The organism is Klebsiella sp. ME-303, from assembly GCF_007910085.1.
GTDB classification, from domain to species: Bacteria; Pseudomonadota; Gammaproteobacteria; order Enterobacterales; family Enterobacteriaceae; genus Klebsiella; species Klebsiella michiganensis.
This window is the reverse complement of the sequence record NZ_VOJB01000093.1, coordinates 67050-164258: the sequence shown is the minus strand read 5'-3', so window position 1 is coordinate 164258 and position 97209 is coordinate 67050. Positions and strand designations below refer to the sequence as shown.

Annotated in this window: 82 protein-coding genes and 6 pseudogenes; 37 read left to right on the top strand and 51 right to left on the bottom strand. The window is 57.9% G+C overall.

Translation table 11 applies throughout. The annotated features are described in order from the left end of the window. Positions 1–164 precede the first annotated feature (164 nt). Both FQK12_RS22080 and FQK12_RS22075 read right to left on the bottom strand, forming a co-directional pair. Positions 165–356 (bottom strand): annotated as a pseudogene (locus FQK12_RS22080) (recombinase family protein); the annotation flags it as partial. Positions 357–616: 260 nt separating this feature from the next. Beyond that, positions 617–1216 carry an inorganic diphosphatase gene (locus tag FQK12_RS22075; protein WP_014229291.1) on the bottom strand — a complete coding sequence of 200 codons (600 nt, stop codon included), beginning with the start codon at positions 1214–1216 and terminating at the stop codon, positions 617–619. Between the two features lie 256 nt (positions 1217–1472). Between FQK12_RS22075 and adhP the strand changes: the two genes are divergently transcribed. Next, positions 1473–2483, top strand: a complete 1011-nt coding sequence (adhP, locus tag FQK12_RS22070; RefSeq protein ID WP_004120604.1) for an alcohol dehydrogenase AdhP — start codon at positions 1473–1475, stop codon at positions 2481–2483. Between the two features lie 42 nt (positions 2484–2525). Here adhP and FQK12_RS22065 read toward each other — a convergent pair whose 3' ends face one another. Then, complete coding sequence (locus FQK12_RS22065) at positions 2526–3095, bottom strand: hypothetical protein (RefSeq protein WP_014229290.1); 570 nt, start codon at positions 3093–3095, stop codon at positions 2526–2528. 207 nt (positions 3096–3302) lie between these two features. Here FQK12_RS22065 and FQK12_RS22060 point away from each other — a divergent pair, with 207 nt between their 5' ends. The 6 genes from FQK12_RS22060 to FQK12_RS22035 are packed head-to-tail and all read left to right on the top strand — an operon-like array spanning position 3303 to position 10416. Next, positions 3303–4925 (top strand): TIGR04028 family ABC transporter substrate-binding protein, encoded by a 1623-nt coding sequence (locus FQK12_RS22060; RefSeq protein ID WP_014229289.1) that lies wholly within the window; start codon positions 3303–3305, stop codon positions 4923–4925. Between the two features lie 10 nt (positions 4926–4935). Beyond that, positions 4936–5880: an ABC transporter permease gene (locus FQK12_RS22055; protein WP_014229288.1), complete on the top strand. Its 945-nt coding sequence runs from the start codon at positions 4936–4938 to the stop codon at positions 5878–5880. Then, positions 5877–6728 (top strand): ABC transporter permease, encoded by an 852-nt coding sequence (locus FQK12_RS22050; RefSeq protein ID WP_014229287.1) that lies wholly within the window; start codon positions 5877–5879, stop codon positions 6726–6728. The genes FQK12_RS22055 and FQK12_RS22050 overlap by 4 nt, the downstream gene beginning before the upstream one ends. Further along, the gene (locus FQK12_RS22045) at positions 6725–8329 is read left to right on the top strand and encodes a dipeptide ABC transporter ATP-binding protein (RefSeq protein ID WP_014229286.1); all 1605 of its coding nucleotides are present in this window, start codon (positions 6725–6727) and stop codon (positions 8327–8329) included. Before FQK12_RS22050 ends, FQK12_RS22045 begins: the two co-directional genes overlap by 4 nt. Beyond that, positions 8326–9315, top strand: a complete 990-nt coding sequence (locus FQK12_RS22040; RefSeq protein ID WP_014229285.1) for a putative FMN-dependent luciferase-like monooxygenase — start codon at positions 8326–8328, stop codon at positions 9313–9315. The genes FQK12_RS22045 and FQK12_RS22040 overlap by 4 nt, the downstream gene beginning before the upstream one ends. Before the next feature lie 9 nt (positions 9316–9324). Next, positions 9325–10416, top strand: coding sequence for an alkylhydroperoxidase domain protein (locus FQK12_RS22035; protein WP_014229284.1), 1092 nt, complete (start codon positions 9325–9327; stop codon positions 10414–10416). Positions 10417–10432: 16 nt separating this feature from the next. On the opposite strand, the gene araJ is transcribed toward FQK12_RS22035, so the two are convergent. Continuing rightward, positions 10433–11584 (bottom strand): MFS transporter AraJ, encoded by a 1152-nt coding sequence (gene araJ, locus FQK12_RS22030; RefSeq protein WP_014229283.1) that lies wholly within the window; start codon positions 11582–11584, stop codon positions 10433–10435. A gap of 543 nt (positions 11585–12127) precedes the next feature. On the opposite strand from araJ, the pseudogene FQK12_RS27900 reads away from it, so the two are divergent. Beyond that, positions 12128–12445: pseudogene (locus FQK12_RS27900) on the top strand (CcdB family protein); the annotation flags it as partial. A gap of 46 nt (positions 12446–12491) precedes the next feature. Here the strand turns inward: FQK12_RS27900 and fdnI are convergent. The 3 genes from fdnI to fdnG are packed head-to-tail and all read right to left on the bottom strand — an operon-like array spanning position 12492 to position 17084. Continuing rightward, positions 12492–13148, bottom strand: coding sequence for a formate dehydrogenase-N subunit gamma (fdnI, locus tag FQK12_RS22015; RefSeq protein ID WP_004120645.1), 657 nt, complete (start codon positions 13146–13148; stop codon positions 12492–12494). Then, positions 13141–14025, bottom strand: a complete 885-nt coding sequence (gene fdxH / locus FQK12_RS22010; RefSeq protein ID WP_014229281.1) for a formate dehydrogenase subunit beta — start codon at positions 14023–14025, stop codon at positions 13141–13143. Before fdxH ends, fdnI begins: the two co-directional genes overlap by 8 nt. Positions 14026–14036: 11 nt before the next feature. Beyond that, complete coding sequence (gene fdnG, locus FQK12_RS22005) at positions 14037–17084, bottom strand: formate dehydrogenase-N subunit alpha (protein ID WP_114138917.1); 3048 nt, start codon at positions 17082–17084, stop codon at positions 14037–14039. A 226-nt stretch (positions 17085–17310) separates the two neighbouring features. On the opposite strand from fdnG, the gene yddG reads away from it, so the two are divergent. Further along, on the top strand, positions 17311–18189 hold the full coding sequence (yddG, locus tag FQK12_RS22000) for an aromatic amino acid DMT transporter YddG (protein ID WP_004850709.1): 879 nt from the start codon (positions 17311–17313) through the stop codon (positions 18187–18189). A gap of 120 nt (positions 18190–18309) precedes the next feature. Here the strand turns inward: yddG and FQK12_RS21995 are convergent, their stop codons facing one another. Then, the gene (locus FQK12_RS21995) at positions 18310–19800 is read right to left on the bottom strand and encodes an MFS transporter (RefSeq protein WP_004850706.1); all 1491 of its coding nucleotides are present in this window, start codon (positions 19798–19800) and stop codon (positions 18310–18312) included. 118 nt (positions 19801–19918) lie between these two features. Between FQK12_RS21995 and FQK12_RS21990 the strand changes: the two genes are divergently transcribed. The 6 genes from FQK12_RS21990 to narI all read left to right on the top strand — a co-directional run bounded on the left by FQK12_RS21990 (position 19919) and on the right by narI (position 28819). Beyond that, on the top strand, positions 19919–20494 hold the full coding sequence (locus tag FQK12_RS21990) for a TetR family transcriptional regulator (protein WP_014229277.1): 576 nt from the start codon (positions 19919–19921) through the stop codon (positions 20492–20494). Positions 20495–20683: 189 nt separating this feature from the next. Beyond that, on the top strand, positions 20684–22072 hold the full coding sequence (locus tag FQK12_RS21985; RefSeq protein ID WP_038423172.1) for a NarK family nitrate/nitrite MFS transporter: 1389 nt from the start codon (positions 20684–20686) through the stop codon (positions 22070–22072). Between the two features lie 93 nt (positions 22073–22165). After that, positions 22166–25906, top strand: a complete 3741-nt coding sequence (locus tag FQK12_RS21980; RefSeq protein ID WP_014229275.1) for a nitrate reductase subunit alpha — start codon at positions 22166–22168, stop codon at positions 25904–25906. After that, positions 25903–27447: a nitrate reductase subunit beta gene (gene narH, locus FQK12_RS21975; RefSeq protein ID WP_014229274.1), complete on the top strand. Its 1545-nt coding sequence runs from the start codon at positions 25903–25905 to the stop codon at positions 27445–27447. The genes FQK12_RS21980 and narH overlap by 4 nt, the downstream gene beginning before the upstream one ends. Continuing rightward, a complete protein-coding gene (gene narW, locus FQK12_RS21970; protein ID WP_014229273.1) occupies positions 27447–28142 on the top strand; it encodes a nitrate reductase molybdenum cofactor assembly chaperone in 696 nt (231 codons plus the stop codon). Before narH ends, narW begins: the two co-directional genes overlap by 1 nt. Then, a complete protein-coding gene (gene narI / locus FQK12_RS21965; protein WP_014838419.1) occupies positions 28139–28819 on the top strand; it encodes a respiratory nitrate reductase subunit gamma in 681 nt (226 codons plus the stop codon). Before narW ends, narI begins: the two co-directional genes overlap by 4 nt. 149 nt (positions 28820–28968) lie before the next feature. Here narI and nhoA read toward each other — a convergent pair whose 3' ends face one another. From nhoA to FQK12_RS21945, 4 genes are all read right to left on the bottom strand, one after another. Beyond that, the gene (gene nhoA, locus FQK12_RS21960; RefSeq protein WP_014229271.1) at positions 28969–29814 is read right to left on the bottom strand and encodes an N-hydroxyarylamine O-acetyltransferase; all 846 of its coding nucleotides are present in this window, start codon (positions 29812–29814) and stop codon (positions 28969–28971) included. Between the two features lie 76 nt (positions 29815–29890). Continuing rightward, positions 29891–31546 carry an ABC transporter permease gene (locus tag FQK12_RS21955; RefSeq protein ID WP_014229270.1) on the bottom strand — a complete coding sequence of 552 codons (1656 nt, stop codon included), beginning with the start codon at positions 31544–31546 and terminating at the stop codon, positions 29891–29893. A 156-nt stretch (positions 31547–31702) separates the two neighbouring features. Next, positions 31703–32671 (bottom strand): ABC transporter substrate-binding protein, encoded by a 969-nt coding sequence (locus FQK12_RS21950; protein ID WP_014229269.1) that lies wholly within the window; start codon positions 32669–32671, stop codon positions 31703–31705. After that, positions 32668–33372: an ABC transporter ATP-binding protein gene (locus tag FQK12_RS21945; protein ID WP_162097195.1), complete on the bottom strand. Its 705-nt coding sequence runs from the start codon at positions 33370–33372 to the stop codon at positions 32668–32670. Before FQK12_RS21945 ends, FQK12_RS21950 begins: the two co-directional genes overlap by 4 nt. A 210-nt stretch (positions 33373–33582) precedes the next feature. Between FQK12_RS21945 and FQK12_RS21940 the strand changes: the two genes are divergently transcribed. Then, positions 33583–34164: a flavin reductase family protein gene (locus tag FQK12_RS21940; RefSeq protein ID WP_014229267.1), complete on the top strand. Its 582-nt coding sequence runs from the start codon at positions 33583–33585 to the stop codon at positions 34162–34164. Between the two features lie 146 nt (positions 34165–34310). Here FQK12_RS21940 and FQK12_RS21935 read toward each other — a convergent pair whose 3' ends face one another. Further along, a complete protein-coding gene (locus tag FQK12_RS21935) occupies positions 34311–35132 on the bottom strand; it encodes a helix-turn-helix domain-containing protein (RefSeq protein ID WP_014229266.1) in 822 nt (273 codons plus the stop codon). Positions 35133–35335: 203 nt separating this feature from the next. Here FQK12_RS21935 and FQK12_RS21930 point away from each other — a divergent pair, with 203 nt between their 5' ends. The 3 genes from FQK12_RS21930 to FQK12_RS21920 are packed head-to-tail and all read left to right on the top strand — an operon-like array spanning position 35336 to position 39965. Then, entirely contained in the window at positions 35336–36907 is a 1572-nt protein-coding gene (locus FQK12_RS21930) for a family 78 glycoside hydrolase catalytic domain (protein ID WP_014229265.1), read from the top strand. A 26-nt stretch (positions 36908–36933) separates the two neighbouring features. Next, positions 36934–38316: a glycoside-pentoside-hexuronide (GPH):cation symporter gene (locus tag FQK12_RS21925; protein ID WP_014229264.1), complete on the top strand. Its 1383-nt coding sequence runs from the start codon at positions 36934–36936 to the stop codon at positions 38314–38316. Positions 38317–38360: 44 nt separating this feature from the next. Next, the gene (locus tag FQK12_RS21920; protein WP_014229263.1) at positions 38361–39965 is read left to right on the top strand and encodes a carbohydrate porin; all 1605 of its coding nucleotides are present in this window, start codon (positions 38361–38363) and stop codon (positions 39963–39965) included. A gap of 248 nt (positions 39966–40213) precedes the next feature. On the opposite strand, the gene nadS is transcribed toward FQK12_RS21920, so the two are convergent. The 5 genes from nadS to FQK12_RS21895 form a co-directional block, all read right to left on the bottom strand. After that, positions 40214–40510: a NadS family protein gene (gene nadS / locus FQK12_RS21915; RefSeq protein WP_004138143.1), complete on the bottom strand. Its 297-nt coding sequence runs from the start codon at positions 40508–40510 to the stop codon at positions 40214–40216. Positions 40511–40585: 75 nt separating this feature from the next. After that, the gene (locus tag FQK12_RS21910; protein WP_014229262.1) at positions 40586–40903 is read right to left on the bottom strand and encodes a type II toxin-antitoxin system RelE/ParE family toxin; all 318 of its coding nucleotides are present in this window, start codon (positions 40901–40903) and stop codon (positions 40586–40588) included. Between the two features lie 249 nt (positions 40904–41152). Beyond that, on the bottom strand, positions 41153–41380 hold the full coding sequence (pptA, locus tag FQK12_RS21905; protein WP_004850668.1) for a tautomerase PptA: 228 nt from the start codon (positions 41378–41380) through the stop codon (positions 41153–41155). Positions 41381–41440: 60 nt separating this feature from the next. Continuing rightward, on the bottom strand, positions 41441–42058 hold the full coding sequence (locus tag FQK12_RS21900) for a glutathione S-transferase family protein (protein WP_014229261.1): 618 nt from the start codon (positions 42056–42058) through the stop codon (positions 41441–41443). Between the two features lie 125 nt (positions 42059–42183). After that, complete coding sequence (locus FQK12_RS21895) at positions 42184–43188, bottom strand: LacI family DNA-binding transcriptional regulator (RefSeq protein ID WP_014229260.1); 1005 nt, start codon at positions 43186–43188, stop codon at positions 42184–42186. A gap of 304 nt (positions 43189–43492) precedes the next feature. Between FQK12_RS21895 and FQK12_RS21890 the strand changes: the two genes are divergently transcribed. Together FQK12_RS21890 and FQK12_RS21885 are read left to right on the top strand one after the other, a co-directional pair. Then, a complete protein-coding gene (locus tag FQK12_RS21890; RefSeq protein ID WP_014229259.1) occupies positions 43493–44689 on the top strand; it encodes an L-talarate/galactarate dehydratase in 1197 nt (398 codons plus the stop codon). 125 nt (positions 44690–44814) lie between these two features. Next, a complete protein-coding gene (locus tag FQK12_RS21885; RefSeq protein ID WP_014229258.1) occupies positions 44815–46125 on the top strand; it encodes an MFS transporter in 1311 nt (436 codons plus the stop codon). A 65-nt stretch (positions 46126–46190) separates the two neighbouring features. Here FQK12_RS21885 and FQK12_RS21880 read toward each other — a convergent pair whose 3' ends face one another. From FQK12_RS21880 to FQK12_RS21840, 8 genes and pseudogenes are all read right to left on the bottom strand, one after another. Continuing rightward, a complete protein-coding gene (locus FQK12_RS21880) occupies positions 46191–47084 on the bottom strand; it encodes an ABC transporter substrate-binding protein (protein WP_029946963.1) in 894 nt (297 codons plus the stop codon). Further along, entirely contained in the window at positions 47081–47860 is a 780-nt protein-coding gene (locus FQK12_RS21875; RefSeq protein WP_014229256.1) for an amino acid ABC transporter ATP-binding protein, read from the bottom strand. The genes FQK12_RS21880 and FQK12_RS21875 overlap by 4 nt, the downstream gene beginning before the upstream one ends. Next, positions 47844–48770 (bottom strand): amino acid ABC transporter permease, encoded by a 927-nt coding sequence (locus tag FQK12_RS21870; RefSeq protein ID WP_014229255.1) that lies wholly within the window; start codon positions 48768–48770, stop codon positions 47844–47846. Before FQK12_RS21870 ends, FQK12_RS21875 begins: the two co-directional genes overlap by 17 nt. Before the next feature lie 9 nt (positions 48771–48779). Next, positions 48780–49289 (bottom strand): GNAT family N-acetyltransferase, encoded by a 510-nt coding sequence (locus FQK12_RS21865; protein ID WP_004120729.1) that lies wholly within the window; start codon positions 49287–49289, stop codon positions 48780–48782. An 11-nt stretch (positions 49290–49300) separates the two neighbouring features. After that, a pseudogene (locus FQK12_RS27735) lies at positions 49301–51574 on the bottom strand (NtaA/DmoA family FMN-dependent monooxygenase). A 30-nt stretch (positions 51575–51604) separates the two neighbouring features. Then, the gene (locus tag FQK12_RS21850; RefSeq protein ID WP_014229252.1) at positions 51605–52726 is read right to left on the bottom strand and encodes an amidohydrolase; all 1122 of its coding nucleotides are present in this window, start codon (positions 52724–52726) and stop codon (positions 51605–51607) included. Next, entirely contained in the window at positions 52723–53724 is a 1002-nt protein-coding gene (locus FQK12_RS21845) for an LLM class flavin-dependent oxidoreductase (RefSeq protein ID WP_014229251.1), read from the bottom strand. The genes FQK12_RS21850 and FQK12_RS21845 overlap by 4 nt, the downstream gene beginning before the upstream one ends. Before the next feature lie 454 nt (positions 53725–54178). Continuing rightward, positions 54179–54718, bottom strand: coding sequence for an AAA family ATPase (locus FQK12_RS21840; RefSeq protein ID WP_004850644.1), 540 nt, complete (start codon positions 54716–54718; stop codon positions 54179–54181). A 268-nt stretch (positions 54719–54986) separates the two neighbouring features. Between FQK12_RS21840 and ansP the strand changes: the two genes are divergently transcribed. Continuing rightward, complete coding sequence (gene ansP / locus FQK12_RS21835; protein ID WP_014229250.1) at positions 54987–56447, top strand: L-asparagine permease; 1461 nt, start codon at positions 54987–54989, stop codon at positions 56445–56447. Between the two features lie 45 nt (positions 56448–56492). Here ansP and FQK12_RS21830 read toward each other — a convergent pair whose 3' ends face one another. Together FQK12_RS21830 and FQK12_RS21825 are read right to left on the bottom strand one after the other, a co-directional pair. Then, positions 56493–56714, bottom strand: a complete 222-nt coding sequence (locus tag FQK12_RS21830) for a YgdI/YgdR family lipoprotein (protein WP_009652277.1) — start codon at positions 56712–56714, stop codon at positions 56493–56495. Between the two features lie 231 nt (positions 56715–56945). Beyond that, positions 56946–58007, bottom strand: coding sequence for a YncE family protein (locus FQK12_RS21825; RefSeq protein ID WP_014229249.1), 1062 nt, complete (start codon positions 58005–58007; stop codon positions 56946–56948). A 263-nt stretch (positions 58008–58270) separates the two neighbouring features. Between FQK12_RS21825 and pqqU the strand changes: the two genes are divergently transcribed. After that, positions 58271–60382 carry a TonB-dependent receptor PqqU gene (gene pqqU / locus FQK12_RS21820; RefSeq protein ID WP_014229248.1) on the top strand — a complete coding sequence of 704 codons (2112 nt, stop codon included), beginning with the start codon at positions 58271–58273 and terminating at the stop codon, positions 60380–60382. A 73-nt stretch (positions 60383–60455) separates the two neighbouring features. Here the strand turns inward: pqqU and FQK12_RS21815 are convergent, their stop codons facing one another. Continuing rightward, on the bottom strand, positions 60456–60755 hold the full coding sequence (locus FQK12_RS21815; protein WP_014229247.1) for a DUF406 domain-containing protein: 300 nt from the start codon (positions 60753–60755) through the stop codon (positions 60456–60458). Between the two features lie 293 nt (positions 60756–61048). Between FQK12_RS21815 and rihA the strand changes: the two genes are divergently transcribed. Continuing rightward, positions 61049–61984 carry a pyrimidine-specific ribonucleoside hydrolase RihA gene (gene rihA / locus FQK12_RS21805; protein ID WP_014229246.1) on the top strand — a complete coding sequence of 312 codons (936 nt, stop codon included), beginning with the start codon at positions 61049–61051 and terminating at the stop codon, positions 61982–61984. Positions 61985–62026: 42 nt separating this feature from the next. Here rihA and FQK12_RS21800 read toward each other — a convergent pair whose 3' ends face one another. From FQK12_RS21800 to FQK12_RS21790, 3 genes are all read right to left on the bottom strand, one after another. After that, positions 62027–63064 carry an NADP-dependent oxidoreductase gene (locus FQK12_RS21800; protein ID WP_014229245.1) on the bottom strand — a complete coding sequence of 346 codons (1038 nt, stop codon included), beginning with the start codon at positions 63062–63064 and terminating at the stop codon, positions 62027–62029. Between the two features lie 65 nt (positions 63065–63129). Continuing rightward, positions 63130–63705: a helix-turn-helix domain-containing protein gene (locus FQK12_RS21795; protein ID WP_009652267.1), complete on the bottom strand. Its 576-nt coding sequence runs from the start codon at positions 63703–63705 to the stop codon at positions 63130–63132. Positions 63706–63866: 161 nt separating this feature from the next. Beyond that, positions 63867–65162 (bottom strand): porin, encoded by a 1296-nt coding sequence (locus FQK12_RS21790; RefSeq protein ID WP_038423177.1) that lies wholly within the window; start codon positions 65160–65162, stop codon positions 63867–63869. 511 nt (positions 65163–65673) lie between these two features. On the opposite strand from FQK12_RS21790, the gene FQK12_RS21785 reads away from it, so the two are divergent. Both FQK12_RS21785 and FQK12_RS21780 read left to right on the top strand, forming a co-directional pair. Further along, the gene (locus FQK12_RS21785) at positions 65674–66192 is read left to right on the top strand and encodes a GNAT family N-acetyltransferase (protein ID WP_014229243.1); all 519 of its coding nucleotides are present in this window, start codon (positions 65674–65676) and stop codon (positions 66190–66192) included. Then, complete coding sequence (locus FQK12_RS21780) at positions 66189–66638, top strand: DMT family transporter (RefSeq protein WP_014229242.1); 450 nt, start codon at positions 66189–66191, stop codon at positions 66636–66638. Before FQK12_RS21785 ends, FQK12_RS21780 begins: the two co-directional genes overlap by 4 nt. A gap of 8 nt (positions 66639–66646) precedes the next feature. Here FQK12_RS21780 and FQK12_RS21775 read toward each other — a convergent pair whose 3' ends face one another. After that, the gene (locus FQK12_RS21775; protein ID WP_014229241.1) at positions 66647–66880 is read right to left on the bottom strand and encodes a DUF2526 family protein; all 234 of its coding nucleotides are present in this window, start codon (positions 66878–66880) and stop codon (positions 66647–66649) included. Positions 66881–66897: 17 nt separating this feature from the next. Continuing rightward, positions 66898–68496: an ABC transporter substrate-binding protein gene (locus tag FQK12_RS21770; RefSeq protein WP_014229240.1), complete on the bottom strand. Its 1599-nt coding sequence runs from the start codon at positions 68494–68496 to the stop codon at positions 66898–66900. Positions 68497–68765: 269 nt separating this feature from the next. Here FQK12_RS21770 and FQK12_RS21765 point away from each other — a divergent pair. Then, a pseudogene (locus FQK12_RS21765) lies at positions 68766–70198 on the top strand (aldehyde dehydrogenase). 3 nt (positions 70199–70201) lie between these two features. Here the strand turns inward: FQK12_RS21765 and FQK12_RS21760 are convergent. The 3 genes from FQK12_RS21760 to FQK12_RS21750 all read right to left on the bottom strand — a co-directional run bounded on the left by FQK12_RS21760 (position 70202) and on the right by FQK12_RS21750 (position 72553). Further along, positions 70202–71458 (bottom strand): putative acyl-CoA thioester hydrolase, encoded by a 1257-nt coding sequence (locus FQK12_RS21760; RefSeq protein WP_038423441.1) that lies wholly within the window; start codon positions 71456–71458, stop codon positions 70202–70204. Between the two features lie 79 nt (positions 71459–71537). Then, positions 71538–72308 carry an alpha/beta fold hydrolase gene (locus tag FQK12_RS21755; RefSeq protein ID WP_014229237.1) on the bottom strand — a complete coding sequence of 257 codons (771 nt, stop codon included), beginning with the start codon at positions 72306–72308 and terminating at the stop codon, positions 71538–71540. A gap of 71 nt (positions 72309–72379) precedes the next feature. Beyond that, positions 72380–72553, bottom strand: coding sequence for a GhoT/OrtT family toxin (locus FQK12_RS21750; RefSeq protein ID WP_004850604.1), 174 nt, complete (start codon positions 72551–72553; stop codon positions 72380–72382). A gap of 197 nt (positions 72554–72750) precedes the next feature. On the opposite strand from FQK12_RS21750, the gene yncL reads away from it, so the two are divergent. Further along, positions 72751–72843, top strand: coding sequence for a stress response membrane protein YncL (gene yncL / locus FQK12_RS21745; protein ID WP_004101822.1), 93 nt, complete (start codon positions 72751–72753; stop codon positions 72841–72843). 52 nt (positions 72844–72895) lie between these two features. Here the strand turns inward: yncL and FQK12_RS21740 are convergent, their stop codons facing one another. Further along, complete coding sequence (locus FQK12_RS21740) at positions 72896–73180, bottom strand: hypothetical protein (RefSeq protein ID WP_014229236.1); 285 nt, start codon at positions 73178–73180, stop codon at positions 72896–72898. A gap of 559 nt (positions 73181–73739) precedes the next feature. Here FQK12_RS21740 and FQK12_RS21735 point away from each other — a divergent pair. Further along, the gene (locus tag FQK12_RS21735; RefSeq protein ID WP_014229235.1) at positions 73740–73862 is read left to right on the top strand and encodes a small membrane protein; all 123 of its coding nucleotides are present in this window, start codon (positions 73740–73742) and stop codon (positions 73860–73862) included. A 356-nt stretch (positions 73863–74218) separates the two neighbouring features. Here FQK12_RS21735 and patD read toward each other — a convergent pair whose 3' ends face one another. The 6 genes from patD to FQK12_RS21700 all read right to left on the bottom strand — a co-directional run bounded on the left by patD (position 74219) and on the right by FQK12_RS21700 (position 81424). Further along, the gene (gene patD / locus FQK12_RS21730; RefSeq protein ID WP_014229234.1) at positions 74219–75646 is read right to left on the bottom strand and encodes an aminobutyraldehyde dehydrogenase; all 1428 of its coding nucleotides are present in this window, start codon (positions 75644–75646) and stop codon (positions 74219–74221) included. A gap of 22 nt (positions 75647–75668) precedes the next feature. Beyond that, entirely contained in the window at positions 75669–76475 is an 807-nt protein-coding gene (locus FQK12_RS21725; RefSeq protein WP_014229233.1) for an ABC transporter permease, read from the bottom strand. After that, positions 76465–77394: an ABC transporter permease gene (locus FQK12_RS21720; RefSeq protein ID WP_014229232.1), complete on the bottom strand. Its 930-nt coding sequence runs from the start codon at positions 77392–77394 to the stop codon at positions 76465–76467. The genes FQK12_RS21725 and FQK12_RS21720 overlap by 11 nt, the downstream gene beginning before the upstream one ends. Position 77395: 1 nt before the next feature. Further along, positions 77396–78406: an ABC transporter ATP-binding protein gene (locus tag FQK12_RS21715; RefSeq protein WP_014229231.1), complete on the bottom strand. Its 1011-nt coding sequence runs from the start codon at positions 78404–78406 to the stop codon at positions 77396–77398. A gap of 19 nt (positions 78407–78425) precedes the next feature. After that, positions 78426–79571: a putative ABC transporter substrate-binding protein YdcS gene (gene ydcS, locus FQK12_RS21710; RefSeq protein WP_014229230.1), complete on the bottom strand. Its 1146-nt coding sequence runs from the start codon at positions 79569–79571 to the stop codon at positions 78426–78428. 440 nt (positions 79572–80011) lie between these two features. Beyond that, positions 80012–81424 (bottom strand): PLP-dependent aminotransferase family protein, encoded by a 1413-nt coding sequence (locus FQK12_RS21700; protein WP_004850592.1) that lies wholly within the window; start codon positions 81422–81424, stop codon positions 80012–80014. A 784-nt stretch (positions 81425–82208) separates the two neighbouring features. On the opposite strand from FQK12_RS21700, the gene FQK12_RS21695 reads away from it, so the two are divergent. The 4 genes from FQK12_RS21695 (at position 82209) to FQK12_RS21680 (ending at position 85144) form a co-directional block, all read left to right on the top strand. After that, positions 82209–83606, top strand: coding sequence for a cytochrome ubiquinol oxidase subunit I (locus tag FQK12_RS21695; protein WP_014229228.1), 1398 nt, complete (start codon positions 82209–82211; stop codon positions 83604–83606). Beyond that, on the top strand, positions 83606–84616 hold the full coding sequence (gene cydB / locus FQK12_RS21690) for a cytochrome d ubiquinol oxidase subunit II (protein WP_014229227.1): 1011 nt from the start codon (positions 83606–83608) through the stop codon (positions 84614–84616). Before FQK12_RS21695 ends, cydB begins: the two co-directional genes overlap by 1 nt. Then, a complete protein-coding gene (locus FQK12_RS21685; RefSeq protein WP_014229226.1) occupies positions 84616–84741 on the top strand; it encodes a DUF2474 domain-containing protein in 126 nt (41 codons plus the stop codon). The genes cydB and FQK12_RS21685 overlap by 1 nt, the downstream gene beginning before the upstream one ends. A gap of 169 nt (positions 84742–84910) precedes the next feature. Further along, entirely contained in the window at positions 84911–85144 is a 234-nt protein-coding gene (locus FQK12_RS21680; RefSeq protein WP_014229225.1) for a DUF2554 family protein, read from the top strand. Between the two features lie 11 nt (positions 85145–85155). Here the strand turns inward: FQK12_RS21680 and FQK12_RS21675 are convergent, their stop codons facing one another. Together FQK12_RS21675 and FQK12_RS21670 are read right to left on the bottom strand one after the other, a co-directional pair. Continuing rightward, entirely contained in the window at positions 85156–87120 is a 1965-nt protein-coding gene (locus FQK12_RS21675; RefSeq protein WP_014229224.1) for a peptidase U32 family protein, read from the bottom strand. Between the two features lie 166 nt (positions 87121–87286). Beyond that, positions 87287–87899 (bottom strand): annotated as a pseudogene (locus FQK12_RS21670) (helix-turn-helix domain-containing protein). Between the two features lie 179 nt (positions 87900–88078). Between FQK12_RS21670 and FQK12_RS21665 the strand changes: the two are divergent. Then, a complete protein-coding gene (locus FQK12_RS21665; protein WP_014229222.1) occupies positions 88079–89245 on the top strand; it encodes a benzoate/H(+) symporter BenE family transporter in 1167 nt (388 codons plus the stop codon). Here the strand turns inward: FQK12_RS21665 and FQK12_RS21660 are convergent. Further along, positions 89225–90091, bottom strand: coding sequence for an AraC family transcriptional regulator (locus tag FQK12_RS21660; RefSeq protein WP_014229221.1), 867 nt, complete (start codon positions 90089–90091; stop codon positions 89225–89227). The two genes, FQK12_RS21665 and FQK12_RS21660, sit on opposite strands and share 21 nt — an antisense overlap. Before the next feature lie 182 nt (positions 90092–90273). Here FQK12_RS21660 and FQK12_RS21655 point away from each other — a divergent pair, with 182 nt between their 5' ends. Beyond that, complete coding sequence (locus FQK12_RS21655) at positions 90274–91191, top strand: DMT family transporter (RefSeq protein ID WP_014229220.1); 918 nt, start codon at positions 90274–90276, stop codon at positions 91189–91191. 75 nt (positions 91192–91266) lie between these two features. Here FQK12_RS21655 and FQK12_RS21650 read toward each other — a convergent pair whose 3' ends face one another. Both FQK12_RS21650 and FQK12_RS21645 read right to left on the bottom strand, forming a co-directional pair. Continuing rightward, positions 91267–91935, bottom strand: coding sequence for a DUF3313 domain-containing protein (locus FQK12_RS21650; RefSeq protein ID WP_014229219.1), 669 nt, complete (start codon positions 91933–91935; stop codon positions 91267–91269). A gap of 139 nt (positions 91936–92074) precedes the next feature. Beyond that, positions 92075–93667: an ABC transporter substrate-binding protein gene (locus FQK12_RS21645; protein WP_014229218.1), complete on the bottom strand. Its 1593-nt coding sequence runs from the start codon at positions 93665–93667 to the stop codon at positions 92075–92077. 113 nt (positions 93668–93780) lie between these two features. Between FQK12_RS21645 and pepT the strand changes: the two genes are divergently transcribed. Continuing rightward, a complete protein-coding gene (pepT, locus tag FQK12_RS21640; protein ID WP_014229217.1) occupies positions 93781–95010 on the top strand; it encodes a peptidase T in 1230 nt (409 codons plus the stop codon). Here the strand turns inward: pepT and tehB are convergent. Both tehB and tehA read right to left on the bottom strand, forming a co-directional pair. Then, a complete protein-coding gene (gene tehB / locus FQK12_RS21635) occupies positions 95007–95603 on the bottom strand; it encodes a tellurite resistance methyltransferase TehB (protein WP_014229216.1) in 597 nt (198 codons plus the stop codon). The genes pepT and tehB overlap by 4 nt on opposite strands. A 2-nt stretch (positions 95604–95605) precedes the next feature. After that, positions 95606–96604, bottom strand: coding sequence for a dicarboxylate transporter/tellurite-resistance protein TehA (gene tehA, locus FQK12_RS21630; RefSeq protein ID WP_014229215.1), 999 nt, complete (start codon positions 96602–96604; stop codon positions 95606–95608). A 110-nt stretch (positions 96605–96714) separates the two neighbouring features. Between tehA and FQK12_RS27730 the strand changes: the two are divergent. Then, positions 96715–97209, top strand: a pseudogene (locus tag FQK12_RS27730) (hypothetical protein); the annotation flags it as partial.

The window sequence follows — 97209 nt, the reverse complement described above, 5'->3', positions numbered from 1 at the left end:
TTGGTCCATCAGGGAAAATTTGAAAAAGGACAATTGCAAATAAAAGTGTCAATAAGGCAGGACCGTACATCGATATCAATGACCAGAATATCCGTCTGAAAAACCTTTTAATAAGACTCATCATTATTATCGAATCATCCTGGTGATGATGTCTGCAATCTCATTATCCTGTTGCCCAGCGCCAGCTTCACGCCACGGGCCTGAAGGGCATCAGCAATATCTCTTGCATCCGGAACTGAACGGGCCAGCCTGTCCAGTTTCGGTACGACCAGCGTGTCTCCCTGGCGAACTGCCGCCTGAGCCAGATCCTGGCGGTCAGTTGAACATCGGGCATAGCCAATGCGTATTTCTGTCATAAATATGTACGTATAAGGGCCGTGAAAGAGATTTATATCGTACCAGTGATATGAGACAACGTCAGCAGTGAGATTGACCTGGACTTATTACCCGTGAAAAAAGCAATTTCGAGCGCATCGTCGCCACGCTGGGGCTGAAGAAAAGGACGCAGGGTAACGGAAATTTCGGCGGTTCCGGCGTAGTCCCCCGTATTACCTCGCTCTGCGGAGAATAAGGCGAAGAAAAAGCGACAGGCACCGGGCGATGCCTGTTTTTCCGCTTATTGCGGATTTTTCTCTTTCCAGGCATCCCATGCCGCTTTAATTTCCTGCTTCGCGGCGGCGGCATCGTTAAAGCCGTTCAGCTCCACTTTTTTACGCCCTTCCGGCAGCTGTTTGTAAACGCGGAAGAAAGCCTGCAAACGCTCCTGCTCGATTTTCGGCAGATCGCCGATGGTGTTGATGTCATCGTAGGTTGGGTCGATTTTGCTTGCCGGAACGGCAATGATTTTGTCGTCCTTCTCGCCGCCATCAATCATCTTGAGCACGCCAATCGCGCGCAGCTTAATCAGCGTTCCCGGCGCCATCGGCGCGCGGGTGTAAAACACCACGTCCAGCGGATCGCCATCCCCTGCCAGGGATTGCGTCAGCGAACCGTAGTTAGCCGGATAGGCCACCGGCATTGACTGGAAACGATCGGCGATCAAAAAGCCGGTTTTGGCGTCGGTTTCATATTTGATAATGCCGCCCGCGGGAATTTCGGTCACGGCATAAAACTCTTCAGGGTTGTTTTTCGGCTGCGGGAAATCCAGTACGTTCTGCGCCTGAACGGTAGCGGAAAGCAGAAGGCCTGAGGCAAGGAGTGTTTTTACCAGATGCATTGTCGTGTCGCTCTATCGTTATAAGAAATTGAAAAACAGAACGATAGAGGCCGCAAATGAAGCGTGCATGACGTAACGATGACAGTGATGTGACGCGAATTTCATTAATAATTCTGATTAAAAAATCGGCGCACCAAGCTCACCCCGGCAAGGAATATCTATTATTCCCTTGATTTAATGAAGATTTAAGCTAAACCTTAGCATGCGTAAAAAACAAAATTGTGTTAATACGCTTATGTTCAATAAGGAGAACAGAATGAAAGCTGCTGTCGTCACGCAAGATCATCAGGTCAATGTTACGGAAAAAACGCTTCGTCCCCTGCAACATGGCGAAGCCCTTTTAAAAATGGATTGCTGCGGCGTATGTCACACCGACCTGCACGTTAAGAACGGCGACTTTGGCGATAAAACCGGGGTCATTCTGGGCCATGAAGGCGTGGGCGTTGTGCAGCAGGTCGGCCCCGGCGTTCATTCTCTGAAGCCGGGCGATCGCGCCAGCGTGGCGTGGTTCTTCGAAGGCTGCGGGCATTGTGAATATTGTAACAGCGGCAACGAAACGCTGTGTCGCTCGGTGAAAAATGCCGGCTATACCGTGGATGGCGGTATGGCGGAAGAGTGTATCGTCATGGCCGACTACGCGGTCAAAGTGCCGGACGGGCTCGATTCTGCGGCGGCCAGCAGCATCACCTGCGCGGGCGTCACCACCTATAAAGCGGTCAAAGTCTCACATATCAAACCCGGCCAGTGGATTGCCATTTATGGCCTCGGCGGCCTCGGCAATCTGGCGCTGCAGTATGCCAAAAACGTGTTTAACGCCAAAGTCATCGCCCTTGACGTTAATGATGAACAGCTGAAGCTGGCCGCGGAAATGGGCGCGGACCTGACCATCAACTCCCGCAGCGAAGACGCAGCCAAAATTATTCATGAGAAAACCGGCGGCGCGCATGCCGCGGTGGTAACCGCCGTCGCCAAAGCGGCGTTTAACTCAGCGGTGGATGCGGTTCGCGCGGGTGGACGCGTGGTGGCGGTAGGCCTGCCTCCGGAAGCGATGAGCCTGGACATTCCGCGTCTGGTCCTCGACGGTATCGAAGTGGTGGGTTCGCTGGTCGGTACCCGTCAGGACCTGACCGAAGCCTTCCAGTTTGCCGCGGAAGGGAAAGTCGTACCGAAAGTGACCCTGCGTCCGCTGGGCGATATCAACGCCATCTTCAAAGAGATGGAACAGGGACAGATTCGCGGCCGTATGGTCATTGATTTCCGCCGCTAATCTTCGGACCTCTCCCGCTACGGGAGAGGTTTAATTGTCCCTTTACACGCACGGCCCCGTTGCGCAACCGTACATCATCACCAGAGGAAATAGCGGCACCAGCGGAATCAGGGCGATCTCTCCCAGAGGGCTAATGGTCTGCGTTTTATCGTTAATTGACACGACGACGGGTCTGGCAAGGCGATAAGCGTCATCCAGCTCATTGGGATCAACGGTTGACCAGAAACCGGTCGCTTTAAACAGTACGCCAAGATGGTCGTTGTCCAGCGCGGTCGCGTGATACTGGCTGGTTAACAGACTTAGCTGACTGGCATCCAGTCTGCGCTTGTCGAGCACCACCAGATATTCCGCAACAACCTCATGCTGTTTCACGACAAAATTCACCCGTACGCCGGATGCGACCTTATTGAAGCGTTCGTAGAAAGTATTATAACGCTGGTACTCCTGCGGCACCCCTTTACGGAAGAATCGATAGCTGTATTTGTTTGAATTGGCAATGATGCCTGACTCAATAGGTTTAACCTTAATAATGGTATCAGTAGAGGGCAAATTGGGTGCGCTGGTACAGCCCGCCAGCACCGTCATCGCCAACATCAGTAAATACTTCAGCATCGTCGCTATCCCTTTATTACGCTGACTATCTCTCAGTCATTAAATTATCCAGCACGAGTTTCAGCTGAAAGGCATGTAAATACCAGCCCCTAAAAATCGAGCCGGGTATAAATGCTTTTTATGCAAATGCTTAGCGCAAATCCTTACTTCCTTTGTTAAAACGCGCGCCCGATGATGGCCAAACAAGAGATAACAAAGGAATTCACCATGCACACCCGTTTTCGCCTGCCCGCGCTGGCGGCATTTTTTTTGAGCGGCGCGTTTTCCGCGTGGGCCGCCGACGCGCCGGTTAAAGGCGGCACGTTAATTTATCTGGAGCAGCAGCCGCATACCAATCTTTATCCCCCGGCCGGAGGCTTTTACCCTAACGGCGGTATTCTTAATCAAATAACCGATAAGCTGACCTGGCAAAATCCAAAAACCTTACAAGTCGAACCGTGGATTGCCGAAAGCTGGAGCGCCAACGCGGATAAAACCGAATATACCTTTAAGATTCGCCCTGGCGTCACCTTTTCTGATGGCACCCCGCTTGACGCCAATGCGGTTGCCAAAAACTTTGATACCTACGGCCTCGGTAATAAAGCGCACCGCCTGCCGGTGTCCGAGGTGATTAATAACTACGATCGCAGCGAAGTCATCGATCCGCTGACGGTTAAGTTCTACTTTAAAAAGCCCTCGCCGGGATTTCTGCAGGGCACCGCGACCATCGGCTCCGGGCTGGTTTCCCTGAGCACCCTGGCGCGAAATTTTGAAGAGCTGGGCGACGCCCGCCATATTATTGGCTCCGGGCCTTTTACGGTTAAAGATGAAAAGCCGGGACGTGAACTCGCTCTGGTCGCACGTCAGGATTATCAATGGGGGCCGAAAAGCCTCGCCCAGCAGGGGCCAGCGAATCTCGACGGCATAACCTATATCGTCACCCCGGAAGATGGCGTACGCGTTGGCGCGCTGCTGGCAGGCCAGGCCGATTTTATTCGCCAGGTGCAGGCCTATGATGAAAAGCAGGCAACCGATCGGGGCTTTAAAATCTATGCCGCCCCGACGCGCGGCGTTAACGACAGCCTGAGCTTCCGCCCGGATAATCCGCTGGTTGCCGACCTGCGCGTTCGTCAGGCGCTGCTGCACGCCACCGACGCCAGACAGGTGGTTGAAACCCTGTTCTCCGCCAACTATCCGCAGGCGACCTCCGTCGTCGCCAGCACCGCGGCCGGATACGTTAACCTCAGCGATAAGCTGGTTTTCGATCCGGCCAAAGCGAAACAGCTGCTTGATGAGGCGGGCTGGAAACCGGCCGCCGACGGTATACGGGTCAAAGATGGCCAGCGCCTGGCATTAACCGTCTATGAATCCCTGCCCCAGCCGCAAAACAAAGAGGTACTCCAGCTTGTCGCCCAGCAGTGGCGCCAGGTCGGCGTTGCGCTGGCGGTCAAAGCCGGTGATGCCGGCAGCCGTACGCTGGACAGCCTCGACCCGTTGAAAACGCCGCTTACCGTGTCGGAAGTGGGCCGCGCCGACCCTGACGTGGTGAAAAGCATGTTCTTCCCCGCTAACCGCGACGCGCTGCTGCAAAAAGGCGGCTCCAGCGACAAAGTCCAACGCTTCCGCGACGATAAGCTCAACGCGCTGCTGACCGCGATCTCAGCCGAAGTCGAGCCGCAAAAACGCCTCCAGCTCACCGGCGACGCCCAGCGCTACCTGCTGGACAACGCCTACGTGATCCCGATATTTGAAGAGCCGCAGGTCTTTGCCGGCGCGCCGTGGGTGAAAGGCGTCAGTTTTGAAGCGGTAGGCCGCCCGTCGTTCTACGGCGCGTGGCTGGAAAAGCACTAAGGAGCCCGCGATGAGCCACTATCTTCTGCGGCGGTCCGGTCAGGGTTTACTGGTGCTGTGGGCCGCGTTTACCCTCTCCTTCATCCTGTTACAGGTGCTACCCGGCGATGCGGTACTGATCAAGTTTCAGAATCCGGATCTGGGGCTCAGCCCTGAGCAGATCGCCGAAATGCGCCTCGCCTACGGGGCCGATAGCCCGCTGTGGAGACAGTACTTCCACACGCTGATGGCCATGCTGCGTGGCGATTTTGGCTATTCGCTGCAGGCCGGGCTGCCGGTCAGCGCGCTTATCGCCAGCAACCTGCCGGAAACATTAAGCCTGGCGCTGCCCGCCTTTGCTCTGGCGGTGGCGCTGGCCTTCGCCCTCGCCTTCGCCTCACGGCTGCCGGGCCTGCGCTGGTTCAGCAACGCGCTGCAATCCCTGCCGGCGCTGTTTATCTCGCTGCCGACGTTCTGGCTCGGCATCGCCCTGATTCAGATTTTCTCCTTTCAACTGCGCTGGATCCCGGTGATCAATCCCGGGCCGATTGAGGGGCTGATTTTGCCCATTATTGCCGTCGCGGTGCCGATTTCCGCTCCGCTGGCGCAAATCCTGATGCGCAGTCTGGATCAGGTCGCCGCGCAGCCGTTTGTCGCCGTTGCCCGCGCCAAAGGCCTGAGCGAAACCGGCGCCCTGTGGCGGCACGTTACCGGCAACGCCCTGCTGCCGGTGCTCAATATCGCCGGTCTGCTGCTGGGGGAACTGATCGCCGGCGCGCTGATTACCGAAACCGTGTTTGGCCGCGGCGGTCTGGGGCTGCTGACGCAGCAGGCCGTCAATAATCAGGATATCGCGGTACTGCAGGCGGTGGTGATGATCTCTGCCCTCGGTTTCGTGCTGATTAACCTGCTGGTCGACCTGCTGATGCCGCTGTTCGACCCGCGCCTGAAAGCCGTTATCGGAGGTGCCGTATGAGCCTGGTGGATTACGCAACCGCCGCGCGCCGCCGCACGTCAAACTGGCGTACACGGCGCGTCCAGCCCGGTCTGCTGCTGGCCTGGGCGGTAATGATCGTTGCCGCGCTGATGGCTATCGCTCCGCAGCTGTTTACCGACTATAGCCCGCTGGAAGGGTTCCCCGGCGCCCAGCGGCTGGCCCCGCAGGCCGGCCACTGGCTGGGAACCGACCAGCTGGGCCGCGATCTGTGGAGCCGCATCGTCTTCGGCGCCGTTCATTCGCTTTCCGCCGCGCTGGCGGCGGTGGCGATCGGCCTGTTTATCGGTACCGCGCTGGGCACGCTGGCCGGCGCGCTGGCGGGACGCGTGGAGTCGGCAATTATGCGCCTGGTCGACGTGCTGCTGGCGATCCCCTCTTTATTGCTGTCGCTGACGGTCATCATTCTGCTCGGTTTCGGCACGCTCAACGCCGCCGTCGCGGTAGGCGCGGCGGCCGTCGCCAGCTTTGCCCGCCTGGCGCGAGCGGAGGTGGTCCGCGTACGCCACAGCGACTTCGTCGAAGCGGCCTACGGCAGCGGCGGCACCTTTTTCGCCGTTTTCTGGCGGCATATTCTGCCCAACTCGCTCACCGCGGTGCTGGCCTTTGCCACCCTCCAGTTCGGCCAGGCCATTCTGGCGCTCTCGACCCTGAGTTTTCTCGGCTACGGCACGCCGCCGCCGGTCCCGGAGTGGGGTCTGCTGATCGCCGAAGGCCGCAACTATCTCTCCACCGCCTGGTGGCTGACCACCCTGCCCGGTATTGCGGTGATTGCGGTCGTGCTCGCCGCCAACCGTATTAGCCGTCAATTTAGCGGAGAACGCCGATGAATGTTTTAAGCGTAGAGCATCTGCGCATCAGCTATCGTTCACAGCGTGAATGGCGCGAGGTCGTGCACGACGTGAGTTTTCAGGTCAAACGCGGCGAAATGCTGGCGTTTGTCGGTGAATCCGGCTCGGGTAAAACCACCACCGCACAGGCGATTATTGGCCTGCTGGCGGATAACGCGCGCCGGGACAGCGGGCGTATCTTGATTAATGGCGAAGATATCAGCGGCTGGTCCGCTAAACGCCTCGACGGTCTGCGCGGCGCGCGGATTAGCCTGGTGCCTCAGGATCCGGGCAACTCCCTGAATCCGGTAAAAACCATCGGCGCGCAGGTGGGCGAAATCCTGCGTCTGCATCAAAAAAGCAGCGCCGCGGCGCGTAAAGCGCAGGTGCTGGCGCTGCTGACCAAAGTTGGGCTGAGCCACCCGGAACAGCGCATCGATCAATATCCCCACCAGCTTTCAGGCGGTATGAAGCAGCGGGTGCTGATTGCTATCGCAATCGCCCTGAAACCCGACTTAATCATTGCCGATGAGCCCACCAGCGCCCTCGACGTGACGGTACAGAAGCGGATCCTCGACCTGCTGGATACGCTGCGCCGGGAGTCCGGCACGGCGGTACTGTTCGTCACCCACGATCTGGCGCTGGCGGCGGAACGCGCCGACCGTCTGCTGGTCTTTCGCCACGGCGAGATTCAGGAACAGGGCGCGACCGGCGACGTCATACGTACGCCGCAGCATACCTATACCCGCCAGCTGCTGAGCGATCTCCAGGGTTCGACGCTGACCATTGCCCCGGCCAGCGGGCGCGTACTGGCGACCCCGGCGATCCGCGTGGAGGGCATCAGCAAGCGCTTCTCATTAGGCCGCGCGCATTTGCAGGCGCTGGACGCCGTGAGCTTCGAGGTGAAGCGCGGCAGCACCCACGCGCTGGTCGGCGAGTCCGGCTCCGGCAAAACGACCCTTGCGCGGATCCTGCTGGGATTCGAAAAGGCCGATAGCGGCCATATCGCTATCGACGGTATCGATGCCGGGCATCTCAGCCGCGAGGCGCTCCGCCAGCTGCGGCGTAAAATTCAGTTCGTTTACCAGAATCCTTTTGCCTCGCTTGACCCGCGGCAAACGCTGTTTGAGATTATCGAAGAGCCGTTAAAAAACTTCGACCGCCTCAACGCCGAAGTGCGGCGCCAGCGCGTCGAAACGGTCGCCGCCCGCGTGGCGCTCGCTCCGGAGCTGCTGTCGCGAACCGCCCGTGAGCTTTCCGGCGGCCAGCGGCAGCGGGTGGCCATCGCCCGCGCCTTAATCCTTGAACCGACGATCCTTGTCCTCGATGAAGCGACTTCGGCGCTGGACGTCACTGTGCAGGCGCAAATTCTCGCGCTGCTGCAGCAGCTTCAGCAGCAGCTGGGGCTGAGCTATCTGTTTATCACTCACGATTTGGCGACGGTGCGCCGTATCGCCCACAGCGTGACGGTGCTGCGGGCGGGCCAGGTGGTTGAACACGGCGACGTCAGCCGACTGTTCAGCGCCCCGCAGCATGACTATACCCGCGAGCTTATCGCCGCGATTCCCCATTTTTCATCCCCGAGCAAGGAGGTTGCATGACGCGTAAACGACTGGGCTTTTTCACCCGTCTGCTGGACCACGCCACGCCTAAAGAGCGCTACCGGCTGGCCACCGAGCAAATTCGCCACGCGGAACGCCTGGGATTCGACAGCGCGTGGATCGCTCAGCACCATTTTCATGAGCACGAAGGCGGCCTGCCGTCGCCGCTGGTCTTTCTCGCCCACGCCGCGGCGCACACCGAGCGCATTCGTCTTGGCACCGCCATTATCACCCTGCCCATGGAAAACCCGCTGCGGGTGGCGGAGGATGCGGCGGTGCTGGATCTGCTCGCCGATGGACGGCTGGAGGTGGGCTTCGGCTCCGGCGGCACCCCCACTTCGTTTTTACCCTTCGGGCTGACGATGGACCAGCGCAGCGCGGTATTTGCCGAACACCTGCATCTGATTCAAAGCGCCTGGCGCGGGGATTCGCTCTCGCACCCGGATAATCATCTGTACCCTCAGGCGCCGCAGCTGGCGGAGCGCATCTGGATTGCCACCTTTTCCATTGAGGGGGCGGTTCGCGCGGCTCAGGCCGGGCACGGGCTGATGCTCTCGCGCACGCAGCCGCGTCCGGCTGGACAGCCCACGCTGCCGCTGGACGCTATCCAGAATCCGATTATTGACGCCTATCTCGCCGCGCTGCCGGCGGGCGTCGAGCCAAGGATCCTCGCCTCGCGGACGGCCTTTGTCGCCGATAGCCAGCGGTATGCGCTGCAGGTCGCTGAACCCGGCCTGCGCCAGCAGGCTGCCCAGCATCGCGCCGCAGGTCATGATATTATTGGTGACACTGTCACTGATTTTTTGCCGCAGCTTGACGCGCACGTTGGCGACCCGCAGCACGTCGCCGCTTCGCTGGCCCGCGATAGCGTCCTGCGGCGGGTAACCGATATTTCGTTTCAGGTGCACTCCGTTGAACCCTCGCACCGCGACACGCTTCGTTCCATTGAGCTGATCGCTCAGCATATTGCCCCGCAGATACGATAAGGAGTCACCATGACGCTCAGTCAGGATATATTGGCCGAACTGGCAGAAATTGCCCCCGATTCCGCCTTAGCGGCGGCGCGAGCCGTGCGCGAGGCGGCCACCCGCCATGCTCAGGGAAGTTATGAAACGCTGTTTGGTCAGCAGGATAACGACTTTCCGCTCGACGAGCGTTTTGCCGTGGCCGCGCGGGTGGCGAAGCTGCATGAGAGCGATGCGCTGGCCGCCCACTACGCCGGCTTTGGCATTGCCGACCCCACATCGCCGCGGCTGGCGCCGGCGCTGGCCTTTGCCCGGCTGTTGACCTTTACGCCCGTGGAGGCCACGCCGTCGGCGCTTGAGGCCTTAATCCGCGCCGGATGGAGCCTGCGCGGCATCGTCACCCTCGCCCAGCTTATCGCGTTTGTCAGCTTCCAGAGCCGGCTGGTCGTCGGGCTGCGCCTGCTTAACGGCAAAAATATCCACGTCGCACAAACCCCAACGGTGGCGGGATTCTGGCATACCTCGCCGCAAACCATCAGCGGTAAGAAGGCGCCGGTGCACTTCACCCGCGATGAACTGCACTGGGAGCCCTGGCTGGCGGCTAAACCGCTGGCGGAATTTACCCCCGACGAGCAGGCGCTGCTGGCGAAATTCGGCCACAGCGACTCGCCCTACTTCCGCCTGCTGGCGCGCAACCTGCCGCTCCTCGAGCAGCGTACGTTAACCGACAAAGGGATCTTTTATACTCCCGGCGGCCTGCCGCGCGCCGAGCGCGAGCTGGCGGCGACAGTGGCAAGCAAAATCAACGGCTGTATTTATTGCGCCTCGGTGCATGCGCGCAAAGCGGCACAGCTGGCCAAAGATGAAACGGCGATAGAGACGCTGCTGGCGGTGACGCCGGGAGAGCAGTTAAGCGACGGGCAGACGCCGGGATGGCAGGCGCAGATCGATTTCGCCGCCGCGATTTCCGTTACCCCTCCCGCTCTGTCCGTTGACCACCTTGCCGCCGTCGAGCAACAGGGGCTGGATACCCTCGCCCAACTGGATTTACTGCAATCGGCGGCTTTCTTTGCCTGGGCCAACCGGTTAATGCTGACCCTCGGCGAGCCGTGGCAGGAATAGCTGCCAGCGGGCTTAATCAGGCCAGACGCCGCTGATGGCGGGCATAAATCAGCAGCGAACTGAGCGCAAGAAACGAAAGCAGCGCGGCCGGTAAGGCAACGAAACGCCAGCCAGGACCGGCCGTAATCATCATCCCGCCGAATAGCGCCCCAATGGCGCTGCCGAGATTAAAGGCGATCTGGCCGCCCGCCGCGCCCAGCATCTCGCCGCCCTTCGCATTTTGCAGCAGCAGAATTTGCAGCGGTGCCGACAGGGCAAACAGGGCCGCGCAGCAAATAAACGCGAGGGTTAATGCGGCGGCTTTATTCTCACCCAGCAGGAACAGAAGTAATAAGGTCACGACAATCACGCCATCCGTCACGGCGGCAATGCGTAACGGGCTATAACGGACGGAGACTTTACCGCTAAATAAATTCCCCAGAACCATCCCCAGCCCCGCCAGCAGCATAATGGCTATGATGGCGCTCTCACCAAAACCAGAGACGTTAATCATAAACGGCTTAATATAGCTAAACCACGCGAATACGCCGGCATTGCCGAACATCGTCGCGGCAAAAATTAACCACGGTGCGGGCGATGTTAAAAAATGAAACTGCGAGCGCAAGCGCGTCGTCGGTTTATCAAACAGCGTGGGCACCCACCAGGCGATGGCGACCAGCACGGCGATGTCAAACACCGCAATCGCCAGAAAGGTATAGCGCCAGCTAAACTGATGGCCAAGCCAGGTTCCGGCGGGAACCCCCAGCAAATTAGCGACCGTCATTCCGGCAATCATTCCCGCCACCGCGGCGGTGACCTTCCCCGGCGGCGCAATTTTCGACAGAACGATCGCCCCCACGCCAAAGAAGGCGCCGTGCGGGAAACCGGAGATCAGGCGCCCCAGCGCCAGCATCGAATAGCTGGAAGATAACGTAAAGATGGCATTGCCGATAACGCACAGCGCCACGAGGAACAGCATCACCGCTTTTAACGAAAAGCGGCTGGAGAACAGCGCCATCACCGGCGCGCCGATGACGACGCCAAGCGCATACCAGGAGATCATATTGCCCGCGGCGGGAATAGATATCCCGACGTCATGGGCAATTTCAGGTAATACGCCCATGATGCCAAATTCCGCCATTCCGAGACCAAAAGTGCCAAGCGCTAACGAAAAAATAGTCTTTTTCATACAACTAATCACTTGTTATAAAACATACCGCCGGCATTATTGTGCATTATTAAACGGCAGACCAGATAAAAACGCCGGGTGGCATATTTATCCATAAAACGGCGTGATTATTTCATAGGCTTATTTGCAGATTAAAAAAACCAATAAAGCCATTTCGTGCCCCGCCGCTGCCCGGTCGCCAGCAACGGCATAGCGATAACAATTCACAACCGCGGTTCCATAAAAATTTCATCATTTCATGCCGTTGCTTTTCAATGGAACCTGTCTCGCAAATGCGACTTAACCAGGACAATCTGTATTGTTTTTTTAGGTAGTAGGTTGATAATGGCGACATTAACCACACGGAGGCAGGATAATGAAAGAGTACACAGCGGATGATAGCTTCCAGCAGGCGATATCAACGAGCAAAAAGCACCGTTTATCCTCGATACCCACAGCTGAAAGTCAGTCAATTCATCCCAGTAACGAGTTGATCCGGTTAATGAATGAATTCGTCGACGAGCATGGGTCCATCACCGAAGATGAATACTTCAGGGTGCTCTGATGCTTAAACAATTCGACGTGTATCGGAACCCTTCTTCGCAAACGAAGCACTCTCTACCCTATTTTATGATTGTGCAAAATGATTTTTATGAAGACCTACCCACCAGGGTAATTATTCCCCTGATGCGTAATGGTCATCTGCCACTATGGCAGCATCCTTTAGTTCCTGAGGTAAATATTGAATTTTAAACGTTTATGCTTTGTTCGCCGATGATGACAAACCTTAATAATAAGCCGATCAAGCGCGAAGATTTTATCTGTAACTTAAAAAGCGCCAGAGGCGAAGTTATTTCCGCCATTGACGCCCTTGTTACCAATAGCCGATCCGCTCCGGCTTCAGCCAGAGCGGGTTGCTCAGTTACGCTTACTTCAGCCCTTCACAGCTCTCTTTCTTCGCTTCCTGACGCTCCACCTCGCGATACCAGCGCGGATGATGCTTCTTCGCCCAGCGGCGACTCACCTTCCCTTCGATCATGCCTTTAATCGATCCCTTCACCCAAAACGCCATATACATGTGGATCAGAATCGCATGAATAAGAATAATCGCCGAGGTCGCGTGAATCAGCAGGCTATAGCGAATAACCTGAATCGGGAAATAGTGGGCAAACCAGGGCCGCCAGATAATCACGCCGGTCACCAGCAGCACAAAAATCATGCTCATGATGGTCCAGAACATCATTTTCTGCCCCGCGTTATATTTCCCTACCCGCGCCACTTTATGCTCGTTGCCTTTCAGTACCTCAATAATGCCCTTTAGCCAGGGGATATCCTGCTTGTCGGGAATATTGTGATGGACAAAACGCACAAACATAAACATCAGAGCCACGAAAATCAGTACCCCGAAGAACGGATGCAGAATTCGCCCCATCTGCGGCGTACCGAAGGTTTCGGTCAGCCACTGCAGCGTCGGGAAGAAAAACGAGATCCCCGATAGCGCCACCAGGAAAAAGCAGATGACCACCGTCCAGTGACAGGCGCGGTCAATAAACTTCGTACGCACAATCATTTTCGATTTACTCATCATGCTCCTCCTCATCGTCATCCGCTTCTTTATTCGGCCCAATCCCGATGTAGTGATAAATCAGCCCGGCAAAGGTGGCGATAAACCCGACCGCCGAGAGCGGCTTCAGCGCGCCTTTCCACAGGTTGATCGACGTATCGATCTGCGGCTCTTTCGGCAGGTTGTGGTACAGCTCCGGCTGGTCCGCATGATGCAGCACGTACATCACGTGGGTGCCGCCGACGCCCGGCGGGTTATACACCCCGGCATGGGGATAGCCGCGTTTCTTCAGCTTTTCCACGCGCTCGTTGGCCACTTCCAGCATCTCTTTCTTGCTGCCGCAGTGAATCGCGCCGGTTGGGCAGGTTTTCACGCAGGCCGGTTCCTGGCCGACGCTGACCCGGTCAACGCACAGGGTGCACTTATAGACCCGGTTATCCTCTTTATTGAGGCGCGGGACGTTAAAGGGGCACCCGGCGATGCAGTAGCCGCAGCCGATGCAGTTCTCCTGCTGAAAGTCGACGATGCCGTTAGCGTACTGAATAATCGCCCCGGCGGACGGGCACGCCTTCAGGCAGCCCGGGTCCTCGCAGTGCATGCAGCCGTCTTTGCGTATCAGCCACTCCAGCTTGCCGTTCTGTTCGGTTTCGCTAAAGCGCATTACCGTCCAGGATTTGGCGCTCAGATCGGCGGGGTTGTCGTACACCCCGACGCAGTGCCCAACCTCATCGCGGATATCGTTCCACTCGGAACAGGCCACCTGGCAGGCTTTACAGCCTACGCAGGAGGAGACATCGATCAGCTTCGCCACTTCCGCTTTAAAATCCCGCGCGCGCGGCGCGGGCGTGATCGGGTTGGTGGCGGAGCGTTTGATAATGTCCTGGGTTTCCATCGCCATGTATTCGCTCCTTACGCTTTCTCGATGTTGACCAGAAACGCCTTGTACTCCGGCGTTTGCGAGTTGGAATCCCCGACGTTTGGCGTCAGGGTATTGGCGATGTAACCTTTGCGGGCTACCCCTTCAAAACCCCAGTGCAGCGGGATCCCGACGGTTTCTACCTGCTGGCCGTTAACGTTGAGCGTTTGCAGACGACGCGTCACCACCGCTACCGCGCGAATAAAGCCGCGCTTGCTGCTGACCGTCACCCGATCGCCGTTGGCAATCCCCTTCGCTTTCGCCAGACCTTCGCTGATTTCGACAAACTGTTCCGGCTGCGCAATCACATTGAGCAGCGCATGCTTGGTCCAGGTATGAAAATGCTCGGTCAGGCGATAGGTGGTGCCGACGTACGGGAATTTATCCTTCTTACCTAAACGAAGGGCATCCTCTTCATACAGGCGCACCACCGGGCTGGAGACCACGTTCGGGTGCAGCGGGTTGGTGCCAAGCGGCGTTTCCATCGGCTCGTAGTGTTCCGGGAACGGACCTTCCGCCAGCTTATTCAGGGCAAACAGGCGCCCCAGTCCTTCCGGCTGCATAATAAACGGCCCGGTTTTGCTGCCCGGCGGCGCGGTATTGAAGTCCGGAATATCGTTGCCAACCCACTTGCTGCCGTTCCACTGGATCAGCATCCGCTTCGCATCCCACGGCTTGCCGTTAATATCCGCCGACGCGCGGTTGTACAGCACGCGCCGGTTGAGCGGCCACGCCCATGCCCAGCCGAGCGTGTTGCCGAGGCCTGACGGATCGGCGTTATCGCGGTTGGCCATCTGGTTGCCCTGCTCGGTCCAGCTGCCGGTATAGATCCAGCAGGACGACGCGGTGGTACCGTCATCGCGCAGCAGCGCGAAGCTGTTCAACAGCTGGCCCTTCTTCGCCAGCGGCGCGCCGTTAGCGTCGAAGAGATCCGCCAGCGCGTAGCCGTTGTTCTCTTTCGCGACCTCTTCTGATTCCGGACGATCCGGCTGCTTGTAGTGCCACCCCATCTTCAGCAGCGGCTCGACGCCTTTGCCGCCCTCGGTGCGATACAGCTCGCGCAGACGGTGGTAAATGCCGGCCAGAATTTCGCCGTCGTTGCGCGCTTCGCCCGGCGCGTCCTGGCCTTTCCAGTGCCACTGCAGCCAGCGCCCGGAGTTGGCGATTGAACCATCCTCTTCGGCGAAGCAGGTGGACGGCAGGCGGAACACTTCGGTCTGAATCGCCGCCGGGTCAACATCGTTCGACTCGCCGTGGTTTTGCCAGAAGGTCGACGTTTCGGTCACCAGCGGGTCGATAACCACCATGTACTTCAGCTTGCTCAGGCTGCGGACCACCTTGTTTTTGTCCGGGAACGAAGCCACCGGATTGAAGCCCTGGCAGATATAGCCCGTGACGTTACCGTTATCCATCATATTGAAATATTTGATAACGTCGTAAGCCTGGTCCCATTTCGGCAGCCAGTGGAAGCCCCAGTCGTTCTCTTTTTGCGCCGCGTCGCCGTAGAACGATTTCATCAGGCTGACGAAGAACTTCGGATAGTTGCTCCAGTAGTTCACCTGTTCGGCCAGCGTCGCCTTCGGCGTATTGGCGGCGAGATAGCTTTGCAGATCCGTCTGCTGTTCCGACGGCAGCGTCAGGTAGCCCGGCAGGCTGGTCGAGAGCAGGCCTAAATCGGTTAGCCCCTGAATATTGGAGTGCCCGCGCAGCGCGTTGACGCCGCCGCCCGCCATCCCCATATTGCCGAGCAGCAGCTGAATCATCGCCATGGTACGGATGTTCTGCGCCCCGACGGTATGCTGCGTCCAGCCCAGCGCGTAAAGGAAGGTGGTGGTTCGGTCCGCCGCGCTGGTTGACGCCAGCACTTCGCACACTTTGAGGAAGTCCGCCTTTGGCGTACCGCAGATATTCTCCACCACCTCCGGCGTATAGCGCGAAACGTGCTGCTTCAGCAGGTTCCAGACGCAGCGCGGATGCTGCAGCGTCTCGTCGCGCATGGCGTAGCCGTTTTCGTCGAACTGATAGTTCCACGACGATTTATCGTACTGACGCTTTTCGGCATCGTAGCCGCTGAACAGGCCATCTTCGAAGGCAAAATCGTCGCGCACCAGCAGGTTGGCGTTGGTGTAGTGTTTAACGTACTCGGCATTGATTTTGTTATTTTCGATCAGGTACAGCAGCACGCCCGACAGGAACGTAATGTCCGTGCCGGAGCGAATAGGCGCATAGATATCGGCCACCGACGCCGTGCGCGTAAAGCGCGGGTCGACGACAATCAGCGTCGCATCGTTGTTGTTTTTCGCCTCCATCGCCCAGCGGAATCCCACCGGATGGGCTTCGGCGGCGTTACCGCCCATCACCACCACGACGTTAGCGTTTTTGATATCAACCCAGTGGTTGGTCATCGCACCGCGACCAAATGTTGGAGCAAGACTTGCTACCGTTGGTCCGTGTCAGACGCGCGCCTGGTTGTCTACCGCCAGCATGCCGAGGGAGCGCACAAATTTTTGCGTCAGCATGCCGGTTTCATTACTGGCCGCAGAGGCACATAACATCCCGGTGGACAGCCAGCGGTTAACCGTCACGCCCTGTTCGTTCTTTTCAATAAAATTGGCGTCGCGGTCGGCTTTCATCAGTTTGGCGATGCGGGTAAACGCGTCATCCCAGGAGATGCGCTGCCATGTATCCGAACCCGGCGCGCGGTACTGCGGATAGCGCAGGCGGTTGTCGCTATGAACATAGTCAAGCAGCCCCGCGCCTTTCGGGCACAGCGCGCCGCGGCTCACCGGATGATCCGGGTCACCTTCAATGTGGTAAATCGCTTCTTTCGCGTTTTTCGCGCCGTCGCCCAGGCTATACATTAATAGCCCGCAGCCCACGGAGCAGTATGTGCAGGTGTTGCGGATCTCTTTGGCGCGCAGCAATTTGTAATTACGCGCCTGAGCCAGGGCCATTTTGGGCGCAAAACCCAATGCAGCGGCTGTTGTTCCGGCCATACCGCCTGCGCAGATTTTAAAAAACTTTCTGCGGCTGACGTCCATTGTTCCCCTCCATGCGGGATGTTTATTCATTGCGGGAGTGGAAATTAACAGCAATAACCCTGTTTTATTTGCGTCAAATCAATGTCCTGAACCCATGACCCCTTAATAGTCAGCCGCGTTGAATTTCGTTACTCCATTAGGATTAAGCACGGTGGAAAATATCCCCCGGAAGCGAAAAAAAAGTGTTATAAAACCCGACTGCGTTTGAACCAACATCAGGTTAAATATGGAGAAGAAGAGAGCCACGCTCATTGGATTGGCCGCTATCGTCTTGTGGAGCACCATGGTCGGGCTGATTCGTGGCGTAAGCGAAGGGCTTGGTCCGGTGGGCGGCGCGGCGATGATCTACAGCCTGAGCGGCCTTTTGCTGATCTTTACCGTCGGCTTCCCGCAAATACGCCAGATCCCTCGCCCCTATTTACTGGCAGGGAGCCTGCTGTTCGTCAGCTATGAAATTTGCCTGGCGCTGTCGGTCGGATTAGCCGGTAGCCGCCAGCAGGCTATTGAAGTGGGCATGGTTAATTATCTGTGGCCCAGCCTGACGATTTTATTCGCCATTCTGTTTAACGGCCAAAAAAGCAGCTGGTTGGTTATTCCGGGATTATTTCTCGCTTTATTCGGCGTCACCTGGGTATTAGGCGGTGAGCATGGTCTGAATGTAGATGAAATTACCCGCAACGTGGTTTCCAGCCCGCTGAGCTATATTCTGGCGTTCATCGGCGCGTTTATCTGGGCGGCCTACTGCACGGTCACCGCTAAATACGCGAAGGGCAAAAACGGGATTACCCTTTTTGTTCTGCTTACCGCCCTGACCCTGTGGCTAAAGTTCCTGTTCAGCGAACAGCCGCCCATGGTCTTTAGCTGGCCGGTGATAGCCAAACTGATCGCGCTGTCCGTTGCCCTGGGATTAGGCTACGCGGCGTGGAACGTCGGGATCCTGCACGGCAACGTCAGCCTGCTGGCCGCCGCCTCCTACTTTACGCCGGTGCTCTCCTCGGCGCTGGCGGCGGCACTGCTCAGCGCCGCGCTGTCGTGGTCATTCTGGCAGGGCGCCGGAATGGTGTGCGCCGGCTCCCTGCTTTGCTGGCAGGCGACCCGGCGCTAAAACGGCGGCGGCCGACGCCTTAACGGCCTACAAGATCCGTGACTGACTTCAGCCCATCCCTGATGGCAATTCCCGGGATGGGCACGTCTTCAATCATCTGGCAGTCGGCTGTCTAAAGGGTTAATTCAGCTCAGGCGCTTTTGCCAGACTACGCCAGATGCCGGCCGCCAGCAGCAGAAGCAGGACGCCAGCCGTCGCCAGCACGATGCTGTGCGAATGAATAAACGCTGCCTTCGCCGCTTCAAGCAGGCTTTGCGCCGGTATGGCGGGCAGCGACTGCGCCAGCTTAATCGCCTCGCTGATGGAGGACGACGCCTGCTCCGCCGCCGCGCCCTCGATTCCACCCGGCAGAACAATTGACGAGGTGTAGCTGCGGGTCAGGATCAGGCCAAACAGGGCAATCCCCAGTCCCGCGCCCAGCTCATAGGCCATGGTTTCGATGGCCCCTGCCGCCGCCGCTTTTTCCTTCGGCGCGGCGGCCATGATCGCCGAGCTGGAGGCCAACAGCGCGCTGGCGACGCTGAAGCCCAGCAGCGTCATCAGTCCCCAGGCCTGCCACTGCTGAGTACTGAAATCGGTCATCGACAGGCCGAGGAAGCTCAGGGCGCTGAGCAGCATTCCGCCGGTGGCGACCTCGCGCAGCCCCAGCCGCGATACCAGCATGCCGGCAATGGGCCCGCTGAAACCGCTCGCCACCATCACCGGCAGCATAAACAGCCCGGCTTCAAAAGGCGTTTTGCTGTGCACAAACTGCAGCTCCTGCGCCATCAGCAGTTCAAAACCCACCAGCGTAATCAGCGCGGTCATCGCCATCATCACGCCGCTTAAAATAATGCGATGGGTAAACAGGCGCATATCGACCATGGGACGCGATGCCGAGAGCTGTTTGCGCACGAACCAGAACAGCATCGCGGCGCCAGATAGTGCCACCAGCCCGGTTAACCACAGCGCCATTTGCCCTTTGAGCGCCGTTTTGGCGCTAAAGACCAGCATCAAAATGGCGGCGATCAGGATTAGCGCCTGGAAAAGATTCAGCGGCTGCTCGCGCCGCGCGGGCTGACGCGGCACCACTTTGGCGTTAATCGCTATCACCAGCAGGACGATCGGCACGTTGATCAGGAAAACCGATCCCCAGTAAAAATGCTCCAGCAGCATGCCGCCAACCAGCGGACCGAACGCCGCGCCGCCGGAACCGACCGCTGCCCACAGACCAAGCGCCATATTACGCTGATGCGCCTGCGAAAAGGTGCTGCGGATCCCGGCCAGGGTCGCAGGCACAATCATCGCCGCCCCCACCGCCAGCAGCGCGCGGGAGGCAATCAGCGTCTCTGCCGTGGGCGAAAACGCCGCCGCCAGCGACGCGGTGCCAAAAATACCGCTGCCGAGCAGCAGCAGCCGTTTAAAGCCGATTTTATCGCCCAATGCGCCCATAGGCAGCACCATACCGGCCATTACCAGCGAATAAATATCAATAATCCACAGCAGCTCGTTACCGCTGGTCCCCAGCGCTACGCTGAGCGTTGGCGCAGCCACGTGGAGAACAGTGGCGTCAATCGCCACCGGAATATAAACCAGCAAAATCGCCATCAGCGTCAACCATTGCCGAGACATACTACTTTCCCTCAACGTTAAAACTGGACAAGCGTCCAGAAAACGGATCCTGCCGGATTGTTGAACGAGTGTCCAACTTTTTGTTACTATCGCCAAAAAAACCGGGGTCACTAACGTTATGGGCTACTTAAATCGCGATGCGCGTCGGGAAGTTATTGTGCTGGCAGCCATGCGCGTAGCGCTTCGGGGCGGGTTTAGCGCTATGACCGTCCGCCAGATTGCCGCCGAAGCCGGCGTCTCCGCCGGTCAGCTGCACCATCATTTCACCTCCGCGGGCGAGCTAAAAGCCCATGCCTTCATACGGTTGATCCGCGAAATGATGGATATGCCGCTGGTCGCCGACGACGCCACGTGGCGTGAACGCCTGTTTTCTATGGTGGGCAGCGACGACGGCAGGCTTGAGCCATACATTCGCCTGTGGCGCGAAGCGCAGCTGCTGGCCGATAGCGACAGCGATATCAAAGGGGCCTATCTGCTCACCATGAACATGTGGCATGAAGAGACCCTGAAGATCATCCGCCAGGGAACCGCTGCCGGTGAGTTTAAGCCAGGGGACGATATGGAAAGCATTGCCTGGCGGCTCATTGCTCTCGTCTGCGGCCTCGACGGTATTTATGCGCTGGGAATGCAGGAAATAGATGATGCCGCCTTCAATCGGCATATCAATTATTCTATCTCGATGGAACTTTTTTAATTTTAAGTTACATTTAGTAACAAATAATCCTGAGCTAATATTCGCGCGTCCTCTTTCGGCGCGCTTTTCTTATCTATTCTTCATTTATTACAACAGATACATCCCCATCCCTGATTTTATTTCTTTTATTAATTTGCTGTTTTACCAGTTTATTCTTTTTTGACGGGTTACTGTTCATTCGAGGGCAATATGCTGAGCAAAAATGAGAAAAAGAATCATTATCTTTTAAAAGAGTGGAAACCAGAAAATGCGGCGTTTTGGGAGAATAAGGGAAAGCAAATAGCGCGCAGAAATCTTTGCATTTCCGTAGGTTGTTTGCTACTCGCCTTTTGCGTCTGGATGCTATTCAGCGCCGTCGCCGTCAATCTCAATAAAGTCGGATTTAATTTCACCACCGATCAGCTCTTTTTATTAACCGCTCTGCCCTCGCTTTCCGGCGCAATATTACGCGTCCCCTACTCCTTTATGGTACCTATATTTGGCGGGCGCTACTGGACGGTATTAAGCACGATTATTCTGGTGGTGCCCTGTATCTGGCTGGGTGTCGCCATTCAAAACTCCGCTACTCCATTCTGGGTATTTATCACCATTGCCCTGCTGTGCGGTTTTGCCGGCGCGAACTTTGCTTCCAGCATGGGAAATATCAGTTTTTTCTTTCCCAAAGCGAAACAGGGCAGCGCGCTGGGTATCAACGGCGGCCTCGGCAATCTCGGCGTCAGCGTGATGCAGATGATCGCGCCGGCGGCGATTTATCTTCCCATCTTCGCTTTTCTTGGCATCCATGGCGTGCCTCAGGAGGATGGCTCTCTTCTCGCGCTGAGCAACGCCGCCCTCGTCTGGGTTCCGCTGCTGGTGATAGCCACCTTCGCCGCCTGGGTAGGAATGAACGACATCGCCAGCTCAAAGGCTTCGATTCGCGAGCAGCTGCCGGTGCTGAAACGCCCGCATATGTGGCTGCTGAGCCTACTCTATTTGGCCACCTTTGGCTCGTTTATCGGCTTCTCCGCCGGTTTCGCCATGCTGGCGAAAACGCAGTTCCCTGATGTTAACATCCTTAAGCTGGCCTTCTTCGGGCCGTTTATCGGCGCGCTGGCGCGTTCTTTCGGCGGGATTATATCCGACCGTCTCGGCGGCGTACGGGTCACGCTGGTGAACTTTGTGCTGATGGCGCTGTTCACCGGCCTGCTGTTTCTCACCCTCCCCGGCAGCGGCTCAGGCAGTTTTCTCGCCTTTTACGTGGTGTTTATGGGGCTGTTCCTGACCGCCGGTCTCGGCAGCGGTTCCACCTTCCAGATGATCGCCGTGATCTTTCGCCAAATCACCCTCGACAGCGTGAAGAAACGCGGCGGCAGCGACGAACAGGCCCAGCACGAAGCGGTGACCGACACCGCGGCGGCGCTCGGCTTTATCTCCGCCATCGGCGCGATTGGTGGTTTCTTTATCCCTAAAGCCTTCGGTACCTCGCTGGCGATGACCGGCTCCCCGGTCGGGGCGATGAAGGTCTTCCTGGTTTTCTACGTGGTTTGCGTGCTGGTGACCTGGCTGGTCTACGGCCGTCGTAAACCGGCAAAACAATAACGGCATATTCATCGGATGGCGGCTGACGCCCTATCCGGCCTGGGGATCGTACGGTCTTTTCAGGCCGGACATTATCGGAGCAGGAGGAAGGTCATGAGTAAACTACTGGATCGCTTTCGCTACTTTAAGCAGAAAGGCGAGAGCTTTGCCAACGGCCACGGTCAGGTGTACAACACCAACCGCGACTGGGAAGACAGCTACCGTCAGCGCTGGCAGTTCGACAAAATCGTCCGCTCAACGCACGGCGTGAACTGCACAGGCTCCTGCAGCTGGAAAATTTACGTCAAAAACGGGCTGGTCACCTGGGAAACTCAGCAAACGGACTACCCCCGCACCCGCCCGGACCTGCCCAACCACGAACCCCGCGGCTGCCCGCGCGGCGCAAGCTACTCCTGGTACCTCTACAGCGCTAACCGCCTGAAGTATCCGCTGGCGCGCAAGCGGCTGATTGCGCTATGGCGCGAAGCGCTGGCTCAGCACCCGGACCCGGTGCAGGCGTGGGACAGCATCATGCAGGACCCGGTCAAAACCCTCAGCTACAAGCAGGTACGCGGCAAAGGCGGGTTTATCCGTTCAAGCTGGAAGGAGCTGAACCAGCTGATTGCCGCCGCCAACGTCTGGACCATCAAAAACTACGGCCCGGACCGCGTGGCGGGCTTTTCGCCGATCCCGGCGATGTCGATGGTCTCTTACGCCGCCGGCACCCGGTATCTGTCGCTGCTCGGCGGCACCTGCCTGAGCTTCTACGACTGGTACTGCGACCTTCCCCCCGCCTCGCCAATGACCTGGGGCGAGCAGACCGACGTTCCCGAGTCCGCCGACTGGTACAACTCCAGCTATATTATCGCCTGGGGCTCCAACGTCCCGCAGACCCGAACCCCGGACGCCCACTTCTTTACGGAAGTGCGCTACAAGGGCACCAAAACCATCGCGATTACCCCGGACTTTTCGGAGGTAGCCAAGCTCAGCGACCAGTGGCTGGCGCCGAAACAGGGTACCGACAGCGCGCTGGCCATGGCGATGGGCCACGCGATCCTCAAAACGTTTCACCTTGATAACCCGAGCGATTATTTCCTCAACTACTGCCGCACCTACACCGATATGCCGATGCTGGTGATGCTTGAGCGTCGCGAGGAGGGTTTCTACGTTCCCGGCAGGATGGTCCGCGCCGCCGATCTGGTTGACGGGCTGGGCGAAAGCAATAACCCGGAGTGGAAAACCGTCGCCTATAACAGCGCTGGTGAACTGGTGGCGCCCAACGGTTCGATTGGCTTCCGCTGGGGAGAGAAAGGCAAATGGAACCTTGAACAGCAGGCCGCCGGGCAAGCCATTGAACTCAAACTATCGCTGCTGGATAGCCGTGACGACGTGGTGACGGTGGGCTTTCCCTACTTCGGCGGCAACGAAAACCCGCACTTTCGCAGCATCAAGCAGGATCCGGTGACGCTGCATCAGCTGCCGGTTAAGCAGCTCCCGCTGGCCAACGGTGAATCCGGCCTGGTGGTTAGCGTCTACGATCTGATTCTCGCCAACTACGGACTCGATCGCGGTTTAGACGATCCCAACGCCGCGCAGGACTTCAGCGAGATGAAAGCCTATACCCCGGCGTGGGCCGAACAGATTACCGGCGTCCCGCGCCAGCACATCGAGCAGATCGCCCGTGAATTCGCCGATACCGCGCATAAAACCCACGGACGGTCGATGATTATCCTCGGCGCCGGCGTCAACCACTGGTACCACATGGATATGAACTACCGGGGGATGATCAATATGCTGGTATTCTGCGGCTGCGTCGGCCAGAGCGGCGGCGGCTGGTCGCACTATGTCGGTCAGGAGAAGCTGCGTCCGCAAACCGGCTGGCTGCCGCTGGCGTTCGCCCTTGACTGGAATCGTCCGCCGCGCCAGATGAACAGCACCTCCTTTTTTTACAATCACGCCAGCCAGTGGCGCTATGAAAAGCTGACCGCCCGGGAGCTGCTGTCGCCGCTGGCCGATGCCAGCCAATTCAGCGGCCATCTGATCGACTTTAACGTACGCGCCGAGCGCATGGGCTGGCTGCCCTCCGCGCCGCAGCTGGGCGTCAATCCGCTGACCATCAAGGCGCAGGCCGCCGCGGCCGGACTGACCCCCGCCGACTACACCGCCCGGGCGCTGAAGTCCGGCGAGATCCGCTTCGCCTGCGAACAGCCGGATAACGGCAAAAATCATCCACGTAATCTGTTTATCTGGCGCTCCAACCTGCTGGGCTCCTCCGGCAAGGGCCACGAGTATATGCTCAAATATCTGCTGGGCACCGACAGCGGTATTCAGGGCGATGAGCTGGGCGCCAGCGATGACGTGAAGCCCGAAGAGGTGGAGTGGCAGACCGCGGCCATCGAAGGCAAGCTCGACCTGCTGGTGACGCTCGATTTCCGCATGTCCAGTACCTGCCTGTTCTCCGATATCGTTCTGCCGACCGCCACCTGGTATGAAAAAGACGATATGAACACCTCGGATATGCATCCGTTTATCCACCCGCTCTCCGCCGCCGTTGACCCGGCGTGGGAGGCGAAAAGCGACTGGGAAATTTACAAAGATATCGCCAAAACCTTCTCCGAGGTCTGCGTCGGCCACCTCGATAAAGAGACCGACGTTGTGCTGGTGCCGCTGCAGCACGACTCCCCGGCGGAGCTGTCGCAGCCCTTCGACGTGCTGGACTGGCGGAAAGGGGAATGCGAGCTGACGCCGGGTAAAACCGCGCCGTCGATTGCCGTCGTTGAGCGCGATTATCCGGCGACGTATGAGCGCTTTACCTCCCTCGGGCCGCTGCTCGACAAACTGGGCAACGGCGGTAAAGGCATCACCTGGAACACCCAGAACGAGGTCGACTTCCTCGGCAAGCTTAACTACGTCAAGCTTGATGGCCCGGCCAAAGGTCGCCCGCGCATCGACAGCGCCATTGACGCCTCGGAAGTGATCCTCGCCCTCGCCCCGGAAACCAACGGCCAGGTGGCGGTCAAAGCCTGGCAAGCGCTCGGCGAGTTTACCGGCCGCGAGCATACGCACCTGGCGCTGAATAAAGAGGATGAAAAAATTCGCTTCCGCGATATTCAGGCCCAGCCGCGCAAAATTATCTCCAGCCCGACCTGGTCCGGCCTCGAGAGCGAGCATGTTTCCTACAACGCCGGCTATACCAACGTCCACGAGCTGATCCCCTGGCGCACCCTTTCCGGCCGCCAGCAGCTGTATCAGGATCACCCCTGGATGCGCGCCTTTGGCGAAAGCCTGGTGGTTTATCGTCCGCCCATTGACACCCGCAGCGTCAGCCAGATGAAAGCGATTCCGCCTAACGGCTTCCCGGAAAAAGCGCTCAATTTCCTGACGCCGCACCAGAAATGGGGCATCCACTCCACCTACAGCGAAAACCTGCTGATGCTGACCCTGTCGCGCGGCGGGCCGATCGTGTGGATCAGCGAAACCGACGCTCGCGAGCTGGGTATTGAAGATAACGACTGGATCGAGGCCTTCAACGCCAACGGCGCGCTCACCGCCCGCGCGGTGGTCAGCCAGCGCGTACCGCCGGGGATGACCATGATGTACCACGCGCAGGAGCGCCTGATGAATATTCCGGGCTCGGAAGTCACCGGACGGCGCGGCGGGATCCATAACTCGGTCACCCGCGTGTGCCCGAAACCGACCCATATGATTGGCGGCTACGCCCAGTTGGCTTACGGTTTCAACTACTACGGCACCGTCGGCTCCAACCGCGACGAGTTCATCATGATCCGCAAAATGAAAAATATTGACTGGCTGGATGACGAAGGTCGCGATGGGGTACAGGAGGCGAAAAAATGAAAATACGTTCACAGGTCGGTATGGTTCTCAATCTCGATAAATGCATCGGCTGTCACACCTGTTCCGTCACCTGTAAAAACGTCTGGACCGGACGCGAAGGGATGGAATACGCCTGGTTTAACAACGTCGAAACCAAACCGGGCATCGGCTATCCGAAAAACTGGGAAGATCAGGAGGTGTGGGAAGGCGGCTGGGTGCGCGATGTTAATGGCAAAATACGCCCGCGTCTGGGCGGCAAAATGGGCGTCATCACCAAAATTTTCGCCAATCCGGTGATACCGCAGATCGACGACTACTATGAACCCTTTACCTTTGATTACCAGCATCTGCACAACGCGCCGGAGGGAAAACACCTGCCCACCGCCCGTCCGCGTTCGCTTATCGACGGCAAGCGGATGGATAAAATTATCTGGGGCCCCAACTGGGAAGAGCTGCTCGGCGGCGAGTTTGAAAAGCGCGCCCGCGACCGTAACTTCGACAAGATTCAGAAGGAGATGTACGGCCAGTTTGAAAATACCTTCATGATGTATCTGCCGCGCCTGTGCGAGCACTGCCTGAACCCGAGCTGCGTCGCCACCTGCCCCAGCGGCGCCATCTACAAGCGTGAAGAAGACGGCATCGTGCTGATCGACCAGGACAAATGCCGCGGCTGGCGTCTGTGCATCAGCGGCTGCCCGTACAAGAAAATCTACTTCAACTGGAAAAGCGGCAAATCGGAGAAGTGCATCTTCTGCTACCCGCGTATCGAGTCCGGACAGCCCACCGTCTGTTCCGAAACCTGCGTGGGACGTATCCGCTACCTCGGCGTGCTGTTGTACGACGCCGACCGCATTGAAGAGGCCGCCAGCACCGAGCGCGAAACCGACCTCTACGAGCGGCAGTGCGAGGTGTTCCTCAACCCCCACGACCCGGCGGTGATTGAAGAAGCGCTGAAACAGGGGATTCCGCAAAACGTGATTGATGCCGCCCAGCGCTCGCCGGTGTACAAAATGGCGATGGACTGGAAGCTGGCGCTGCCGCTGCATCCGGAATACCGCACCCTGCCAATGGTCTGGTACGTGCCGCCGCTGTCGCCGATTCAGTCCTACGCCGACGCCGGCGGTCTGCCGAAAAGCGACAGCGTGCTTCCGGCCATCGAAAGCCTGCGCATTCCGGTGCAGTATCTCGCCAATATGCTCAGCGCGGGCGATACCGGCCCGGTACTGCGCGCGCTGAAGCGCATGATGGCGATGCGTCACTACATGCGCTCGCAAACGGTGGAAGGCGTCACCGATACTCGCGCCATCGAGGAGGTGGGCCTGAGCGTTGAACAGGTCGAGGAGATGTACCGTTATCTGGCGATCGCCAACTACGAGGACCGCTTCGTGATCCCGACCAGCCACCGCGAAATGGCGCGCGACGCCTTCCCCGAGCGCAACGGCTGCGGCTTTACCTTCGGCGACGGCTGCCACGGCTCCGACACCAAATTCAACCTGTTCAACAGTAGCCGCATTGACGCCATCAACATCACCGAAGTACGCGATAAAGCGGAGGGCGAATAATGCAAATCCTCAAAGCGATCGGCCTGCTGATGGAGTACCCGGATGAGTTTCTTTGGCAGTGCAAGGACGAGGTGCTGAGCATGGTGCGTCACGACGCCCCTGTGCTCAACGACTTCGCCGCTGAGATGCTGAATGCCCCGCTGCTGGACAAGCAGGCCGAATGGTGCGAAGTGTTCGACCGGGGCCGCGCCACGTCGCTACTGCTGTTTGAACACGTGCACGCCGAGTCTCGCGACCGCGGTCAGGCGATGGTCGACCTGCTCGCTCAGTATGAAAAGGCGGGCCTGGTGCTCAACTGTCGCGAGCTTCCCGACCACCTGCCGCTGTATCTGGAATACCTCAGCATCCTGCCGGAAAACGAAGCGCGCGAAGGTCTGCAAAACGTCGCGCCGATTCTGGCGCTGCTGGGCGGGCGGCTGAAGCAGCGCGGTGTCCCCTGGTATCAGCTGTTTGACGCCCTGCTCAGCCTCGGCGGGATCCCGCTATCAAGTGACAGTGTCACGCAGCAGGTCAACAACGAGTCCCGCGATGACACCCGGCAGGCGCTGGATGCGGTCTGGGAAGAAGAACAGGTGAAATTTATCGAAGACAACGCCACGGCCTGTGACAGCTCACCGTTACAGCAATATCAACGACGCTTTAGCCAGGACGTGGCGCCGCAGTACGTCGACGTCAGCGCGGGAGGCCCGAAATGATACAGTATCTGAACGTCTTTTTTTACGACATCTACCCCTACATCTGCGCGACGGTCTTTTTTCTCGGCAGCTGGCTGCGCTATGACTACGGCCAGTACACCTGGCGCGCCTCCTCCAGCCAGATGCTGGATAAACGCGGGATGGTGATCTGGTCGAATCTGTTCCATATCGGCATACTCGGCATTTTCTTTGGCCATCTGTTCGGCATGTTAACGCCGCACTGGATGTATGCCTGGTTTTTACCCATTGCGGTCAAGCAGCAGATGGCGATGGTGCTCGGCGGCGTCTGCGGCGTCCTGACGCTGATTGGCGGCGCCGGTTTGCTCTGGCGTCGTCTGACCAACCAGCGCGTTCGCGCCACCTCGACCGCGCCGGACATCATCATCATGAGCATTCTGCTGATTCAGTGCCTGCTCGGGCTGAGCACCATCCCTTTCTCGGCGCAGTATCCGGACGGCAGTGAAATGATGAAGCTGGTGGGCTGGGCGCAGGGCATCGTCACCTTCCGCGGCGGCTCGTCAGAAATGCTCAGCGGCGTGGCCTTTGTTTTCCGCGTGCATCTGGTGCTGGGGATGACGATTTTCCTGCTGTTCCCGTTCACCCGGCTGGTTCACGTGTGGAGCGCGCCGTTTGAATATTTCACCCGCCGCTACCAGGTGGTACGTTCAAGACGCTGAGCAAAATCCGTAATCATCCCGGGTCGCGGCAAAAACGCCTAACCCCGGGCGACAGGAGCGCCCCGTAGCCCGGCTAAGCGTAGCGCAAGCCGGGTAACATCCCCGTTTGACAGTCACCCCTTATCCAGCCAACGGTTCCTGTACGATATTTATTTTCCGGCCTCGGGATGGGTATCAAACGCCGCCATCACCGCCGCCAGCTCCGCTTCGCTAAAGCCGTATTTGGCATCATCCACGCCGAGGCCAAAACGCGTTTGCAGCGCCTCATACAGCGCCGGAACGTCCGCTAAATCGAGCTTTTCGACTACGTGGTTTTTATCCCAATGGGTAAAGTGGAAATTGGTCAGCGTCATTTTGCCGCCGTCCGGCAAGTGGCGGCACATCAGCAGATGATGGCGGAAGTGCGACTGCGGCCAGTGCGCCGACCAGAAGTTGCCCATCACATAGTCGGAAGCGTACTGGCGACCTAAATCAAAATGGTACATCGACTGCCAGTGGCCGTGATGGCTGAACTGCAGCGCCCACTCTTCCCCTTCGTAAATCAGGCGATATTCGCCGTGCGGGGTGGATTGTTCTATATCCGCCAGCAGCTTAATCGGCGCGGTCAAGGTCTGGCCGCCGAAACCAACGTCGGCAATCCAGCGTTCTCCCTCCACCTCCACCAGCAGCAGCCGATGGGTACGCGGCGGCATATGCGGAGGATTGGCCAGCACCACGCGCCCCAGAAGGCTGCGCACGGTAAAGCCGATCTCGCGCAGCGCTCTTTCCAGCAGGCCGTTTTGCTCGAAGCAGTAGCCGCCGCGACGACCGTGAATCAGCTTCTCTTCGAGGGTGCGATCGTCGAGATGTATCTCTCTGGGCAGCAGCACATCCAGATTTTCAAAGGGGATCGCGCCGTTATGGTGAATATGCAGTTCGCGCAGGGTGTGAAGTGAAACATCCGGGGTGCCCGTCCAGCCCAGACGAGAAAAATAGGCGCTTAAAAAGGGACTCATCAATGCCTCCAGCAATCGGTGTCCGACATTTATAGCCTGTTTTTCCCGCCTGACCAGCTATTTTGTGCGATCGTATTTATCCGCGCGTGCCCCGCTGCATCAGCGCCAGCGCGCAGAGCATCAGCCCCAGACCGGTAAAGAGCGTCAGCGATGCCATTGCCATTCCCTCTCCCGCCGAGCCCTGCTCAAACTGGCGCCAGATAAACACCGAGACGGTTTGCGTCCCGGCCGGCGCAAGCAGCAACGAGGTCACCAGCTCGCGGGAGGCAACGGCGAACACCATCAGCATCGCCGCCAGCAGCGCCGGAAAGACCAGCGGCAGAACGATCAGACGCAGCGCCTGCAGGGCCGTTGCGCCGTGCACCCGCGCCGCGGGTTCGAGATTATTGCCAAGCTGACGCAGCGCGCTGCTGACGTAGCGCACCGGCCAGGGCAGCAGCAGACAGCAGTAGGAAAGCAGCAGCATAAACCAGGTGTTGTAGGGGGACACCGGCCAGAACGGCTGGTTCCACAGCAGAATCAGCCCGACGCCCACCACCACGCCCGGCAGCGCCGCCGGCAGCAGCGATAGCGCATCAACAAAGGCGCTCCCCTTGATTTTTTGCACCACAACCAGCCAGGCGGCGAGCAGCCCCACCAGGCCGACAACCCCTGCCGAAGCCAGCGCCAGCGAAAGGCTGGTTGCCAGTGCCGACAGCGCGTCGCCCTGCTGAGCAAACAGCGCGGCAAAATGACGAAGGGTAACATTGTCAGCGTGGATACCGCCCGACAGCGTGCTCATCAGGCTGGTCAGCACCATCGACGCGCCCGGCATCACCACCGCCAGCCCCCCGACGCCCGCCATCACTAGCACCGCCGGAAGCGTCAGCCAGCCCAACTCCGCCCCGCTATTCTCTCCCGGCTTGCCGGTGACGCTGGTGACCTCTTTATCGCCGGTCAGCCGTTTTTGCAGCCACCAGGCCAGCAGCGCCACCGCGATCAGCAGCAGCGAAAGCAGCGACGCGCCGGGCAGATCGACAGGCCAGTCGGCGAGCTTTTTCTCAATGCCTACGGTCAGCATGACCAGCCCTGCCCGCGCCCCCAGGGCCGCCGGAACGCCGTACTCTTCAATGGCCAGGGTAAACGCCAGCAGCATCCCCGCCGCCAGAGCCGGAGAAAGCATCGGCAGCGTGATGTGCCAGAACGCTCGCCAGGCGCTGGCGCCGTGCACCCGGGCGACAATCGCCAGCCGCTGACCGCTGGCCAACAGGCTGCGCGAGACGGCGAAGTAGACCACCGGAAAGATATTGAGGGTCATCACCAGCACGATCCCGATGCGGCTAAAAAACAGATCGTTGAGATCCCAGCCGGTCAGCTGCTGGAGATAGCCATGACTTTGCAGCATCAGCATCCACGACAGCGCGGCAATATAGGGCGGCGTCAGAAACGGGATCAGAAAGAGCAGATCCCACAGCCGCGGCAGCGGGATAGTAAACAATCCGCGCAAGACGCCCAGCGGTAGACCGATGACCATGCTCATCAGCGCCACGCCGCAGGCCACCCACAGGGTACCGCCGAGCATCGTCGGCAGCTGCGGGTCGGCAATCAGCGTTGATACGCCGCTAAACGCGCCGCCCAGCGAACCGGCGCTAAACTGGGGAAAAATTGCCTGGAGGACAATAAACAGCAGCGGCAATGCCACCAGCACCAGCAGCGCCGCCAGCGTACCCGCTGAAATAAGTCTCTGTTTCACGGTATTTTCCTGGATACGATCTTACCCGGCTCGCGCTACGCTTAGCCGGGCTACGGGGTCACAGCCGTCTGCGGTCCGGTAGCCCCGACAGGCGCGCCAGCGCCGCCTCCGGGAATGTGCCCGAGCCAACTTTCGAAGCCCGGGGGAAAAGTCGGTTTACTGGGCGAAAAGCGTATTAAAGCGGGAAAGCACCGCGCTACGTTCGCTATTGCCCTCGCCTGCGGTCGGCAATATTTTCAGCTCGTTGAGCAGCGGGCGCTTCGCCGGAACATCGCTGCGGGCGGGCATAAGCCAGGCGTCGGCGACCAGCGCCTGGCCTTCCGGCGACAGCACATAATCAACGAAGGCTTTTGCGTCGTCAGCATGCTGGCTGGTTTTGAGGATCATCATCGGCCGCGGTGCAATGACCGTGCCGCTGGCCGGGAAAATCACCTTTAGCGATTCGCCCTGATGGATATTGCCGTAAGAGACATAATCAACCGCGCCGAATACCGCCGCTTTCGCCCCCTGCATCACCGGCGTTACCGCCTGGGCGTTCGGCCCGCTGACCACCATGCCATTCTTCTTTAACGCATCAAACAGCGCCCAGGCTTTATCGCCCATGCCATTCTGTAACCCGATCAGCAAATCCAGCGACGCGCCGGAAAGTGCCGGGTCCGGCGTCGTCACTTTGTCTTTGAACGCCGCTTCGGTCAGGTCGCGCCACTCTTTCGGCTCCGGGGTGCCGCTTTTGGTATTCCAGACGATCCCCAGGGCCGAAATACCCTGAGCAACGTAATCGGCGGATTTCAGGTTCGCCGGGACTTTATCGGCATTGGCGCTCTGATACGGCAGCAGCCAGCCGCGGTGATGCAAATCTTCCGCCGTATCCCACGAGGCGGAAATCAGCACATCCGCCTGCGGGTTAGCCTGCTCGGCCTCGAGACGCGCCATCACCTTACCGGTGGTGGCCTGGAAAATATTCACCTTAACGCCGGTTTTCTTCTCATAGCCGCTGGCAAGGTTTTTCGCCAGCGAGCCCGGCCCGGCGGTGTAGACGGTGAGCGCCTGGGCGCTGGAGATCGTGGTGGCGGACAACATCATCGCGAGCGCGGCTCCTTTGGTAACGGTGATAACGGTTTTCATACGGATTCCCCTGAGGTTGAAGTCACGGCGCGGACGGCGGCAATGCAGCCCGCAGATAAATGAATAATCTTGTCGGCCAGCAGCTCGGCTTCGCGACGGTCGTGGGTGACGTAGACGGCAGTGATGCCCAGCTGGCGCAGCAGGCCGCTCATTTCGAGGCACAGCGACTCGCGCAGCTCGCTGTCGAGATTGGAGAGCGGCTCATCGAACAGCAGCACGCGCGGTTCTGCGACGATGGCGCGGGCCAGCGCAACGCGCTGCTGCTGACCGCCGGAAAGGCCCGACGGTTTGCGGTCGGCGAAGCCGCTGAGACCAACCATCGCCAGCGCCTCCTCGACCCGTTGCTGTCGCTGCTGACGCCCGACGCCGCGCATACGCAGCGGGAAAGCCACGTTCTGCGCCGCCGTCATGTGCGGCCACAGGGCGTAATCCTGAAAGACCATACCGAGATCGCGCTGCTCCGGCGGCAAGCCCCAGCCGGTTTTCGCCACCAGGCGATCGCCAAAGTGAATGCTGCCGCTGGCGGGTACGGTTAATCCGGCGAGCAGACGCAGCAGCGTGCTTTTACCGCAGCCAGAAGGCCCCAGCAGCGCAACAATGCTGCCCGCATCGATATGCAGATCGATCTGATTAAGCACGGTGTGAGCGCCGAAGGCGAAAGAAACGCCGTCGAGTTTAATGCTGGTAAGCGCGCGCATTATCGCCCTCCCGTTGGGAAAGCGAGACTCTGCCCGCGGTCAACATCCGCCGGCGCGCGCTCACCTGAGACAAATTCAGGGGAGCTAACATATTGTTATCCTCTTTGGGACTTAGTGACGCCGACTATAGGGACCCTCGATGACGTATTGATTACATTTTCATTGCGGATTAACGTGTTGTCTGGCATCAGACCCATTTACCAAGGAACGCATATGAGCCGTTTTCGCCACGTGGAACTTCAGTACGCCAGTCGCCTGCTCAACCATGGCCCAACAATTTTGATAACCAGCTATGACGCCCACTCTCAACGCCGCAACGTCATGGCCGCCGCGTGGTCGATGCCGGTGGAGTTCGCTCCGCCGAGGCTGGCCATCGTGGTAGATAAAAGCGCCTGGACGCGGGAAATTATTGAGCGCAACGGCGCATTTGGCATCGTCGTTCCCGGCGTCGAGGCCGCCAGTTGGACCTACGCGGTCGGCAGCATCAGCGGACGCGATGAGGATAAATTTAACGCTTACGGCATCCCGGTCGTGCAAGGTCCGGAGCTGGGCTTGCCGCTGATTGAAGAGAAGTGTCTTGCATGGATGGAGTGCCGACTGCTGCCGGCAACGGCGGCTCAGGAGCAGTACGATACGCTGTTTGGCGAAGTGGTTTCCGCCGCCGCCGATGAGCGCGCGTTCGTCAGCGGACGCTGGCAGTTCGACGACGATAAGATCAATACCCTCCATCATCTCGGCACCGGCAACTTTGTTGCCAGCGGCCGCCACGTCCGCGCCAATACCCCGGAAAAATAGCCCCCGCTCGCCTCCGGGGCAATTCTTCACCACCCTGCGCGTCTCTCCCGGGGGCGGCGCACAGCGCCTTGCCCGGGCTACCGGACCGCAGACCGCTGAGGGCGCGTAGCCCGGACAGATGCGCAGCATCGCCTCCGGGAGGTGAACTAGCGCAGCAAACGCCGCCGATCTTCGCTGGGCGTCAGGCCAAAGACCTTTTTATATAAGGTGGTAAAGTGGTTGCTGTTGGCAAAACCGCATAAATAAGCCACTTCGGTAATCGTCATATCGGTCTCGCGTAATTTGACGCGCGCCGAAACTAAGCGCAGACGCTTTAAATAATTATCCGGCGTCAATCCCGTCGCCTCTTTAATATGGCGAAAAGCGGTCCGCGTGGTCAGGTGGAATTTCTCCGCCAGCTGCGGCCAGTTATGTTCTTCAAAACAGTGCTCCTGTAGCCAGGTCAGCAATTTATGCAGCTTATATTTGGTGGTGCTATATTCGGCTTCGGTTTCCGCATGCAGAATCGTCGTCACCAGCTGGAAAAAGGCGGCTTCGCGCAGGGCAATATTTTGCCCCCGCCGCAGCTCGGCAGAAAATATTTTATCTACCAATTCCTTGCAGATATGGCGGGTATCCGGCGCCAGCCAGCCGTAGCAGGAAGCCTTTCGTGCGGAGAACGTCTGCAATAAGGTGTCGAGAGGCTGTAAATAATGAAATTCTACCAGTGGGTTAATTAATACGTTAATTAACTTAAGCGTTCCCAGCTCATCATAATAGTGAACATCTCCCGGCTGAACGTAAAAAACGTCGCCCTGCTGAATATATAATGGCCGGCCATTAATAACGTGTAAGCCGTGCCCTTCTTCAACGATCACCAGTTCAGCAAACTCGTGACTATGTTCATGGCTATTATCTTCCGGATCGCTGGCGTACATTCCCAGCTTATCCTGCGGATGGGTGAAATAATACTCAACGGTTAGCATCATCGATCGGGTCCAAAACGGCATACGGCGCAGGGGCAAGATAATGCATTTAACCGGCCGCCACGAGCAAGATTTATGGAATTGTGATCGGCGACCCGCTCATCTCATTATCAGTGCCATTTTGCCAGATGCATTGGCATTGCCAGAGTGGTTGCCGCGGGCGGCGGCGTCTTATGCTGCGGACAAATCAACACAGAGGACGCAGTATGTCACAGGCAATTCAGCATAATTCTCAGGTCATGATGACCCGCCACCCGAATTTTTTACGTACCGCCGAGGCGCTCCGGCCCGCGCTGAGTCGTCAGGCACACCCGCCGATCGCGGTAGTCGAAGCCCACGCCGACGCCGCGGCGCTCTTCGGCTGGCGCGCCGAGCCGGTGAGCACCCTGGCCGCGTTTTACCAGCGCGAGCTGAGCAGCGGCGATAGCGTCATTATTGATTTTGGCAGCCACTACGTTGGCTACCTGCATTTTCTCTGCCAGAGCGCCGGGAGTCCGCCGGACGCTCCGGCCCATCTGCAGTTGACCTTCGGCGAAACGCTGAGCGAAGTGTGCGAACCGTTCAGCGACTATCAGGGCTGGCTCAGCAGTAGCTGGCTGCAGCAGCAGGATCTGTGGCTTGATGTCCTGCCCGCCGAAATTGACCTGCCGCGCCGCTACTGCTTCCGCTATCTGAAGGTGGAGGTCAAAGCCGTTTCGCGCAAGTTTCGCCTGCAGTTCACCCAGATTGAGGTTAACGCGGTCACCTCGGCCAGCGGCGCATGCCCGGCGGCGACAACCTCCGACCCGCAGCTCCGGGCCATTGATAACGTTGCCGTGCTGACCCTGCAAAACTGCATGCAGGAAGTGTTTGAAGATGGCCCCAAACGCGACCGCCGCCTGTGGCTCGGCGATTTACGTCTGCAGGCGCTGGTCAACGATGTCACCTTCGCACGCCACGATCTGGTGCGCCGCTGCCTGTACCTTTTTGCCGGGCATACTCGCGAGGACGGCATGGTATCGGCCAACGTGTTCGTGCAGCCGGATGTCATTGCGGACGATACCTTTCTTTTTGATTATTCATTGTTTTTTGTCGACGTCCTCTACAACTATCTGCAAAGCGCGGAGGATATGGCCACGGCCCGCGAGCTGTGGCCCACGGCGCGTCGTCAGGTAGAACTGGCGCTGACCCGCTGCGACGCCTCCGGCGTTGTGCGCGATAGCGACGACTGGTGGGTGTTTATCGACTGGCAGGCGTCGCTGAATAAACAGGCGGCGGCGCAGGGGGTACTGATTTACTGCCTGCAGCGCGCTATCTGGCTGGCGGAGCGTTTTGAACCTGAGCTGGCCGTCAGCTATCGCCAGCGTTTACAGCAGCTCAAATCGGCGGCCCTCGATGCGTTATGGGACCCGCAGCAGGGCTTTTACGTCAGCGGCGCCCGGCGGCAGGTCTCCTGGGCATCGCAAATCTGGCTGGTGCTGGCGGAAGTCGGCACGCCGCAGCAGCGCCGGGAGATCATGCGCAACCTGGAGAAAAATCCCCCCGCGGTCGCCATGAACACACCCTATCTGCGTCATCACTATATCGCCGCCCTTCTGCAGTGCGGGCTGCGCGACGAGGCAATTGCGCAGATCAAAGCCTACTGGGGAGCCATGGTCGACTACGGCGCCGATACCTTCTGGGAAATCTTCGACCCGGCGCATCCTGATTTTTCCCCTTATGGCAGCAAACTGATAAACAGTTATTGCCATGCGTGGAGCTGCACCCCGGCCTGGTTTATTCGCCAGTACGGACTTTAACAACAACGATAAGCGAGTGTATTTTTATGGCAGAAACAACCTTTACCCTGTGGCGGCAGCGCCTTGGCTATGGCATCGCCGACCTCTCCTGCAACCTCGTGTGGCAGATGATCTCTCTTTATCTGATGTTCTTTTACACCGACGTGATGGGCCTGCCCGCCTATTACGTTGGCCTGATGTTTCTCGTGACGCGTCTGGTGGACGGCGTTGCCGACGTGCTGATGGGGCTGGTTATCGACAATACCGCCACCCGCTGGGGACGCTGTCGTCCGTATCTGCTTATTGGCGCGATCCCCTTCGGATTGCTGTGTATTCTGGCCTTCTACGTGCCGGATTTCGGCACCACCGGTAAGCTGATCTACGCTTTTGTCACCTATCTGTGCCTGTCGTTTCTCTATACCATCGTCAACATTCCGTTCTGCGCCATGCTGCCGTTTCTGACGAACGACTCGCGGGAACGCACCACGCTGTCGGCGGTGCGTATTCTGCTCGGCTCGCTCGGCGCGACCATCGTCGCGGTCGCCACTCTGCCGCTGGTTGGCGCGCTGGGGAAAGGCAATCAGCAGCACGGCTTCTTCTACACGGCGGTGGTTTTCGGCGTTATTGCCACCTTCTTCCTGCTGGTGAGCTTCCGGAACGTTAAGGAAAATATCAGCATTACGCAGGAGCGCATGACCTTAAAACGCGCCTGGGTCAGCCTGCGCGCCAACCGGCCGTGGTTCGTCTTCGCCATCAATATTTTCCTGATGTGGGGCGCGTTTTTCTTCCAGACCGGGGCGCTGGTCTACTTTTTCCATTATTACGTCGGCAATAACGATCTCACGGCGATCGTCGCCGGGATCTCCACCTTCGTTCCTCTGCTGGGTACCCTCACCGTGCCGCTGCTCGCCAGCCGGATGAAAAAGCGCCACGTTTATCTGGTCGCCAGCGCGATCAACCTGGTCGGCATGGGCATGATGATGGCGGCAGGCGTTAACAGCTGGGGCCTGGTTGCCGGTGCGGTGGTGCTATCGCTTGGCGCCGGACAGCGCACGGCAATTTACTTCTCCATGCAGGCCGATCCGGTGGATTACGGGGTGTGGAAAACCGGCATCAATACCGCCGGCATTTTGACCTCTATCAACGGCTTTCTTGGCAAGGTGGCTATGGCGGGCGCGGGCGCTATTACCGGGGTACTGCTCTCATCCGGCGGCTATATCGCCAACCAGGCCCAAAGCGACGGCGCGATGCTGGCGATAAAAGCCTGCTACCTCTATATCCCGGCGCTGCTGATTGTCGCCTCAATGCTGTGGATTGGCCGCTTCTATCGCCTCGACGACCAGTATGAACAGATCCGCGCCGACCTTGATGCCGGACGCCGCGCGCCGTCGGACGCGTCGTCAGTCGCCGGAGAAAACCACGCCCTGTAAGGCGCAGCACACCCTTCATACCTCTGAAAAAAATAAGGATTAATATGCGTATCTCTTTGATTAGCGCGGCGGTTTGCTGCGCCCTTTTTTCGGCTTACGGCGCAAATGCGGCCCCGCTCACCGTCGAACAACGGCTGGCGCTGCTGGAGGCCCGGCTTAATCATGCGGAGCAGGAGGCCGGAGAGGCTAAACGTCGGGCGCAGCAGGCGGAGCTGCGCACCAGCGCGGCAGAACAGCGTGCGGCGGCGGCGGAAAAACAGGTGCAGACGTTAAGCCAGCGCACCGATGCCACGGAGCAAAAGCAGCAGGCTGCCGACAAACAGCTGGCGAAAACCCGCCTTACCGACGGTTTTGAATTTAACGCCTACGCCCGCTCCGGAATGCTGGTCAACAGCCACGGCAAAGGCGCGCGCGGCGGTCCGGGGATCTCGCCGGCCAGTTCGCTCAACGGTGACGCCCACGTTGGCCGTCTCGGCAATGAGAAAGATAACTACGTGGAGCTCAGCTTCGGCAAAAAAATGACCTTCAGCGACGGGTCGTGGGCGCACTTTAAAACCATGCTTGCCGACGGCGCGACCAACCCGGATCCGTGGGTGCAGGATAACGACAGTCACCATCTGAACGTGCGTCAGCTGTACGTCGAGATGGGTAATTTCGCCGATTTTTCCGGGCCGTTCAGGAGCGCCTCCATCTGGGCGGGCAAGCGTTTCGACCGCGATAACTTCGATATCCACTTTACCGATAGCGATATTATGTTCCTCGGCGGTACCGGCGGCGGGATCAATGACGTCAACTGGAACAGCACGCTGCGCGGCGATTACTCGGTCTATGCGCGCAGCTTTGGCGAATTGGGCAGCGATAACTATCAGGATAACGATATACAGAACCTGATGTTTACCGCCAACCACTTCTGGAACAACTGGCAGCTGATGACCACGGCGATGACCGCCCAGGGTAACGATGACCTGAAAGATACGACGTCGACGACCGGCAGCTACGCCCTGCGCAGCGATAATACGGCGAAAAACGGCTACTACGCGATGCTGGCGTATCACGACAAACAGCAATTCTATGGCCTCGCGCCGGGCGTATCGGAGAGCGCCCTGCAGTACGGCGGCGGGCTGGGCGCCGAAGCGCGGCAGCCGGGCAGCGACGGCGATCTTACCGAAAACGCCAAATCTCTGCGCTTTGCGTCATACGGTATTTTGCCGCTGGGGAAAAACTGGCAGCTTGCGCCATCGGTTATCGCCCAGCATAGCGAAGACCGCTATCGCGACGGGGACCGCTACGATTGGGCAACCTTCAACCTGCGGGTTTCTCAGGGGATCACCCGCAACTTCGCCCTGCTGTACGAGGCGTCCTGGCAATATATGGACCTGAATCCCAACGGACGAACCTATCGCTACGACAGCGGCGTGCATCAATACCAGGCGGTGAGCGGCGATTTTTACAAGCTGACCTTCGCCCCGACGTTTAAAGTGGGCGATGTATTGGATATTAAAGCGCGGCCGGAGATACGTTTCTTTGTTACGTGGATGAACTGGGATAAAGATCTGGATCGCTACGCGATCAACGATGATTTCGGCAGTAAAGGCTTTACCGCCGGGGGGAACTGGAACTTCGGCGTGCAGACGGAGATTTGGTTTTAATAAAATAGCCCGTCCGGGGTAAACGCCTGGACGGGTTTATTTAAACACTCGCGGTTACTTTGTCACTATGCCAGTACAGTATGAAGTACATTAAACTAACAAAATAAAAACCATAAAATATGAGCGCTGTATTTCTCGACTTCTGTCAAAATAGAATCATTGGTTTCCATACGTAATACTCTCCTTTTTAAAGGCCCTGGTTACGAAATGGGGCAAACTCTGTCATTTTCCTTGCGAAGAATAACGTTTCAAATAACCTTCAACAAGTTGATAATCAATGGATTGCCCTGAAGCAATAAAAGCAGCTTTCTGGATGCACCGGTTGGATGACGTCGTTTCGTTTCCCAGCTTTTAACCAGCTCATAGCTAACGCCAACGGCGGCGGCGAAGTCCTGCTGTTTTAAACCTGTGGCTTCGCGTATCGCTTTCACATCAACTTCGCTGAAGGTATGAACGTGGTGCACCTTCGGCGTTTGTTCACCCTTCTCAATCCTGACCATTTCTTCTGCACTAGCCAGCAGATCGGCAAACAATTCGTCTTTCATACACACCTCAGTTGGCTCTCTGGCGCTATCAATGTATCGATCATTAATAGCTCAGCCTCACTTCATGTTTATTGGCTAGTTTAATAACTCAGCAACCTGCCTTAACATCTTTTTCTGCTCCTGGCTTAACTCATCCTGTTCATTTTTAGGATAGATGAGCGCCAGGTAGATTCTTCCCTTTATCGTTACATTATAGTAAATCACCCGCACGCCGCCGCGCTTTCCCGTTCCGGGACGACTCCAGCGGATTTTACGAAAACCTCCGGTTCCCGAAATGGTGTCACCTGCCTCAGGATCATTGATCAGGATTTCCTGGAAGGCCCGAAATTCATCATCCGGTAACAGCGCCTGGCGTCGTTTACTGAAACCTTGTAGTTCAATAAAAGTAAACATCTCATTCCCTGATGTCCTTACGACTTACCAGACAAAATACATGTACAGGGTACATTAATCAAGGAGTTTTATGTACCCTGTACATGGTGACGCGTTTACCCATGACAAGATGTATCGCTCATGACTTCGCTTCAGTGCCCCTCTCCCGGGGGCGGCGCAGAGCGCCTTGCCCGGGCTACCGGACCGCAGATCACCGGGAACGCGTAGCCCGGACAGATGCGCAGCATCGCCTCCGGGAAAGAAACCGGGTTACATGCTATAGCCCGGTTTCTTAATCAACTGTTCCATCTGCGGGGCGATTTCGCTGTCCCACACCTGCTGCCAGTCGCTCGGCTCAACCTGCTTCAGGGCCACGCTCACTGAACTCTCTTTGCTGTTGAGATGGCGAATCAACACCTCGGTAATATCGGCGGCCAGCGCCGCTTTTTGTTCATCATTCAGGTCGCGGGGAAAACATTTAATATCAACGTGCGGCATAGCAGGCTCCTTTATTGTCTGGACGATAAAACTAGCATAATCCGGATCGCTTTTTGTGCTTTAAATCAGCTCGTTGCGGCGCAGAACGGCTTCGAGTTTGGGATGGCGATACACCGCATCCGCCACGGCGACGAATTTTGGCGTCTGCGCCGCAAACCACTCCCGGCGCGGGCCCCAGGCGCACATCGCCGCAATATAGCAGTCCAGCAGGGTTATTTCCGTCCCCAGCGCATACGGCGCGGCGGCAAGCTGCTCCTCCAGCCATAGATAGAGCGATTTGCGATAGCTGATGCAGCTTTCCCGCAGCTGGTCTGGCGCATCGGCGGCCCAGCGCTCCGGGTAATCCGCAAAGGTAAAGGTGGGATAGACGTTCGCCACCAGCCAGATGAGCAGACGCTGAAAGGCATGCCGCTGCGGCGATCCCGGCGCCGGAGCCAGATCCGGTCGAACGTCGAGGATCATCAGGGCAATCGCCGCGGATTCGGTCATCACGCTGCCGTCTGCAAGCGTCAGGGTCGGCACCTGACACAGCGGGTTTATCTTTTTGAGGCGGTCGCGCTGCGGGCCCGGCTGGTCAAAGCCCTCAACGTTAACAAAATGGTACGGGAGATCGGCCAGCGTCAGCATCAGTTCGCTAATTGTTGAGCCCCAGCCGGGTACGCCATAGACGGTGATCATATTCTGCGCCCTCGATGAATTTGCCGCTCAGGAACAGAGCGGCGACGGGTTTAGCAATTTTGCAGTATAGATTTGATTACGCCATGCCGCTATTGAGGCCCCCTCGCACATGCGAAACGGCAAAGCTACGCCGACTCGCGCGCCACCAGGTGAAAGCCGATATCAATAATCGCTTCCCGTTCTTCTCCGCCTTCTATGCGGTCGGCAAGCAGCGTGGCCGCCTGCTCGCCGATGGCATGCCGGTCGACGCTGACGGTGGTGATGGCCGGACGGTTGCTGGCGGCGAAGTCCAGATCGCCAAAACCGATCACCGCCAGATCCTGCGGCACGCGCAGCCCCCGGCTTTCGGCTTCCATAATCGCCCCCTGGGCAAGGGTATCGGAGCTGCAGACGATAACGTCAAACTCGCCGCCGGCGAGCAGCTCGGCCAGCCCGCGACGCCCCAGCGCCAGCGATGCCGGAAGCGGCACCTCGACCTGCGGCGCATCGTCAATGCCGTTTTTGGCCAGCCGGGCGCGGAGCCCCTGCTTTCGTAACGTCGCGCGCGCATCGCCGGCCCACAGCAGACCCGGGCGGCGGTAGCCTTTTTCCAGCAGGTACTCGCCAATGGTTTCGCCGACTTTTTCATGCGAAAAACCGACCAGCATATCCAGCGGCGTCGGGGTGAGATCCCAGATTTCCACCACCGGCGTGGCGGCGTTGAGGATCGTCTTCTTCAGCGCCGGGGCGTGCTGAATGCCGGTCAATACCACGCCATCCGGACGCCGGGAGAGTAAGGTTGCTACCAGCTCGGCTTCGGTCTGCCGGCTGTAGCCCGCCACGCACAGCAGCATATGGTAGCCGCGCGCCGCCAGGGTATCGCTCAGCGCCTGGATGGTATCGACAAACATATTGTTATTGATTTGCGGCACCACCACGGCCACCAGCTTGCTGCGCCTGGAGGCCAGGCCGCCGGCCAGCGCGTTAGGGATATAGCCCGTTGCCTGCACCGCCTGCATCACTTTCTCGACCGTTTTTGGCCTCACCAGCTGCGGCGTATTCAGCGCCCGGCTGACCGTCATCGACGACAATCCGGCGCTACGGGCTACGTCATCCAGCGTCGGCGCGCGCGTCGGTTTTCTGCTTTTCACGACTAAGCCCCTGTGTTGAGTCGTTTTCTGTGGCCATTATTGATGATGGCCCGCGCAATTGCCAGCGCTCACCTCGACATCCCCAATAGAATCAAATACCTGAAACACAAAATGTTATCGCTATCATTTTTATTTGTGATTTTTCACAAACCTTTTTGGATCGTGACCTGCGCTGCATAATTTTACCCTTTATAACCGCTAATTGTGATCGTTTGTACAAATTAAAATCACTGTCGTAGCGCCAGGACAATTTCAGGATTAAAAATGTTAGCGCAAACATTTTATCACTAAAAAGGAACTGACTATGACCTCGAGCGCTAATTCCGAGTCCGTGACCTACGCCAAAGCTTCCGGCGTCAAAACCGCCGCTGAAACCGGCGACCGCATTGAACACGTCAAACTGTCGCTGGCCTTTCTGCCGCTGGCGACCCCCGTTAGCGATGCAAAGGTTCTGACCGGTCGGCAAAAACCGCTTACCGAAGTGGCGATCATCATCGCGGAAATCCGCTCCCGGGACGGCTTTGAAGGCGTTGGCTTCAGCTATTCCAAGCGTGCGGGCGGCCAGGGCATTTACGCCCACGCCAAAGAGATCGCCGATAATCTGCTCGGCGAAGATCCGAACGATATCGACAAGATCTACACCAAACTACTGTGGGCCGGCGCATCCGTTGGCCGCAGCGGTATGGCGGTACAGGCCATCTCCCCTCTTGATATTGCGCTGTGGGATATGAAAGCCAAACGCGCCGGACTACCGCTGGCGAAACTGCTGGGCTCGCACCGCGATTCCGTTCAGTGCTACAACACCTCCGGCGGCTTCCTGCATACGCCGCTGGATCAGGTGTTAAAAAACGTGGCTATCTCCCGTGAGAACGGGATTGGCGGGATTAAGCTGAAGGTTGGTCAGCCGAATACCGCCGAAGATATTCGTCGCCTGACGGCGGTGCGTGAGGTGCTGGGCGATGACTTCCCGCTGATGGTGGACGCCAACCAGCAGTGGGATCGCGAAACCGCTATCCGCATGGGGCGCAAAATGGAGCAGTTCAATCTGATCTGGATTGAAGAGCCCCTTGACGCCTACGATGTTGAAGGCCACGCGCAGCTCGCCGCCGCGCTGGATACGCCGATTGCCACCGGCGAGATGCTGACCAGCTTCCGCGAACATGAGCAGCTTATCCTCGGCAACGCCAGCGACTTTGTCCAGCCGGATGCGCCGCGCGTCGGCGGGATCTCCCCGTTTCTGAAGATTATGGATCTGGCGGCGAAGCACGGTCGCAAGCTGGCCCCGCACTTTGCGATGGAGGTACACCTGCATCTCGCCGCCGCCTACCCGCTCGAGCCGTGGCTGGAGCACTTCGAGTGGCTGAATCCGCTGTTTAACGAACAGCTGGAGCTGCGCGACGGGCGGATGTGGGTTTCCGAACGCCACGGTCTGGGCTTTACCCTGAGCGAACAGGCCCGCCGCTGGACCCAGCAAAGCTGCGAGTTTGGTAAACGCCCTTAACCGAATTCCCCGGATGGCGGCGTAAGGGCTACCGGTCCGCAGATGACTGAAAACCTGTAGCCCTGCCGGGGAAATACCTCTTATTGACTGTACCCACAATAAACAACCCTGCAAAGGAGTTGAAGATGACTACCCCCTTAAAACGCAGCAACGTGCGTTACGGCATATTACTGTTTTTATTTCTGGCTACCGTATTTAATTATGCCGACCGGGCAACGCTGTCCGTCGTCGCGCCTATTATGAGCAAAGAGTTAGGCTTTGATCCCGAGGCGATGGGGCTGGCCTTTTCAGTTTTTGGTATCTCCTACGTCATTATGCAAATACCCGGCGGCTGGCTGCTGGATAAATATGGTTCGCGGCTGGTTTACGGCTGCGCGCTGATTGGCTGGTCGATCGTCACCATGTTTCAGGGAACGATCTATCTGTTCGCCAGCCCATTGATCGTACTGGTGATTCTGCGTCTGATGATGGGCGCGATTGAAGCGCCCGCCTTCCCCGCTAACAGCCGTCTCAGCGTACAGTGGTTTCCCAATAAAGAGCGTGGATTCGTCACCTCGGTCTATCAGGCCGCGCAGTATATTTCCCTGGGAATTATTACGCCGCTAATGACGATTATTCTGCATAATTTAAGCTGGCACTACGTATTTTATTATATTGGCGCTATCGGCGTGGTGCTGGGGATATTCTGGCTGGTAAAAGTAAGAGATCCCTCTTACCATCCCAAAATTAACCAACAGGAGCTCGACTATATTCGCCAAGGCGGCGGCGAGCCGGAATTAGGTACGAAAAAAACGCAGCAAAAATTAACCCTCGCGCAGATTAAAAGCGTCTGCGTTAATCGCATGATGATCGGCGTGTATATCGGCCAGTTCTGCGTAACGTCCATTACCTGGTTCTTCCTGACGTGGTTTCCCACCTATCTCTACCAGGCCAAAGGTATGTCGATCCTCAAGGTCGGTTTTGTCGCCAGTATCCCGGCCATTGCCGGATTTATCGGCGGACTGCTCGGTGGGGTATTCTCAGACTGGCTGCTCAAACGCGGCTACAGCCTGACTACCGCCCGCAAGCTGCCGGTGATCTGCGGCATGCTGCTCTCCTGCGTGATTGTCGTCGCCAACTACACCACCTCGGAAGTGGTGGCGATCGCCGCCATGAGCCTGGCCTTCTTTGCTAAAGGTTTCGGTAACCTCGGCTGGTGCGTGCTGAGCGACACCTCGCCGAAGGAAATGCTGGGAATTGCCGGCGGAGTGTTCAACATGTGCGGCAACCTGGCGAGTATTATCACGCCGCTGGTTATCGGCGTGATCCTCGCTAATACCCACTCCTTTGATTACGCCATCCTGTACGTCGGTTCCATGGGCGTGCTGGGCCTGTTCTCCTATCTGTTTATCGTCGGGCCGCTGGACCGTTTGACGCTGACCCCGCGCGCCGCCTGATTTAAAACCCTGGCGAGCATTCGCCTCCGCTGTTTCGCATCACACTCCTGCGAAACAGCGGTTTTTTAGTAGGTTATCCCCGGCGGATTCACTTCCGATTGCGTCACCTCTTCGCCCTGCTCTCCCCAGCGCGCCAGCACTTTCTGATACTCGCCGCGAGCAATCGCGCCGTTCAGCGCCGCCTGCAGCGCCGGAGCCAGGCCGTTGCCCTTTTTGGTCGTGGTGGCAACGTACGCTTTTTTCGGCCCCAGGCCGACGACTTTGGTTTTGCCGCTGAGCGCCGCTTTATAGGCCGCCACCGACTGCGGCCCAAAGAACACGTCCGCGCGACCGGACTGAATATAGAGGTTGCCCGAGGCGTCATCGGTCAGGTAGACCGGCAGCGCGGGTTGCCGCCCGGCGGCTTCGTTTTCGGCGTTCCAGCCGAGCAAAATCCGTTCCTGGTTAGTCCCGGACCCGACGATCACTTTTTTACCCGCGAGATCCGCCGGACCGCTCACGCGGGCGATATCGCTGGTTGATTTCACGGAAAAGGCCAGAGAGTCAACGCGATAGGTGGCAAAATCAAACTTCTCCTTCCGCTGCTCGGTCACCGCAATATTGACCAGCGCGACGTCGTAGCGTCCGGAAGTAATCCCCAGCGGCCAGTCCTCCCAGGCGGTGGGCACCAGCTTTAGCTTCAGCCCGAGGCTGCCGGCCAGCAGCCGGGCAATATCCGGGTCGCTGCCGATACGCGTGCGGTTATCGCTGGCCAGTAGCGCCAGCGGCGGCGAATTGAGCGCCGAAATCGCCACCGTTAAGGTACCCGGTTCGACGAAGGCGTAATTTGCCGGGATCTTCGCGATCGCCTGCTCATCGCGGGTCACCGGCAGCGGCTGCTCGTTGGCGCGCAGGTCGATAGCCGCCTGCGATGCCGCAGATAAAGAGAGTAGTGTCAGGGCCAAAAGTCCGTTTCTCATGCCGCTAATACCCTCGATAAGAACTGCCGCGTACGCGGATGCTGCGGTTGGTTCAGCACGGCGTCGCTGCTGCCCTGCTCGACTATCTTGCCGTCGACCATAAACACCACCCGGTCCGCCACCTCTTTCGCAAAACCGATTTCATGGGTGACCACCACCAGCGTGGTGCCGGAGCGCGCCAGCTTTTTAATCACGTCCAGCACTTCCCCCACCAGCTCAGGGTCGAGCGCGGAGGTCGGTTCATCGAACAGCATTACCCGCGGGTTAAGCGCCAGCGCCCGGGCAATAGCGATGCGCTGCTGCTGGCCGCCGGACAGGTGCCGCGACCAGGCGTCGGCTTTATTGCGCAGTCCGACCACGTCCAGCAGTTCATACGCCCGCGCGATCGCCTCTTTGCGGGTCGCCTGCTTATGGGCGATGGGGGCTTCAATCAGATTTTCCAGCACCGTCAGATGCGGGAACAGGTTGAAGTTCTGAAATACGTAGCCGACGTTAACCCGCTGGCGGAGGATCTCTTTCTCTTTCAGCTCGTAGAGCTTGTCGCCTTTACGGCGATAGCCGATATAGTCGCCATCGATCTGAATAAAGCCTTCATCCACGCGCTCCAGATGATTAATCGCCCGCAGCAGCGTCGATTTTCCCGAACCGGACGGCCCGAGGATCACCGTCACCGTGCCGGGTTCGATTTCCAGCGATACGTCATCAAGCGCTTTATGGCGGCCAAAATATTTGCTGACGCCGGTGATGGAGATATGGCCGTTACGAGAGTTGGGCATGGGCGGACTCCTGGGGTTGTGGGCGACGAATGGACTCAACGCGACGGCTGCTGCGGGCGCTATTGACCGCCGAGCGGCGTTCGCTGCGGGCCAGTCCGCGCTCGACCAGATACTGGATCAGCGACAGCACGCTGGTGATCGCCAGATACCAGGCGGCGCCGACCATCAGCAGCGGGATCACTTCCTGGGTGCGGTTATAGATCATCTGGATGGTGTAAAACAGCTCCGGCATCGCCAGCACGTAAACCATAGCCGTCCCCTTGGCGAGGCTGATAATTTCGTTAAAGCCCGCCGGTAAAATGGTGCGCAGCGCCTGAGGCAGAATAATGCGCAGGGTCCGACGGCTGGCCGGAAGCCCCAGCGCCGCCGCCGCTTCATACTGCCCGTGATCGACCCCGAGAAAGCCGCCGCGGATAATTTCGGCGGTGTAGGCGCTTTGCACCAGAGTCAGCCCGACAACGGCGGTAGAAAACTGCCCCAGTACGTTGATGGTCTCAAAGCTGGCCCAGCGAATCGCGGTGAACGGAATGCCTATCGCTAGCGTGTCGTAAAGATAGGAGAAGTTGTAAAGAATAATCAGCACCACGATCAGCGGCAGCGAGCGGAACAGCCAGATATAGCCCCAGGCCAGGCTGCTCAGCAGCCATGAACTGGAGAGCCGGGCCAGCGCCAGCAGGCCGCCGAGAATAACGCTCAGCGCCGTCGCCAGCAGGGTCAGCAGCAGCGTCTGCCCGAGACCTTCAAGGATCACCGGGTCAAAGAACCAGCGGGCAAAGACGCGCCACTCCCAGCGCGGGTTAAAGGCGACCGATTGAATCACCACCGCCAGCACCAGCAGCGCCAGCAGCGCACCTACCGCCCGCAGCGGATAGCGCGCGGGGACAACCTTAATCGTTTCCTGGGTATGCATATTGGCTCCTTAAGCGCTCTGGCTCAGCGCGCTGACCGCCAGCGCTTTCGTAAAGCGCAGTCGACCATCGAACGGCGGCAGGCTGTACTCTTCCGGATCGCGGCTGAGGTCAAACTGCGCCTCGTAGCCCTGGCTCAGGTAGAGCCGCACCGCTTCCGGCTGCCGAAAACCGGTGGTCAGATAGATATGGCTGTAGCCCGCGAGCAGCGCCCGTCGCTCCAGCTCCTGCACCACTTTCGCCGCCAGCCCCTGCTGGCGCAGACGACGATGGGTCCAGATACGTTTGATTTCTGCCGTATGGGCATCTTTCGGTTTGTACGCGCCGGTGGCGATAATTTCCCCTTCGCGCTCCAGCACGATAAACAGCCCCTGCGGCGCCAGATACCATTCAGTCAGCTCGACTTCGGCATCGCGGGAGAAATAGTCGCCGTAGCGCGCGGCGTACTCGCCGAACAGGCCCTCAATAATCGGCTGCAGCTCCGGCGCTTCCGGAGAGACATCGCGGAATAGATCGCTCATCATGCCTCCTGTTAGTCGCCGAGTCCGGCCGGGTTGATTTCCGATTGCGGAATGCTCTCCACGCCTTCCCCCCAGCGGTTCAGCACCTTCGCGTAGTCGCCGCTGCGGATTGCGCCGTTCAGCGCCGTCTGTACCGGTTCTACCAGACCGCTGCCTTTTTTCACCGTCACGGCAATATGCGCCGCCTTCGGCCAGCCGCCGTCAACGCTGCCTACCAGCTTGGTTTTGCCGGTCAGCGCCGCTTTCCACGCGCCGATCACGTTGGGGCCGAAGAAGGCGTCGGCGCGCCCGGACTGCAGCGCCAGGGTCTGGGCGGCGTCGTCTTTGGTGTAGACCGGCGTAAACGGCTTCAGCCCCTTCTTGAGATTCTCGGCGTTCCACGCCAGCAAAATGGCTTCCTGATTGGTGCCGGAGCCGACGATAATCCGCAGCCCGGCAATATCTTCCGCTTTTTCAATTTTGCTCAGCGGACTGGTGCTCTTGACGTAAAAACCCAGCGAATCTTTGCGGTAGGTGGCGAAATCAAACTTCTCTTTGCGCTCTTTGGTCACGGTGATATTGCTGACCGCCGCATCATATTTGCCGGAAGCAACGCCGAGCGGCCAGTCCTCCCACGAGGTGGGTACCACATTCAGCTCCAGCCCGAGGCTGTCGGCCACCAGGCGGGCGATATCCACCTCGCTGCCGAGCAGGGTTTTGTTATCGTCAGAAAACACGGTCAGCGGCGGTGAGTTCAGCGCGGCGACCGCGACCGTCAGCTTACCCGGCACCGCCAGGTGGAGACCTTTCGGCAGCTGCGCGATAGCCTGCGGGTTTTTCGCCGTATGAATCGGCGTTTTGTTGGCTTCGAGGCTCACGCCGGTGTCGTTGATCGTGACGTTCTGCGCCCAGGATGACGCGCTAACGGCCAGCGCCAGCGCCAGTAATAGCGATTTTTTCTGCGTTTTCTGCATAGCGGGTGTTCTCTATTATTGTTTTTGGAATTGATTCACGGGCTCTGCCAGCCCTAAGCTTTCGCGCAGCGTGGTGCCGGGATATTCCCGGCGGAATAGTCCGCGCTGCTGAAGAATCGGTACCACCTGATCCACAAAGCGCGGGAAGGTATCCGGCGTACCGCCCTGGATAATAAAACCGTCCGCCGCACGCTGTTCAAACCACTGCTGCAGACCATCCGCCACCTCTTCGGCGGTTCCGGCAAAGCGCGGTCGCGGGCTGGCCGCCTCCAGCGCCACCTGGCGCAGCGTCAGGCCGCGTTCGCGGGCATTGCGTTTTATCTCGTCGGTGGTGCTGCGAAAGCTGTTCTGCCCGAGGTCGCCGATATCCGGGAACGCCTCATCCAGCGGATACTGGGCAAAGTCGTGGTGTTCAAAATAGCGGCCGAGATAATTCAGCGCGTCTTCAATCGATACCAGCGCAGCGGTGGTCTGGTATTGCTGCTCCACATCGTCGGCGCTGTCGCCAACGATGACGCTGACGCCCTGGAAGATATGCAGTTCACTCTCCCGGCGGCCGTGCGCTGCAAGCTGGCTTTTGACGTCGCGATAAAAGGCCTGCGCCTCCGCCAGCGACTCCTGATGGGTAAAAATAGCGTCAGCGTGGCTGGCGGCTAACTTTTTACCGTCATCGGAGGCGCCCGCCTGAAAGATAATGGGCCGGCCCTGCGGCGTGCGGGCAATATTTAGCGGACCGGCTACTTTAAAGAAATCGCCATGATGATTAAGCGTGTGCAGCTTATTTTTATCAAAGAACTGGCCGCTCTCTTTATTACGAATAAACGCGTCCTGCTCCCAGGAGTCCCACAGGCCTTTGACAACCTGCAGATATTCATCGGCAATACGGTAGCGCAGCGCATGATCGGGATGCTGGGCGCGGGAGAAGTTTTTTGCTGAACCTTCCAGCGGCGAGGTGACCACGTTCCAGCCCGCGCGGCCGCCGCTCAGATGATCGAGGCTGGCGAACTGGCGGGCGGTGGTAAAGGGTTCGCTGTAGGAGGTCGACAGGGTACCGACCAGGCCTAAACGCGAAGTTACCGCCGCAAGGGTGGATAATACGGTGAGCGGTTCAAAACGATTTAAAAAATGCGGGATCGATTTTTCATTAATATATAAGCCATCGGCAACAAAAATAAAATCGAGCTTGCCCTCTTCCGCTTTTAACGCCGTCTGCTTGACGAACTCAAAGTTAATACTGGCGTCGGCCAGCGCGGCCGGATGACGCCAGGCGGACATATTTCCCGATGCGCCGTGTAATATAGTACCAATGCGCAGCTGCCGTTGTTCAGACATCGTTAATCCTTAGTCAATGACCCTGAATAATTAAAGTGCTTTTAATGCCTGCTCTGCCAGATCGGCAAAGTAGTGCGCCGCCGGGGCGATTAAACGCTCATCCGGGTTAAACGCCGGATGGTGAAGACCAAATTCGCTGGCGCTTCCGATGCTGACGAACGCGCCGGGAATATGCTGAAGATAAATGGCAAAATCCTCTCCGCCGAGATGGAGATCCGCATGGTGCGTGCGGTAGCCAGACTTATCGGCCACGTCGCTGGCGAAAGCGGCCCAGCGCTCATCATTAACCAGCGCGGTCGGTCCGGCGTACCAGAAGACATCGATCTGCGCGCCAAAGGCGCTGGCGAAGCCGGCGGCAATCTCGCTCACCCGCGCTTTCACCCGCTGCTGGACTGCGCTGCTGTGGGTGCGCAGCGTACCTTCCAGCTCGACGCTTTCCGGCAGGACGTTCCAGGTATTGCCGCCCTGAATCCGCGTGACGCTAAGCACCACGGAATCGAGGGTATTCACTTCGCGACTGGCGACGCTTTGCAGCAGGGTCACCAGCTGGCTGGCCAGCAGAATGGCGTCCTTCCCTTCATGAGGCCGGGCGGCGTGAGCGCCTTTGCCGGTCACCTTAAACACAAAGCGATCGACGTTGGCGTAAAACGCGCCGCCTCGGGTGGCGAATTCGCCCACCGGCAGCCCGGGTTCATTATGCATACCGAAAATGGCGGAAACGCCCTCCAGCACGCCGGCGCGAATCAGGGTTTTCGCGCCGCCGAAGCTCTCCTCCGCCGGCTGGAACAGAATACGGACGCGTCCCGCCAGCTGCGCTTCGCGTTGTTTCAGCAGTAAGGCCGCGCCAAGGATCACGCTGGTATGAATATCATGCCCGCAAGCATGCATTACGCCGGCATTCAACGAGCGAAACGGCACGCTGGCCGCCTCTTCGATAGGCAGCGCATCGATATCGGCACGCAGGGCTATCACCTTATCGCCGCTGCCCACTTCGGCAACCGCGCCGGTTTTCAGTTCATAAGGCAGCAGGCTGATGCCGCCGCTCTGCAGCCAGTCGCGAATACGTGCGGTGGTGTCGACCTCCTGCAGCGAGAGCTCCGGGTACTGGTGCAGTTCGCGCCGCCAGCGAATTAACTGTTCGGAAAGGCTCATGGCTGCACCTCCGCGCTCAAATGCGCCCGGGCCAGCAGACGCAGGGAGTTAAGGCGCGCCGCGCCATCGCTAATGGGCGTGTCGATAATAAATTCGTCGATGTTCCAGGCCGACTGCAGGGCATCCAGCTGCGCTTTCACCTGTTCCGGGGTGCCGAACAGCACCGCCGATTCCCGCCGGGCGATGCGCGTCGGCCTGCTGCCCGCCTGACGGGCAAAGGCGGCCGCCTGCGCTTCGCTGCCGACGGTGACCCGCTGGCCGTTTTCCAGCTCAACGCCCCACGTTTCGACGGATTTTGCCAGCTCCGCCGCCGTCGCGGCCTCTTCGGCCACGATGACCTGGACGGCAATAATCGCGTCGCGACGGCTCAGTTCGCGCCAGCGGGTTAACACCTCGCGCAGCAGCTGCTTATCGCCGTTGAGATGGGCGGCGAAGACGAAGTTCCAGTCCAGCTGCGCCGCCAGCTGCGCGCTCTCCAGGCTGGCGCCGAGCAGAAAGCCGTCGGCGCGACGCGGCGGGATCGGCGTTGCGCGGACGCTCTCCTCACCGTCGGTTTCGGTCAGCGACAGCCAGTTGTCGAGCTGCGCCAGCTGGTCGGCAAAACGCCCCTTTTGCTGGGGGTTAAGCCCCTGCTGCAACGCGCGAGTGGAGAGCGGCAGTCCGCCGGGGGCTTTGCCCACGCCCAGATCCACGCGGCCCGGGGCGAGGGAAGCCAGCATATTGAAGTTTTCCGCCACTTTATACGGGCTGTAGTGCTGCAGCATGACGCCGCCGGAGCCAACGCGAATCCTGCGGGTCTGGCCGAGGATCCAGGCAATGGCCAGCTCTGGCGACGGACTGGCGAGCTGGTCAGTATTGTGGTGTTCGGCTATCCAGAAGCGATGATAGCCCCAGGCTTCCGCCTGTTGCGCAAGCGTTAATGTACGCGCCAGCGCCTGGGCAGCCGTTTCTCCGGCTGCCAGCGGGCTTTTATCCAGGATACTGATTCGATAAGACATTTCGCAGGCTCATGTGGATTAACATGACTGCATTATTAGAAGCGCCCGCGGCTGGTGAGAAACAATTTATTTACATGTGCTCTGCCGGAAATTAGATATGCGGTGAGGTAACTGCCCCGGAGGCGATGCTGCGCATCTGTCCGGGCTACGCGTCCTCAGCAATCTGTGGCCCGGTAGCCCGGGCAGGAGCTGTGCAAGCCGGGAAGAAGCCGCAGCAATGCCACGTCACGGCATATTCCCCGGGTTGCGGCGTAAACGCCTTACCCGGGCTACGGGTTACCAGCAATCTGCGGTTCGGTAGCCCGGCTAAGCGCAGCGCAAGCCGGGAAGAAGCCGCAGCAATGCCACGTCACGGCATATTCCCCGGGTTGCGGCGTAAACGCCTTACCCGGGCTACGGGTTACCGACAATCTGCGGTCCGGTAGCCCGGCTAAGCGCAGCGCGAGCCGGGGGATTATCGGCTATTCTGCCGAAGCTCGCGCACCAGCGCCTCGGTCTGCTGCTGGTCGCGTAAACGAACAAAGCGAATGTGTTGATACTGCGGGTCCTGCATATCCGCCAGGTAACGCCGGCGATTGTTGCGCCAGGTTTTCAGCGTCCAGAGAATAATAGAGTCCCGGCTAAAGAAAGAGCGGCGGAAGGTTTCGCAATTGCCGGTGCCGGGCCACAGCTCCTGCCGTCGGCTTGCGCGTGAAGCCGCGCGACGGACCGCCTGGCGGATCGTGCGCCAGAAGCTGTAGTCCACCCATACCACCAGATCCACATCGCGCCATTTTACCGGGCGGCTGCGGTTATAGTTGCCGTCCAGCACCCAGCCGGGCGCGGCGAGCGCGGCGGCGAGTTTGGCGTAGAACTCATCGTCCGGCGTCCCTTGCCACTCGGGCAGCCAGTAGAGCACATCCATTTCAATATAAGGCAGTGACAGTTCCTGAGCCAGCCGACGCGCGAGGGTGGATTTGCCGACGCCGCTGGTCCCTACTACGTTGATTTTCATCGTGGTCTCTCGGGCAAAACGCGGGCGGAGAATAATAGCGCAATAACGATAAAACGATGAGCAAAATTTCCCCGTCATGCGCGAACACCGAAAAGCTTCCGATCTCATTGATATTTAAGCAAGTGCTGTCCGCAAATCTTTTGCGTGCGTCCATTTTCCGATACGTGTAGGATTCTCCGCCATGCTCGCTTATCTCATTCCTCAGAATGATGAGAGAGCCAGCAGCACGAACCACTTCATGGACATTGACAGGAAAATAGCGACATCAATGAATACAAAACACTCTAGCGTGGCGGAGCAGCACGCTGCCAAACGCCACTGGCTGAACTCGCAGGAGTCGGGCTACCACAAGGCGATGGGCAACCGTCAGGTGCAGATGATTGCCATCGGCGGCGCGATTGGTACCGGCCTGTTCCTCGGCGCGGGCGCGCGCCTGCAGATGGCCGGACCGGCCCTGGCGCTGGTTTATCTGGTCTGCGGCCTCTTCTCGTTCTTTATCTTACGCGCGCTGGGCGAGCTGGTGCTTCATCGCCCCTCCAGCGGCAGCTTCGTCTCCTACGCCCGCGAGTTCCTCGGCGAAAAAGCGGCTTACGTTGCGGGCTGGATGTACTTTATCAACTGGGCGATGACCGGGATCGTCGATATCACCGCCGTCGCGCTGTATATGCACTACTGGGGCGCGTTTGGCGACGTTCCGCAGTGGGTCTTCGCCCTCGGCGCGCTGGCGATTGTCGGCACCATGAACATGATCGGCGTGAAATGGTTCGCCGAGATGGAGTTCTGGTTCGCGCTGGTGAAAGTTCTGGCGATCGTCGCGTTTCTGGTGGTCGGGACTATTTTTCTTGGCAGCGGAAAGCCTCTGGATGGCAATGCCACCGGTTTCCACCTGATTACCGATAACGGCGGCCTGTTCCCGCACGGCCTGCTGCCGGCGCTGGTGCTGGTACAGGGGGTGGTGTTCGCCTTCGCCTCTATCGAACTGGTGGGTACCGCCGCTGGCGAGTGTAAAGACCCGCAGACCATGGTGCCGCGCGCCATTAACAGCGTTATCTGGCGTATTGGTCTGTTCTACGTTGGCTCCGTGCTGCTGCTGGTGCTGCTGCTGCCGTGGAATGCCTATCAGGCCGGGCAGAGCCCGTTCGTCACCTTCTTCTCGAAGCTGGGCGTGCCGTATATCGGCAGCGTGATGAATATCGTGGTGTTAACCGCCGCGCTCTCCAGCCTCAACTCCGGCCTCTACTGCACCGGGCGTATTCTGCGCTCCATGTCGATGGGCGGTTCGGCGCCGAAGTTTATGTCGAAAATGAGCCGCCACCACGTGCCCTACGCCGGGATTCTGGCGACGCTGGGCGTCTATGTCGTTGGGGTATTCCTCAACTACCTGGTGCCTTCGCAGGTATTTGAAATTGTCCTTAACGTCGCGTCGCTGGGGATTATCGCTTCATGGGGCTTTATTGTGGTGTGCCAGATGCGCCTGCGTAAGGCGATCAAGGAAGGCAAAGCGGCGGACGTTAGCTTCAAGATGCCGGGTGCGCCCTTCACCTCCTGGCTGACCCTGCTGTTCCTGCTTAGCGTGCTGGTATTAATGGCTTTCGATTATCCGAATGGGACTTATACCATCGGTTCGCTTCCGCTGATTGCCGTTTTGCTGGTCGCCGGCTGGTTTGGCGTGCGCAAGCGCGTGCATGACATTCATAGCACCGCGCCGAATATTGAAAAACAGCAATAAATCACGTTGCGGTTTGCCTCACCGGGCAAACCGCAAAGGCACAACTTAATTATCCTCCACCAGCTGAGCCACATCGCTGCTGTTAATCTGGCGCTTATTGCCCGACTCATCAGTATAGCTGGTCATTCCGGTATCTTTATCCAGCTTCGGCTTGCCCTGCGTTACGATAGTCTGCCCGCTTTTTGTCGTCATGACATAGTTTGAGCTACAGCCCGCCAGAAGAGCCAGCATCGCGCCGGCGCAAACAACCATTAATGATTTTTTCATCTTTTCTCCAGGATTAATGCCACCGTCCCGCTTGCGCAGGAAAGTTGTAAGTTTATAGCCATTACATTTATCAGGCTAATAAGTGTTTGTAACAGAGGGTGATATCTGGATGGGTGCGGTTTTCGGGCAGACAGAAACAGTGCATTTTGTAGGCCGGGTGAGGCGTAATCCGCCACCCGGCTGCAGTGCGAGCGCTCTGATGGCGGGAGAGGTTGCCCCCTCCCGTCAGGATCACAGCGCGATGCGGATAACGTCATCCGGCTGGGTCGCCTCTTTCTGACGCGTCGACTCCTGCTTCACGCTGACGTACAGCGTTTTACCATCGGCGGAGAGCGTCAGGCTGTTCGGATGAGTCGGCGTTTTGAAGGTCTTGACCACTTTGTAGGTCTTACCATCGATCACGCTCACTTCGCCGGCTTTACGGTGCGTCACGTAGGCTTCATTGCGGGTCGGGTTAAACAGCACGGCCAGGGACTCCGGCGCGGCGATCTTCTCCAGCACTTTGCCATCGCGAATATCGACCACCAGCACTTCCGGCTGTTTACCGTCGGTGATAAAGGCGCGATGTCCGGCGGTATCCAGACTCAGGTTGAGATAGAAGTGCTCTTTGCCATCATCCTGCAGCTTTTTACGCGACAGGATTTTGTTGCTGGTGCTGTCGATAGTCACCAGTTCCCCGTCGGCATTGGTGGTATAGATACGGTTCGCTTCCGCGTCCAGCGCCAGGCCGGTCGCCATTGCGCCAGTATTGGCGATGGTGTCTTTCAGCGTTAGCTTGTCGCCATCCACCACCCAAATCACGCTCTCTTTACCCAGCCCGGTGATGTAGACGGTGTTGGTTTTCTCGTTGACCGCCAGCTCGCGCGGGGCCAGCGGACGTACGGTTTCGCTGCGCTGGCGGGCGTCAAGCACCAGACGCCCTTTCACTTTCCCGGTTTTAGCATCAATGGCGGTGACGGTGCTGTCGGTGGTGTTGCCAAACCACAGGGTCTGAGTGGCGTTATCGATCGTCGCGCCGAAGGGTTTCAGATCGTTATGAATAATCTGCGTGACTTCGAGAGTCGTCGGATCGAGACGGTAAACGATACCGCCTTTATCCAGCGAACGGCTTTGCGAGGTGGCCACCCACAGCGCATTCTCCTGCTGGCTATAGGCCATTTCGTATGCGCCCTTGCCGACGGCTTTGCGCAGCATTTCTTCCGCCGCGTGGGCGCTAAAGCTCCCCGCCAGCAGTAACGAAGTTAACAACAGTGAACGGCGCAGACGCGGCGCGGACAGATGACGTAATGACATGACGACTCCCTTTGATAAAACAAATATATGCCTGCTCGACAGTGCTTCCGGGGCGCAAAATCATCGCTTTGCGCTCTTCTTTGGAATGCGAATAGTAATCATTATTTATCGCAATGTGGAGCGTTAATTACCCGTAGCGCTCTCGGCATCTCGCAATTCTTGCTATTTGTTAACTCAAATTCCGTTAAGTCTTTTCAAAAAATTTACAAAAGAGCTAACATATATACATATGTTCCGTTTGGTTCGTTTTGTGAGTAACTTTGATGAAAATCCTTTCCGTGCGCGCCGCCGCGCTCCCCGCTCTGCTTTTGCCGCTGGTCTCCGCAGGGCCAACCGCTCTCGCCGCTGAACAGACTATGGTGGTTACCGCCGCGCCGTCGGCGGTTTCTGAACTCGATACCCCCGCCGCCGTTAGCGTGGTTAACGGCGATGAGATGCGCCAGGCCGCGCCGCGGGTAAACCTCTCCGAGTCGCTGGGCGCGGTACCGGGACTGCAGGTGCAAAACCGCCAGAACTACGCGCAGGATCTGCAGCTTTCGATTCGCGGCTTCGGGTCCCGCTCCACCTACGGCGTGCGCGGGCTGCGTATTTACGTCGACGGTATCCCGGCCACCATGCCAGATGGCCAGGGGCAAACCTCGAATATTGATATTGGCAGCCTCGATTCGCTCGAGGTGCTGCGCGGACCTTTTTCCGCCCTGTACGGTAACTCCTCCGGCGGGGTGATCAACGCCACCAGCCAGACCGGAAGCCAGCCGCCTACTATCGAAGCCAGCAGCTACTACGGCAGCTTTGGCACCTGGCATTACGGTATGAAAGCGACCGGCGCGGTGGGCGACGGCAGCCATGCGGGCGACGTCGACTACGTGGTTTCCACCAACCGCTTCACTACCCACGGCTCCCGCGACCATAGCGGCGCGCGTAAGAATCTCGCCAACGCGAAGCTCGGCGTGCGCATCAATGACGTCAGTAAGCTGACCCTGCTGTTTAACAGCGTGGATATTAAAGCTAATGACGCGGGCGGCCTGAGCTACGACGAATGGCAAAATAATCCGCGCCAGTCGCCAAGAGGCGATGAGTACAATACCCGCAAAACCATCAAACAGACCCAGGCCGGTTTACGCTACGAGCGACAGCTGAGCGAGCAGGACGATCTGAGCGTGATGATGTACGCCGGTGAACGTGAAACCACGCAGTATCAATCGATTCCTCGCGCGCCGCAGCTCAAACCCACCCATGCTGGCGGCGTTATCGACCTGACGCGTCACTACCAGGGAATTGATACCCGCTGGACCCACCGCGGCGAGCTGCTGGTGCCGGTCACCTTTACCACCGGTCTTGATTACGAAACCATGAGCGAGCGCCGCAAAGGTTACGAAAACTTTGTTATGAGCAACGGCGCGCCGCAGTACGGTGAAAAGGGAGACCTTCGCCGCAACGAGCGTAACCTGATGTGGAACGTCGATCCCTATCTGCAAACCCAGTGGCAGCTCACCGAGAAACTCTCTCTGGACGCGGGTGTGCGCTACAGCTCGGTTTGGTTCGATTCCAACGATTATTACATTACGCCGGGCAACGGTGATGACAGCGGCGAGGCCAGCTATCATAAATGGCTGCCGGCAGGATCGCTGAAATATGCGGTAACCGACGCGTGGAACGTCTACGTCTCCGCCGGCCGTGGTTTCGAAACGCCGACCATTAATGAGCTTTCCTATCGCTCCGGCGACCAGGGCGGGCTGAACTTTGGCCTGCAGCCGTCCACCAACGAAACCGTTGAAATTGGCAGCAAGGCGCGTATCGGCAACGGCCTGTTGACCGCAGCGCTGTTCCAGACCGACACCGACAATGAGATTGTCGTCGACGCCAGCAGCGGCGGGCGTACCAGCTACAAAAACGCCGGGAAAACCCGTCGCCAGGGGATGGAGCTGGGGCTGGATCAGCAGTTCGGCGAGAGCTGGCGTTTAAAAGCGGCCTGGACCTGGCTGGATGCGACCTATCGTACCAACGTCTGTGATGATACCAGCTGTAAAGGCAATCGCATTCCGGGGATCGCCCGCAACATGGGCTATGCCTCCTTTGGCTACCAGCCCGAAAAAGGCTGGTACGCGGGCAGCGATATTCGCTATATGAGCGATATTATGGCTAACGATGAGAACACCGCCAAAGCCCCATCCTGGACGGTGGTCGGCCTGACGACCGGCTATAAATGGAGCTACGGCAAAATGGATATGGATCTGTTTGGCCGCGTCGATAACCTGTTCGACCGCAGCTACGCGGGCTCGGTTATCGTTAACGAATCCAACGGCCGCTACTACGAACCGGCGCCGGGCCGTAATTACGGTATCGGTCTAAATCTGGCATGGCGGTTTGAGTAACGCTTGATTGCGGGACCTCAACGGGATCGCTTGCAGGATCCTGTTGAGGGTTAGCCGTGGATGCTCGATGGCGTTAAATCACGTTTCTTAACGACAATTCGAAAATGATCTTTTCCGCCTGGCAGGAGAAGGCAATCGAAGCCTCAAGCTTTGCCTCATCGCCGGCGGCCACGATGGTATAGTCGACCTGCGGCGGCTCGCTGGCGGGCGCGGCGGCCAGGGCGCGTTCGCGGACGGCCGCGATGGTGGACTCGGCCTCTTCGCGGGTGGCGAAGTTTTTCTCTACCCGCCAGACGCAGTCCTCATTATCAATAATCGAGCCCACGTCAATGGCGCAGCCTTTGGTACTGCATTTATCTACAACATCTTTCATTGCGGTTACCTCTTGAAGTTTTCTTTAGAATAAGAATCCGTTGGCGGAAAGCAAACCATGAATATTTGTATGGTTGAGTCGTTTTATCATTATAGGCCTCCGCGAGAAGCGACTTTTTGCGCCACCGCATGACTACCCCCTGATTGCGCAAGGATCAGGCAGATAGATTGGCAAGGCGTCGCGCGATATCGGCGCTCAATCGTGCACGTCATCACACTATCCTGCGCTAAGCCTCGTCTATACCGCTTTACGGCGTTACCCTTGTCACAAAATAACGCCAACAAGGAGCTGCTATGGCACTGCCAGTGATTATCGATTGCGATCCGGGTCATGATGACGCGATTGCCCTCGTTCTTGCCCTCGCCTCACCCGAACTCAATGTTAAAGCCGTCACCTCTTCCGCGGGAAATCAGACCCCGGACAAAACCCTGCGCAACGTCCTGCGGATGCTCACCCTGCTTAAGCGCCCGGATATTCCGGTAGCCGGCGGCGCGCTCAAGCCGTTGATGCGGGAGCTGATTATCGCCGATAACGTGCATGGCGAGAGCGGTCTTGACGGTCCGGCGCTGCCGGAACCGGGCTTTGCCGCCCAGACGTGCACCGCCGTCGAGCTGATGGCCAAAACCCTGCGCGACAGCGCCGAGCCGGTCACCATCGTCGCAACCGGCCCGCAAACCAACGTCGCCCTGCTGCTCAACAGCCACCCTGAACTGCATGCCAAAATTGCCCGCATCGTGATAATGGGCGGTGCGATGGTGCTGGGTAACTGGCAGCCGGCGGTCGAGTTTAATATCTACGTCGACCCGGAAGCGGCGGAGATCGTTTTCCAGTCCGGCATTCCGGTGGTGATGGCCGGGTTAGACGTCACCCATAAAGCGCAAATTCACGTTGAGGATATTGAGCGCTTCCGCCGCATTGGCAACCCGATATCCACCATCGTCGCCGAACTGCTCGACTTCTTCCTTGAGTACCATAAGGATGAGAAATGGGGCTTTGTCGGCGCGCCGCTGCACGACCCGTGCACCATTGCCTGGCTGCTGAAGCCGGAGATGTTTACCACCATTGAACGCTGGGTCGGCGTGGAAACGCAGGGGAAATATACCCAGGGAATGACCGTGGTCGATTTCTACAATCTGACCGGCAGGAAGCCGAACGCAACGGTGATGCTCGATGTCGATCGCCAGGCGTTTGTTGACCTGCTGGCGGAGCGGCTGGCCTTTTACGCGTAAATCATCATAAAACCGGCAGGCGCGATGCCTGCCGGGAAAAAGCTACTCGTCAGGAGAGACGCGAACCACCACTTTACCGAAGTTCTCGCCCTTCAGCAGACCGATGAGCGCCTGCGGCGCGTTCTCCAGGCCGTCAACCACCTGCTCGCGGTATTTGATTTTCCCTGCCTGCACCCAGCGCCCCATCTCCTGCTGGAACTCGGCAATCCGGTGCCCGTAATCCTGGCCGATAATAAAGCCCTGCATACGGATGCGTTTTTTGAGGATTGTCGCCATCAGCAGCGGTAAACGATCCGGGCCGTCGGGCAGCGCGGTGGCGTTGTAGCCGCTGACCAGGCCGCAAACCGGCACGCGAGCCGAGGTGTTCAGCAGCGGCAGCACTTCATCAAACACTTTCCCACCGACGTTCTCATAGTAGATATCGATCCCCTGCGGGCAGGCTTCAAGCAGTTTGACGGCGAAATCGGGCGCGCGGTGATCGATGCAGGCGTCGAAGCCGAGGGTTTCTACCGCATAGCGGCACTTCTCGCTGCCGCCAGCGATGCCCACCGTACGGCAGCCTTTCAGCTTAGCAATCTGTCCGACCGTTGCGCCAACCGGCCCGGTGGCGGCGGCGACCACCAGCGTTTCACCCGCTTTCGGCTGACCAATATCCAGCAGCCCCATATAGGCGGTAAAGCCCGGCATGCCGAGGATCCCCAGCGCCCAGGAAGGGTGTTCCGGGCTCTCGCCTAACTTCACCAGCCCGCTGCCGTCGGAGAGTTCATAATCCTGCCAGCCGCCGTAGCCCAGCACCCAGTCGCCGGGCTGATAATCATCATGGTTCGATGTCACGACGCGGCTCACGGTGCCGCCCACCATCACCGCGCCAACGGCGACCGGCGGCGAATAGGAAGGCGCGTCGCTCATCCGCCCGCGCATATAGGGATCTAAAGACAGAAAGACGGTGCGCAGCAGTAGCTGTCCCGGCCCGGGAGAAGCGACCTCACCCTCTTCCAGGCGGAAGTTTTCCCCGGTCGGCTCGCCGTGCGGACGGGATGCCAGCACCCAACGGCGGTGGCGTTGCGGATTGAAAGCCATAACAAACTCCTCTTTTGACAAGTCTGTATTGAGGCTAGCTGCTTTCCCGGCAACGCGCATTGACATTATGAGGCAGATTGATTGAGCCGGACCACCAGATAGACGCAGGGCTGCGTGGTTTCATTAATAAAGCGGCAGTCGTTCGGCGGCCCGAGCTCCAGGCAATCCCCCGCCTGCATTTCGTGGCGCGCGTTGCCTTCGAGAAAGACCAGTTCGCCCTGCTGTAGCCAGATGAGCTGCCGGGCCAGCGCATAGGATGACGCGGGCATAGGAACGTCGCTGCCAGCCGGAAGTTCCACCTGCACCAGATCGATAGGCAGGTCGCTACGCGGAGAAACGTGACGCCGAAGATAGTGGCTCTGCGGATCGTGCCACACCGGCTGATGAGCAAAACGCAGCAGCTTGCCTTCCTGCATCTCCGCCCTGGCGATCAGCGTCGACATGCTAATGCCGAAGGCGCCGGAAAGCCGTCCAAGCATCGACGCCGTCGGGCTGCTTTCGCCGCGCTCGATCTTGTGGATCATCGCCCGCGACGCCCCAGCCCGCTCGGCGAGTTCGCTGAGCGACCAGCCGCGGGATTCCCGCTCGATTCGGATGCGTGCGCTGATGCGCTGGTTGAGGTTGTCTTCTATAGTATTCATAACGTGACACTATAGTGTAGCCCTACTGTTTCTACAACCAGACGCCGATAGCGGCGATTATCGTGAAAAGGCCCGGCGTAATACACCACCGGGCAAGGCAGAAAAGGATGCAATCCGTTAACTAAACACCCTCAAGACCATAAATGAAAAGAAAACGCCCGTCAGATAAAGACGCGCAGCCCCACTGCGCCAAGATTGTCGTCAATATTCCACGCTTCGTTATCGTTGCCCCAGGCTTTTTCGTAGCCGTATTCAAGATAGGTCACCGCGTTTTTCCCCAGCCAGTAATCGGTGCCTAATACCGTCGACTGGAAGTGCTGCCCATCCATCGCATCGCCGCCCTGCGACCAGTTAAAATCAACGTACACGCTCCAGGCCGGGGTGATTTTAAACTGTGAATCATATTCCAGGCCAAGCACCGTTTCCTGGTCATCACCCTGCTGGTTATTATGTTCGTAATGGCCGCTGGTCGCCGCTGTAACATCATTCACTTTATTGAGGTAATAAGTCACCTCCGCGCCGTTATACCAGGCATGATCGCCAACGCTTGTCGTATATTTCGCGTTCATGCCCATGCTATAAGTATTGCCGTCATAGGCATCGCCGTTATTATCGGTGTAATTAAAACAGTGTCCGTTCGGGCCAAAATTCTGGCAGCCGCTGACTGACCCGCTATTTACCGTGTAATTGTTATACGCCACCGCGCTGGAGACGGAGAAGCCGTTATCCCAACGGTACTGCGCGGCAGCCGCGGCGCCGCCGTGAACGGTGGCTGAACCATCGCGGTAAGCGTCATGCAGATTCGGCCCATCGCCGTAGGCCGCAAAGCCGATGCTGTCGACGTTGTCATTGCCTTGCCCCATGACGCCAATCGTCATATTGTTATCATTGTAATAATAGATTGCCGCGGAATTAATAATATCCGTCGACATTCCGGCGGTATCATGTTTCGCTTTACCGCCCCAGGCATAAGTCGTATCAATACCCAGCCCCCAGTCCGTGGGAGCATACTGTTTGCCGAAGGTCACCACGCCATAGCGGTCGTTGCCAATACCGGCATAAGCCTGCCGCGTATAAACATCATTGCCCTGGTCATCGGTGGCGGAATCTAAACCATGAACGCCGGTCTCATAATAACCGACGGCATAATTACTCAGGCCGTTCAGGTCAAAATTATGCCGCACGGCAACCCCCAGCCGCGAGTCATTATTCTGTATATTATGTTCCTGAGTATGATTAGAGTCCGTTTTGGCCATTAAACGTACGGATCCTAAAATACCGATTGCCGTATCGTCATTGCTCCACAGCGTCTCCCCTTTAGTCTGCGTCGCGGTATAAGCCGGTGCCGCCTGTAGCGCGGTGGTTTCAGCCGCCATAGCGGAATTGCCCAATATAGCCCCCATGGCCATTGCCAATATTGACGGCATTAATTTCTTCATATTTTGTGTACGCGCCATTGCTTCACCCTTGTTAGCAAAATCATTCCCTGCGTATAAATACGCATAATAGTGTAAACAGAATATCGTTATATAAAATCCAACAGAGCCATATCGAATAACTTCTCGACATGCGCTCTGCTTAACCGAAATATATCTTCAGGGGTTAGACTAGTTCTATTGGGTGAAAATAAAAAGCGGACTGCCATCACAATGATTTACATCATCACCAATATAATCAATGAGTTATGATTAAATTAATTTCTTTTCTGCATGTCAGGAAAATCCAAATCCGGTAAATAAAAATGTAAAATATGACGGCAAATTAACAGTAATATATTTAATAAATTCTCTAATCATGAAATATAAATACAAATGATGTTTCTGCGCAGGCAACCCAGGGTCGCGCAGTCATCGCACACAACGGACCTGGTCAGCCAGAGGAAAAATTTATGCCTAAACCAGGTGACAGCCTTGCGTACATTATTGTAATAATACTGTACTACTATAGTGTACAAGCTTTGAGGACACCATGAGCATCCGCCATGCCAGCAAAGACGATTGCGCGGCAATCGCTGAAATCTACAACCATGCGGTCGTCCATACCGCCGCCATCTGGAACGACAAAACCGTCGATACCGACAACCGTATTGCCTGGTTCGAAGCCCGGCAGATAGCCGGTTATCCCGTGCTGGTGAGCGAAGAAAACGGGGTGATTACCGGTTACTCCTCCTTCGGCGACTGGCGCGCCTTTGACGGCTTTCGCCACACCGTCGAACATTCCGTCTATGTCCACCCCGCTCATCAGGGGAAAGGGCTGGGCCGCAGCCTGCTCGTCGCCCTCATCGCCGAGGCGAAACGGCTGAATAAGCACGTCATGGTCGCCGGCATTGAAGCGCAAAACGAGGCTTCATTGCATCTGCATGAAACGCTGGGCTTTATCACCACCGGGCAGATGCCGCAGGTCGGCACGAAATTTGGCCGCTGGCTGGATCTGACCTTTATGCAGCTGCAGCTTGACGATCGCCGCGATCCGGACGGCAGCGCATGAATCAAACGCTGACCCTGGCCTGTTTAATCGCCGCTGGCGTCGGGCTGGTGCTGCAAAACACGCTGATGGTGCGCATTACCCAGTCCGCATCGACCATCCTGATCGCCATGCTGCTTAACTCGCTGGTCGGCATCGTGATTTTCGTGACAATACTGCTGCTTAAGCACGGCGCGGCGGGGTTTCAGGAGCTGGCGGTCAGCGTAAAGTGGTGGACGCTTATTCCCGGTCTGCTGGGCTCGTTCTTTGTCTTTGCCAGCATCAGCGGCTATCAGAACGTCGGGGCGGCAACCACGATTGCGGTATTGATTGCCAGCCAGCTGGTTGGGGGCTTAGTGCTAGATCTGATTCGCGCGCACCACGTCCCGCTACGCGCGCTGGTTGGCCCGCTCTGCGGGGCGGTGATGCTGGTTATCGGCGCCTGGCTGGTGGCCAGACGCCAGTTCTAGCGGCGTAACTAGTGAATCTCGCCGCCGCGGGTCAGCTGCTCCCGGCGAGCTTCCTGCTCCTCGTGCTGCTGGCGGCCGTGGTGGGCGATGGCGTTACGCAAACGCTGCTGCTGAACGTAGCGCTCTTCCCGCCCCAGCCCCGCGTCATCGCTCAGCGCGATCAGCAGTTCATTCATATGGCTAATAACGCTTTCGGCAATCGCGGCGTCCACGCGCGCGACAACCTCATCCAGATGCGACATGCTTCTCTCCTTCCGGCTTAATTGAGTTTAACTTTGGAAAAATCGCTGCCCATCAGGCTCACGCTGTAGCCGCTCACGTTGCTGCGCGTCGCGTAGAAGGTGTTACCGGTCGCCAGGGTGATCCAGGGGGCCTGCTGCTGAAAAATCTCCTGCGCCTGAGCGTAGAGTCCGGCGCGCGCCTGCGGGTCGCTGACCAGGATAGCCTTTTTCACCAGCGCATCGTAGGTCTTATCGCACCAGCGGGCAACGTTAGAGCCGGTTTTAATGTTATCGCAGCTTAACAGGGTGCCGGCGAAGTTATCCGGATCGCCATTATCAGACATCCAGCCAAACAGCGCGCTGTCGTGCTCGCCTTTACGCATGCCGGCGAGGTATTCACCCCATTCATAAGTAACGATTTTGGCTTTGATCCCAACCTTGCTCCAGTCATTTTGAATCATCTCGGCAATACGTCGGGAATTGGGGTTATACGGCCGCTGCACAGGCATCGACCACAGGGTGACTTCGGCCCCTTTTTCCAGCCCGGCCTGCTTGAGGAGATCTTTCGCTTTTTGCGGATCGTAGTCGTAATCAGGCAGATCTTTCTTATAGCCCAGCATATTGGCGGGGATCGGCGATTTCGCGACGCTGCCGGAGTCCAGGAAGACCGCTTTCACGATTGCCTGCTTGTCGGTAGCGTAGTTCAGCGCCTGGCGCACCAGTACGTTATCAAACGGCTTTTTCTCGGTATTAAAGGCCAGATAGCCTACGTTGAGCGCCTCAACCGCATGCAGCGCCAGATCTTTATTGCCCTTAATCACCGGGAACTGTACCGGCGACGGCGCGGGGATAATCTGGCATTCATTGGTTTGCAGCTTCGCCAGCCGCGTCTCAACGTTCGGTGTGATCGAGAAAATCAGGTGTTTGGTCGGCACGTCACCGTCCCAGTAGTGCGGGTTGGCGACATAGCGGATCAGCGAATCCGCTTTATATTGCTGCAGCGCATAGGGTCCGGTACCAATAGGCCAGGTATCGACATACTCCGGGGTGCCTTTTTTCAGCATCGCATCGGCATATTCGGCAGACAGAATCGACGCAAAATCCATTCCCCAGTCGGCGAGGAACGCCGCGTTCGGCTCGTTCAGCACAAACTGCACGTGATAATCATCGATTTTTTTGACGTCTTTGATCAGCTTATCCAGCCCAACGTCGTGGAAGTATTCGTAATGTCCCTGGGAAACATTATGGTACGGATGGCTGGCATCTTTCTGCCGCAGCACCGAGAACAGCACGTCATCGGCGTTGAAATCACGGGTCGGCTTGAAGTATTTGTTGCTGTTGAACTGCACGCCCTTACGCAGGGTGAAAGTCCAGGTTTTACCGTCCGGGGAGACGCGCCATTCGGTGGCCAGCGAGGGAATCGGCGTATTTTTGACCGGGTCAAAGTTTATCAGGCGGTTATAAAGCACCTGGGAACTGGCGACGAAAGACGGGCCCGAGCTGGCAATCTGCGGGTTGAAAGATTCCGGCGAAGCTTCGGAACAATAGACCAGCGTATCGTTGCCCGCCGCCCAGGCGCCTGACGCCGGCAGTAGCGCGCTCAACGCCAGCGCAAGAAACGTTTTCCCTGTAGACATGGTTATAAGCCTTATGAATTTGTTATAAGTCCTTTAATAACAGCACAGGAGAATTCAACCGGCAAATAATCAATTGCTATCAGGTTATGCTAAAAACCGCGTTTTCGCCGATAAATTCAACATCCTCTCGATTGGCGTCATCGAACTTCTTCATAAATGTGAACCCTGCGCAAAGTTACGAAAAAAGCGGGCGATAACCGCCCGACCGCCAGCGCGCGGCGGCGCAACCCGGTACACTCGGCAAATCGTAACGCCAGGAGAAGCCAATAATGACAATAACCTGCAATCTGTACACCAACGGCCAGTGGCATGATGCTGAAGGTCATGCCACCTTTACCCGCGATAATCCGCTCACGCACGAACGCGCCTCCGTTGCAGCGCCGCCAGCCTGGCGGACGCCCGCCGCTGCGCCGCTGCCGCCGGCGCGGCGTTCCCGCAGTGGCGCGATACGGTACCCGCCGAGCGCCGACGTCTCCTGCTGGAGGCCGCGGAAGAGATGCTGCGCCATGAGGCGAAATTTATCGCCGCGATGGCGGCGGAAACGGGAGCCACCGCGCACTGGGCCGGTTTTAACGTTCATCTGGCCGCCGATATCCTGCGCGAAGCCGCCGCCCTGACCACACAAATTGAGGGCCAGGTGATCCCTTCCAACGTGCCGGGAAATCTGGCGTTGGGCATCCGCCAGGGCGCAGGCGTGGTGCTTGGCATGGCGCCGTGGAACGCGCCATTAATCCTCGCGACCCGCGCTATCGCCACGCCGCTGGCCTGTGGAAATACGGTTATCCTCAAAGGCGCGGAGCTTTCACCGGCGACGCAGGGGCTGATTATCGATGCCCTGGCGGCGGCAGGCTTTCCCGCGGGCGTGGTCAATTATCTGACCTGCGCCCCCGCCGACGCGCCTGCGCTGGTGGAGTTACTGATTGCCCATCCCGCCGTACGCCGCATCAATTTCACCGGCTCCACGCCGGTGGGGCGGATAATCGCCCGCACCTGCGGCGAACATCTGAAACCCGCGGTGCTGGAGCTCGGCGGCAAAGCGCCGCTGCTGGTGCTGGATGACGCCGATCTCGAACAGGCCGCCGCAGGCGCAATTTTTGGCGCATTTGCCAACGCCGGACAAATCTGCATGTCCACCGAGCGCATCATCGTCGACGCGACAGTCGCGGAAGCGTTTGTGGCGCAGCTGGCCAGACGCGCCGCCGCCCTGCCCGCCAGCCTGCTCGGCCCGGTGGTGGACATGAAGACCGTCACCCGCTGCAATGCCTTGATAGAGGACGCGCTGGCGAAGGGGGCGCGCCTGCTGGCCGGCGGCCTATCCGATTCGACGCAAATGCGCGCCACCCTGCTTGATGGCGTCACCCGGGAAATGCGCATCTGGCATGAGGAGTCGTTCGGTCCGGTGAAATCGATTATTCGCGTTAAGGACGAAGCTGAAGCGCTGGCCGTCGCCAATGAAAGCGAATATGGCCTCTCGTCGGCGATATACAGCCGGGACAGCGCCAGGGCGTGGAACCTGGCGCAAAATCTGCAAACCGGCATTTGCCACATCAACGGCCCCACCGTACATGACGAAGCGCAAATGCCGTTTGGCGGCTGCAAATCGTCAGGCTACGGCCGCTTTGGCGGACGCGCGGGAATTGCCGAGTTTACCGAGCTACGCTGGGTAACGCTGCAAACGGTCCCGCGCGAGCTCCCGTTTTAAGCCTCAGGGCTGCCAGTGGTTATTGAATTCCCACAGGCGATTGAAGGCAACATCATCAAGCTGCCGTTCTGCGGAAGTGTTGCCGCGGAACGGCCGGGCGGTGGTGGCCGCAGCGTCCCAGGGGGAAAGCCGATCGTAGCTTTGATCGATAATACTGTTGGCAATAAGCACCTGCCCGTTAGCGGTTTTACCCGCTAAATAACCGGTCTTCCCCGCCCCCTGATCCCAGGCGCGGCCCAGCTTCGCCTTGAAGCTGCCCTGATAGCCGCCGTCGCCGGTAAAGCGGCTATTCTTCACCAGAAAGCCGTATGGATTATCCGGCAACGTATTCGGCGCAAGCACGTATGCCTCAGGCGAGCGGCGCGTTGAGACGGTGTGAAAATGGACGTTATCAAAAACGGCGTTCGCCCGGCCAAAGACGTAGTCCACATCCCCTTCGACGTAGCTGTCTTTCACGTATACCCGGCTGATACGGTCGGTTACCGCCTCATTGCGCCGATTGCTGGTATTTACGTAGAGCGTGTCCTGACGTCCGAGCAGGCGGACGTTCTCCAGCTGCACGCGATCGCCGTCCGTCCGCAGCGCCACGCCCTGATGCGTCCCACCGTCGACGGTATCCAGCAGGCTATTGGCTACGCTGAGATTCAGCAGCTGAAAATCCGCACTTTGCGACCAGACCACCGCCGCGCAGTTGGTGCCTATCGTCTTGCTGGTTCGCCCGGCGCACAGCGCATACTGATACCATGCCGGATCGCCTTCGCGGTATTGCTGTTGGCTATTTACCCGCTGGCGATAGCGCGCTACCGAGAACTGCGAGTCTATTGCCAGCTCAATTCTCACCTCTTCAGGACTATCTCCGGCGCCGTAGAGGGTTATCGGCGGCGCGCCTTCAGGGATATAGACCGTCTCCCGATAGATGCCCGGTTCGATGCGGATATAGATGCGCGCCTCCTGCGCCCCATGCTGGCCTATTGCCGCGTTAACCGCCTGCTGAATGCGGGTGAACGGCGCTCCCGAGGGTGCCACGCGCCACGCGCTCTCGGTTTGCGGGAGGTGAACCGGCGATGGCGACCAGGGGCCATCGGGGTCATTTAACGCGCCGCCTTGCGCAAAATAGCGCTCAATGGTGAAGGTTGCCGCTTCTGCCGCCGTAAGCTGTGGACGGGAGGTCGTCCCGCGGGGAGTTTGCGTCGCGCACCCTTGCAGAAGCAGCGGTGTAAAGAGTAAAGCCGAGATACCCAGGATAGTGATTTTTCGCATTTCACGCTCGCCATGAATAAAAGAAATCATATATCAAAATAAATGAAATATAGTTTCTTTTATGTGCGGCGATCACGAATCAGGCTTCTGCCTCAATGGCGGAGTAAAAATCGGCGAGCGTACGGGCCAGCGCCGATGGGTTTTCCCACGCCATTGAGTGCCCGGCCTGGGGTATCACCAGCAGCGGGATCCCGGCGGCTTCGCTATCCGTCGCTTCCCGGGCCGGTAGCGAATCTTCACCGTATATCAGAGCCTTAGGACAGGATAAGTGGATAAAGCGGCTAAACCAGGAGGGATTAACGCCCATCACCAGGCTGGTCGCGCCGCGCCACACCGCCCAGGGGGCGCTGTTTTGCAGACAGCCGGCCCAAGGCGAAGCGTCGGCGGACAGCATGTCGGCGTAGCCGCGAGCAATAAAGCGTTCTTCAGTCTGTTCGGCGATACGTCTACTGTACATGCCGCCCCCGGGATAGAGATTAGGCTCGGCCACCAGCAGCGCCCGCACCCGTCCGGCGAGCCGCTCGGCCGCTTCAATCGCGACGCTGCCCCCCATGCTGTGGCCATATAGATAGCAGCGCTCAAGCCCTAAGCGGTCCAGCAGCTCAACCACCACCCCGGCCTGATCGCCAATACGGTAGCCGAAGGACTCGGGTTTATCGCTGTAGCCGAAACCGGGTAAATCGACAAGAATCATTCGCCGCCCGGCCAGCGCCGGGTCGGCGGCAACGCGCGGATAGTCATAGGTAGAGGCGCAGCCCAGGCCGTGGATAAAAACAACAGGGTCGCCGCGACCGGGCAGGTCGAGCCAGCGCACTATAGCGCCAGCCTGTGAAGAGTAAAAACTAAGCATCGAAAAGGCTCCGTGAGTGATGACTGTTTTTTTATACAGTCATAACCAAGAGTGAGCCATCAATTTTTCCTTCAAAACAGGGAGACCAGCAGCGCCATGGGAAAACTGAACGGCCATGTCGCACCAATCAACAGCGCCGCCAGCAGGCGGATCCAGCGGCTCTCTTTCGTTAAGAACCAGCTGATTACCGCGCAGATGAAGCCCATAACTCCGTAAAAAATCAGCATTTTCTGGTATAACGTCATTTTTCTTCTTCCTTCCCTGACAAGCATTTTCGCCGATCGCGATGCCTTTTCGCACCCCCAGAGTGCGTCAGAGATTATGGTATTTTAAAACAGGTAACAGGGTTAATTTCAGAAAAACGCCCGATTCGTCTTTGTCCGATAGCGCAAACTTTGAGCTCGTACTATAAATGTAGAGGCTTATTTATAAAGGTGGCGTTATGGATGTTTCCAGCAAAACCGTTCTTCTGATAAATGTCGGCGCGGCACTTGCGCTTATCGGCCTGTTATCCGTTCGTTTTGGTTGGTTTTAGCGATTTTACTCAGCAATGAAACCTAAAAAAGCAGCCCATGAAGGCTGCTTTTTTACGATTTGAAAGACCCCGGCTCCGCAGCAGACAGGGTCTTTTGCGCGGTAATCAGCTTCTGGACGTCGGGATTCCAGGCCGGCAAAAGATCGACTTTTTCACTATCCCATGCGGCCGCCATGCAGACCGGTTCCGCGACGCCCTGCTCTTCACAGCCCATAATCTGTTTGGCCGGAAAATTCCCGTAAAGCATCGCCGTGGCGCAGGCCACAAAAAGGAAACACGCTATTTTTTTCAAAACAATATCAACTTCGAAGCAACAAATTGCGCCGAATGTTCGCATGAGCGGCTATAGAAAGTCAAACCTGCGTCCTTTCTCTTATCAACGTCCTGGATATGCGTAATATTTAACATAAATATTACAATTACGCAGAATCTAAAGATTATCGCGCGCGAATAAATATCACCGGATTTATATTGCCGATCGCAGGCATAATAATTTCATCTGCCGCGTTCAATAACATGATTATTAATAGGGTTAATGCCGGACCTTAATATCATCCCGGCACGACCGCCAGCGCTTAACGGTAGAGTTAAAAACAAAGGCGCTTTTCATACCGGTGGGGAATTGTTTACTGTTCTTTATACTCGCCTGGACGCGATGCCGGTATGCGATCATCATTATTAGCAGGTTCCAGGGCAGACAGGATTGCAGTAGAATGACCCCATAATTAGAAATTATTTATACATCAATAGATTACAACGACAGCAGACAGCCAGACATCCCCGCCAGGTTTTAAATGATAAGAAATATCATTTGCGTTATTTAGCACAAAATCATACATTCATAATCACAAGTTATGCGAAGCTTGTTTTTTACTCATTTATTTTTGAGGTGGTACATGTCAGGAATCGCCCTTCTCATTGTGGCGCTTATTTTACTCATTGCTGCAATTTATAATCTTTTTTCCTATGTTCGCGAACGTCGCCAGGCGAATTTACCGAGCAAAAAAACAAAACGTTAGTCTGATAATCATTTTCGAAAAACCAGATGACCTCATACGTAATAAATTGATGACGCTACGATATCAGGCGCACTAGCAGTAACAAACCCGCAGCGACCGTACAACAAAAAGCCCCTGCATATCATGCAGGGGCTTACGAATCATTATCAATCGTTGCAGTGTCCCGTTAAGGGTGCATCCTGCACCCTGGGGGGTACCAGCCCCATCCGGCGCTTATCTCCGGCACTCATCATGGCTTAGCTCTTGAAGGGGCATGAGAATATTCTCATAAAGCAGCGCTTCCGTTTTAGCTTTTTTTGCTATAACTAACTATTAGCAGGGTAATCAGTCCGCTTCGCGATTATCACGAACGCGTCCTATCCGTGCTTAATCATGACGTGCCGGATCGTGGTGTAATCCTCCAGACCGTACATCGACATATCCTTGCCGTAGCCCGAAAGCTTCTGCCCGCCGTGCGGCATTTCGCTCACCAGCATGAAATGGGTGTTAACCCAGGTGCAGCCATACTGCAGACGCGCGCTCAGGCGATGCGCCCTGCCGACGTCCCTGGTCCAGACCGACGAAGCCAGACCATACTGCGAATCGTTGGCCCAGCTCAGCGCCTGCTCTTCGTCATGAAATGAGGTAATACTGACAACCGGGCCGAAGACCTCGCGCTGGACAATCGCATCTTCCTGCTTCGCTCCCGCCAGCAGCGTCGGCTGATAATAGTAACCGTTGCCTGGCGCTTTGCTGCCGCCGGTGACCACCTGAATATGCGGTAGCGCGCTGGCGGCATCGACTGCGGCGCAGACTCTGTCCAGATGCGCCTGCGAGCTCAGCGGCCCCAGCTCGGTCGTTTCGTCTTCCGGCGGGCCCATCTTCAGGCTGGCGACCGCGGCGCCGAGTTTTTCCACCAGCTGGTCATAAACTCCGGCCTGGGCGTAAATCCGGCAGGCGGCGGTACAGTCCTGGCCTGCGTTATAGAATCCAAAGGTCCGTACGCCCTCCACCACCGCGTCGATATCCGCGTCATCAAAGACGATAACCGGCGCTTTCCCGCCCAGTTCCATATGCGTACGTTTAATCGACGATGCGGTATGGCCGATGATATGCGCGCCGGTGGCGATCGAACCGGTCAACGACACCATGCGGACCTTCTCGTGAGCGGTCAGCGGATCGCCGACCGTTGCGCCGCGGCCAAACAGCACGTTAAGCACCCCGGCCGGGAAAACGTCTTTTGCCAGCTCACCCAGTTTGAGTGCCGTTAAAGGGGTGATCTCCGAGGGTTTGATCACCACGCAGTTGCCTGCCGCCAGCGCCGGGGCCAGCTTCCATGCCGCCATCATCAGCGGGTAGTTCCAGGGCGCGATGGAGGCCACCACGCCAACCGGGTCGCGGCGAATCATGGAGGTGTGGCCTTCGAGATACTCACCCGCCGCCATGCCCGGCAGACAGCGGGCCGCGCCGGCAAAGAAGCGGAAGACATCGGCGACCGCCGGTAGCTCATCGTTGACCACGCAGTGCAGCGGCTTACCGCAGTTGAGCGATTCAAGCTCAGCCAGCGCCTGCGCATGTTCAGTAATCACGTCCGCCAGCGACAACAGACATTCGGCGCGGAACTTCGGCGTGGTCTGACTCCAGCTAACAAAGGCCCGATCCGCGGCCTCAACCGCAGCGTCTACCTGCGCCGCCGTGGCCTCAGCAATCGACAGGATCTCGTCACCGGTGGCGGGATTAAACACCGGCACGGTCTCGCCTTCTCCAGCCACTAACTTACCGTTAATCAAAAGGTTATTTTGCATAGCATTATCCTGTATCGATATTTTATTTTCCGTTTTCAGCGCTGACGTCGCCGTCACGGGTGAGCCACCAGGCCCCCAGAATCGGCATCATCGTCACCAGCATCACCAGCAGCGCAACCACGTTGGTCACCGGGACATCGCGCGGGCGTCCGAGCTGATTGAGCAGCCAGAGCGGCAGCGTGCGCTCGTGCCCGGCGGTGAACGTGGTGACGATAATTTCATCAAACGACAGGGCAAACGCCAGCATACCTCCCGCCAGCAGCGCCGAACCCAAATTGGGCAACACCACATAGCGAAAGGTTTGCCAGCCCGTGGCGCCTAAGTCCATCGACGCCTCCACCAGGCTCCAGGAGGTCCGGCGAAAGCGGGCAATGACGTTGTTAAACACCACAACGACGCAGAACGTCGCATGCCCCACGACGATCGTCAGCAATCCGGGTTCCAGATTGACGGCCTTGAAGGCAGTGAGCAGCGCCAGTCCGGTGATAATGCCGGGTAGTGCTATCGGCAACAGCAGCAGTAGCGAGACGGCGTTCTTGCCAAAAAACGTGCTGCGCCATAGCGCACCTGCAGCCAGCGTGCCAAGTAGCAGAGCGATAGCGGTGGAGAGCGCGGCGATTTTAAGTGACAACGTCACGGAATCGATAATATCCCCGCGCCCCGCTGCTTCGCTAAACCAGCGTAGCGTCAGGCCCTGTGGCGGAAAGCTGAAGGCGGCGTCTTCGGTATTAAACGCATAGAGCGCGATAATCAGCAGCGGGAAATGGAGAAAGATCACCCCTCCCCAGGTTGCCACTTTCAGGAGCAGCGGTGCGCGTTCAGAGTGCATCAAACGCTCCCAGACGTTTCACAAACGCCAGATAAAGGGCAACCAGCACGATGGGCACCAGGGTAAACGCCGCCGCCATGGGCATATTGCCAATCGCCCCCTGCTGGGAATAGACCATATTGCCGATAAAGAACCCCGGCGGCCCCACCAGCTGCGGAACGATAAAATCGCCGAGCGTCAGGGAGAAGGTAAAAATCGAGCCTGCGGCAATGCCGGGAATCGCCAGCGGCAGCACCACGTAGCGGAAGGTCTGGCGCGGACGAGCGCCCAGATCGGCGGAGGCCTGAAGCAATGATGGCGGCAGGCGTTCCAGCGCGGCCTGCACCGGCAGGATCATAAACGGCAGCCAGATATAGACGAACACCAGGAAGCGCCCCAGTCCGGACGTCGATAGCGTATTGCCGCCGACCGCCGGGATCGTCAGCACCATGCTCAGTACGCTTTCCAGGCCAAGATGGCGCAGGAACCACTGTGCAACGCCATCTTTCGCCAACAGCAGCGTCCATGCATAGGCTTTGACGATATAGCTTGCCCACATCGGCAGCATCACGGCGATGTAGAAAAACGCCTTCATCTTGCCCCGGGTATATCGGGCCATGTACCAGGCCATAGGCAAGGCCAGAATCGCGCTGGCGACGGTCACCGACAGCGCCATCGTCAGGGTACGGATAATGATGTCGTAGTTCGCCGGGTTAAACAGCGCCTGCAGATTGGCCAGCGTCAGGTCGTGAGTGACCGACATGGTGAAATCGTCGAAGGTGTAGAAGCTTTGCCATAGCAGGGTCAGCAACGATCCCAGATAGACAATGCCAAACCACATGAGCGGGCCAAGCAGAAGCAAAAACAGGGCCAGCGAGGGTTTACGCCAGAACAGCGCGGATACGCGCCCGGTGGTGGCGGACGGAATCGCCATCGTCATATCAGCCTCCGCTCTCCAGCGGCACCATCGCCGCTCGCGACCACGAAGCCAGCACCGTTTGCCCTACCGGCGGCGCGTTTAGCGCGGCATGGCCATCACTATTCGCCTGGCTCACCAACAGCTTCTCGCCATTCGCCAGCTTGAGTTCGACGCGGGTCGCGGCCCCCTGATACTGCACCGCCTGCACAACGCCCTCCGTCTGGATCTCCCCGGCAACGTTCAGCCGGATATGTTCCGGGCGCAGCGACCACGTTCCCGCCATCGCGCACAGCTTGTGCGCCTGCTCGCTGCTGAATACGTTGGCGGTGCCGACAAAGCCGGCCACAAACGCCGTTTTAGGCCGCAAATAGAGGTCCTGGGGCGCATCAACCTGTTCGATTCGCCCATTATTAAACACCGCCACGCGATCGGACATCGACAGGGCTTCGCCCTGATCGTGGGTCACAAAAATAAAGGTAATGCCCAGCGCCTGCTGCAGTTTCTTTAGCTCCAGCTGCATCTGTTCACGCAGTTTTAAATCCAGCGCCCCGAGCGGCTCATCCAGCAGCAGGACGCGCGGCTGATTCACCAGCGCGCGGGCGATCGCCACCCGCTGGCGCTGGCCGCCGGAAAGCTGCGATGGCCTGCGCGCGTGGACAAACGCGAGCGCGACCTTCTCCAGCGCCTCCAGCGCGCGGGCATGCCGCGCTTTCTTACCGACGCCTTTGACCATCAGCCCGTAGGCGACGTTATCAAGGACCGACATATGAGGAAACAGCGCGTAATCCTGGAACACCGTATTCACGTCGCGCTGCCACGGCGGCAGTTCGCTGGCCGCTTTACCAAAAATGCGAATGGCGCCGCCCGAAAGCTGTTCAAACCCGGCAATCAGGCGCAGGCAGGTGGTTTTGCCGGAGCCGGAGGGCCCCAGCATGGAGAAAAATTCGCCATCGCGAATGGCGATGCTGACGCCGTCCACCGCCCGCACGTCGCCGTACAGCCGCGAAACATTATCGAACTCTACCGCGTGCATGTTCTTCGCCTCCGGCGACTTAACGACCGCCCATAATCGCAATGTAATCCTGGGTCCAGCGGCTATAGGGAACAAATTTCCCGCCTTCCGCTACCGGCGTTTTCCAGAACGCGATTTTGGCAAATTCGTTGTAACCATTGGTCTCGCAGCCTTTGTCCCCCAGCAGCGCGCTGGCTTTGCACCCCTCGGGTACCACCGGTAGCGAACCAAACCAGGCCGCGACATCCCCCTGCACTTTCGGCGTCAGCGACCAGTTCATCCATTTATAGGCGCAAACCGGGTGTTTCGCGTCGCTATGCAGCATGGTGGTGTCCGCCCAGCCGGTGACGCCCTCTTTCGGGAAAACGGTCGCAATCGGCTGACCTTCCGCCTTCAGACCGTTGGCCTGATAGGGCCAGGCGCTGGAGGCCACGACGCCTTCGTTTTTAAAATCGCTCATCTGTACGGTGGTATCGTGCCAGTAGCGATGAATCAGGGCGTGCTGATCGCGCAGCACCTTGAGTACCGCCTGATATTGCGCTTCGGTAAGCTGATAGGGGTCACTGATGCCCAGCTGCGGCTGGGTGGCTTTGACGAACAGCGCGGCATCGGCAATATAAATCGGCCCGTCATAGGCCTGCACGCGGCCAAGGTTGGTTTTACCGTCCGGCAGGTTTTGTTTGACGAACACCACGCTCCAGCTGTCCGGCGGCGTCGGGAAGGTTTTCGTGTTGTACATTAGCAGGTTCGGCCCCCACTGGTAGGGAGTGCCGTAAACCTTACCGTTGACGTTGAACCACGCGCCATTTTCCACGCGCGGGTCGAGGGACTTCCAGTTACCGATCAGCGCGGTGTCAATCGGCTGCACGCGCTTGCCCATAATCAGGCGCAGCGAGGCGTCGCCGGACGCGGTGACCAGGTCATAACCGCCTTTCGCCATCAGGCTGACCATCTCGTCGGACGTGGCGGCGGTTTTGACGTTGACCTGACAGCCGGATTCTTTTTCAAACTGGGTTACCCAGTCGTAGCTTTTATCGGTCTGTCCCCGTTCGATATATCCCGGCCAGGCGATAATATCGAGACGGCCTTCGCCTTTATCGAGAGATGTCGGCGGCTCGGCGGCCTGCGCCGTCAGGCATACCATACCCAGCACGCAAAGGCTGCCACGGGCAATTTTTTTGCTCATCGGGTCTTACTCCTGTCACAAGAAAATGAGCGGCAGCCATGCCGTAAAAATATCTCCCTTAATAACAGTAGACGGCGCGCTATGGCCTCCCGGGGAAATTTATTCAGGTTGTGACAAGGGGCGCATTACGCACAAAACGTGCGACACGGGCTAACTTTGCGGATTATAGACAAGCGGTTAGCGAGTTAATATGACTATGCAAATTTCATATGGTTTACCGCGGAACAATAATAACGGGCATGATATTCAGCCTGCGTCAGCGGCATATTTTTAAGGAAAGGGATAACCGCTGGATATAAAAAAACCGGATAAATGAAAAAACCGTTTTCTCTGCCGCCGCGGTTTTTTGCCGGGTGGCGGCCGGACCGGTCAGGGATATTCTGCGCTTGCCCGGGCGCCACTAAACTTCCCCTGCCCGGGCAAGCGGACCGCCATCCCAGCTACGCCAGCATCTCGCGAATCAGTTCGCCCAGCCGCTTAACCCCCTGCTCCTCTCTTTCGCCCCAGCCCCACGCGGTATTAAAGCGAAAAAATGCGGTCCAGCTGGCGGAGGTGGAGAACATTTTCCCCGGCGCAATGCTGATATTATACGCCAGCGCGCGGGCGCTCAGCTCCCCCGCGTCGCTCCCGGCGGGGAGCTCGAGCCAGAGAAAATAGCCGCTGTCGCTATGATGGATTTTCACCTCCGCGGGCAGATGGCGCAGCAGCGCCTGCCAGGCCAGCTGCTTGCGCTCGGCAAGCTGGCGGCGCAAACGCCGCAAATGGGCGTCATAGCGCTTGGTCGAAAGGTAATCCACCAGCGCCAGCTGCATGGGTGAACTGGTTGAGAGCGTGCTCATCAGCTGTAGCTGCTGAATGCGTCGGGCGTGCCTGCCCGCCGCCACCCAGCCAATACGGAACCCGGGGACCAGGCACTTGGAAAAAGAGCTGCAGTGCAGCGTCATATCGTCGCGATCCCAGTACTTTGCCGGCAGCGGTTTCTCGCGGCCGAAATAGAGCTCGCTGTAAACATCATCTTCAATCAGCATCACCTTGTAGCGCGCCAGCAGCGCGACCAGCTGCGTTTTTTTCTCCGCGCTGAGGGTAAAGCCGAGCGGGTTTTGCCCGTTGGTCATCAGCCAGCAGGCTTTAACCGGGTAATTCTGCAACGCCTGCTCCAGCGCGTCGAGGTCAATGCCCTCTTTGACATCGGTCGCCACCGACAGCGCCTTCAGGCGCAGCCTTTCCAGCGCCTGCAGCGCCCCGTAGAAGCAGGGGTTTTCCACAACGACCCAATCGCCCGGTTCAGTGACGGCCTGCAGGCTAAGGTTCAACGCCTCCAGCGCTCCGGCGGTGATGACGATTTCATCCGGCGAGATATTCATTCCCTGCAGCGCGTAGCGGCGGGCAATGGCATGGCGGAGTTCATCATTCCCCGGCGGCAGGTTTTCAATCACGCTCATGGCGGTGGCGGTTTTGCTGACCTGCGCCAGAGAGCGGTTAAGCTGCGGCAGTGGAAACAGGCGCGGATCGGGAAAAGCGGAGGCAAAGGGCAGCATGGACGCCTGACGGCTGGCCTGCAGCACCTCGAAAATGTAGGTGTTGATATCAACGGACTCATCGCGCGTCACCTGGGCGGGCGGCTCAGGCTGGCGCTGTTTGATCGGCTGCGGCGCGACATAATAGCCGGACTGCGGGCGGGCAATGATCCGGCCCTGGCTTTCCAGCAGCTGGTAGGCGTGACTGACGGTCATGAAACTCATCCCGCTGCTGACCACCTGTTCCCGCAGTGAGGGCAGCCGGTCGCCGGGTAACCACACCCCAAGGCCAATCTGTTCGGTAATCTGCTGCGCCAGCTGCTGGTACTTTTTCATATAACAATCCGCAAGAAAATGTCAGCACAATTGTATATCAGTTTATAAAATAGGCCAGTATTTATATACTGACCTATTTACAAAGATTGGCATTGGCGATAGCACGAATTACTTACAGCTAAGCCATTCGTTTATTGCTCATATATCCACCTGATGCAGAATAAACTCAAGTGATTAAACGATAAGCTATTATTTAAAATAGCATAACCATCCCACTAACAACCAGTATCCAGAAAAAAGTCATAATTAACAAAACAGTACACAAACTACGAAGTCCATTAGTCGACACAATCACATCCTCTGTAAAATATAATCAATAAATACACTATCCAATAACAACCCATAAGATTACGGGTATGTATTAAACATATCCTTAACTCAGCGCTCAAATCACGCTGAGTTAAAATCCCAGATTAAAATCCACAGCACACGAAACCAGCGTTAATGAAGGCGTACGTGCGCGCGGTAAAAACGGTCAATTATTTTATTATAGGATTGATACACAACTTATGAATTATTCAGGATATTTATACTTAAATTTAAAATATAAACATCGCTTACCCAAAGGAACGTTTAATTACTGGCTTGCAGCGCTAACGTCAAATTAAAATAACATACTATCTGCGGGTGTGAAATAGCTTGATTTTAGAAAAATAGGATTTATCACAAAAAACAGAAGCTCAAATCGACAACTGTTATAGATAAAAACAGGGTTTCTGTTCCTGCTATCCGCCATGGTGGAGGCCTAGAATTGCGCTGAATCAATTTTATTGCGGAGTTTTGCATGTTCGGTCTTGATGCATTCCACCTGGCGCGGATCCAGTTCGCCTTCACCGTGTCATTTCATATCATCTTCCCCGCCATCACCATCGGGTTAGCCAGCTACCTGGCGGTTCTCGAAGGCTTATGGTTAAAAACCAAAAACCCGACCTGGCGCTCGCTCTACCACTTCTGGTCGAAAATCTTCGCCGTCAACTTCGGCATGGGGGTGGTCTCAGGTCTGGTCATGGCCTACCAGTTTGGTACCAACTGGAGCGGATTCTCCGAGTTTGCCGGGAGCATTACCGGCCCGCTGCTGACCTACGAAGTTCTGACCGCCTTCTTCCTTGAAGCCGGATTCCTCGGCGTCATGCTGTTCGGCTGGAACCGCGTCGGGCCGGGCCTGCACTTCTTCGCCACCTGCATGGTGGCGCTGGGGACGATAATCTCCACTTTCTGGATCCTCGCGTCCAATAGCTGGATGCAAACGCCGCAGGGGTTTGAGATCGTCAATGGCCAGGTGGTGCCGGTGGACTGGTTCGCGGTTATCTTTAACCCGTCGTTTCCCTACCGCCTGCTGCATATGTCGGTGGCGGCCTTTCTCAGCAGCGCGCTGTTCGTCGGCGCATCGGCAGCCTGGCACCTGCTGCGCGGAAACAACACGCCCGCCGTTCGCGCGATGTTCTCCATGGCCCTGTGGATGACGCTGATTGTCGCCCCGGTTCAGGCCATGATTGGCGATATGCACGGGCTGAATACGCTCAAGCACCAGCCGGCGAAAATCGCCGCTATCGAGGGTCACTGGGAGAATATCCCCGGAGAACCCACCCCGCTGCTGCTGTTCGGCTGGCCGGATATGCAGCAGGAACGGACGCGCTATGGTCTGGAAATCCCGGCCCTCGGCAGCCTGATCCTCACCCACAGCCTGGATAAACAGGTTCCCGCGCTGAAAGAGTTCGCGGCGGAAGATCGCCCTAACGCCACCATCGTGTTCTGGTCCTTCCGTCTGATGGCCGGCCTCGGCATGCTGATGATCCTGCTCGGCGCGCTGGCCCTGTGGCTGCGCTATCGCGGTCGCCTCTATCACTCCCGACCCTTTTTACGCTTTGCGCTATGGATGGGGCCATCGGGGCTTATCGCTATCCTCGCGGGCTGGGTGACCACCGAGGTGGGCCGCCAGCCGTGGGTCGTCTACGGCGTACAGCGTACCGCAGATGCCGTCTCCGCTCACGGTGACCTGCATATGTCCATCAGTCTGCTGACGTTTATCGTCGTCTACGCTTCGGTATTCGGCGTCGGTTATAGCTATATGCTGCGTCTGATTCGCAAAGGGCCGCAGGACGCTCAGCCGCCTGGCGCCGGTACGCCTGCCCGCCCGCTTTCCGCCGCAACGGACCATGTACAGCAGAAGGAGTCCTGGTAATGGGTATCGATTTATCGGTTATTTGGTTTGTCATCATCGTCTTCGCCACCCTGATGTATATCGTGATGGACGGCTTCGACCTGGGCATTGGCATTTTATTCAGTACCACGCGGGACGCGGCGGATCGCGACGTCATGGTGAACAGCGTCGCGCCGGTCTGGGATGGCAACGAGACCTGGCTGGTGCTCGGCGGCGCGGGGCTGTTTGGCGCTTTTCCACTGGCCTATGCGGTAATTATCGATGCGCTGGCGATCCCCCTCACCCTGATGCTGATCGGGCTTATTTTCCGCGGCGTCGCTTTTGAATTCCGCTTTAACGCGACGCCATCGCACCGCCCGTTCTGGGATCGCGCCTTTATGGGCGGTTCGATTCTGGCCACCTTCACCCAGGGGATGGTTGTCGGCGCGGTGATCAACGGCTTCGCGGTCAGCGGCCGCAGTTTCAGCGGCGGGGTGTTTGACTGGTTTACGCCGTTTACCCTGTTCTGCGGCCTGGGACTGTGCATTGCGTATGCGCTGCTGGGCGCCAGCTGGCTGGTGATGAAGAGCGAGAATGCGCTCCACCGCAATATGCGCGTGACCGCGCGCGGTTTGCTGCTGGCGCTGCTGGCGGTAATTGTCGCCATCAGCATCTGGACCCCGCTGGCGCAGACGGCCATCGCCGAGCGCTGGTTTAGCTTGCCAAATCTCTTCTTCCTGCTGCCGGTACCGCTGCTGGTCGCGGCGATAAGCGCCTGGCTGTGGCGAGCGCTGCGCAACAGCACCAGCCACCTGCTGCCGTTTGTCCTCACGCTGGGGCTGATCTTTCTCGGCTTTAGCGGGCTGGGAATCAGTATCTGGCCGTATATTATTCCACCGGGCATCACCCTCTGGCAGGCCGCCGCGCCGCCGCAAAGCCAGGGCTTTATGCTGGTTGGCGCGCTGCTTATTCTGCCGGTGATCCTCGGCTACACCTTCTGGAGCTACTACGTTTTTCGCGGCAAAGTTCAACACGGCGAGGGGTATCACTGATGCAACGAGTATGGCTTAAGCGCACGTTATGGATGATGGTCCTGTGGGGAGGCAGCGTGCTGGCGCTGGCGGCGGTAAGCATGGGATTTCGGCTGCTGATGACGGCCGCCGGGCTGAAGGCCTGATCCGCCCGTCACGTTATGTTATTCGGCCCGATGGCGACACCATCGGGCTTTTTTTCGCCATCCGTCAGGCGATGCTGACAAAGCCTTTTCTCTTCTTTGACAACCGACGTAATAAGCTCACCCAGCCCCTGGCATAGTAGCCTCATTCGCCGATAGCATGGAAAAAGAGATGTTCAGAAGAAGCATTTCAACATTACTGCTGGCGTGCGCCCTGTTTTCCGGGCACGTGCTGGCCCGCCAGCACGGACACGATTTCTTCCCGGTACAGAGTCTCGAACAGCAGTTACAGCACGAAGCCGATAGCGACGAGCTGCGCAGCCAGGCGGAAGACGCCGCCTCCGACCTGCGCGAGCAGCACCACTGGCAGAATGCGCGGAAACCAAAAATGCATCACTACCAGTAGCGATTTCGTTATCAGGCGCCCTTGCGTTTCGGTAGGGTTTTCATCAGCTCATCGGGACTCACGGACGCCACGATGCTGCCCGGCAGCGGCATTTTCAGGATATGGTTTTTTATCTTACCGACCACGTGCATTTCGCATGGGCGGCAGTCAAATTTCAGCGTCAGCACTTCATCGCCGTGGATCAGCTGCATTGGCGTCGCTTTCCAGCTTTTAATCGAACCTTTGGCCTGTTTCGGACACAGGTTGAAGGCAAAGCGCAGGCAGTGCTTGGTAATCATGACCGGCACGTCGCCCTTCTCTTCATGAGCTTCATAGGCGGCGTCGATCAGCTGCACGCCGTAGCGTTGATAAAACTCGCGCGCTTTGTGGTTGTAGACGTTAGCCAGAAACGACAGATGCGTTTCCGGATAGACCGGCGGCGGCACCGAAACCGGCTTGCGGCTGCCGCGCACCACGGCCTTCAGACGCGCATCATCAAGCATTTCCGCTGTTTCACGGCGCAGCTGGTTCAGCAGGCTGTTTGGCACGAACAGCGCGCCGGGCAGGTTAATCTCAACGTTGCGCGAATAGTAAAGGGTCTGGCCGAGCTTCGCCACGCCATCGCGCAGGTTCGCCAGCGCTTTCTCCGCCTGGGTCGCCTCGGCAAACTCGCCGTCCAGCGTGTGGGTGACGCTCACGCCCTCTTCGCTGGTCATCGTCAGGACCAGCTGCTCCTGCCAGCCGCTCAGTTCGATATCGACGGCGATGCGGCGCTCGCTGGAGGTTTTCAGCAGCGCCTGCTGCCAGTTATGATCGAGGTTGCGGTTTAACGGCTGGTGCGGACGCACTTTGTGTAAATCCGCGGGCATCTCGTTCGGCCATACGCGATAGCGGTTTTCGCCGGTTTTTTCCACCGTGTTGGCGCGAAAGCCGACGATTTCACGTTTGATCATCACGTTGAGGCCGTCGCCGTTGGTCAGCATTTCGCTCACCTCAACGTCGAGAAAGTCTTTACCGACTTTCAGGACTTCCCCCACCGGCAGACCAATAAACTTTGGCGAGTCAAACGCGCCAATATCACCTTTGCGCGTGTTGACAAAATAGTCGGTGCTGCCGCGATGGAAGGTCTTATCCGTTGACGGAACAAAGAAGTGTTCGGTACGCCCCGCCGAGGCGCGGGCCAGGTCGCCGCGATCGTCAATAATGGCGTCGAGCATCTGGCGATAGTGCGCGGTGATGTTCTTCACATAGCTCATATCTTTGTAGCGGCCTTCAATCTTGAAGGAACGAACCCCGGCATCGATCAGCGCGGCCAGGTTGGCGGTCTGATCGTTGTCTTTCATCGACAGCAGGTGCTTTTCATACGCCACCACGCGGCCCTGGTCATCTTTCAGGGTATAGGGCAGACGGCAGGCCTGCGAGCAGTCGCCGCGGTTGGCGCTGCGCCCGGTCTGAGCATGGGAAATATTGCACTGGCCGGAATAGGCCACGCACAGCGCGCCGTGGATGAAGAACTCAATGGTCGCGTCGGTGTTATCGTAAATCGCTTTGATCTGCTGAAGATTCAGCTCGCGGGCGAGCACGATTTGGCTGAAGCCGACGTCGGAGAGAAATTTCGCTTTCTCAACGCTGCGGATATCGCACTGGGTGCTGGCGTGCAGCTCAATCGGCGGAATATCCAGCTCCATGACCCCCATATCCTGGACAATCAGCGCGTCGACGCCGGTTTCATACAGGTCGGTTATCAGGCGCTGCGCCGGTTCCAGCTCATCATCATGAAGAATGGTGTTCAGGGTCACGAACACTTTCGCGCCGTAGCGATGGGCAAACGGTACCAGACCGGCGATATCGCTCAGGCTGTTGCTGGCGTTGTGGCGCGCGCCAAAGCCCGGCCCGCCGATGTAGACCGCATCCGCGCCGTGTAAAATCGCTTCACGGGCGATCCCGGCATCGCGGGCAGGACTCAGTAGTTCAAGATGATGGTTTTGCAGGCGCATACGCTCGTCGTTATCCATTATAGGGGGTCGAAATGGCGGCTATTGTAGTCAGAACCTGGCGCAGACCAAAACATTTTCCATCGCCGCCGCGGAAGGAATTTGCAGTTTTTAGCAAAGCATTGAAGGAAAAGATATTTCCCAGAAAAAGTGCCTGAGGATAGAGTCATCACGTATTCCGGATTTTCCTCGTCACGTTGTGATTTGTTGTCTCAGTCATTTGCCTGGCCGCGAGTTTACTCGCGGCTTTTTTATTTCGGGTAGTGGATCAGCGAATGAAAATGGGCAGTCTGCCCACCGCTATTGCGATAGGCGTGCGCTAAATCGCCGGCGAAACGCCGCCCTTCCCCTGGCTGCAGCGATTGCCAGCTGTCCTGCAGGCAAAGATCCAGCACGCCGCTAATCACCACCACATGTTCGATAACCCCTTGCTCATGCGGCGTTGACTCACTCAGCGCGCCCGGGGCCAGGGTGATGGAGAAGTGATCGAAGCGCAGCACCGGGTCCCAAGGGAATAGCGGCGTGACCACCATGGCCTGCTGCTGGGGATCAAATGCCGTCGGTTCACCGGCCTCATCGGCAACGATAAAGGCGGAAAACGGCACGTTAAGCCCGGTGGCGATTTTCCATAACGTCGCTACCGTCGGGCTGGATTCGTTGCGTTCAATCTGGCCCAGCATGGCCTTCGACACGCCGGTCTCTTCCGCCAGGCGCGACAGGCTCCAGCCGCGCTGCTGGCGCAGCGTTTTTAACGTTGCCGACAGGTGTTGCGCAATATCCATTCAACCTCCCAATAATATCTGAAGGAATTATACGCACATTCACCTGATTCTACAGGGAATTGACGAATAGCGCTCGCCCGGGCTCCGCTATCCGGGTCTGGCGTTGCCGAAAAGCCAGTTGTGCGCTATAACGCACAATGCTACATTATACCGACCGTTATAACGCACAAGGCACTCCCATGCGCTCTTTCACTCTCCCTTTTCCGAGTCTGCTCGCCGGCTTCGTCGCCGTGCTGGTCGGCTATGCCAGCTCTGCCGCCATTATCTGGCAGGCAGCGGCGGCGGCAGGCGCCGATGCTGCGCAAATCGCCGGCTGGATGACCGCCTTAGGTCTGGGAATGGGCATCAGCACCCTGGCCCTCACCGTATGGCGAAAGGTGCCCATCCTGACGGCCTGGTCAACGCCCGGCGCGGCGCTGCTGGTCAGCGGCCTGCAGGGGGTCACGCTCTCCCAGGCGGTTGGCGTCTTTATTTTTGCCAATGCCTTAATCGTGCTTTGCGGCATCACTGGCATATTTGCCCGGCTGATGAAGATTATTCCCCATTCGCTGGCGGCGGCGATGCTGGCCGGCATATTGCTGCGCTTTGGCATGCAGGCTTTCGCCAGCCTGCAGGCTAATCTGCTGTTATGCGGCAGTATGTTAGCCGTATGGTTACTGTGCAAAGCCTGGCTTCCCCGCTTCGCGGTTGTCGCCGCCCTGCTGACAGGAAGCGCGGTGGCCGGATTGAGCGGAGAAGTGACAACGTCACAAATAAGCTTCAGCGTTGTCGCCCCTTCCTGGATCGCCCCTGAATTTACGCCAGCGCTGTTGATCAGCGTCGGTATACCGTTTTTCCTCGTCACCATGGCGTCGCAAAACGCCCCCGGCTTCGCCACCCTCCAGGCCTCGGGCTATCGGGTCCCCGCTTCAACGCTTATTGTCGCCACCGGCGGCCTGGCGCTGCTGCTGTCGCCTTTCGGGGTCTACTCGATCTGCATCGCCGCCATTACGGCCGCGATTTGCCAGAGCCCGGAAGCCCATCCGGACCCGCAAAAACGCTGGCTCGCGGCGGCGGCGGCGGGCGTGTTTTATCTGCTGGCGGGGATATTTGGCGGCTCAATCACCTCGTTGATGTCGGCGCTGCCGATAGCGTGGGTCCAGATGCTTGCCGGGCTGGCGCTGCTCGGTACCATCGGCGGCAGCCTGTTTCAGGCATTGAATCATGAGAGTGAGCGCGATGCGGCGGTAGTAACGTTTCTGGTCACCGCCAGCGGCGTGACGCTGGCCGGTATCGGCTCAGCGTTTTGGGGGCTGGTTCTCGGCGGCGTCAGCTACGTTTTGCTGTCAACGCTGCGCCGCGCGTAGCTGCGAGGGCGTCAGGCCGGTGGCGCTTTTCACCCGGTTGCTGAAGTGGCTGGCGCTGCTAAAACCGCAGGCCATGGCGATATCGGTTAACGGCAGCCGACTCTGGCTAATCAGCGCCTGCGCTTTAACCATCCGGCGCTGCATAACGTACTGATGCGGCGCCATCTTCATCGACTGGCGAAACATCCGCGCAAAATGGTATTCGCTTAACGCCGCTTCCTGCGCCAGATCGGCAAGAGTGAGCGGCTGGTCGAGGTTCTCCTCAATCCATGCCAGCAGATTGCGCAAGACGTGCGGCGCCAGCCCGCCGGTCACGGTCGGTAAACGCCACTGAACGTTCGAATAGTGCTGAATCAGGTGGGTGAGCAGCAGCGTGCTGGCCGAACTCAACGTCAGCTGATTCGCCTGCTGCTGCCAGTCGTTGTCGAGGAGAAACTGGCGGTAGACGGCGGTGATTTTGTCATCGCTGGAAAACGTTTTCTCCTGCAGCGTGAACGAGGCCGGGCTGCGGTCCCAAATCTGCTCGCCTACCCGGCGCAGGTGTTCATCGGTGCAGTAAAGATGCACAAAAGAGAGATCGCCGCGGATATCCCAGGTGCTCTCATCGCCTTTCGGCATCAGGCAAAAACGATCCGGCCCGCCGCCGTTTTTCCAGCCGTGGGGGGTTTTTTGGTAGCTTTCGTAGCCATCGGCAATATAGAGGCTCAGGGTATGGTGGTCGCTTTGTACCGTGATGGTATCAAGATTGTTATACCACGCCGCCAGCTGAATACCGGAGTTGAGGTTCACCGTCCCCCGCAGCACGGCATTTTTTTGACGCAATGTTTCGAAAGTCCCGTAAGCCATAGCCTTCACAGTTCAGATTCCGCAGATCGCTAGTCTAAGAAGAGTCGCCGGCAGATACCAGCATTCCCCCGCCGCTAATGAAAAATAAGCGCAAGAATTTGCAAGTCGGCGACAAGCTGATGACAGCGCCGAATTCGCCCAGGCCGCACAATGACCGGTACAACACTCACAGGAGAGACATTTTGAACGCATTACTCTACGGGTTGGTCGTGGTTATCTGGGGCACCACCTGGATTGCTATCTTTTTGCAGCAGGGGCCGGTTGCCGCGCCGGTGTCTATTTTCTGGCGCTTCGCCGTCGCCAGCGTCGCGATGTTGACCATTCTGCTGGTTACCCGCCGCCTGCGCCCGCTGGCCGCGCGCGACCATCTCTTTTGCCTGCTACAGGGCTGCTGCGTTTTCTGCTTTAATTTCTGGTGTTTCTATACCGCCGCCGCGTATATCAATACCGGGCTGGAGTCGGTGATCTTCTCCATGGCGGTGTTGTTTAACGCGATCAATAGCTTTCTCTTCTATCGCCAGCAGCCTCCGGGCCGTTTCTGGCTGGCCGCCGCGCTGGGGCTGGCGGGGATCGTGACGCTATTCTGGGATGATTTATGGGCCAGCGGCCTGAACGCCTCGCTCCTGCTGGGTATTGCCCTCAGCGCATTGGGCACCTTTGGATTTTCGCTCGGCAATATGCTCAGCATCCGCCACCAGCGCCGCGGTCTGGAGACGTTGACCACCAACAGCTGGGCCATGCTTTACGGCACCCTGGTCATGGGCGCGATCGCGCTGGTTCGCGGTGATAATTTCGCGCCGCAGTGGACCCTCAGCTATATGGGCGCGCTACTGTATCTCGCCGTGTTTGGCTCGGTGATTGCCTTTGGCGCCTATTTTACGCTGGTGGGGCGAATCGGCGCGGGTAAAGCGGCATACAGCACCCTGCTGTTTCCACTCGTCGCGCTGACTATTTCGACTTTTTATGAAGGTTACGTCTGGCACAGTAGCGCCGTGGCCGGACTGGCGCTGATCCTGGTCGGAAATCTGGTAATGTTCGCTCGCCCGGAGCAGTGGCTGCTGCGGCGCAGGCTGGCCTGGGTTCGCTCGGATCGCTGCTGACGCTCGCGCTACCGTCGAGGGGAAATGAAAAAGGCGCTATCAACCACTAGCGCCTTGATTAACGGATACGCCTGATTAACGGTTATTGGGGTCGAATTTCACCGCGTCAATCGCCATATCATCAATGACCTGCTTCAGGGTCTCGACGGTGAGCGGCGTATTTTCGTTGGACAGGTTTTTACCTTCGCCCTTACGGACCACTTTGATAACCGGCTTTTTGGTCGCCGCATCAATCAGCTCCCCTTCAAAAAACAGGTTGGTGTCCATGGTACGGTGGCCCGTTGCCGCCTGCGTACCGGCGATAATCATCGCCACCGGAATCACTTCGTAGAACTGCAGCCCTTCTTTGCTGGAATCCACGCCGGTGATGGCGCCGCGGAAGATCAGGCTGCGCTTGCCCGGGGTGGTTGCCAGCGGTTTACGCTCGGAAATAGCCTGTTTCATCTCTTTATTGGTGTAATTCAGGATATCCCTGAGCGCCTTCTCGCCCACCTGGGTGGTGGGTTTTGGTACCGGGTAATAGGTGATCGGGTTATAGACGATATTGTCATAGTTGCTCGGATTGTAATCCGGCGAAATCCAGCGCAGTTCCGGTTTGCCGGACGCCGAGGTGGTTTCTTTTAAGTTAGAGTAATCTTTTAAAAATCCCGAATATTGTTCCGGCTTAGCGATTTTGGATGAGCAACCGGCCAATGCTAACAGGCCAGCAAGCGCAGCGACTTTAAAAAATAACGGAGTACGCATATAGGTTAATCCCTGTGAATACCATTTATCGGCAAGAGTTATAGCAAATAACAGGGGTAAGTTTTGTGGCAAAAGCGGTGCTACGTCAAGTAGCTGGAAAAAATAAACCCGCCGTTGCCGGCGGGCCGTGATTGGCTGTTTATCTGATATCAACCTGATAAAAAATATGCTTGCCAAAGGGGTCTATTTCGTAGCCTGACACGTTTTTACGCACCGGTTCAAATATTGTCGAGTGGGCAATCATGACTGCCGGCATCTGGTCATGCATCATCTGCTGCGCCTGGCGATAGAGCGCTTCGCGTTTTTGGCGATCGGTTATCGATTTTGCCTCGGCGATAATTTTATCAAACGGCTGATAGCACCATTTTGCCGAGTTTGACCCGCCGTTCGCCGACTGGCAGGTAAAGAGTGGGCCGAAGAAGTTATCCGGGTCGCCGGTCGCGGTCGTCCAGCCCATCAGCGCCGCCTGATGTTCGCCATCCTTCACCCGCTTTAAGTATTCACCCCACTCATAGGTTGTGATTTTCGTTTGCACGCCAATTTTCGCCCAGTCGGCCTGGATCATTTCGGCCATGCGTTTGGCGTTCGGGTTATAGGGTCGCTGCACCGGCATCGCCCACAGATCGATGGTAATTGGCCCCGCAACCCCCGATTCCGCCAGCAGCGCTTTGGCTTTCTGCGGGTCGTAGTCATAATCCTTCAGCTGGCTATCCGCGCTCCATACGCCCGGCGGCAGCAGGTTTTTCGCCGCCGTACCGGTACCGTGGAACACCGCTTCAATGATCGCCGGTTTATTGATCGCCATCGCTAAGGCCTGACGCACCTTAACGTTGTCCAGCGGCGCTTTTTGGGTGTTAAACGCCAGGAAACCGGTGTTAAGGCCCGCTTTGCTCATCAGGTTGATCGCGTTGTTCTCTTTCATTCGCGGCAGGTCGGCCGGATTGGGGAACGGCATCACCTGGCACTCGTTTTTCTCCAGTTTGGCGTAGCGCACCGAGGCGTCCGGCGTGATACTAAAAATGAGACGATCGATATGCGCCTTCCCCTGCCAGTATTCCGGGAACGCGGTGAAAAGAATTCGGGAATCTTTTTGATATTGCGCGAGTTTGAAAGGTCCGGTACCAATCGGGTCCATATCCACGCGCTCTGGCGTGCCGGCTTTTAGCATCGCATCGGCATATTCCGCCGATAAAATAGAAGCGAAATACCAGGCAAGATCGGCCACAAAGGGCGCTTCGGCATGGGCCAGCGTGAAACGCACCGTATATTCATCAGGCTTATCAATCGCGGTAATTAACTGGCCAAATTCGAGGCTTTCAAAATTGGAGTAATTGCCGCTGGAGATATTATGATAAGGATGGTGAGGATCTTTTTGCCGCATAAACGAAAAAATAACGTCGTCGGCATTAAAATCGCGGCTGGGTTTAAAATATTTATTACTCTGGAATTTAACGCCTTTGCGTAAATGAAAAGTATAAACTTTCCCATCTTCGCTGACTTCCCAGCTTTCGGCGAGGCTCGGCACCAGTTCTGTGGTGCCGGCTTTGAAATCGACCAGTCGGTTATAGACCGGCACCGCGCTGGCGTCCACGCTGGTCCCGGAGGTGTAGAGTTGCGGGTTAAAGTTTTCCGGCGATCCTTCTGAACAGTAGACCAGCGTTTTTGCGCTAATGGCCGAGCTGGCCGTCAGGGCCGCTAACGCCAGAGCAAGCGTCGTGAATCTGCGTTGCATAGGTTTTCCTTTTTAATTTGTCAGCTAATGAATAGCTTGTTGTTTTCCCTTTCATACATAACACTAAAGCCTGATTGCAAACACCTGAAAACTCGAATAAAGAAGGAATCACTATGTCATCAGCCCTGGCCAGTCAATTAACCCAACGCTTCTTTCGCTACCTGGCGATAACCAGCCAAAGCGACCCGCGAGCCACGACGCTGCCTACCACCGCCGGGCAACACGCGATGGCGCAGGCCCTTGCGGATGAGCTACGCCAGCTGGGGCTGGATGAGATTGTGATTGACGAGCACGCCACCGTCACGGCGGTGAAAAAAGGCAACGTCGCAGGCGCGCCGCGGATTGGCTTTATTACCCACATCGATACCGTTGACGTCGGTTTGTCGCCGGATATTCATCCACAAATTCTGCGTTTTACTGGTGAAGATCTCTGTTTGAACAGGGATAAAGATATCTGGCTGCGCGTTGCGGAACATCCGGAAATCCTCGCTTATCCCAATGAAGAGATTATTTTCAGCGACGGCACCAGCGTGCTCGGGGCGGATAACAAGTCCGCCGTTACGGTGGTGATGACGGTGCTGGAAAACCTGACGGCGGAACACCGCCACGGCGACATCGTGGTCGCGTTTGTGCCGGATGAAGAAGTGGGCCTGCGCGGCGCGAAGGCGCTGGATCTCGCGCGCTTTGCCGTCGATTTTGCCTGGACCATCGACTGCTGCGAGCTCGGCGAAATCGTCTATGAAAACTTTAACGCCGCCGCGGCGGAGATTCGCTTTACCGGCGTGACCGCTCACCCCATGTCATCAAAGGGCGTGCTGGTGAACCCGCTGCTGATGGCCACCGATTACATGAGCCATTTCGATCGCCAGCAAACGCCGGAGCATACCGCCGGACGCGAGGGCTACGTTTGGTTTAACGGTATCCAGGGCGATCAGAACAGCACCCTGCTGCAGGCCAGCATTCGCGATTTCGACCTCGAAAGTTTTCATCGCCGTAAGCAGCAAATTAGCGAGGTGGCGCAGAAAATCGCCGCGCAGTATCCGACCGGAAAGGTGGAATTTCACATCAGCGATACCTATAGCAACATCAGCAATGCCATCGGCGAAGACCGCCGCGCCGTTGATCTGATGTTCGAAGCGATGGAAAGCTTAGGCATTACGCCGAAACCGACGCCGATGCGCGGCGGCACCGACGGCGCGGCCCTGTCGGCAAAAGGCGTATTAACGCCCAACTTCTTTACCGGCGCGCACAACTTCCACTCGAAATTTGAGTTTCTGCCGCTGCGCGCCTTTGAGGCCTCTTATCAGACCGCATTACAGCTCTGCCTGTTAGCGGCGCGTTAAGCCGGTTTGCGCGCCAGCATCGTGGCGAAACGCAGCTTAATCCGGTTCCCGCTGGCGTCGGTGCGGTGGAGTTCACCGACGTCTTCGTTATATTTGAGTAACGTCCAGCCTTCATAATTATTGCGCAGCTCTCCCGGTTTAAACGCGAACGGGAAGCCGACGCTGCACGGATAATCGTCGGTATCCATAGCCGCAACGATCAGATTGTAGCCGCCGGGTCTGGTGCAGCGCTGCATGTTAGCAATCAGACCCGGGATGGTCTTCGCGTCGAGGAACATCATCACCACGGTCGAAAGAATAAAGTCATACTCGCCGTCAAAGCTGAGGGCGTTAAGGTCCTTAATCGCCGTCCGCAGATTCTCCAGCCCTTCCGCCTGACGAATGCGCTCAAGATTGCCGATGCTGGCCGGATTTTTATCCCACGCGGTGACATCAAACCCGTTGGCCGCGAGGTAGAGGCTATTGCGCCCGTTGCCGCAGCCCAGATCCAGCGCCTTGCCCGGCGCGATCAGGGTGGCGGCGTGCAGCACCTCGGAGTGGGTGCGGGTCATCCCGTATTTATCGGTGAAGTAATTTTCGTCACGAAGCGTCATGGTTAATCCTTATTTTTTAATAATGTGTCGCGCTCAACGCGAATCAGCAGTTTACCGCGCATCAGCAGCAGGAAGGTACGAATCAGCAGCAGCCCGACGATCAGATTGGTGAAGAGAAACAGCGGGAGCGCAAGGGTATGGAAAAAGCCGTCCGGATGCTGATGACCGAGATGCAGGCCGGTGGTCGCCAGCGCGGAGATGCCGAACGAGAAGCTCCAGAACGAGGCGTTAAACGGCTGACGCAGGTACCACGGCATCAGGCGCAGCATGAACAGCAGCTGCAGCAGACCATAGCCGAACAGCAGCTTAGCGAAGGTATCCGCCTCGCCGCCGTTCACGCTCAGCCAGGCGCTGCACGCCACCAGCGCCGGCGCCAGCTGAATGCCGAGGGCGGTGCGCATGGCCATCGGCAGTTCGCCGTCGCTGCGCAGGCGCTGCAGAATCACCGGTTCAAGGCTAAGCCAGGAGAATAAGCCGGCGCCAAGAAACACCAGTCCGGCGTCGGTAAAGCCCAGCGCGCCGCAGGCCATGGCGCTGATAAAGTTATTCGCCACCGTCGGCAGATAGAGGCCCGGGGTGGTCGCCTCATTGGGATGCTTCCCCTGCCATAGCCCGGCGCTCTGCCAGGCCGCATAGCTTAGCTGCAGCACTACGCCAATCGCGAATAACACCAGCGAGAGCGGCCGCAGCCAGGGAACAAAGCCGATGGCCACCAGCATGGTCGTCGCCGGAAACAGGCTGACAAAACTGCTGGCCACCGGATGGCGCATCTCCTGCAGTACGCTGTGCGGGAAACGGACTGCACGGCTGATAAACGCCAGCGCCAGCAGCGCCCAGACGAGGGTGGCCACGATAACCAGACCGTCGCCGATTGTCCGGCTCACCGGCCAGATCGTGCTGGCGTAGCGCCAGGCGAAGCCCATGCCGATAATGCCCAGAACCATACCAAAATAGCCCGCCGGGAGATTCAGCACCCGGCTCACGCGCTGCTCTTTATTCATTTTGTTTAAATTTTCAATTTATCTTAAGTTGCATTCTAAAGGAACCTTCAAAAACACGCTACGGCGTTTTTTGCTATGTTTATGTTAACCATATGTAATGAGAAAGGCAGATGCGCAAATATTACCTCAGCGAGAAGGTTCGCCAGTTTCACTATGAAGCCGACGGAAATAAACATAGCGTCAATCTGCGGCAAATTGTCGCCTTACGCGATTTCGCTGACGTGAAAAGCGGCGATGAAGGCGGCTGGCTGGACAATGAAGCAGCCCTGAGCCACGAAGGCGAGTGCTGGATTTATGACCCGAATAGCGCGGTGTTTGCCGGTGCGAAAATCGAGGGCAATGCCCGCTTAACCGGCGAGTGCATTATCAGCCATGGCGCCATCGTCAGCGATAACGCGCGACTGGACAGCGTGCAGGCAAGCCACTGCGCGCGAATAAGTGACAACGTCACCGTTTCGCATTCGCAGATTCGCGGATGCTGCCACCTGGCCGACAATGCGCAGATCCTCCCCCACTGTTTAATTATTGCCGCTCAAGGTCTGACTGCCGACAACGATAAAATCCTGCGCATTTATCAGCGGGCAACGGTCAGCGCATCGCGCGTC

Coding starts and splice junctions, on each gene's coding strand:
- FQK12_RS22060 (WP_014229289.1), top strand. CDS start 3,303: ATGCACACCCGTTTTCGCCTGCCCGCGCTGGCGGCATTTTTTTTGAGC.
- narH (WP_014229274.1), top strand. CDS start 25,903: ATGAAAATACGTTCACAGGTCGGTATGGTTCTCAATCTCGATAAATGC.
- ansP (WP_014229250.1), top strand. CDS start 54,987: ATGAATACAAAACACTCTAGCGTGGCGGAGCAGCACGCTGCCAAACGC.
- FQK12_RS21720 (WP_014229232.1), bottom strand. CDS start 77,394: ATGACGATGGCGATTCCGTCCGCCACCACCGGGCGCGTATCCGCGCTG.
- FQK12_RS21680 (WP_014229225.1), top strand. CDS start 84,911: ATGTTCAGAAGAAGCATTTCAACATTACTGCTGGCGTGCGCCCTGTTT.
- tehB (WP_014229216.1), bottom strand. CDS start 95,603: ATGACGCTTCGTGACGAAAATTACTTCACCGATAAATACGGGATGACC.
- cydB (WP_014229227.1), top strand. CDS start 83,606: ATGGGTATCGATTTATCGGTTATTTGGTTTGTCATCATCGTCTTCGCC.
- fdnI (WP_004120645.1), bottom strand. CDS start 13,148: ATGAGTAAATCGAAAATGATTGTGCGTACGAAGTTTATTGACCGCGCC.
- narI (WP_014838419.1), top strand. CDS start 28,139: ATGATACAGTATCTGAACGTCTTTTTTTACGACATCTACCCCTACATC.
- FQK12_RS21930 (WP_014229265.1), top strand. CDS start 35,336: ATGTCACAGGCAATTCAGCATAATTCTCAGGTCATGATGACCCGCCAC.
- araJ (WP_014229283.1), bottom strand. CDS start 11,584: ATGAAAAAGACTATTTTTTCGTTAGCGCTTGGCACTTTTGGTCTCGGA.
- patD (WP_014229234.1), bottom strand. CDS start 75,646: ATGCAAAATAACCTTTTGATTAACGGTAAGTTAGTGGCTGGAGAAGGC.
- FQK12_RS21865 (WP_004120729.1), bottom strand. CDS start 49,289: ATGAGCGATCTATTCCGCGATGTCTCTCCGGAAGCGCCGGAGCTGCAG.
- FQK12_RS21795 (WP_009652267.1), bottom strand. CDS start 63,705: ATGAATACTATAGAAGACAACCTCAACCAGCGCATCAGCGCACGCATC.
- nadS (WP_004138143.1), bottom strand. CDS start 40,510: ATGAAAGACGAATTGTTTGCCGATCTGCTGGCTAGTGCAGAAGAAATG.
- FQK12_RS21840 (WP_004850644.1), bottom strand. CDS start 54,718: ATGAAAATCAACGTAGTAGGGACCAGCGGCGTCGGCAAATCCACCCTC.
- FQK12_RS21925 (WP_014229264.1), top strand. CDS start 36,934: ATGGCAGAAACAACCTTTACCCTGTGGCGGCAGCGCCTTGGCTATGGC.
- FQK12_RS22065 (WP_014229290.1), bottom strand. CDS start 3,095: ATGCTGAAGTATTTACTGATGTTGGCGATGACGGTGCTGGCGGGCTGT.
- yddG (WP_004850709.1), top strand. CDS start 17,311: ATGGAGAAGAAGAGAGCCACGCTCATTGGATTGGCCGCTATCGTCTTG.
- FQK12_RS21845 (WP_014229251.1), bottom strand. CDS start 53,724: ATGTCTTATCGAATCAGTATCCTGGATAAAAGCCCGCTGGCAGCCGGA.
- adhP (WP_004120604.1), top strand. CDS start 1,473: ATGAAAGCTGCTGTCGTCACGCAAGATCATCAGGTCAATGTTACGGAA.
- FQK12_RS21715 (WP_014229231.1), bottom strand. CDS start 78,406: ATGCACGCGGTAGAGTTCGATAATGTTTCGCGGCTGTACGGCGACGTG.
- pptA (WP_004850668.1), bottom strand. CDS start 41,380: ATGCCGCACGTTGATATTAAATGTTTTCCCCGCGACCTGAATGATGAA.
- FQK12_RS21645 (WP_014229218.1), bottom strand. CDS start 93,667: ATGCAACGCAGATTCACGACGCTTGCTCTGGCGTTAGCGGCCCTGACG.
- FQK12_RS21910 (WP_014229262.1), bottom strand. CDS start 40,903: ATGTTTACTTTTATTGAACTACAAGGTTTCAGTAAACGACGCCAGGCG.
- FQK12_RS21755 (WP_014229237.1), bottom strand. CDS start 72,308: ATGCTTAGTTTTTACTCTTCACAGGCTGGCGCTATAGTGCGCTGGCTC.
- FQK12_RS22050 (WP_014229287.1), top strand. CDS start 5,877: ATGAGCCTGGTGGATTACGCAACCGCCGCGCGCCGCCGCACGTCAAAC.
- FQK12_RS22040 (WP_014229285.1), top strand. CDS start 8,326: ATGACGCGTAAACGACTGGGCTTTTTCACCCGTCTGCTGGACCACGCC.
- FQK12_RS21675 (WP_014229224.1), bottom strand. CDS start 87,120: ATGCGCCTGCAAAACCATCATCTTGAACTACTGAGTCCTGCCCGCGAT.
- FQK12_RS21830 (WP_009652277.1), bottom strand. CDS start 56,714: ATGAAAAAATCATTAATGGTTGTTTGCGCCGGCGCGATGCTGGCTCTT.
- FQK12_RS21885 (WP_014229258.1), top strand. CDS start 44,815: ATGACTACCCCCTTAAAACGCAGCAACGTGCGTTACGGCATATTACTG.
- narW (WP_014229273.1), top strand. CDS start 27,447: ATGCAAATCCTCAAAGCGATCGGCCTGCTGATGGAGTACCCGGATGAG.
- FQK12_RS21725 (WP_014229233.1), bottom strand. CDS start 76,475: ATGCACTCTGAACGCGCACCGCTGCTCCTGAAAGTGGCAACCTGGGGA.
- FQK12_RS22055 (WP_014229288.1), top strand. CDS start 4,936: ATGAGCCACTATCTTCTGCGGCGGTCCGGTCAGGGTTTACTGGTGCTG.
- FQK12_RS21800 (WP_014229245.1), bottom strand. CDS start 63,064: ATGGCTTTCAATCCGCAACGCCACCGCCGTTGGGTGCTGGCATCCCGT.
- FQK12_RS21900 (WP_014229261.1), bottom strand. CDS start 42,058: ATGATCACCGTCTATGGCGTACCCGGCTGGGGCTCAACAATTAGCGAA.
- FQK12_RS21775 (WP_014229241.1), bottom strand. CDS start 66,880: ATGTCGCATCTGGATGAGGTTGTCGCGCGCGTGGACGCCGCGATTGCC.
- FQK12_RS21785 (WP_014229243.1), top strand. CDS start 65,674: ATGAGCATCCGCCATGCCAGCAAAGACGATTGCGCGGCAATCGCTGAA.
- ydcS (WP_014229230.1), bottom strand. CDS start 79,571: ATGAGCAAAAAAATTGCCCGTGGCAGCCTTTGCGTGCTGGGTATGGTA.
- FQK12_RS22045 (WP_014229286.1), top strand. CDS start 6,725: ATGAATGTTTTAAGCGTAGAGCATCTGCGCATCAGCTATCGTTCACAG.
- tehA (WP_014229215.1), bottom strand. CDS start 96,604: ATGAATAAAGAGCAGCGCGTGAGCCGGGTGCTGAATCTCCCGGCGGGC.
- FQK12_RS21650 (WP_014229219.1), bottom strand. CDS start 91,935: ATGCGTACTCCGTTATTTTTTAAAGTCGCTGCGCTTGCTGGCCTGTTA.
- FQK12_RS22075 (WP_014229291.1), bottom strand. CDS start 1,216: ATGCATCTGGTAAAAACACTCCTTGCCTCAGGCCTTCTGCTTTCCGCT.
- FQK12_RS21850 (WP_014229252.1), bottom strand. CDS start 52,726: ATGAGCCTTTCCGAACAGTTAATTCGCTGGCGGCGCGAACTGCACCAG.
- FQK12_RS21920 (WP_014229263.1), top strand. CDS start 38,361: ATGCGTATCTCTTTGATTAGCGCGGCGGTTTGCTGCGCCCTTTTTTCG.
- FQK12_RS21890 (WP_014229259.1), top strand. CDS start 43,493: ATGACCTCGAGCGCTAATTCCGAGTCCGTGACCTACGCCAAAGCTTCC.
- yncL (WP_004101822.1), top strand. CDS start 72,751: ATGGATGTTTCCAGCAAAACCGTTCTTCTGATAAATGTCGGCGCGGCA.
- FQK12_RS21790 (WP_038423177.1), bottom strand. CDS start 65,162: ATGGCGCGTACACAAAATATGAAGAAATTAATGCCGTCAATATTGGCA.
- FQK12_RS21985 (WP_038423172.1), top strand. CDS start 20,684: ATGCTGAGCAAAAATGAGAAAAAGAATCATTATCTTTTAAAAGAGTGG.
- FQK12_RS21950 (WP_014229269.1), bottom strand. CDS start 32,671: ATGAAAACCGTTATCACCGTTACCAAAGGAGCCGCGCTCGCGATGATG.
- FQK12_RS21825 (WP_014229249.1), bottom strand. CDS start 58,007: ATGTCATTACGTCATCTGTCCGCGCCGCGTCTGCGCCGTTCACTGTTG.
- FQK12_RS21735 (WP_014229235.1), top strand. CDS start 73,740: ATGTCAGGAATCGCCCTTCTCATTGTGGCGCTTATTTTACTCATTGCT.
- FQK12_RS21940 (WP_014229267.1), top strand. CDS start 33,583: ATGAGCCGTTTTCGCCACGTGGAACTTCAGTACGCCAGTCGCCTGCTC.
- FQK12_RS21665 (WP_014229222.1), top strand. CDS start 88,079: ATGCGCTCTTTCACTCTCCCTTTTCCGAGTCTGCTCGCCGGCTTCGTC.
- FQK12_RS21700 (WP_004850592.1), bottom strand. CDS start 81,424: ATGAAAAAGTACCAGCAGCTGGCGCAGCAGATTACCGAACAGATTGGC.
- FQK12_RS21980 (WP_014229275.1), top strand. CDS start 22,166: ATGAGTAAACTACTGGATCGCTTTCGCTACTTTAAGCAGAAAGGCGAG.
- fdxH (WP_014229281.1), bottom strand. CDS start 14,025: ATGGCGATGGAAACCCAGGACATTATCAAACGCTCCGCCACCAACCCG.
- FQK12_RS21750 (WP_004850604.1), bottom strand. CDS start 72,553: ATGACGTTATACCAGAAAATGCTGATTTTTTACGGAGTTATGGGCTTC.
- FQK12_RS21995 (WP_004850706.1), bottom strand. CDS start 19,800: ATGTCTCGGCAATGGTTGACGCTGATGGCGATTTTGCTGGTTTATATT.
- FQK12_RS21880 (WP_029946963.1), bottom strand. CDS start 47,084: ATGAGAAACGGACTTTTGGCCCTGACACTACTCTCTTTATCTGCGGCA.
- rihA (WP_014229246.1), top strand. CDS start 61,049: ATGGCACTGCCAGTGATTATCGATTGCGATCCGGGTCATGATGACGCG.
- pepT (WP_014229217.1), top strand. CDS start 93,781: ATGTCATCAGCCCTGGCCAGTCAATTAACCCAACGCTTCTTTCGCTAC.
- FQK12_RS21685 (WP_014229226.1), top strand. CDS start 84,616: ATGCAACGAGTATGGCTTAAGCGCACGTTATGGATGATGGTCCTGTGG.
- FQK12_RS21815 (WP_014229247.1), bottom strand. CDS start 60,755: ATGAAAGATGTTGTAGATAAATGCAGTACCAAAGGCTGCGCCATTGAC.
- FQK12_RS21695 (WP_014229228.1), top strand. CDS start 82,209: ATGTTCGGTCTTGATGCATTCCACCTGGCGCGGATCCAGTTCGCCTTC.
- FQK12_RS21770 (WP_014229240.1), bottom strand. CDS start 68,496: ATGTCTACAGGGAAAACGTTTCTTGCGCTGGCGTTGAGCGCGCTACTG.
- FQK12_RS21870 (WP_014229255.1), bottom strand. CDS start 48,770: ATGCATACCCAGGAAACGATTAAGGTTGTCCCCGCGCGCTATCCGCTG.
- FQK12_RS21760 (WP_038423441.1), bottom strand. CDS start 71,458: ATGCGAAAAATCACTATCCTGGGTATCTCGGCTTTACTCTTTACACCG.
- FQK12_RS21875 (WP_014229256.1), bottom strand. CDS start 47,860: ATGCCCAACTCTCGTAACGGCCATATCTCCATCACCGGCGTCAGCAAA.
- FQK12_RS21935 (WP_014229266.1), bottom strand. CDS start 35,132: ATGATGCTAACCGTTGAGTATTATTTCACCCATCCGCAGGATAAGCTG.
- FQK12_RS21660 (WP_014229221.1), bottom strand. CDS start 90,091: ATGGCTTACGGGACTTTCGAAACATTGCGTCAAAAAAATGCCGTGCTG.
- FQK12_RS22035 (WP_014229284.1), top strand. CDS start 9,325: ATGACGCTCAGTCAGGATATATTGGCCGAACTGGCAGAAATTGCCCCC.
- FQK12_RS21990 (WP_014229277.1), top strand. CDS start 19,919: ATGGGCTACTTAAATCGCGATGCGCGTCGGGAAGTTATTGTGCTGGCA.
- pqqU (WP_014229248.1), top strand. CDS start 58,271: ATGAAAATCCTTTCCGTGCGCGCCGCCGCGCTCCCCGCTCTGCTTTTG.
- nhoA (WP_014229271.1), bottom strand. CDS start 29,814: ATGAGTCCCTTTTTAAGCGCCTATTTTTCTCGTCTGGGCTGGACGGGC.
- FQK12_RS21740 (WP_014229236.1), bottom strand. CDS start 73,180: ATGCGAACATTCGGCGCAATTTGTTGCTTCGAAGTTGATATTGTTTTG.
- FQK12_RS21780 (WP_014229242.1), top strand. CDS start 66,189: ATGAATCAAACGCTGACCCTGGCCTGTTTAATCGCCGCTGGCGTCGGG.